Below are 115,343 nucleotides of genomic sequence, written 5' to 3' on the forward strand. Positions count from 1 at the left end.
CGCCGCGCGGAGCGCCGCCCTGCACGCGGCGCTCGACGAGGTGCGCGCGCGGTGCGCCGTCGAGGAGCGCCGCGCGCAGGACCCGGTCTCCTTCGTTCACCGCTACACGGATCCGGCCGATCAGGAGCTCGTGGCGCTCATCGCCGCGTCGCTCGCCTTCGGCAACGTGAAGGCCCTGCGCGCCAAGATCGGCGAGGCGCTCGAGCGGCTCGGGCCGCAGATCGCCCTCATCGCGGACGATGCCCGGGCCGTCTCGGCGCGCCTGCGCGGCTTCCGGCACCGCGTTTACCGCGACCGCGATCTCGCGGAGCTCCTCGTCGGCGCGCGGCGGGTGCAGCGCGCCTCGGGCTCGCTCGGCGCCGCCTTCGCGGCCGAGCTCTCGCGCAGCCGCGACCTGCGCCAGGCCCTCGGCGCGTGGGTGCGCGCGATCCGGCGCGCGGGCGGCCTCGACCGGCGCCCCGACGACCGCGGAGCGGCGCACATCCTCCCCGACCCCGAGAAGGGCAGCGCCACAAAGCGGCTCATGCTCCTGCTGCGGTGGATGATCCGCCCCGCCGACGGCGTGGACCTCGGTCTGTGGCCGGTGCCCCCGTCCGCCCTCCTGATCCCCGTCGACACCCACATCCAGAAGCTCGGCTACAACATCGGCCTCACCGACCGCAGGGGAGCCACCTGGAGAACGGCCGAGGAGATCACCGCCTCCCTACGCGCCTTCGATCCGGCCGACCCGGTCAAGTACGATTTCGCCCTCTGCCATCTCGGCATGCTCCAGCAGTGCCCGTCGCGGCGCGATCCGGTCCGATGTCAGGGGTGCGGCGTGAAGCCCGTCTGCCGCCACTGGGACGGGTGAGCACGCCGTGCACAGTCGTTTCGTCCGGGACAGCCGTCGACGTTGCGAGATAACGTCGCGGAATCCTTCGGAATTGCACACGATTTCAGTTTTGATTTGCAAGGGTGCAATGGCGGCGAGATCCTTGCGCGACAACTATCTGAAATCTGGCGTCCGACAGGTCGGCACGGAGTCTGCACTACGGGTGGACGAGCGCCGTCGCGGAGACCTTCCCCCCCCAGGTCCGCGAGGCGCTTTTTTCATTTTGTTTCCAGCGGGCGCCAGAGCGCTTCCGCTCGTCGTGGCGACCGGCGCGGCAAGCAGAGCGCCGCAGCGGAGCCCCCCCGAGCTCCGCTGCGGCGCTCTGCTTGCCCCCCTTGCACCGGGGCTCTTACGGGACCCTGTCCACTTCTCTCTTCTCCCTGGTCTTCTCCGTGCTCTTCTCCGTCCGATGCGACGCGCATGCCACGCCCCGGGCCGGCGGGGCTGGAACCTTTATGCACGCCTGGGCTGAAGGTTTCACGCGGCTCGCCGCTTGGTTCTGGACACACGGCCATGCCACCGCGCGATGCGATAGGGGGCAAAACAAGCCGTCGCCGACATGTGCTTCCGTCAACGGCGCTCGTCGAGGCCCGCTGCGCGATCGAAGCGACGGAGTCGAGTCGAGCGCCATGTGTGACTTTCTCGCGCGCTGAGAGCAATGATCGTGAAACAGGCTGTTCACATGGATTCATGATCATCCGGATCCGCGAGCGGTAAGCGGGCTCAGCCAGCGGATGGCCTGCGCTCCGTCCTTGCGCCAAACTTGTCGAGATTGCTCGCATGCGAGGACGGCGGCAGCGGCTAGATTGAGCGTATGGTCTGGACATTCGGGGCTTACCTCCTGGTCGCGCTGGCGCTCGTGCTGCTGGGGGCGATCGGGCTGTGGGCGCACCTCTTTTACTGGGTCAAGCGGCTGACCTTCCCGCTCGAGTACAGCGTGGAAGAGGTCCTGCGGACCGAGGACGGCGCGCCGATCGAGATCCGCCGCGTCCCGGTCCCGCCCGGTGCGGCGGTGCAGCCGGACCTGCCGCCGATCCTCCTGGTTCACGGGATCGCCGCGAACCATAGAAACCAGGACATCCACCCCGACTACTCGCTGGCCCGACACCTCGCCACGCTCGGACGCGATGTGTGGCTGCTGACCTTGCGGAGCGGTCGCCTCCTCACCCGCCTTGAGCGCCGCAGCGTCCGCTTCTCGGCCATGGTCCGGTACGATCTGCCCTGCGCCTTCGACGCCATCCTGAAGCGCACCGGCGCCCGTTCGCTCGACTATGTCGGCTTCTCGATGGGCGGCATGCTCCTCTATGCCGCGCTGGGCCGGAGCGTGCCGGAGGGTCGGGTGCGCCGCGTCGTCGTCGTCGGATCTCCGGGCCGCTTCACCATGCCGACGCGCCTCATGCGCTTTCTGCCGGGCCGGCTGCTCCCGGGCGTGCCGCTCCGCTTCATGGCACGCAGCGTCGCGTTCGCCTCGGAGTGGCTGCCGACGCCGATTCACCACGCCGTGGCCAATCCGCGCAACGTGCCCCCCGGCGTCACGCGGATCGCGCTCGTCAACTGCATCGAGGACATCCCCGCTGCCCTGAACGCCGACTTCGCCGCCTGGCTGGCGAGCGACGGAGAGATCCGCGTGGACGGAGAGAGGGTGCTCGACGGCCTCGCGTCCGTCGCGGCGCCGGCCCTGTTCATCGCGGGCAGCGCCGACAGGATAGCCCCCGTCTCGTCGGTGCGCGCCGCGTTCGACGCGTGGGGGCGCGATCACCCGGAGACGCCGAAGCGGTTTCTCGTGCTCGGGCGCGATTTCGGGGCACGGGAAGATTACGGACACGGCGACCTGGCTGTGGGCGCCTATACCGGCGTCGAGCTCTTCGAGCCGATCGCCCGCTTCCTCGGCCCGGAGCGGCAGCCCGAAGACGCCCCGGGGCCCGAGACGGGCGCTCCGGCGCTGGAGGCCATCCAGGCGCGTCAACCGACCTCCGACGAGGCCGATCCGCTGCCGGATGTCCCGGCCGCGTGACGCCTGTGTCCCGCGCGGTCGCCTCACGGATTCCGCCGGACCGCTCCTCGTGCGCGGCCCGAGCGCTCCATCCCACCGAGTCCGGTCCGAGGGCGTGGAGGTCGAACGAGCGCGCGCCCATGCGCGGTGATCCCTGATTGCAGAGCGAAAGCGAAGAGGCGTACCCTCGGAATGTCTCAAAGCCACAAGGCGGCCCGCGTATCCGCCAAAGGAAGTTCATGAGTCAACCCGGATCGCGCTCCAGGTTCGAGCTGTCGTCCACAGCGCTCTGGCTGACGGCAGCTGTCCTCCTCGCCTGCTCTGTGTCCTGCGCGCACCAAGACAGCTCGATCGTGTCCTGCGATGACGGCCTCGCGCTGTGCGGCGGCGCGTGCATCGACACGCAGGCCGATCCCGGCAACTGCGGCGACTGCGACAGCGTCTGCGCGAGCGAGCAGCGGTGCGAGGCGGGCGAGTGCGTCGGTGAGGACAAGGGCGCCGGCGGGAGCGGCGATGACCTCGGCTCGAGCGGGACCGGCGGGGCGCTGTGCGCACCCGGCCTCGCGCTGTGCAGCGGGGACTGCGTCGACCTCGACATCCACCCGCATCATTGCGGGGGCTGCGGCCAGGCGTGCCCGATCGGGCAGCCGTGCGAGGACGGCGCCTGCCGCTGCGACGTCGGCCTCGCGGCGTGCGACGGCGGCTGCGCGGACCTGTCGAATGATCGGCTGCATTGCGGGAGCTGCGAGGTCCGGTGCGCCTTCAACCAGACGTGCATGGACGGGGCGTGCCTCTGCAACGAGGGCCTCACGGACTGCGACGGCAGGTGCGTCGCTCTGGCGAGCGACCCGGCGCACTGCGGCGCGTGCGGCGCGGCGTGCGACGCGGGGCTGGTCTGCCAGGCGGGCACGTGCACCTGCATCGTCGGCGAGCACGAGGACATCGGCGCGACGGTCCCGCAGGTCGTGAGGGGCACGACGCTCGACGCAGACACCTATTTCGGGCTCGCCTGCGTGGCCGCCGGCTCGACCGAGGTCGTCTACAGGTTCACGGCGGAGGAGCTCGGTACGTACAGGTTCGATACCGCCGGGTCGAGCTACGACACCGCCATCGCCGTCCTCGGCTTCGCCGTCTGCGACGAGCTCGCGTGCAACGACGATCGCGGGGGGGCCGAGGCGGGCGCCTCGGTGATCCTCGATGAAGGGGAGGGGGTCCTCGTCGTCGTGTCGGGCTACAACGGCGCGCAAGGCGACTTCGTTTTGAGCATCGACCGGGCGGCGCCGCCGGTCTGCCCGGTGGGCAACATCGATCCGACTCTCCCGCGGGCGGTCAGCGGCGACACCTGGGCGCTCGGCGACGCCCTCGTGCCGAGCTGCGGCTCGGTCGACACCCCCGACGCGAGCTACACGTTCACCGCGCCGCACGCCGGCAGGTACATCTTCGACACGGCCGGCTCCTCGTACGATACCGTCCTCGAGCTGCGCAACGGGAGCTGCACCGGCTCGGTGATCTCCTGCAACAACAACATCTCGGCGGGCACGACGTCGCGCATCGTCGCGAACCTCACCGCGGGCCAGACGGTGGTCGCGATCGTCGATGGCTTCGCCGGCGAGTCGGGGCCCTTCACGCTCAACGTCACCGAGTACGTGCCGCCGCCGTGCCCGGAGCTCGTCCTCGGCACCACGTTCCCGCAACAGGTGACGGGCACCACCGCGATCCTGGATCGCGAGAGCGCCCTCCCGGCGCCCTGCGCCAGCGGCGGTGGCCCCGAGGTCGCCTATGCGTTCACCGCGCCGGCGGACGCGCTCTACACCTTCGACACCGTCGGCTCCGCCTTCGACACGGTCCTCCACCTCCACGACGGCACGTGCAGCGGGCCGAGCCTCGGGTGCAACGACGACTCGTCCGACCTGCAATCGCAGGTGAAGGCGCTGCTCAAGGAGGGGCAGACGATCGTCGTTGTCGTGGACGGTTACAGCGGCGCGGCCTCCGGCGCCTTCACGCTCAACGTGAGCCAGACCCTGGTCCCTCCGTGCCCGCAGATCGATCTCGGGTCGACGGCGCCTCAGACCGTGACCGGGACGACCGCGGAGGCGGTGGACATCCTGCGCCCGACCTGCGGCAACGCCGGCGGCCGCGAGGCGACCTACAGCTTCACCGCGCCAGTGACCGGCACGTACATCTTCGACACGTTCGGATCGAGCTTCAACACGACCCTCGCCGCGCTCGAGGGCACCTGCTCCGGGGCCACGATCAAATGCAACGCCGACGCGGCGGGAGGCCAGCAGTCGCGGCTGACGCTGAATCTCGAGGAGGAGCAGACGATCCTCCTCCTCGTGGACGGCGATTCGGCGAGCGCGTCGGGCGATTTCACGCTCAACGTCGATCGGTTCGCCGGCGGCGGGACGTGCTCGGCGCCCATCGATCTCGGCTCCGGCTACCCGCAGGTCGTCACGGGGAGCACCGTGGAGCAGCCCGAGTCGGTCACCCCGACCTGCGGCTCCTCGAGCGCTCCAGAGATGATTTACAGCTTCACCGCGCCGGACAGCGGGACGTACGTCTTCAATACGTTCGGCTCGAGCTTCGACACGATCCTCCAGATCTTGAATGGGAGCTGCAGGGGGACGTCGCTCGGGTGCAACGACGACTCGGGCGGCCCGCAGTCGCGTGTCTTCGCCGATCTGACCGCCGGTCAGACCGTCTTCATCGCCGTCGACGGCCGCGGCACCAGCGCCGGCGATTACGTGCTCCAGGTGGACCGGTTCCGCGGCCCGGGGACCTGCTCGACGGCGATCGCCCTCGGATCGGAGCTGCCGCTCACCAGGACCGGCACGACGTCGAGCCATCCCAACGCGGTGTCGCCGAGCTGCGTGACCGGATCGAACGCTCCGGAGATGGTGTTCACCTACACCGCCCCGGTCAGCGGCAGGTACGTCATCGACACGATCGGCTCGTCGTTCAATACCGTGCTTCACGTGCACACGAGCGGCTGCAGAGGCCTCGAGCTCGGCTGCGACGACAGTTCGGGCGGCTCCGGAGCGTCGCGGCTCATTCGAAGGTTCAACGCCGGTCAGGTCATCACCGTGGTCGTCGACGGATACGGCGCGGCGTCGGGCAACTTCACGCTGCACATCTCCCCCGCCGATCCGTGAGAATGCGCCGCGCGTGTCCTGAAGCCGGTCTGGCGGTGCTGCCATCCACCGTGCTGTGTTCGCCGCGGCGCCTGCGCGAGGCGCGGCGAGCGCCGTCCAGGCCGCGGCTCGATCCGCGTTGTGTCAGGCGAACCTCGCAGACGTCCAGCGCCCCCGCCCGTTGCGGATACCTCGGCCGTGGGCGTATTCTGGCATGCGACTCGTTATCCGCTCCGCCTCGAACGGCGAGGTACCCCCAAGGATGGATATGAACAGATCCGGATTGCGCCCCAGGCCCGCCCTATCGTCCGCTGCGTTGCTCCTGGTCGCAGGGGTTGTCCTCGCGGCGTCCTGCGCCGAGAGCTCCAACGCGGCGAACCCGTGCACGGACGGGCAGTCGCAGTGCGACGGCGTGTGCGTCGATATCCAGGCGAGCGATGAGCATTGCGGCGCGTGCGGCGACGCCTGCGAGGCGGAGCATCGCTGCGCGGAGGGCCGCTGCGTCGAGGAAGGCGGCCTCGGAGAGGGCGGGGGCGGCGGGGACGTCAGCAGCGGTACGGGCGTGGGGACCGACGCGTGCAGCGAAGGCTGGGCCGAATGCGGCGGCCGCTGCGTGAACATCGAGGCCGACCCGCGGAACTGCGGCGATTGCGAGGTCCGGTGCGCGGCGGGGCAGGTCTGCGAAGACGGCGCCTGCGCCTGCGCCGACGGCCTCACGGAGTGCGACGGCGCCTGCGTGGACGTGCTGATCGACAGGGCCCACTGCGGTACCTGCGCGTCCAGCTGCGCACCCACCCTGCTGTGCGTCGAGGGCGCCTGCTCCTGCTCCGAAGGTCTCACGGACTGCGGCGGCTCGTGCGCCAACCTGCAGACGAGCGAGCAGCACTGCGGCACCTGCGGGGTCGCGTGCGAGCGAGGGGCGTTCTGTCAGGAAGGCGCCTGCTCCTGCGTCATCGGCGCGCACGACGTGATCGAAGACACGTTCCCGCAGACGGTGACGGGGACCACCGTCGCGGGAGAGGCGAACTACGGGCTTGCGTGCGTGGCAGCCGGCTCATCGGAGCGGGTCTACCTCTTCACGCCCGCCGAGGCGGGGACATACACGCTCGACACCTTCGGATCCGGCTTCGACACGGCCCTTGGCGTGGTGGGGGCGACCACCTGCGCTCAGCTCGCCTGCAACGATGACAGCGATGACAGCGGGGGCCCCCAATCCAAGCAGTCCAAGCTCCGCGCGGTCATCGAGGCGGGTGAGCCGGTCTTGATCGTCGTGACCGGCTTCGGCGGACTGGAGGGCGACTTCACGCTCCACCTGTCGAAGGCCGGGCCGCCGCTCTGCCCTTCGGGGGACGTCGGCGACGAGCTCCCGAAGAGCTTCTCCGGCGACACCGAGCTGCTCGGCGACGCCATCACGCCGAGCTGCGGCCACGCCGGCGGCCCCGACGTGAGCTATACCTTCACGGCGCCGGCAGCCGGAAAATATGTATTCGATACCTTCGGCTCCGAGTTCAACACCATCCTGGAGCTGCAAGACGGCGCGTGCAACGGTGAGGTGATCGCCTGCAATGACGACTCGCGAGAAGGGTCGCAGTCGCGCGCCGCGGTGGAGCTCCGCGCCGGTCAGACGATCGTGGCCGTCGTCGATGGATTCGAGACCGCGGGGGGGCTCTATACGCTGAACATCTCCGAGTGGGAGCCGCCCCCGTGCCCCATGGTGAACCTCGGCTCGACCTACCCGCAGTCGGTGACAGGCAACACATCGGGCCTCGATAACCACCTCGTGTCGCCCTGCTCCACGAGCGACAGCCCCGAGGTTAGCTACAGCTTCACGGCGCCCGTCGACGGCCGGTATACATTCGACACGGTCGGGTCGAGCTTCGACACGGTGCTCCACGTTCACGACGGCAGCTGCACGGGCCCCTCCCTGGGCTGCAACGACAACGGGATGCCCTCGTCCCAGGCGGTGGTGTCCACGCCGCTCTCGGCGGGACAGACAGCGTATGTGGTCGTGGACGGCGCGTTCGAGAACTCCGGCGCCTACAAGCTCAACGTGAGCGGCCTCCCGGCGCCCCCGTGCCCGGCGAACGTGCTCGAGTCGGCCGTCTCGCTGGTCGTGACGGGGACGACCGACGGCCTCGGCGACTTCGTGATCGCGCCCTGCGGCGTGCCCGGCGGCGCCGAGGCGACCTACAAGTTCGTCGCCCCGGTCGATGGAGTCTATCTCTTCGATACGTTCGGCTCGAGCTTCGACACGGTCGTTCACGTGCACGACGGCACGTGCGGTGGCCCGTCGCTCGGTTGCAACGACAACACCACGGGCCACCAGTCGCGGGTGGCGGTGCCGCTCGTCGCGGGGCAGGAGACCGTCGTCGTGGTCGATGGCTCCGGGCCGGCCGCCTCGGGCACGTTCACGCTCAACATCAACCTGTTCGACGCCGAGGCCACCTGCGCGAAGCCCATCGACCTCGGCTCGACGGTCCCGCAGACCGTGTCGGGCTTGACGTTGCTCCAGCCGAACTCGGCCGCGCCGCGCTGCACGACGTCGAGCGGCAACGACCGGGTCTACCGCTTCACCGCGCCGGCGGACGGGACCTACATCATCGACACGGTGTCCTCGACCTTCGACACCGTCCTCCACGTGCATGACGGCGACGGATGCACCGGCGCCGAGCTCGCATGCAACGACAACGCGAGCGGGGTCGCCTCGCGGGTGAGCGTGACCCTCACCGCGGGCCAGGTGATCACGATCATCGGCGACAGCCGGTCGTCCTCCTCCGGCAACCTCGTGCTGCACATCAACGCCGAGCCCTAGACCAGGCCTGGCCGGTCGTGCATCGACCCGGAAGAGGAGGCGCCAAGAACGCCAAGGGACAAGAGGGTCAAAAAAATCTCTTCTTGGCGTCCTTGGCGTCCTGGTGGTTGAGGCCGCCCGCTGCGCCTCCTCGGCCGAGGGGCGAGCGGAGGAGGGCGACGCTCGAGGCGCGGTGGGGGCAGGTGGACCGGCGTGGCGCGATGGATGGCGGGTGGCGGCGGTGCGCGCGCGCGCGCGCTCGATGCCCGATGCCCGATGCCCGATGCCCGATGCCCGATGCCCGATGCCCGATGCGCGACGCGCGACGGGCGTTCCCTAGGAGTTTTCTTGAGAGCAGCGCGCGCCCGTGCGAGTCTCGCCCCCTGGGACACGCGTCCGTCATCCGGGACGCGCCCCCTGTGATCCGGGTCGAATCATGCCAAAGGAACGCGTGTTCTCCCTCGATGCCGTCCGGACCGACGGCTGGTTCGAGCGCATAGGCGACGGCATCGGCAGCTTCCAGGCGCTCTGTGAGATCGTGGGCGAGGCGTTCTTTGCCTTCTCGATGATTACCGGCGCCCGCATCACGGCGCTCACCGTCGACCGCCGCAACCCGGACAACACGCTCGTCGACTTCGTTATCGCGCCGCCGGGCGAGGAGGAGATCGACGGCGACGTCCAGCGGCTCACGCTCGCCGACTTCCGCCACCGCCTCGTCGGCGCCCTCCTCACGGAGGACACGACGCCGCAGGCCCCCGAGCGCGACACCGACCTCGAGGGCATCCAGCTCCACATCGGCGTCCGCTACCTGCTGCTCGCCCCGCTCTACGGCTACAGCCTCCGCAAGCTCTCCGTCGAGGGGAAGACCTCGCGCCTCCTCCTCTTGCGCGACGGCATCGAGGAGACGCACGAGCTCAACGAGTTCCGCGCCCGCATCCGCTCGCACGTGCGCGACGAGCTCGAGCGCGCCTCGGCCGGCGCGCGCTCCGCCATCGACCTCACCAAGGTCGCGGAGGCCGAGGTCGCCTCGCAGCGCGGCGACTTCCCGAAGGTGATCCAGCTGCTCGGCACCTGGCCGGCGCCGCTCGCGATCTTCCTGCGCACCCCCGAGGGGCAGATGCTCACCCCGGACGCCCGCAGCCTCATCGCCAAGGGGCTCGGCCTGCTCGGCACCGCGTGCGTCAAGCTCGGCGAGGAGCACCAGGGCGAGGAGGTCATGCGCCTCGCGGTCCAGTACGCGCACGACGGGGCCGCGGCCGGCGACATCTTCCGCCGGCTGGGCGAGGCCATGCTCGAAGACGGCCGGGCGGGCGAGGCCATCGGCCCCCTCCGGCGCGCCGCGAACCTCGGCGCCCCGCCGAAGCACATCTGGCCGCTCCTCGCGCGGGCGTTCGTGCACCGCAAGAAGTACGTGGCCGCGCTCGCCTGCGTCCGCGAGGCGCGGAGCGTCGGCGTGCCGGACGCCGAGATGGTCGAGGAGATCCGGGAAATCGAGGACAGCCTGGGTACGGCGCTCACCGCGTGGAGAGGGCTGGTCCTCGTGGCGAACCGCTCCTAGGATTGCGACCCCGCCGGTTGCCCGCCGGTTGACTGACCGCCTCCATTGACACCCCCGCGGCGGCCGACTAGATCCGGCGCGGATTAAGCCGGGATCGCTCGGAATTTTGCTGTTTCAGGCAGCAATCGCCGCGTCGCTCTCACCTTGTTGGACTGCATGGTTCGGGGCCGCGGGCCCTGAGGTCTCGCCCGAGACGCCGCGCGCCGCGGCGAGGCGGTCGACCCTCCCCGGGGCCGACCCGTAGGAGTGCTCTCTCGATGGCCACCTACATCCCCTTGTTCCTGCTGTTTCTCGTCGCCGCGGTCATCGCGCTCGCGATGTTCACGCTGACGTCGCTCCTCGGTCCGAGGAACCCGACGCCCGAGAAGATGATGCCGTACGAGTGCGGCAGCGACTCGACGGGCGGGCGATTCGTCAAGCCGAGCGTGAAGTTCTACCTGACGGCGATCCTCTTCGTCGTGTTCGACATCGAGGCGGTGCTCATCTACCCGTGGACGGTCCAGTTCCGCTCCCTGGGGTGGACGGGCCTCGCGACGATGAGCTCGTTCGTCGCGATGCTCGCCGTCGTGCTCGTGTACGTGTGGAAGAAGGGAGCTCTGGAATGGGAGAAGTGAAGGGCGGAGGCCCCTCGACGCGGGTGATGGAGGGCTCCGAGCACGGGTTCGCGACCACGCGCCTGGACGCTTTGCTCAACTGGGCGAAGAAGTACTCCCTGTTCCAGTACCCGTTCGTGACGGCCTGCTGCGGCATGGAATACATGGCCATGGCGAGCCCGCGCTACGACATGGCGCGGTTCGGCGCCGAGGTGCCGCGCTTCTCGCCGCGCCAGGCCGACCTGCTCTGGGTGGTGGGGACCATCAGCCAGCGCCAGGCGCCCGCGCTCCGGCGCATCTACGAGCAGATGGCGGACCCGAAGTGGGTGCTCGCCTTCGGCACGTGCGCCTCGTGCGGCGGCTTCTACGACAACTACACGACCGTCGCCGGCATCGACAAGATCATCCCCTGCGACGTCTACGTGCCGGGGTGCCCGCCGCGCCCCGAGGCGGTGCTCGACGGCCTCTTGCTGCTCCAGGACAAGATCGCGCGCGGCGACCGCGCGCCGGCGATCGTCAAGCCGCGCGAGGACCCGGCGCAGACCTCGGAGCGCCTCGTCACCCTCCAGCGCAAGGAGCGGAGCCAGCCATGAGCAAGAAGGTCCTCGAGATCCTCACGGCGCAGTTCCCCGGCGCCGTCCTGGAGACGCACTCGCAGTTCGGCGACGACACGGCCGTGCTCGATCCGGCGGTGTGGCGCGACGCCGCGCTCTTCCTCCGCAACGACCCGCGGACCCGGATGAACATGTTCGTCGACCTCACGGCGGTCGACTACCTCTGGCGCGGCGACGTGCCCCGCTTCGAGGTGGTCTGCCACCTGCGCTCGCTCGAGAAGAACCACCGCGTCCGGATCAAGGCGCGCGTGGGCGACGAGGAGGGCAACGGCGCCGAGATCGACTCCGTCGTGTCGGTGTGGAAGGGCGCGGACTGGTTCGAGCGCGAGTGTTACGACCTGCTCGGCATCGTCTTCCGGGGGCACCCGGACCTCCGGCGCATCCTGATGTACCCGGAGTTCGTGGGGCACCCGCTGCGCAAGGATTACCCCGCCGACCGCATCCAGCCGCTCATCCCGTTCCGGGAGGTGCCGAACATCGGCAAGCTGCCGCCGTTCGGCCCGGACGAGGGCATGGCCTTCGGCCGCCAGACGCACGACTTCGCGCGGCTCGACCCCGGGACGGGGCCGTCGCTCGAGTCGACCGGCGGGGATGAGGCCGCGAACAACGGCAAACCGCAGGGCATCGGCGTGGGTGCGCTGCAGGAGCGAAGCTGACCGATGGAACCCCTGGATCGCGATCTGGACGAGGCCTCGCTCGATCTGCCGAGCGAGCCGATGCTCCTCAACATGGGGCCGTCCCACCCGGCGATGCACGGCACGGTGCGGATCGTGCTCGAGCTGTCCGGCGAGACGATCAACAAGGCCGACGTGCAGATCGGCTACCTGCACCGCGGCTTCGAGAAGATGTGCGAGCGCGGCACGTGGACGCAGGTCTTCCCGTACGTCGACCGGCTCAACTACGTCTCGCCGATGCTCAACAACGTCGGCTTCGCGCTGGCGGTCGAGAAGATGCTCGGCGTCACGGTCCCCGAGCGCTGTCAGTACTACCGCGTGATCCTCGGCGAGCTGGCGCGCATCTGCGATCACATGATCTGCAGCGGCGCCATGGCCATGGAGCTCGGCGCCTTCACGCCGTTCCTCTACCTGTGCCGCGCGCGCGAGATCTTCTGGGAGATCTTCGAGGAGGAGACGGGGGCGCGCCTGACGCACAGCTTCGGCCGCGTCGGCGGCATGGCGCGGCCGCCCACGCCTGACTTCAAGGCGATGGTGCGGGTGGGCCTCGCGCGCGTGCTCACGCTCATCAGCGACTCCGAGAAGCTCATCCTGAAGAACCGCATCTTCCTCGATCGCCTCGACGGCATCGGGCGGATCTCGCAGGAGGACGCCCTCGCGCTCGGCTGGACCGGCATCGTGCTCCGGGCGACCGGCGTGCCGTACGACGTGCGCCGCGCGAACCCGTACATGGTCTACGACCGCTTCGAGTTCGACGTGCCGGTCGGCACGCGGGGCGACAACTACGATCGGTTCATGTGCCGCCAGGAGGAGATCCGCCAGGCGGCGAGGATCATCGAGCAGGCGCTCGATCAGATGCCCGACGAGGGCCCGATCAACATCGACGATCCGCGCATCGTGCTGCCGCCGAAGGAGGAGGTCTACACGACCATCGAGGCGACCATCCAGCACTTCAAGATCGTGATGGAGGGCATCAAGGTGCCCGCCGGCGAGTGCTACTCGTACACCGAGGCCGGCAACGGCGAGCTCGGCTTCTACCTGGTGTCCGACGGCAGCGGCACGCCCTACCGCGTCCGCATCCGCCCGCCGTGCTTCGCCACGACGCAGGGGCTCTCCCAGCTCATCACCGGGCTGATGATCCCCGACGTCGTGCCGACCTTCGGCTCCCTCAACATGATCGGCGGGGAGTGCGACCACTAGCGACGGCGCTCCCGTCATCGACCTAAGGAAGCTGGGGCGCCCGCGGCCCCGCCGGGAATCGAGAGCACGATGCCTACGATCAAGATCGACGGAAGGGAGATCCCCTTCGAGAGCGGTGACACGATCATCCGGGCGGCGCACCGCGCCGGGATCGACATCCCCCATTACTGCTGGCACCCGGGCCTCAGCGTCGCCGCCAACTGCCGGATGTGCCTGGTCGAGGTGCTGCCGCCGCCCGGGAGGCCAGCGATGAGCCTCGACATCCTCCGGTGGGACGCGGCGAAGCAGGACTACGTGCCGGCGGCCAAGCCGAAGCTCCAGCCGGCCTGCCAGATGGCGTGCGCGAACGGCATGGAGGTGCTGTCCGACGGCAGCGATCACGTGTCCGAGGCGCGCTCGGCGGTGCAGGAGCTCCTGCTCCTGAACCACCCGGTCGACTGCCCGATCTGCGACCAGGCCGGCGAGTGCCGCCTCCAGGACTACTGGCTCGAGCACCAGCGCAAGGGCAAGCGGATGCACCAGGAGCCGGTCCACAAGCCGAAGGCGGTCACCTTCGGCCCGACCATCGTCTACGACGCCGAGCGCTGCATCGTCTGCACGCGGTGCATCCGCGTCTGCAACGAGCTCGCGCAGGATCCGGTGCTCTCGGTCCGCGAGCGCGGCAACCTCGGGGAGATCACGGTCTCGCCGGGGCGCGAGCTCGACCACAACTACACGCTGATGACCGAGCACGTCTGCCCGGTCGGCGCGCTCACGTCGCGCGACTTCCGGTTCAAGGCGCGGGTCTGGTTCCTCCGCAGCGCCCGGACCGTCTGCCAGGGCTGCGCGACGGGCTGCAACGCCTACCTCGACTACGATCCGCGCAACAACACGCCGTACCGGCACCGCCCGCGCGAGAACATGGCGGTCAACACGTACTGGATGTGCGACGACGGCATGCTGTCGTACCGGCACGCGGTCGACGGGCGGCTGCTCACGGCGCTCGTCGGCAACGACGACGCGAGCATCGAGGACGCCCTCGCCGCGGCCAAGGAGCAGCTCGGCGGCCACGCCGACGACCCGTCGCGGGTCGCGATCGTCCTGTCGGCCCAGCACTCGAACGAGGACAACTTCGCGCTCTACCACCTCGCCACGACGTACCTCGGCGCGACCGACTTCTTCGTGTCGGGCAGGCCGCTCGGCCAGGGCGACGACATCCTGATCAGCGAGGACAAGAACCCGAACACCCGCGGCGCCGTGCAGATCGCGGCGGTGACCCCGCCGCGCCCGGTCGCGGAGCTGCTCCAGGGGATCGCGTCGGGGCAGTACGCGTACGTCGTCGCCCTCGGGTCGGACCTCGAGGTCGACGCGGGCGAGGCGCAGCGGGCGCTCTCGCGGCTCAAGGGGGTGGTGACGATCGCCGCCCACGAGGGGCCGCTGGCGAAGGCGGCGCGCGTCGCGCTGCCGGCGTGCTCCTGGGCCGAGGCCGAGGGGACGTACGTGAACAGGAAGGGCCTGGCGCAGCGGAGCGAGCGGGCGTTGCTCCCGCACGGCGACGCGCGGCCGGCCTGGGAGCTCATCGGCCGGCTCGGGCGCACGCTCGGGTACGAGACCGGGTGGAAGACCCTCGCCGAGCTGCGCCGCGCGATGCCGCCCGGCGCGGTCGCGGGGGCGGGCGCGCCGGCCGCGGTGCTCGGCGCCGCGCCCCCCGCGCACACCGCGGCGGCGACCGCTGTCGCCGACGGGTCGCGCGTCGAGCCGAAGAAGACGGAGGCCACGGCATGACTGTCGTCGAGCTCGTTCTCGCGATCGTGAAGATTCTCATCGTCGTCATGTTCCTGCTGAACATGGCGGCGATCGCCACCTGGGCCGACCGGCGCCAGGGCGCGATGGTGCAGGACCGCGTCGGTCCGAACCGGGCGGTCGTCTACCTGCCGTCCATGATCGTGCGCGGCGTCGTGTTCTTCCCGCCGGCGCTGCTCGGGGCGCTCGCCGTGTTCACGGCGACGCGCGCGATGCCCGCGCCGGCCGCCGTCGAGGCGCTGGTGATCGGCGCGCAGTTCGCGGTCTTCGTGACCTGGCTCGGCCTGCTCGTGTTCTGCGCGGCGGCCCGCCGGGGCGGCCCGATCAACGCGGCCGAGGAGGCGCTCGCCCGCTTCGACCCCCGCAGCATCTTCTACGCGGGCGTCATGGCCCACGTGCTGGCCTTCTTCGTCACGCAGGCGGTCCCGCTCTCGGCGGCGCCCACCGCCGCGCGGGTCGTGTGCGTGCTGCTCGGCGCGCTGCTCGTCGTGACGGGCGCGTACACCGCGCTGCGCGTGCCCGAGGGCAAGGTGCCGCTGCGCCTGCTCGGCACGCTCCACGCCGCGGCCGACGCGATCAAGATGATCTGGAAGGAGGACTTCATCCCGCCGAAGGGCGATCGGCTCCTCCACTCGCTCGCGCCGCTGCTCGCGATGTTCCCGGCGCTCGTGACGTTCGCGGTCATCCCCTTCGGCGACAAGCTCTGCTTCGAGGACAACGGCGACGGGGTCTTCGGCTTCGGCGACCTGCCGCTCCTCAAGCGGACGGTCGACCAGGCGTTCACGTGCGGCGGCCACGTCGCGAGCCTCCAGGTCGCCGACCTCAACGTCGGCATCCTCTACCTCTTCGCGATGGCGGGCACCGGCATCATCGGCGCCGCGCTCGCCGGCTGGGCGAGCGACAACAAGTTCTCGCTGCTCGGCGGCCTGCGCGCCGCGAGCCAGATGGTCAGCTACGAGGTCGCGATGGGCCTCAGCGTCGTCGGGCTCTTCATGATCTACAGCAGCGTCCGGCTCGGTGACATGGTGCAGTGGCAGGCCGAGCACGCGTGGGGGATCTTCGTCCAGCCGTTCGCGTTCTTCCTGTTCCTCGCCGCCCTCGCGGCCGAGACGAAGCGCATCCCGTTCGACCAGCCCGAGGGCGAGAGCGAGATCGTCGCCGGCTACTTCGTCGAGTACTCCGGGATGAAATTCGGCATGTTCATGACGGGCGAGTACGTGGAGCTCATCACGTCGAGCGCGCTCCTCGTGACGCTCTTCTTCGGCGGCTACCACCTGCCGTTCCTGGACCGCGACGGCATCAACGTCGTCTTCGGCGAGACGGTGCTGTTCCAGTACAAGATGACCCACCTCGCCGTGAGCCTGACGTACGCCCTCGCGTTCTTCGGCAAGACGATCCTCATGACGTGGGTGCAGGTCTTCTTCCGCTGGACGCTGCCGCGCTTCCGTTACGACCAGGTGATGCGGCTCGGGTGGACGAAGCTCCTGCCGCTCACGCTCGTCAACATGATGGTGACGGGCATCGTGGTGCTGGCCGTCGACTCGGCGCCCGAGGGGCTCCGCAGCGGCCTCCAGGTCGCCGCGGACGTCTCCCACGCGCTCGTCGCCGTCGGCGGGTTCGCGGCGGTCGTGGCGCTCATCGCCGGTCTCCTCGAGCCGGTCGATCGCCAGCGCACCCTCGCTTCAACCTCTGCCCGGTTCGCCGCCGCGGCGGGGGGCACCAAGGCGTCGCCGCAGCAGGCGTAGAGGAGGATCCCATGGCGAAAGCTACCCCGAGCAACCCCTGGACGAAGCCGGCCGGCCGGCCCGTCGTCGGCAAGCCGGTGCCGCGTCCTGTCCGGAGCGCCGACGTGCAGGCCTACATCCCCGAGATGGTCAAGGGGCTGGGGATCACGATGAGGCACTTCTTCAAGAACACGAAGGAGATGGTGCTCGGCCAGAAGCCCGACCCGGTGCTCCACTCGCTCGAGCCGGGGGTGACGACGATCAGCTACCCCGAGGAGAAGCGCCCCTACCCGGAGCGCTTCCGGGGCATCCACCGGCTCACGCTGCGCGACGACGACTCGCCCCGCTGCGTCGCGTGCCTCTGCTGCTCGACCGCGTGTCCGGCGCAGTGCATCGCGATCGAGCCGGCCGAGTACCCCGCGGGCGATCGGCGGCAAGGCTACGAGCGGTACCCGAGCAGCTTCGTCATCGACGAGCTCCGCTGCATCTTCTGCGGCTACTGCGTCGAGGCGTGCCCCGTCGACGCCATCCGCATGGACACGGGCCTCCACGCGGTGCCCTACGACTCGCGCGAGCAGTTCATCTACCGGCGCGATCTCCTCATGAGCCTGTCCGATCGCACGGGCTCGCGCCTGACGGCGAACAGGCGCCACGAGCCGGGCGACCCGACGCACCCCGGCCTGTCGCGCGAAGCCGCGGATCACTGAGCCAGCCTCGCCCGGCGGAGCCGGGGGGCCTCTCGCCGGCGCGTGGTTCTGCTAGAAGAGCGGGCCATGGCGACGACGTACGGCTCCTTCGAGGCGGTCATCGGGCTCGAGGTCCACGCGCAGCTCCTCACCCGCACCAAGGCGTTCTGCGGCTGCGCGACAAGCTTCGGCGACCCGCCGAACACGCACACCTGCCCTGTCTGCCTCGGCCTGCCGGGCGCGCTCCCGGTGCTGAACCGCGAGGCGGTCCGGATGGCGGTGAGCGCCGCGCTCGCGCTCGGCTGCGCCGTCCAGGAGAGCAGCATCTTCGCGAGGAAGAACTACTTCTACCCGGACCTCCCCAAGGGCTTTCAGCTCAGCCAGTACGACCGGCCGCTCGCGCTGCGCGGCGTGCTCGAGATCGAGACCGAGGCGGGGAAGCGGCGGGCGGGGATCACGCGCGTCCACATGGAGGAGGACGCCGGCAAGAACCTCCACGGCATCGGGGGCCTGTCGGTCGTCGATCTCAACCGCGCCGGCACGCCGCTCATCGAGATCGTCGGCGAGCCCGACCTCCGCTCGGGCGTCGAGGCGGCCGAGTACCTGAAGCGGCTGCGCGAGATCCTGATGTTCATCGGCGTGAACGACGGCAACCTCGAGCAGGGCAGCTTCCGCTGCGACGCCAACGTCTCGGTCCGCAGGGTCGGGGAGACGAAGCTCGGCACGCGGACCGAGCTCAAGAACATCAACTCGTTCCGCTTCGTCGCCGAGGCGATCGACCTCGAGATCCGCCGGCAGATCGGGCTCATCGAGCAGGGCGGCCGGGTGCGGCAGCAGACCCGCGGGTACAACGCGGAGAAGAAGGAGACGTACCTCCTCCGCGACAAGGAGAACGAGTCCGGCTACCGCTACTTCCCCGAGCCGGACCTGCCGCCGCTCGTCGTGGACGAGGCGTTCCTCGCCGAGGTGCGCGCCGCGCTCCCGGAGCCGCCGGCCGACAAGCGCCGCCGCTTCGCCGAGGCGCTCGGGCTCACCCCGTACGCGGCGTCGGTCCTGAGCGGCCACCCGCAGATCGCGGCGTTCTTCGAGGAGGCGGCGCGCCTCCACGGCGACGCGGTGAAGGTCGCGAACTTCGTCCAGGGCGAGGTGCTGCGCGACACCCGCACCACGGGCCTGTCCGCCGCGTTCCCGGTCTCCCCGGCGCAGGTGGCCGCGCTGCTCCGCCTCGTCGACGAGGGGGCGATCAGCGGCAAGCAGGCCAAGGAGGTGTACACGGAGATGACCGGCACCGACAGGGCGCCCGGCGACATCGTCCGCGACAAGGGGATGGCCGTGATGAGCGACGCCGGCGCGATCGAGGCGATCGCCGCGTCGATCATCGCCGCGAACGAGAAGCAGGCGGCGGCGTACCGCGCCGGCAAGACCGCGCTGCTCGGCTTCTTCGTCGGGCAGATCATGAAGAAGACGGGGGGCAGCGCGAACCCGGCCGTCGTGAACGATGTTCTCAAGCGTCTGCTCGAGGGCGATCCCGTCGCCGGCGCGTGACGCATCCAAGGATCGCCTCGCGCTCGAGCCGCCCGGCGACCAAGACACCCGAAGCATGGTCAGCGCTCTTCCCATCGACGCCCTCCGCTTCCCCCTCCGGGCCGCCGGCTTCGTCGGCCTCACCTTCGGCATGTACGGCCTGCTCGAGATCGACACCGCGCTCTCCAGCGCGCCCGATCGCGAGGTGGTCCTCCATACATGGATGCGCCGCTACGGGCGCGCGCTCCTGAAGCTGTACGGCCTCGACGTGCGCGCCGGCGGCCTCGTCCAGGCGGAGCCGGTGCAAGGTCCCACCGGAGGCGCGGTCGACCCTGCCATGGCGAGCGGGGCGTACTACCCCGGCCGCGATCCAGCGGGCCTCGGGCGGCTGTTCGTGATGAATCACCGCTCCGCGCTCGACATCATGGTCACGCTCGCCTTCTTCGAGGCGACCGTCGTGAGCCGCGCCGACCTCGCCGCCTGGCCGGTCATCGGCATGGCGGCGCGCCGCGTCGGAACGCTCTTCGTCGACCGATCGAGCAAGCGGAGCGGCTCCGCGGTCGTGCAGGCGATGTCCACGGCGCTCAGGCGCGGCCGTGGTGTGATGGTCTACCCCGAGGGGACCACCTTCTCCGGAGATGAGGTGCGGCCGTTCCGCGCGGGCGGCTTCACCGCGGCGTGCCGCGTCGGGGCGGAGATCGTCCCTGTCGGGCTCGCGTACGGCGGCGACGGTTCCTCCTACGCGGACGAGTCGCTCGCGGCGCACATGGCCCGGGTGAGCCGTGCGCGACGTATCCCCGCGGCGATCGAGGTCGGCGCGCCCATCGCCACGACAGGCCAGGACGTCGGCGCGGTCCGTGACGAGTCGCATCGGGCCGTCCAGACGCTGGTCCACCGCGCCCGCGCGCGGCTCAGCGCCGACGGTTAGGCGTCGCTCTCTGTTCCTACGCCGCTGGCTTCTGCGATCGGCCCTCGCTACGATGCGGCCGCCGGCGACCATCATGGAGCGTGAAGGCCATCCCAGCGAGACCGCCATGGCATGGCAGGTCGTGAATCATCCCCGCGGTGGGGCGATCCATAATGAGCTGATGTTCCTGGCGGACGCGAGCGAGCAGCTCACCGGATCGCTTGATCCGCACACGATCCTCGAGCGGCTCGCGCGCCTGTCGGTGCCCTACCTCGCGGACTGGTGCACGGTCGACCTGATCGAGCGCGGCACCGCCGACGCCATGGGCCTCATCGGCTCCGTGCCGCCGCCGCCGCCGTCCGAGGCTGGCGGGCCGCCGTTCGCGCCCGGAGTGAGCGCGCTCGACGTCACGCCTGCGCCGGGGATCCACGCGCAGCGGCGCCAGCGCGCCGTGGCCGAGGCGGCGGGCTCCGATCGCGCGGGGCATGCGGGCGCGCCGCAGCAGCGGTTCTGCCGGGTCGCGGCGAAGCACGTGAACCCCGAGCGCGAGGGGCTCCTGCGCGCGATCTCGCCCGACGCCGAGGAGCGCCTCGGCATCGCCAAGGTGCTGCACAGCGGCGAGTCCGAGCTCCTGCACGAGCTCGACGGCGATCAGGGCGAGGAGGCCGTCGAGCGCGCCGCCGCGCTGGAGCAGCTCGGCACGCGCTCGGCCATGGCGGTGCCGCTCATCGCGCGCGGCCGCAAGCTCGGCGTGCTCTCGTTCGGCGTCTCCGAGTCGAACCGCATCTACTCCGCGGACGACCTCGTGCTCGCGGCCGAGCTCGCGCACCGCGTCGCGCTGGCGCTCGACAACGCGTATCTCTACCGGAAGGCGGAGGAGGCGCGCCAGTCGGCGGAGCGGAGCGCGGATCGTGCCGCCTGGCTCTTCGCGGTCACGGCCGCGCTGTCCGACGCGATCACGCCGCCCGCGGTGCTCCGCGTGCTCGCGAGCGACGTCGTCGCGGCCGCCGGCGCGATGACGGGCATGGTGGCGCTGCGCGCCGGGCTCGGCGGCGAGCTCGAGACGGTGCGCTCGACGGGGTACCTCGAGGCGCAGATCGCGCGCTTCAAGACGTTCGATCTCAGCGCGGAGCTGCCGCTCGCGCGCGCGGTCCGCGAGCGGCAGCCGATCTTCCTCGAGTCGGACGAGCGCTTCCGCGAGTTCGAGCCGGGCTTCGCGTCCTGCTGCGAGGCGACGGGCGAGCGCGCGTACGCCGCGATCCCGCTCTTCCTCGAGGGGCGCGTGCTCGGGGCCGTGGGCTTCGGCTTCTCGGCGCCGCAGTCGTTCTCCGAGGACGACCGGGCGTTCATGCTCGCGCTGGTCCAGCAGAGCGCGCAGGCGCTCGAGCGGGCGCGCCTCTCCGCGTTGCAGACGGAGGAGGCGATGCACCTCTCGCACGAGGTGCTCAAGCAGATGCCCGAGGCGATCCTCGTCACGGACGTCGAGGGCAACATCCGGTACTGGATGGGCGAGGCCGAGTCGATCTTCGGCTATCTCTCCGAGGAGATCGTCGGCAAGAGCATGGCGCTCCTGCACCGCGACGACGTCCGCGAGGAGACCACGCGCCGGATCCTCCAGCAGATCGAGGACGCGCGCACCTTCGTCGGCGATGTCCCGTGCGTGCGGCGCGACGGCTCCGAGGTGCCGATCGAGGTGACGGCGTACGCGGTGCACGACCAGGAGGGTCGCCCGCTGTTCCTCGTCGGCATCCACCGCGACATCACGGATCGCAAGCGGGCCGAGGAGGAGCGCGCGCGCCTGATCCGGGTGCAGGCGGCGCGCGCCGAGGCCGAGGAGGCGGCGCGGCGCTTCGCCTTCCTGGCCGAGCTCAGCACGGCGCTCGCCGCGTCGCTCGACTTCACGGCCACGCTCCAGTCGCTCGCGCGGCTCGCCCTCCCGGTGCTCGCCGATTTCTGCCTGGTGGACATCGACGACGGCCTCGGCCTGCGCCACGTCGCGGTCGCGCACGTGAGCCCGCTGAAGGAGCCGCTCCTCCGGTACTTCCACCCGAGCCGCGTCGACGGCGAGCCGGGCCCGGTGGCGCGCGTGCTGCGCACGGGCCGGTCGGAGCTCTACGCCGACGTTCGCGGGGACGTGCTCCTGCACGAGGCGATGACGAGCGAGGAGGCGGCGGCCAACCGGGCGCTCGCGCCGCTCTCCTACCTCGTCGTGGCGCTCCGCGCGCGCGGGCGGATCCTCGGCGCGATCTCGCTCGTCTCGTCGGAGTCCGGCCGGTTCTTCGAGCGGCCCGACGTCGCCTTCGCCGAGGAGGTCGCGCATCGCGCCGCGCTCGCGCTCGACAACGCGCGTCTTTACCGCGAGGTGCAGGACGCCAACCGGCTGAAGGACGAGTTCCTCGGGACGGTGTCGCACGAGCTGCGCACGCCGCTCAACGCGATCCTCGGCTGGGCGCGGATGATGCAGGCGGGCTCGCTCGATCGGGTCGCGGAGACGCGCGCGCTGTCGGCGATCGAGCGCAACGCCGAGCACCAGGTGACGCTCATCGACGAGCTGCTCGACGCGTCGCAGGTCGTGACGGGCACGCTCAAGATCGAGCGGCTCGCGGTCGAGCTGACGTTGCCGGTGCAGACGGCGGTCGAGTCGATCCTCCCCTCTGCCGCCGGCAAGGGCGTGGCGATCGAGACGAAGCTCGACCCGGAGGGCGTGTTCGTGGAGGGCGATCCGGCGCGGCTCCAGCAGGTGGTGTGGCACCTGCTGTCGAACGCGGTGAAGTTCGCGCGCCCCGGGGGTCTGGTGCAGGTGCAGCTCTCGCAGGACGAGCGCTTCGCCGAGATCCGGGTGACCGACGACGGGGAGGGGATCTCGGCGGACGTGCTCCCGCACGTCTTCGAGCGTTTCCGGCACGAGGACGGCGGCATCGGGCGCCGCCACGGCGGCCTTGGCCTCGGGCTGTCGATCGTGCGGCACCTCGTGGGGCTGCACGGCGGCATGGTGCGCATGACGAGCCCCGGCCCTGGCCGCGGGACGACGTGCGCGATGCAGCTGCCGCTGTCGACGGGCGCCACGGCGACGGCGCTGACGAGCGCGGGCATCGCGCCCGATCCGCGCAACCCGTTCCCGCGGTTGACCGGCGTGCGCGTGCTCATCGCGGACGACGATCCCGACACGCTCGCGATGCTCTCGGCGGTGCTCCGGCGCTGCGGGGCCGAGGTCAGCACGGCGACATCGAGCGCCGAGGCGCTCAGGCTGCTGGAGACGTCGGAGCCGGCGCTGCTCGTCGTCGACATCGGGATGCCTGGCGAGGACGGGTACTCGTTGATCCGGAAGGTGCGGGACCTGCTGCCGCGCAAGGTGGGTCGGACGCCGGCGCTGGCGCTGACGGCGTACGCGCGGACCGAGGACCGGGTGCGGGCGCTCGTGGCCGGCTACCAGATGCACGTGCCCAAGCCGATCGAGCCGATCGAGCTGGCGGCGGCGGTGAAGAGCCTGGCGACGGGGCTCTTGCCCTGGTCGCGGGACGAGTGACGGGCGCTCCAGGAGGCACGCGCCGGGGTGGGGGTGTGCGCGGCAGCGCGCGGGGGGGCGCTCGGCCATCCGCCAAGACGGGGGCGGGGGAGCTTACGCTGAGAGCACCGCCCGGCACGTCTCACTTCGGGACATGCCCACTGAGACGTCTCGTTGCGCGCCACATGAGACACGCCTGAGACGTGGAGCCCGCTCGGCGCCGCCGCGGGCGCTGGTCATGCGACGGAGCATGGACGCCTTGAACCTCCACGGAGGTGCGATGACGCTGCACGCCTGCCCGTGGCACGTGTCGTGTTTGCTCCAGGCGAGCGTGTGACCGGACCGCGATCGATCCCAGGGCGCCTGGAAGGGGCGCAACGCCGCCGAGAATCGACCTGCGTTCAGCGCGGCTGACGCGGTGCGGTCCGTTCCTGGCGCACTGGTTCCGGTGCGAAAGGGCGCGAGAGAGGCTTATGTCAAAGCTGAAGGCGCACACACCCGCCGGCGCTGGTGTGGCGATCAATGGCAAGTACAAGCTCGTCGAAAAGATCGGCGAGGGCGCCATGGGCTCCGTCTGGTCGGCGATCAACCTCGCCACAGGGCGCGAGGTGGCGCTCAAGCGGATGATCCGCGCGGAGCCGGAGCTCCGGGTCCGGCTCGAGCGGGAGGCGCGAAGCTGCGGAGCGCTCCAGCACCGGAACATCGTGGATGTCTATGACATGGCCGAGACGGACGCCGGCGATCCGTTCCTGGTGATGCAGCTGCTCTCGGGCGAGACGCTGGCCGAGCTGCTGCTGCGCAGGCGTCGTGTCGAGCCGGAGATCGGCGCGGGCATCGGCAGAGACGTCGCGAGGGGCCTCGCGGCGGCGCACGAGCTCCACATCGTCCATCGGGATCTGAAGCCTTCGAACATCTTCTTGCACCGGGAGACCGGTGTGGAGGGGTGGGTCGTCAAGGTGCTGGACTTCGGTGTCGCCAAGAACCTGTCGATCAACGACGGACTCCACACCATGCCAGGCGGGGTGGTCGGATCTCCGCTGTACATGAGCCCGGAGCAGGTCAAGGCGGACAGGACCATCGATCATCGCACCGACATCTGGACGCTCGGCGTCGTGCTGTTCGAGATGCTCACCGGGGAGCGGCCGTTCCGGGGGGACGCGACGGAGGTCTTCGCGGGGATCCTGAGCGGTGAGATCCCCACCCTGGCGCGGACCCTGTGGCGCGTGGACCGGCGGCTCGTCGACATCGTCGCCCGCTGCATGCGGCGAAACCGCGAGGAGCGGTTCGGGACCGCGGCGGAAGTGGCAGAGCTGCTCGACCAGATCGCGACGGCACGAGGAGCGCTCCCCTCCGCGCCAGGGAGGACGCGCGAGGCGCCAGAGGCGGCGCCGCCGCAGAGCATCGCGCGAAGTCCGCTCTCGACGCCGCCCTCCTCGCGGACCTCGGGCGCCGACGGTACCGCGAACGCCACGGACACCGACAAGGCCACTCCGAGCCACCGGCGGGACCCTGAGAGCTCGACAACGCCGCTGGTCACGAGCTCGTCCCAGGTGAACCTCGCCGTCAGGGCCATCCCGCCCGGAGCGCTTGAGCCGCCGCGACAGGACGCGAGCCCGAGGTGGAATACCAGGGTTGCGGCCGCAGCCGCGGCGGTTGCGTTGTCCGGGCTCGTCGCGGTGGTGCTGGTCTTGCCGGGGAGACGTGCGCTTCTCGCCGAGGCGCCGGCGGCGCCGGCGCACGAGAGCGCCGGCTCGCCGGCGCTGCCGTCGCAGCGCCCTCCCGAGCCTCGCGCGATGGCGTCCGAGCCTGGCGTCACGGCATCGAGCCCACCGGCGCTGGCCCCGCCGGGCCCGGCGCGGGCCGACGGAAGCACAAGGCGGATGTCGGCGGATGGAGCGAGTCTGGAGCCTGAACCGCCTGCGCCAGTCCTGACATCCAAGCAGCGTGTGGACGCACCGTCTGCTGGCACGAGCACCCAGAAGCCGCTTTCGCCCCGCCAGCCTTCAAATAGACAGTCGAAGGCCGATCCTTGCCCGGGGAAAAAGGGATTTCTACGGGTCCTCTGTCTGGACAGAGAAGAGCGAGGGCGCAGACCCTAGGATCCGCAGTGATGGGAAGCGGTGAGTTCCAGGCGGAAGCGCTCTGGCGGGCATCCTGGGCCTGTCGCACTGCAGGGGTCGGCGCCGCGGCGCGATGGCCGAGACGGCGGTGCTCCTGCGCCTCTCGAGCCCCCTCATGAACCCATGTCATCGACGCGCAGGAGGTACACCATGGCGGGTGTCTTGACGACTTCTGGCCGGCGTGCGGCCGGAGTGATGCTGGGCGCGTTCCTCTGCGCGGTGACCGTGGAGGCGGTCGCTCTGGCGCAGACCCGTGATGCGCCAGGGGCGCCACGCGACGACAGCGCGCGCGCAGCACGCATCTACCGCGCGGGGATCTCGGCGGCCAGGGAAGGCCGCTGGCAGGAGGCCTACGCGGCCTACCTGGAGGCATGGAAGCTCAAGCAGCATTTCCAGATCGCGGCGAACCTCGCGCGGGCGGAGCTCAAGCTCGGAGAGCACCGCGACGCCGCGGAGCACATCTCGTTCTTTCTGCGCGAGGCAGAGGGCGCGAGCGAGCTCGATCGGGCGCGGGCTCGGCAGATGCTCGACGAGGCGAAGGCGAGCATCGGAACGCTCACGCTGATCGTGAGCCGAGCGCAGGCCACGGTGCTCATCGATGGCGTCTCCGTGGGGACATCCCCGCTCGGGCGAGAAGTGTACGTTGAGCCGGGGGAGAGGAGGATCGAGGCGCGGCTCCAGGGCGAGACCCCGGCGATGACCTCGGTGGCGCTGGCGCCGGGAGCGTCGCAGGAGATAGAGCTCCGGTTCGTGGGGCGCGCCGCTGCGGCGGCGGCGATTCAGCCCCGGACGCCGCAGCATCGCCCGCCCACGGCTCCGGATCGCGGCGCCGCCGGGCCGAGCATGGCGCTCGTCGCAGCCGGTGGCGCGGCCACGGGGCTCGCGGCGGGAACGGCGGTCGTCCTGAGGCTCCTCGCGGATCGGAGCGCGCGAGCCGGCGGCAACGCCGCGGTGCCCGGCGCGGACTCCTGCTATGCGAGCGGACCTGCGACGCGCGAGACGCCCGACGACGCGAGGTGCCTCGAGGTGCACCAGCGCCGGACCGAGGCCGCGCGCCTGTACAATGTCTCCACCGGGGTCTTCGCCGCAGCGGGCGTGCTCGGCGCGGCGACCGTGGGCTATGCGCTGTACGGATCGTTGCGGGCCGATGGAGGACCCGCGGTGACGGCCGTTCCCGTGGCGCTGGCGCCCGGGGCAGGAGTTTCGCTGAGCGCACGATGGTGACATCGAGGATGTGACATTGGGGAGTGACACCATGCGAGTTCGTCTGTTGGAGGAGCTTCGTCGATTCCGGTGTGCCGCCGTGCTCGCCGCGGCGTTGCACGCGACCGCGTGTCAGCAGGTACCGGATTGCCGGCACTGTCACGATGGGGAGGGGGATTCACGTCCGGTTCCAGTGGACGGGTGCGGCGTGTTTGCGAGAGCGGGCGAGGACGCTGGAGGCTCCGGGAGGAGCGACGACCCTTACACGCGCCTGCAAGACGCGATCGACCACGCGGAGGGAAGGAAGGTGTGCGCGTGCGCCGACAAGGCGTTCGCCGAGGCGGTGACGCTGCGCGCAGGGATCGAGGTGCACGGGGGTTACACGTGCAACGGGGAGTGGGAGAAGAGCGCGGACAAGAAGAGCGCGATCGTGGGGCCAGCGGGGCAGGTCGCGCTGACGCTGACGGGCGAGGCGGGCGGGGCGAAGGTGCAGGGATTCGAGATCCGGGCGGCGGACGCGACGGAGCCTGGCGCGTCGTCCATCGCTGTTGCCGTGGCGGACATCGCGGCGGAGCTGACGCAGATCGACGTGCTGGCCGGCAACGGGAGGGTCGGCGAGGACGGCGTGGCGGAAACGGGCACGGCGGCGGCTGGGGCTGGCGCGCCGGCGGGGAACGCGGAGGGCGCGCCGACGGCTGCCTGGATCACGACTGCCCCGATGGGGGGCAAGCCCGGACGGACTACGTGCGATGGCGTGGACACCGACGGTGGCGCGGGCGGGCATGGGGGGCTGCCGCCCGCGCTCGGTACGGACAGCCGCGGGAGGCCAGGGGAGGCTGGCAAGCCGGATCCGGAGGCGATGGTGAACGGCAATGGGGGCACGATCGACATTGCCGGATATGGCCAAGATGGTTCCAATGGTGCTCGCCGAGGCAACGGAGGCGCCGGCGATGGCGGCCATGGCGGGAGGCTAACCCTCGCCGGGATAACGGACGGCGACGGCGCTCGCGGCAAGCCCGGGAATGCGGGCCAAGGAGGAGGAGGGGGAGCAGGTTCAAATATGCTCTCAATTACGCGTCATGGAAACGGCGCTGGCGCGAGCGGTGGCGGTGGAGGCGCGGGCGGATGCGGCGGCAGAGGCGGCGCCGGCGGGAAAGCCGGCGGGTCCAGCATCGGAATCATCAGCCTCGGGACGCGGCTGGTCCTGTCAGAGGTAAGCGTCACCCTTGGAGAAGGCGGCAAAGGGGGAGACGGAGCGGCTGGGCAAGAGGGCGGACCGGGGGGCCTCGGTGCACCAGGTGGTGTCAACGCGAGCGATCCGGACCATCGTTATGCAGGCACTGGCGGGAATGGCAGCGATGGCGGCAGAGGCGGGCCAGGAGGCGGCGGGCGCGGCGGACATGCGATCGGCATCGCCTACGACGCTGACCGCGTTGCCATGCCGTCGTTGACGCCGTTCTCCCCCGGAGCTCCGGGAGCCGGCGGTCTGAGTGGACCGAGCGTTTCGTCCCGAGCGGGCGACCACGGTGAGGGCGCCGCGTGCTGGAACTTCAAGACGGGGACGAGCTGCACGCCGTGAGCGGCGGCCTGCCACCACGCCTCGAGCATCATCGCGAGAGATGCTCATGTCGAAGTTGACGACCCGCACACCGATCCCAGATCGGGCGGTCAGGCCTCCGCTGTACATGAGCCCGGAGCATGTCTTTCGCTGAGCACACGTCGGTGACAATGAGGAGTCCTATCATGCGACAGGGTCTGTTCGAGGAGGCTCCTAGATTTCGGTACGCCGCCGTGCTCGCCGCGGCGTTGCACGCGACCTCGTGCCAGCCGGTACGAAGGTGCTGGCATTGTGCAGATCTGGAGCCGGTTCGGAATACGGACGGGTGCGGCGTGTTTGCGAGAGCGGGCGAGGATGCTGGAGGCTCCGGGAAGAGCGACGATCCTTACATGCGCCTGCAAGACGCGATCGACCACGCGGAGGGAAGGAAGGTGTGTGCGTGCGCCGACAAGGCGTTCGCCGAGGCGGTGACGCTGCGCGCAGGGATCGAGGTGCACGGGGGTTACACGTGCAACGGGGAGTGGGAGAAGAGCGCGGACAAGAAGAGCACGATCGTGGGGCCAGCGGGGCAGGTCGCGCTGACGCTGACGGGCGAGGCGGGCGGGGCGAAGGTGCAGGGATTCGAGATCCGGGCGGCGGACGCGACGGAGCCTGGCGCGTCGTCCATCGCTGTTGCCGTGGCGGACATCGCGGCGGAGCTGACGCAGATCGACGTGCTGGCCGGCAACGGGAGGGCCGGCGAGGACGGCGTGGCGGAAACGGGCACGGCGGCGGCTGGGGCTGACGCGCCGGCGGGGGACGCGGAGGGCGCGCCGACGGATGCCTGGATCGCGACTGCCCCTATGGGGGGCAAGCCCGGACGGACTACGTGCGATGGCGTGGACACCGACGGTGGCGCGGGCGGGGATGGGGGGCTGCCGCTCGCGCTCGGTACGGACAGCCGCGGGAGGCCAGGGGAGGCTGGCAAGCCGGATCCGGAGGCGATGGTGAACGGCAATGGGGGCACGGTCGACGATGCCGGATATGGCCAGAATGGTTTCAATGGTGCTCGCCGAGGCAACGGAGGCGCCGGCCATGGCGGCCATGGCGGCAGGCTAACCCTCGCCGGGGTGACGCACGGCGACGGCGCTCGCGGCAAGCCCGGGAATCCGGGCCAAGGAGGAGGAGGGGGAGCAGGTTCAAACATGTTTTCAACTAGGCGTCAGGCAAACGGCGCTGGCGCGAGCGGCGGTGGTGGAGGCGCGGGCGGATGCGGCGGCAGAGGCGGCGCTGGCGGGAAAGCCGGCGGGTCCAGCATCGGAATCATTGGCATCGGGACGCGGCTGGTCCTGTCAGAGGTAAGCGTCACCCTTGGAGAAGGAGGCAAAGGGGGAGACGGAGCGGCCGGGCAAGAGGGCGGACCAGGGGGGCACGGTGCACCAGGTGGTGTCAACGCGAGCCATCCGAACCGTCGTTATGCAGGCACTGGAGGGGATGGCAGCGATGGCGGCAGCGGCGGGCCAGGAGGCGGCGGGCGCGGCGGACATGCGATCGGCATCGCCTACGACGCTGACCGCGTTGCCATGCCGTCGTTGACGCCGTTCTCCCCCGGATCGCCGGGAGCCGGCGGGCTGGGTGGACTGGACGTTTCGTCCGAAGCGGGCGACAGCGGTGAGGGCGCCGCGTGCTGGAACTTCAAGACGGGGACGAGCTGCACGCCGTGAGCGGCGGCCTGCCCCACGCCGAGCTCCTATTCGAACACGGGTGGGCTGTCGAACACCGTCGGACCTGCGGTCTCTGAGGTCTCTGCGGCCGGAGGCGGTGTCCTGCGTTGAGTCCACCTCGCCGGACCTCGCTGCGTCCCCCGGCGCTGCGCCCGGGCACCTCCCGTGGCCGCCGGCGGCGCCTCCGGTGAGCGCGTGTCCACCCGCGCCGGCGGAGGCGCCGTCGGCTCGATGTCCGGCTCGTCTTCCATCACCGCTGCCGGCGGCGCCGCGACATCCCCTCTCCTCTCCTCGCGCGCGGGATCCGACAGGACGCCGAGCACCGATGCCGCGGCCACCGCCGCGCTCGCGCCGACGACCGCCCTCCGGATCCAGCGTCGCGCGAGCGGCCTCTCCACGACGGGCGGCCTCTCCACGACGGGCGGCCTCTCCTCCTGCTCGCCCTCCGCCGCCGCGGCGCGCGCGCCGGCGGGCGTCGCAGCGGCCGCGGCCTCCTCGCGCCGCACCGCCTGGGCCTCGGGTCCCGTGCGCGCGGCGTCCTGGGGCGCGCCGGCAGCCAGCGCGCCCTGCGCCGCGTAGCGCTCCCGCCAGCCCACGGGCTTCGACCTCTCCGACTCCGCACCATACGGCCTCGCGCTGAACACCGTCCGGGCGATCTCCGCCTCGTCCCCGGGCACCTCCTCGAGGCGCAGGAGCCGGCCCTGGCGCTCCTCCGTCGCGACATCGCGCTCGGCCACGAGCCTCACCGACAGCCCGCCCGGGATACCGGCCTCTCGACCGGTGGTGATCGCCGTCCACTTGATGTTCGAGCGGAACAGCACCGTCGCGAGCCTCGAAGCGACGCTCGCGACCGCCTCGAACGGCTCGTCGTCGCCGTGCACGATGACCACCCGCCTCGGCTGCGCGGCCGCATCGGCGACCCACGCCCAGGACAGGTCGCTCCGCGGCAACCGTGGGAGATCGTCGAACGCCTCCACATAGCGCGCCAGCACGCGGGACACGCCGTCCGGACGCTCCAGGACCGCGCGCACGTACGCGCGGTAGAAGGCGCTCGCGGGAGAGCCGGACTGTCCTGCGTTCATCGTGTGGCGGTGGAACGCGATCGCCGCTTCGAGCAGCGACGCAGGGCGCACCTCGCGATCGACCGCCGCGATCCCGTGCGCGAACGGCGGGTGCCCCCTGCCCGCGTGATCCGTCGCGCCGCCGATCCGGAACGCGAAGATCAGGGAGATCGCGCCGTGCCCTGCCTCGTGCTGGGTGTCGTCGCGCGAGAGATTGCCGATGGCGAACGCGTGCGTGCCGTTCGTCTGTGGCTCGATGTACTTCATCAGGCGCGCGAGGTGGCTCAGATGCGTCGGCGTGAGCGGTCCGTGGGGGACCTCCGGGCCATACATGAAATCGATCTGGTGCTCCGGGACGTTCCCGTGGAGCACGTGGTACCACGGCGCGTCGTCCGCGGCGCGGTAGCGCGGAGGCTCGTACCCCGCGGCGCTGGCTTCATTTCTGCGCATGGGGCCCGACCTGCTGAGCCGAGAGTCGCGCTGTCTGGGAGATGGCCGTCGGCGCGAGGACATCCTGCTTGATGCGCTGGAGGAGCTGACCGTCGTAGGCGTGCTTCGGCAGGATGCGCTCGACGAAGTGCGAGAACAGGTGGTGCGTGCTGTGGCCGTAGCTCGCCGAGCCCACGAGCACCCGCGTGCTGACGTGGTTCTTGAGCCGCTCGATCCCGTCGATCAGCGGCCGGTAATGCCGGTGCGCCTCCAGCTCGATCTCGGCCGGCGTCCCGGAGAGGACGTCCGACTTGTTGATGAACAGGACGACCGCCTTGCAGGCGGTCAGCGTCTTCGAGCCGAAGAAGTAGCGCAGCGACTGCGGCTGAAATTCCCGGATCTGCTCCTCTACCCGGGCCGGATCCACCTGCCGTCCGTCCTTGGACGCGAGATCGACCACGAGGAGCAGACCGTGGACCTCTTCCACGACGAGCTCGTGCTGGGCCTCGACGAGATGCTCTCCGCCCCAGTCGCCGATCTCGAAGATGTGCTCGGTCAGCTCTTCCTTGGTGGACACGTTGCTCACGGTTCGCTCGTAGCGCTCGATCTTCGTCCCTTGCAGCTTGCCGAGATCAACGAGGGGATTGGCCCACTTCAACGTGAGCGAGGTCTTCCCGGTCCCTTTGATGCCGAGCGTCAGGATCTTGTACCGTTTCTGCGTGATCTTGGGCCGAGCGTCCAGCTCCCTCCGTAACCACTCGATCTCTCGCTGCTGCGCGTCGAGCCATTCGACCTTTTGTCGCTCCTCGCTCCGGGCGCGCTCGAGCGTCTCTCGGTCCTGGGCGTGCTCCGAGCGCAGCTGTTCGAGCTGCACCTTGGATTGACGGAAGGCCTCCGCGTTCCGTGCGGCCTCGCGCAGCTGTCCCTTCAACGAGGCCGTCCGAGCCGCGAGCCAGGTCATGCCCGCACCGCAGCCGAGCGCGCCGAGCCCGAAGAGGACCGAAAAATCTACTGTCATATCCACGCACCTCACCCCCGCCGACCGGGTGGCCTGCGTCGCGCCGTTCCCGGCGGACGGTCCGCGGGCCGCGGCGGCGCCCATGGGCTCAAGTGCTATCACAGCGCGCCTCGACGACCAGCCGAGTCCCGGCGTCGCCGCCAGTCCGAGCCGCCGTGTCCGGGGCGTCGCGCGCCGCTCCGCGCACGGCCATGTCGCCTTGTCCTCGTCGGCGTCCGGCGAAGGGCGAGCGCGGCGGGCCGTCACGGCGGCGCCTGCGGAGCGCGGGGTTCAGGAGGATCGCGGCGAAGCGTACGTCATGTGGACGGCAGCACGGCGAGATCGACAAGGATCCGTCGAAGCTCCTCGACCCGTTCCTTCTCGAGGGGCTGCAGCGGGGCCCGAAGCGGCCCGACCCGATGGCCCATCAGCTCCAGGGCCGCCGAGATGGCTCGCGGCAGGCCATGCGCGACGATGAACTGAAGGAAAGGCAGCTGGCGGTAGAAGGAGCGCCGAGCGGCGTCGAGGTCGCCGCGAGTCACCGCGTCGTAGAGCTCGATGGTGAGGCGGGGGATGACGTGCGGGGCCGCCGTGCACCAGCCGCGGGCCCCGGCGACGAATGCGGCGAGCGCGAGCGGATTGCTCCCGTTGTAGAAGGCAACCTGGTCGCCACAGAGCTGCACGAGCCGGTGCATCCGGTTCACGTCCCCGGTGCTCTCCTTCACCATCGTGACATTCGGGATGCGCAGCAGCCGCGCGATCGTGTCGGGACTCAGATCGAGGCCGCCCGTCGCCGGGTTGTTGTACACGGCGATGGGGATGGAGAGGGCCTTCGCGACCGTCTCGAAGTGCGTCACGATCTCCTTGTCCGAGAGCTTCCAGTAGCTCATCGGGAGGATCATCACCGCGGTGGCGCCAGCCCTCTCCGCGTACTTCGCGTGGTGCACGGTCCGCTCCGTGGTGAGGCTCGACACGCCGACCAGGGTCGGAGCCCGGCCCGCGACGCGCTTGACGACGAGGTCGGTGACGGCCTCGCGCTCCTCGTCCGAGAGGTACGGCAGCACCCCGGTGCTGCCCAGCGGCGCGATCGCATGGACGCCCGCGGCGAGCATGTCGTCGACGATGCGCCCGAGGAGTCGTTCATCGACGCGTCCGCCTTCCGTGAACGGCGTGATGGGGTAAGCGACGATTCCACGGAGAGAGGAGGTCATCGCGCGCCTCCTTCCGACTCGTGGTTCTTGTCGAAGAGCTGGTCACCCCGATCGGGCACCTCCTCGCGCAGCGCGACCCCTCCCATGTTCTGCAGCACCGGCGCGTTCTCGCAGGCGAGGTAGCGTGCCCGCCCCTCTCCTGTGTTGACGTGGTTGTGCCAGGCCCACACAGGGACGTAGATCGCGTCCCCCTGCTTCCAGTCGACGCGCTTCCCGCCCACGTACGAGTAGCCCTCTCCTTCCAGGACGTAGAGGAGGGTCTCGTACGTGTGCCGATGCCGATTCGAGGATTGCCCCGGCTCGAGCCAGCCGATGGTCATGCTGATCGCGTGGGACGGGAGGTCCACGAAGAAGACCGGGTGTTTCCTTGCTTTCGAGTAGTCGCCGTGACGCCCGGCGGACTCGACCGCCGGGTGCGCGAGCTTCTCTGGCATCACCACGCGAGGCCGCGGCGGCGTCTTGTCGAAGTCTGCTGAATGGAACCGTTCGCTCATTTTTGCTCCTTGTCCGCGCGAAGAGCGTCTTGCGCAGGACCAGGAGTAGCGCGAAGCTGGACCCATGACAGGCTCCAGAACGAACATCTCGACGGGTCCAGCTGGTCGGCCCTGGCGCTTCGACCTGGTGCTCGACGGCGGTGCGTCCGTGCCGCGGCAAACCCAGCTGAGCCGCGCGATCGTCCAGGAGATCCAGCGCGGACGACTCCTGCCGGGCTCGACGCTTCCGGGCAGCCGGACGCTCGCAGCCCAGCTCAAGGTCAACAGGAAGGTCGTCGTTGCCGCCGTGGACGAGCTGGTGGCCCAGGGGTGGCTCGAGGCGCTACCCGCCCGCGGCACCCGGGTTGCGCTCAACCTTCCGACGCTCGCTGTCGCCGACGCCGAGGGCCGCCGCTCCGTCGAGACGGCGCTCGACCGGCGACGCGCCGCCGTGATCGTGGTGAACGACGGGGTTCCAGACGCCCGGATCGCGCCCCTGGACGAGCTCGCTCGCGCCCAGCGGCGCGCCCTCCGAGCGCTGGCTCGGACGGGCCTCGGCTACGGAGATGCTGCGGGCGATCCCGTGCTCAGGGAGGTTCTCGCGGGCTTCGTCAACCACGCTCGCGGGCTTTCGTGCTCCTCGGAGGAGGTCGTCTTGACGCGTGGCAGCCAGGGCGCGCTGAGCCTGTTCGCGCTGGCGATGCTGGAGCCTGGGGATGTCGTCGCCGTCGAGCACCCCGGCTATGCGCCGGCATGGCGCGCCTTCCAGCTCGCTCGGGCCGACGTCGTCCATGTGCCCGTCGACGCGGATGGCCTTCGAACGGATGAGCTGGAGGTGCACGCGAAGAGGCTCAAGGGGCGCCTCAAGGCCGTGTACGTGACGCCGCACCATCAGTACCCCACGACCGTCGCGATGTCCGCTGAGCGTCGAATGCACCTGCGACGAATCTGTGAGTCTTTCCGGCTCTACATCGTGGAGGACGACTACGACTACGAGTACCACTTCGAGGGCGCGCCGCTCTTGCCCCTCTCTGCGACCAAGGACCTCTCGTCGCGTTGCATCTACATCGCATCGCTCTCGAAGCTCATCGCCCCCGCCCTACGGCTCGGATACATCATCGCGGACAGGTCCGTTGTCGCGCGCTTGAAGGCGGTCCGCGAGCTGCTCGATCGTCAGGGAGACATCGTCCTCGAGCGCGCCGTGGCCGAGCTCATCGAGGACGGCGAGGTTCAGCGTCACGCGCGGCGCGCCCGGCAGCTCTACCGGCAGCGCCGTGACCACCTGCTGCAACAGATCGAGTCGAGGCCGCCCTTGCGCTCCGCGATCGCGTGCGATCCGCCTGGCGGGGGACTGGCGCTCTGGATGCGCTTGCGCAGCTTCACTTCGGAAGAGCTCGTCAGACGCGCGCACGCGCGCGGCCTGGCCCTCACGCCGGGGTCTGCTCACGTCGCGGCTGGGTCCGTACCCGCATTTCGCTTCGGCTTCGCGGCTCACACGAGCGAGGAGCTGTCGAGCATCTGCGACGTGTTGAACGAAGCCGCGCAAGCGCGGTAGCTCCAGACTGCGGCAGACGCCGATAGGCGCGTTGGTCGCTGCGCGCGCTCACCATATCTCTCCTGGGATGGCTTGCCTGTCGCCAGCCCATATCGGTACCTGGTACTCTTGTCCTCGCACGGTGACGCAGTGTCGCCGCGCGTTCGACGGAGACGACCATGGTGACGCTTACGACCTGGCGGGAGTGGATGAGTGAGGACATGCGGCTGCGCGACTTTCGACCGCGGACGCAGGAGGGATTCCTGCTCGCGGTGCGGCAGTTCATCGATCGGGTAGCGCGGGAGCCGGAGGCGCTCACGGACGAGGACGTACGCGCGTACTTCCTCTACCTCCGAGAGGAGAGGAAACTCGCGCTATCGAGCATCAACATCGCCGTGCACGCGCTCCGCTTTTTTTTATCCACACCATGCAGCGCGACTGGAAGGTGTTCGACTTGCTTCGGGTCAACAAGCCGCGCATGTTGCCGGTCGTCCTGAGCCAGGGCGAGGTGCGCGCGGTGCTCCGCGCCGTGCGGCATCCCGTGCGGCGCATGGCCCTGACGACGATCTACGCCCTCGGCGTGCGGCTCGGAAAGGGCCTTTCGATCGAGACCGGACACATCGACGGCCAAAGGCTCGTCGTCTGGGTGCGCGACGGCAAGGGCGCCAAGGATCGCGGCGTGCCGCTGCCACGCCCGCTGCTCGCGCGTCTGCGCCAGTACTGGAAAACCGAGCGGCCCGATCCTCGGCACCCTACCTGTTCGTCCCGCAGGACGGGGTCGCTCCCATGCACGAGACAACGCTGCAGAAGACGTTCACGGCGGCACGCGCGGACGCCCGCATCGAGGGCGGCACGCGCGGACGCCCGCATCGAGAAGGACGCGACGATCCACACGCTGCGCCACAGCTACGCGACGCATCTGCTCGAGGCCGGCGTCTCGCTGCGCACCATCCAACAAGTGCTCGGTCACAAGTCGCTCCGCACGACAGAGCTCTACATGCATGTCACCCAGCCCGGCGCCGAGCGCTTGCAAGAGACGCTCGACCGGCTGATGGTCGATGTGTAGCGCGGGCCTCGAGCTATGCTCCGGCTCGCCGACGTGGTGCGGCGGCACGGTCCAGCGTACATGGAGCGCCATGGCGCCGCCATGATGCCGAGTCATGTGCCGTGCGAGAGATGCGGCGGCAAGAGGCAGCGCGTCGAGTGCCATTGCGAGGGCGACCTTCTCACAAGAACGACCTCCCTTGAAGCCCCATGTAAAGCGCCAAAGACCCAGTCACGATAGGAATCACCGTATAGGCAATGAAGTGGACTACGTACCCGGCGGTCTCACCAAACTGCCGCTTCATGTGCGCAAGCTTGCTTACCAAGTGCGGAGCGCAATGGCGAGCGTATGCCGTGAAAAGCCCAAAGACGATTGCTGCGACTCCAATGCCGATAGATGCCCAATTCATCTGTTTGTCCTCCGAGTGGTTTAAGAACGAGGATTGAAGAAGCCGCTTCGATCTGCCCAACGTCAGGTTCACCGGCGCCGCGCGATCAACGTTGATGGAACGGACATGTCCGCTGCGTGGCGTCCGGTGCAGCCGCTAGTTGGGCACCCTGGTGCAATGAACGATCGCTTCTTCGTGCTAACAAGCCCGCAATGCTGGATCCAACCATATCTTCATTCCGGCACCAATGAACCCAGCGCCAAAGGCCAGGCCAGCGATAGTCAACAGTGCCGGTGGCCCGCTGAGAGCAAACCCGCTGACGCCGACGACCGTCGAGATGACCCACAGCACAGGCACGTATCGTGGGAGCCTCGCGGCGTGCCACGAACCGATAGCCAGGAAAACGATGCCAGCCGATATGAGCAGGGCACCGACGACATACTCTTGCACGCCACCGAGCGTGCCGTCGGGCCCGGTAATCATGGCAGTGCCGATCACCGCGAGGACGAAGCCGAATAAGCCTGATCGCCCAGCATCTGTACTCTGATACCCGTACACCCCTAGAAGCCCAAACAGAATCGATATATCGATGACGAGGTAAAGTAACTCTTGGACAACAGTGGGTTGTCCGTAAGGAAGAAACGACGATCCTGACCGCAGGATACCTGCGATGATTGCAGCCAAACCGCCAAGACGTAGAAGGTATGAGGTCGACATTTTACCACGCTTCTCTCGAAGGAGCCTCGGGCCGTCCAACTATCAGTCGATTGGTCAACCGAAGCCGCCGGACCAGGTCTGTCTAGCTCGTCGCCTTTTGTGACCTCCCCCACGGAGAGTCTCACGGATCGGCTCTGCGCCGCAAGGCCCCAATGCTGTCCAGCGCCGTAGGGTAGATCCGTCTAACTCCGGCGGCAGTCGCCGCCTTTCCGGGGGTCGGGGGCGCGGCGGACGCGTCGCGCCTGGGTGACACGGCGCGGCCGCCTCATCGGGACGTTGCCGGACACAACCCGGTCCGCTCACAACCTCGGACCGAAGGGGCCGTCGAGGGGGCTGCGGACGGCCAGGCCGCCGCGGTTCAGCACGTGGATGTAGATCATCGTCGTGCTCACGTCGCGGTGGCCGAGGAGCTCCTGGATGGTGCGGATGTCGTAGCCGGCTTCCAGCAGGTGCGTGGCGAAGGAGTGACGCAGGGTGTGGCAGCTCGCGCGCCTCGATAGACCGGCGGCGAGGGAGGCCTCTCGCACCGCGCGCTGGAGCACCGTCTCGTGCAGATGATGCCGCCGGAGCTGACCTGTCTCCCTGTCGCGATGGGGCCGCGTCGCGGGGAAGACCCATTGCCAGGGCCATGCCCGGCCAGCGTTCGGATAATTGCGGTCCAGGGCGTCGGGGAGGGTCACCCAGCCGGTGCCGGCCGCGACATCGGCGGCGTGCTGAGCGCACACCGCGGTGAGGTGATCGCGGAGCGGGGGGACCAGGCGGAGCGGCAGCATCGTGATTCGATCCTTCCTGCCCTTGCCGTCGCGAACGAGGATCTCGCGGCGCTCGAGGTCGAGGTCCTTCACGCGGAGCTCGGCGCATTCAAGCAGACGGAGGCCGGCGCCGTACAGGAGGGAGGCCATGAGTCGCGGGACGCCGGTCATGCGATCCAGGAGAGCGCTCACCTCGGCCTGCGTGAGCACCGCGGGGAGGAGGCGCGGGGGGTGCGGCGTAGGCGCTTCAGGGGTCCGGGGCATGGCGGCGCTCTCGGCAGGCGCAGTGCCAGGCGCGAAGGCCCAGTTTGTCGGGGATCGGCGGCGGCCTCCAGTTTGTTGGGCGCCAATTCCGCCATGGCGGCCGTCAGGGGTTCGGTCGAACCCACCCCGCCCAGGCCGCGTGAGCGCGAACTCATGCAAGCCAACAAACATGTTCCGTTGTAATGCTTTGGATCAGCAGTCCAACCGGTGACTGCTTATCGGCATGCAGCCACTGCGCGCGGGCGATCTCAGCAGAGCCCGCGGGCGCTGGCGAGCGGCAAGGCTCCGGCAGCGGAGTCCACGCGAGCGGCGGGCTCGATGTTCGGCCCAGGCCTGCTCACCCCTCCGGTGCCACCTGCAGCCCGAGCAGCCGACCGATCGCCTCGTGAACGACCCGCGCCGCCACCTCGTCCCCGAGGGCGACGGCGCGGCTCAGGGTGCTGGCGAGCGAGGCGACCACGGCCGCCCGAGGCGACGGATCGGTCAGGGCAAGCTCCCCAGGCCCGGCGCTTGACAGTTGAACGAAGCCGCCGCCGGGACCTCGCCGCCGCTGCTGCTCAGGCGCAGTCCCGCAAACGCCTATTCGTTGGAGGCGTGTCTCTAGCCCGACTCCGAAAAGGGCGCCGGACCCGGGGGCCACCGGGGGTCCGAGGCGAAAAGGGCGCCAGACCGGGGGGCCACCGGGGGTCCGAGGCGAAAAGGGCGCCAGACCGGGGGGCCACCGGGGGTCCGAGGCGAAAAGGGCGCCAGACCCGGGGGCCACCGGGGGTCCGAGGCGAAAAAGGCAACCGTGAAGCGGTTCGGGGCAACCGTGAAGCGGTTCGGGGCAGCCGTGAAGCGGTTCGGGGCAGCCGTGAAGCGGTTCGGGGCAGCCGTGAAGCGGTTCGGGGCAGCCGTGAAGCGGTTCGGGGCAGCGGTGAGGCGGTTCGGGGCACGGCGGCCGACTGACCCTCAGCGCCGCTTCGCGCACGCCGGGCACGCGATCCTGCCCTGCGCGTTCGGCGCGCACGCCTCGCAGAGCAGGTGCATCCGATCGTCACAGGCCGCCGGCCTCGCCGTCGCCGCGCCGCACGCCTCGCACGTGAGCCTGTCCAGGCTCGACGCGCCCGCCGGGAGCCGCGCGACGAGCTCCCGCGACTCCTTGCGACGCCGGAGACGCAGGCTCACGAGCGCCGCCGGGACCTCGGCGATCACCAGCGCCGCGACCGAGCACGTCACCCTCGCCGCGAACCGCGCGGGCAGGGCCTCCAGCTTTGCGTTCCGCTCCGCCACGAGGTGCGCGACCTTGGCCTCGACCGCCTTCGGATCCGCGCGCCGCCGCGGCGCCCGCGCCTCCGCGATCAGGTCCGCGAAATACGACACGATGCGATCGTGATCCCGCGCGTGCCTGCGCTCGACCTCGCCGAGCAGCGGCTGCACCGCCGCCCGCACCGCCCGCTCCGCGCGGAGCGCGATCCAGTCCGCCGCACGGACGTCCGCCGCGAGCGGCGCGGCGCTCGGCTGCACGAGCGCGCTCGGCCAGGCGAGGTCCAGGTGCGCGCCCACCGCGGCGTCCGGCTCGCCGCCGTCGTGCGCGCTCACCACCACCCGGACGAGCCCCTCGCGCCGGTCGTCGGCCTCGACGACATGAGCGACGCTGGCCGCGACGTACACCGCCGTGCCCATGGAGATCTGCCCGGGCTCGCAGAGCCCGTTGCGCAGCGCGAAGCGGTCCGCGGCGGCCCTCACATGAGCAGGCCGCGGCGGATCCGCGGCGAGGCGCACCGACGTGGACACCGGCCGCCCGCGCGCCCTCGCGATCAGCCGCTCGAGCAGCGTCGAGCCGAGGCCGCACGCGACGTCCCCGTCCCGATCGGGGTAAAGCGCGAGGGCGCACTCCTCCGGGCTCTCGATCTCGGCCGCGAGCCGCGGCGGCAACAGCGCCACCGCCCGCGCACCCTCCCGCTCGGTGAGCGCTCCGGCCTCCGCGAGCGCCTCGACAACGAAATCGAGCGGAGCGGGCAGCGCGCCCCCCGCAGGCGAGGCCGTCCCCGGCGACGCGGTCATGCCACGTAGTCCTTCCCGAAGAGCCTGGCGTCGAGGCGCTTCACCTGCTCGTAACGCCCGCGCGCCGCGGCGAGCTCCTCGGCGATGGCGTCGAAGCCGCTCGCGAGCTCCTCCTCCGAGCGCGACGTCGCGTAGAGCGCGACGATCCGCTCCTCCAGGTCGCGCTCGTCGGCCAGGTTGCCGAGGACCATGTCCATCTCCCCCACGACCAGCTCGAACAGGTGCAGGCGGCGATCCAGCAGATCGAGGACGCGCTCCTCGGCGGTGCCGCGCGCGCAGAGGTTGTAGACGCGCACCTCCTCCCGCTGGCCCATCCGGTGCAGCCGCCCGATCCGCTGCTCGATGAGCATGGGATTGTAGGGGAGATCGAAGTTCACGAGGACATGGCAGTGATGGAGGTTGTGCCCCTCGCCGCCGGCGTCGGTCGAGACGAGCACGCGCGCGCGGCCCTCGCGAAACGCCGAGAGGGCCGCGCGCTTGTCCGCCGCGGAGAGGCCGCCGTGGAACGCCGCGGGCTCGACGCCCGCGTCGCGGAGCACGGCCTCGATGTACGACAGCGTGTCGCGGAACCGGGTGAAGACGAGGATCGGCTCATCGTGCGCGCGCGCGAGATCGACGAGCGCGCCGCCCTTCCGGGACGCGCGGACCGAGGCCGCCTGCTTCGCGAGGGCGGCCAGCGCGGCGCGCAGCGCGGGCGCGCGCCTGTCGCTCGCGCTCATGCGATCGAGGCTCCCGCGCACGGCGGCCGGGCTCGATCCGGCGCCGAGCAGGAGCGTCGACGTGACAAGCCGGGTGCCGGCGTCGGCCCCGTGCGCGCGCACGAGCGCGAGGACGCGCTCGTAGAGCCCGCGCTCCTCCGGCAGCGGGTCGACAAGCGTTGTGCTCACGTAACGGGGCGGCAGCGCGAGGCCGCTGTCGGCGCGGGTGTTGCGGACCATCACCTCGGCGAGCAGGGCGCGCAGCCGCTCCCGGTTCTTCGGCGACAGCGGGTCCTTCGGGTCGACGAACTGGGCGCGGAAGGCGGCCGGGGTCGCGAACTGGCCGGGCTTGAGCAGCGTCACGAGGTTGTAGAGCTCCTCGAGGTCGGTCTCGATCGGCGTCGCCGTGAGCATCAGGAGGAAGCGGCTGTGCAGGCCGTCGACCAGCCTGAAGCCGGCGGTCGTGCGGCTCTTGACGTGGTGGGCCTCGTCGACGATCACGAGGTCCCACGAGGCGGCCTGGACGAGCGGCGCGTGCTTCGCGCTCCTCGCGAGGGCGAGCGACGCGACGACCACGCCCTCGTCGCGCCAGAAGGCCTCGGGGTCGGCCGTGCGCGCGGCGTCGTCGGTGGTGCGCGCCGCGATCCCGGCCTTCTCCGCGAGCTCGCCCGTCCACTGGCCGACGAGCGCCGGGGGGACGAGGATGAGCGCCCGCCGGACCATCCCGCGGAGCTGGTACTCGCGCAGGATCATGAGCGCCTCGACGGTCTTGCCGAGCCCGACCTCGTCGGCGAGCAGCGCGCGCCCGCGGAACCCGCGGAGCACGCGGCGGGCGGTCTCGATCTGGTAGCGGTGCGGCTCGACGCCGGTGAGGGCGGCGAGCGCGAGCAGCTCCTCGAACTGCTCGGCCGAGGCGAGCAGATGGGCGCGCAGCGCGTGGCTCACCGCCGCGAGCGAGGCCGGCGGGCCCTGGAGCCGCTGGAGCAGCTCGGACCGGTCGAGGCCGGCCATCAGGAGCGGCGCCGGCTTCCTGGGCGGCGGGGCCGGCAGAGGCGGAGCGGGCTCGGGCGGGGGCGCCGGGGGCGGTGCGGTGGGCACGGCGGGCGGGCGGGAGGCGGCGGACGTGGCGGGCGGGCGGGAGGCGGCGGACGTGGCGGACGGGCGGGAGGCGCGGGCGCGCGGCGGGTGCTCCTGGGGCGGGGCGGTGGGGGGTCGTCGAGGCGGCGCAGCGGGCGCTTCGGTCCTCCGAGCCGGCGTGGCAGGCCGGGCCCGAAGGGGGGCGGCAGGGCGTGCGGGGGGCGGCTGCCGCTCGGCGCGAGACGCGTGGATGAGCTGCTGGACGTCGTGCCGATCAACGAGCTGGACGAGCCGGCGCGATAGACCGACGTTGCGGTCGAGGCAGAACGTGCTCGCGTTGTAGGCCAGGAACGCCGGATCCGCGCTCGTCGATTCGCGCATTCGCTCGATGAGCCCGCCCCCCGCGAGCGCCAGCGGAAGGCCGTTTGCCAACAGCAGGTCATGCGCCTCATCGAGCGTCATCGGCAGCTGGCGCGACCGGCCCGAGAGCGCGAATGCCAAGGTGAAGAGATCCGCGCCGGAGAGCAGCCCGCCGCCGGCGCCCGCGGCGAGCAGCCCTCTCACGTCGCTCGCGGTGATGGACGTGATGGGCGTCGTGGAGACCTGCATACCTTCGCCGCCTGTATCCCGCCGTCACCGGGCTGTCGAGGTGCCATGAGCAGGCGGGCGGCGAGGAATGAGACGATTTGTTTTGGAAAATTGACGCTCCTGATCGGAATGCATTGTTCTCCGCGTCGCACTCCACGGAGGCTGACCTTGATGGGAGTTGTGAGCTCGCGGCCGAGGGGTCTCATCGATTGCGCGCCGCGGGCGTCGAGGCAGCGAGGGGCACATTGCGATCCGGCCGTGGCGTGATGCTGGAGAGGTCGAGTCGGGGACGCTCCAGCAGCGCGCGCGCCAGCACGTCGTCCCCGATGGCGCGCGCCGCGGCGGCCATCCTCAGGATCTCCTGCCGATCGCCCTGCGCGCCGGTCCAGCGCGGCTGCGGCCGCGACACGTCCCGAGGACGAGCAGACACGATGTCTTTATCGTTCAACGCCAGGGCCACCTGCGCCCCAGCCGAGGGCGGCCTGTCGTTCGCGGGGGAGCCGTCGTTCGCGGGGAAGACCGAGGGCTCGCCGGCCTGTGCCACCTTCGCCGCCTCCGACGACACGTAAGCACGCGCGGCCAGGAGAGCGCCCGGCGGCGCCGCGCTTCCGGGGTGAAAGCCGCCATGCCCGGCCAGCAGGAGCCCCGCTGTCAAGGCGACGCTCCAGACGCTCGCCGCGAACGAACCGCAGGCCTGGGCGGCCGCGCCTGCCCGCGGTGCCCTTGCGCCGGACACCGCCTCACGGAGCGCGCGCCGCACGCGGTGAGCCAGGCGCTCCCGCCATGCGGCGCGCCGGGGACGCTCCCCCGCGCCGCCGGCCGCGCGCATCGGGAGCAGCGCGGCGAGGCGGCGGCGATGGCGCGCCTGCCAGCGGCGCGCCGCTGCCTTGAGCTCCTCGCGCCCGTGGCGGACTCGGCTCTTCGCGGTGGTGGCGGGGATCGAGAGCAGCTCCGCGACACGCGGGATACCCGCCTCGCCGAGCTCGTGGGCAATCAGCGCCTCGCGCCGCTCCGGCGGCAGCTCGAGCAGCAGCGTCGACAGGAGCTGCCGCCGCTCGTGCTCCATCTGGCGCTCCTCGGAGCTCGGCGCCTCGTCGGCGACCTCCAGCGGCTCGTCCGGCCACGGCGCCTCGCGCCGCCGGTAGACGCGGCGCCGGTAGTTGGATGCATGGTTGTGGACGACGGCCTTCAGCCAGGCGCGCAGCTCGCCCCGGGCCGGATCGAAGGTGGCCAGGGCCCGCGAGATGCTGTGCAGCACCTCCTGAAGCACATCCTCCCTGTCGGCCTCCGGGATCCTCTCCGATGCCACGCAGCCGCGCAGGAAACCGAGGTGCTCGCGCAGGAGGGTCTCCCAGGTGGGCGGTGGCGCTCCGGCGGACGCGCCGCGCGGATCCTTTGCATCCATGCCCGATCCATTATCCGCCGGTTACCCGATGGGGCTCGAAATCGTTCCCGGTCCCCCTCCCGGGCTGCCGGTATTGCGCTCTTGGCGGAGTCCGGATCCCCGGCAAGCGCTGATCCGCCGTGGCGAGGGGTGAGCGCGCGCCGGGGCCGCGATGCGTTTGCATTACGTGGACGTCTTCTGATTCGTCATCCTATCTCTCGCTCGTTCCGCACCTGGGATTCGTGCTTGCGGGCGATCGGCGGGCTGAATAGGGTCGGCGGCCATGCGCTTGACGAGGTGCCTGGGGCTCGCGCTGCTGTCGTGCGCTTCAGGCTGGAGCCGCGGTGCGCTGGCCGAGGCGCCGCCATCGCCCGGCACGGGGGCGGGGGGCTCGCTCTCGGCGGTCTCGCCGTCAGGAGGCTCGCGCGCGACCGTCGCGCCGCCGGTCGTCTCGCCCGCGGCCACGGCGGCGACGCTCCGCCGCGCGGAGCAGGAGCGGCGCGCCGGGCGGTGGGAAGAGGCCGCGGCGGCGTATCGGACGGCGTGGGAGTCGACGGGCGACCCTCGCTGGGCCGGGGAGCTCGGGCTGGCGGAGCTCTCGCTGCGCCGCTTCCGGGACGCCGCGGAGCACCTGCGCCGGGCGCTCGAGGCGGGGGATGCGCTCGCGCCGGGCGTCAGGGCAAAGCTCCAGCGAGGGCTCCAGCGGGCCGCGCAGGAGGTCGCCGCGGTCGCGATCGTGGTGGGCGAGCCCGAGGCGGAGGTGTTCATGGACGGCCGGCGCGTCGGCCAGGGGCTCGCCACGTACGTGGTCTATGTCGAGCCCGGCAGCCACGAGGCGCGGGCGACGCTCGGAGGCCACGAGGACGGCGTGGGGCGCTTCGAGGCCCAGCGCGGGGACACGCCGGCGATCGGCCTGGCCCTCAAGGAGAAGCCGCCGGGGCCGCGGCCATCGGCGGCGGCCTCGCGCGTCGCGGCGGTCGCGCCGGGGCCGGCGGCGTTGCGGCCCGCGGCCGCGGAGGTGGCGATCGGCCCGGCGATCCGGGTCGGGGGGCTCGCGCTCGCGTCGGCGGGCATCGTGGTCGGCGCGGGGTTCGCGCTCGCGTCGGCGATCAAGGACACCGAGGCCGAGGCGCTGCGCGAGCAGGTGCTCAGCGGGCACACGGACACCACGGACCATACGTGCCACGAAAAGATCGCGAGCAAGGAGCCGAAGTGCGCCCAGCTCCTGGACGCGTTCCATGCCCGCGATGCCCTGGGCCTCGTCGCGGTCGCGAGCTTCGTGGCGAGCGGCGTGGTGGGAGCGGCGGCGCTCTCGTCGTTCTGGTGGGCGCCCTCGCCGGAGAACGGCGGCGGCGTCCGCGTGGTCCCGCAGGCGACGGCGCGCGGCGCCGGCGTCCGGATCGAGGGGGTGTGGTGATGGCTGAGCGTCGAGGAGGAGCAGCGAGGATGCGGTGCGAGGCAGGGAGGATCCTGGCGGCGCTGGCCGGCATGAGCAGTGCGGCGGTCGCGGTGGCGAGCGGCTGCGGGGTCACCGACGGCTATGGCTGCCACGAACTCCTGGCGTGCGACATCATCACCGAAAACGGCACCAACAACGAGGCCTGCATGGGCACGTGCGTCGACGCCGACGTCCCTGATTTCGAAGAGCGTCCGCGCATCGTCTGGATCGGGCCTGCTTCGGAGCAGCCCTCGTGCAAGGACGCCGTGGTGGCCGAGGAGGGCCAAGGCGCGGTGTTCGCGGAGCACGAGCTCTTCGTCGCCGAGCCGGAGCGCCCTTTCCGCTGCGATCCGTGTGCGTGCACCGATCCCGCGTGCGTGTTGCCGGCGGGGCTCACCGTGACCTCTGGCTGGATGTGCGACGACGGCCCCGGCGAGACCGTGACCCCGTTCCGAGCGCCGCCCGGCTGGGATGGGGCGTGCGTCGCGCCCCGCGCGGTGGCGCCCGATGCGTTCGGCTCGTTCGAAATCGCCCCTGTCACCGAGCGCCCCTGCGAGGTCGCGCCGGTATCGGTGCCGCGCGACGGTGATCTGCCGGACGAACGGCAGATCGCCGTCGTGTGCAAGGGGGGCAGTGAGCCGGGGGTGTGCCCGGACGCAAATGACTGGTGCATGATCGGCGCGTCGCTTCTCAAGCCGGGCTTCCGCCGCTGCATCGTCTCGGAGATGGAGGGGGACTACGCGAAGTGCCCCTCCGGCGAGGGCGCCGCAGGCCGCACTTTCTCGGAGAGGTTCTCCTTCTGGAAGGTGCTCGACGACAGCCGCGACTGCACGCCGTGCGCGTGCACCGAGACCGCGCCGAGCACGTGCGAGGCGCTCGTGTCCACGTTCGAGGACGACGCGTGCGGCGATCTCGTCGCCGCCGCCGTCGTCGCCGAGAACGGCGTCTGTCACGACGCCGAGCCGGGCTCGACGCTCGGGAGCCTGCGCGCGGAATGGCGGGTCAACGCGCCCGGGAGCTGCGCGTCGAGCGGCGGGGAGCTCGTGGGGGATGTGGTCCTGGCAAGAAGGACGCTTTGCTGCATGCCGGAGGGAACATGAAGGGCGCGACAGGGCGAACGGGGATGCGGACGATCTCGATGGCGGTGGCGCTCCTGGCGCTCGGCGCCGGCGCGGCGCTGATCGGGGCGTCGTGCACCGGCTTGCCGTGCGGCGACGGGGACTGCACGGATCCCCTGAGCCACACCTGTCCTTGGCGCTGCTCGGCTCCTCTGTCGCCCCAGTACGACTACTTCACCGAGCATTTCCGTCCCCGTGAAGCGTTCATGATCTGGGTCGGGGACCCGCGCGACGCGCCGGATTGCACGTCGGCCAACGCCTATCCCGTCTGGGACTACTACCAGGATCCAAAATCCATCGACCGCTGTCCCCGCTGCGTCGCCGAGCCGCTGCGAGAGAGGACCTACGTTCGGATCACGACGGCGAAAGAAGGTGACGGCACCGACGGGACATCCGGTGACATCTCGAACGTCGGCGGGTTCGTCCTGCCGGTCGCGTGGGATGGCAGCTGCGTATCCCAGAGGGTGATCCTGAATCCCCTCGAGGAGGACGCGGACCTCGTCTGGGGCGGCTTCACGTACTCCGACCCAGAGCCGAACTGCGAGGTGTCGCTCTCTCCGGAGGACGTTGCGGCCTCCTGGGGAACCCTCGTCCGGGTATGTGAGCGTTTCTGGGAGCTGAGCAAAATCTGCGGAGCGCTGGGCACGCGGTGTATGCCGGAGCTGGCGCCGGGCTTCCGTGACTGCCTGGTCTATTACGGTGATGAGGCGGTTCCGGAGTGTCCCGACTCACATTCCCAGCTCGTGCAGGCCCATCCCGGCGTCAAGGGTTGTACGTGGTGCGAGGTCGAGGAGACGGGCTCGCGGGAGACGACGGATCTGCTCACGTTCTACGCAGACGAGCGGTGTACGCAGCCCATTCCCGCCACCAGCCTGGAAGAAGACGATGTCCGCTACGCTCTGCCGCCCGGCTCTGTCCCGCGAAGCGTCAGCGCGACGTCGACGGTCGAGCGTACCGCCATGTGCAAGGCCGTCGGCGGCGAGCAGGAGGGCGAGCTCGTGCCGGAAGAGGTGGTGAGCTTCTGCTGCGAGCCGAGAGGGTGAGCCGAGTCCCGGGCGCATTGCGGCGGTTCGTCCTCGCGGGGGCGGCCGCGATGCGGGCATCCGCAGGGACAGAGCTCATCGGCTCGCGCTCAGCAATGCCTGGATCCCGTCCGCGAGGCTGTCCTGCCGCTGCCTGCGGAGGACGGAGACGAGCGCGGCCGCGAGCGGTCCTGGGGCCACGATTGGCCCGGCGAGCTCGTCGAGCCAGGCCGCCAGGATCTCGCCCGCATCGCGGCCGATGGCGGCGTCGCGGAGCAGCGACGCGAGGGTGTCCGCGAGCTCCCCGCGTCCCTCGGCGCGGAGCTGTGCGCAGAGGTCGGCCGCGAGGCGTGCGGGGTCCACGATCGGCCCGGCGACGTCGCGCGCCCAGAACATCATGATCGAGCCCGCGAGCGTGTCGCGTCCCTCGGCGCGGAGCCTGGTGACGAGCGCACAGGCCAGGACGTCCGCGGGGTAGCTGCCCCCCAGCGTGTCGGCCAGGGCCCGGAGCGCGGCGCCATCGGGCGGGGGCTCGTGCTTTCTGGCGGCCGCTGGCGGCTGGGCCGGCGACGGCGTCTCTGCCTCGCGGCGCTCCCGTTCTTCGTGGGCGCGGATTGCCCTCGCGATGGCATCCGCGAGCTCGTGGTGACCGTCGGCGCAGAGCCGCTCTCGCAACGCCACCCGGAGGTCGAGCGAGAGGGTGTTCTCGACCAGGCTCGCGAGCTCGTGACGCCCGTGGGCGCGAAGCGTCGCGGCTTCGTGGCGCCTCGTGGCGATCTTCCCCTGGACCTCGTCGAGCCAGAGCATCGGGTCGGCGTCGACAGGGCCGCCGCCCAGCAACGACACGATCGCGTCCGCGAGCTCTGCTTGTCCGTCGACGCGCAGCTTCCCGACCAGCGCCGTGGCGAAGCGTCCGGCGTCGCAGATCGGCCCGCTGGCCTCGTGGCGCTCGCTCTGCCGGACGAGCCCGGGCAACGCTTCGCGCCTGTCGAGGGAGAGCCTCCCCTGCAGCGCATCGCTCAGGACGTGCGCTGCGTGACTGCGGGCGAGCTCGTCTCCGAGCGCGACGAGCGCCGCGCGTTCGCTGGGTTCAGCGGGCCTTGCCATGAGCTCCTACTTCCAGGCCGCGCCGAGCGCAGGCGCTGCTGTCAAGTGCATCCAGATGATGGGAAGATCAAATCTCGGTTTTTTATTTAAAAAATGCAATGAAATGAGTGAGAGGCCCGAGCGTCCGGGGTGGGCGTCGACGCGATGCTTACGGCGCACCTCGACGAATCATTTCGCGTCTTGCGTGGCGAGCTTTCCGAGTCGCTGGAAGCGCTGCCCCGCGGGGCCATCCTCCACGACCCAGGGGGCCGCAGGGTCGTACGCTGTCACACCCCACACCGGCAGCGGCGCTCCTTGAGCGATACCGGTCAGTCCATGCCGCATGATTTTACGGCCTGTACCAGACAGCTTGTAGCGTGCAGCCATCATTTCGTTGCCTGCCCGGTACGGCTCACTCAGCAGCGCGGGGTCGCCCCCGTTGTGCTTTGCCCATTGCGCGAGGCGAATGGACAGAAAGATATCCCCGGTGAGGCTCACCCACTTGTTGCGCAGCTCCTCGCCGGCCGCTCCGCGGCTCACAAACACATCCACAGCCGTCGACCCTTGCTTTGCGAGGCACGAAAACAGGAGCTCATCGAACCGAGAGAGGGTGATGGCATGCCCGTCGAACCGGGGAAAGAAGCTCGCCTGGTAGCCGCCGAGCTCGAATAGCTGTCTGCGCGCGCGTGCGGCGCCGTCGCCTCCCTTGCCGGACAGGATCGGGGAGCGACCGGACAACTTTCGCCAGAAGCGGGCCATCTCCCGGACCCGCGTCAGGGAGAGAGAGCGCACGTGGTCCAGGCTGCGACGGACGTCAGCGGGAGTCACACGGATGAAACCGCCGCCGACCCCGGACGCGTCGTCCGCCTCTGCTGGGCCGCCCAGCACGGCGAGATCGAGGCTCGGTCGGTCGGACCATCGCAGCAGTCTCCAAGCGCAGAGCGCCCAGAGCGCTACCGTGTCGCTCCCGAGCCGCGACGCCCAGAGGACGATGCGCTGGCGCGAGTCGATCGCTTTCATGACCTCGCGAAACGAGCCGGTAAATCGTGTTCGTTCCCGTCCCGTGAGCGCCCAGAAGTCACACCGCGCTCGACCGTGCGCCTCGAGATCCGAGGAGCAGGGGCCAACGAGCCAGTTGTCGGAGATGAAGCACACAGGATCGCGGAGCCCGCGGCGAACCACCGTTCCAAGGTCCGCGGATGTGGCGATATGAATGGTCATCACGCCCTCAAAACCTGCACGTGCGGCACTGCGACGACGGAGAATCACCGGCCTTGCATCGCTCCCAGCAGCGCTGGCAGAGCGACTTTCCGCCGACTTTCTTCAGACAGGACGTCGGGCCACTGTTCTGGCAATCCTGATATTTTCTGTCGCAATCGTCGTCGCCTCTTTGCTGGCAGTTATCCCGGCAGCTCTGGTAGGCCGCGTGCGCGCTGTCCTGACATGCACTTCGTTGCGCTTCATTCTCGATCTTCCCACACTGAATCGCAGCGGTCTCGTAGTCCGAATCGCACTTCTCGCCACATGGACTCTGGCTCGCGATGTTGCAGACGGGAGGAGGAGGAGGATCCATGCCTTGCGGCTCAAGCGGAACTGGCCCGAAGCCTCCGACCCCTGTCGGACGGACCCCGAAGCCTCCGACCCCTGTCGCGGTGAGGACGATCCCCCCGGCGCCGCCATCCCCCTCGCTCCGGAGATAGCAGTCACCAGAGTCGAAGTTGCACCCGGCGAGGCCGAGACATAGAACAACAAGGATCTTGTTCATTTCGACTCTCCGCCGAATCTCCATACAGGCCCAGCGGTAACCATGACAACCAGGCTGTCATGAAGAAAATGGCTGCTTCCGCCGGCCCAGTCCACGTTGGCGCTCACGGACGCGCCCAGGCGTCCGGCGAAGTACCAGTCGGACTGGGCGCGGCCGCCTGGAGCAACTCCCGTCACGCGGTCGCAATACACGGCGCCGCACACCGCCATCGAGTAGATCGACAGGGAGGGGCCAAGGCTGATGTTGCCTGTCTTCCTGGTGTGCCCGAGAGTGACTGCCGTCCGGTCGTAGATCCCTATACGTGATCCTGGAACGATGCTGAGCATGTTGTGGACCTCGATCCGGAAGTCCCCCTCTTTGCGCCAGAGCACTCCGGCGAACGGGCTCACCGCGAGCTTGGGCTCGGTCCCGACCTGGATCCCGCCCACGCTCACGCCAACGCTGAACTCGCGTGCGTGTACCGCCGTCGGCGCAACGACGAGCGCACAGGCACAGAGATAACGGCGGAGCCGCAAGGGCCGGAACACGTAGAGCGCTCCTTCCTTCCACGTTCGTCTTTCCCCGAAGGCCGATACGATGTGAGGTGCGAGCCATTGTTCCGGGGGGTGATTCGGGCGTCAAGCCGAAATTCGTCGAGGCGATCGCAACGGATGCGGCTCGAACCGTCCAAGGCGTGCGCGATTGCGCGCGCTTGCGCGGCGCGCGTGTACGGAGCAGCGGCCGGCCATCCCAACGCGACGCTGCCCCGAGGGCGAGCCACGCGCCGATGCCGAGGCGGTCAGGGAACGGGCGTGACGCTGAGCGCGCCCTTGGCGTCGAGGGAAGCCTTGTAGCTCCCGGCCGCAGGATAGGTGATGCGGAACGAGGCGAGATTGGGCGAGAGGGTCTTCGTCTCGCCCGACGCCAGGGTGCCGCCGGCCGGCACCCAGTACTGCGCGCACGGATCCCACTGCCCGGCGGTGTGCGTCTGGATGAGCAAGCAGATGTCTCCACCCGTCTGGGTCGCGATCAACTGGTTGACCTGGTACGTGAGCTCGAGGGCATCGTCGCCGACCGCCGCGAGCTGGGTCGCTGCATTCATCGAGGTCGAGTCGGTCGCGCCGCACCTCAAGTACCAGTGACTGGGCGCGTCGGCGCAGGCGGGGATCGGCTCGGCCACCGTGCCGCGGGTCACCTTGACCGTCGCCTCGGACGGCGAGACCCCGAGCAGCGAGATGGCCAGGTTCGCGTCGCGATCCACGAACGTATGACTCCAGGGGAGCGCCTCGCGCGAGACGTGCGGCTCATAATGAGCTGCGTCGATCGGCACGGAGGGCGTCATGTTGAGGATGTGCGTCGGGGTCCCCACCAGCGTGCCTCGGTGCACGAGGATTCCGCGAGCGACCGGCGAGTCCGCCGTGAACCCCTGGGCGTTGAACGGCCTGGCGTCGAAGCCGAGCGGCTGACGATACTCAACCTGGTACGTCTCCTGCCCGCCGGGGATGGGGACGACGAGCCTCTGCACGCCCGTCGAAGCGACCTCGATCGGCTTGACGCTGACGGTGGAGGTCCCGCTCGCGCTCACGGTCGCCGTGTTGGCCGGATCGAACCAGCCGAGGAGCGCCTTCTCCGGAGCATTGTAGTGCTGGAACCGCGCCCCCATCGTGCTGAACGAGTCGCCGTGTCCCTGCAAACAACTCGTGTTCCCCGGGTTGAGCTGGCCGCTGTTTTCGCATGCAGGCAGACCGGGTTGCGCGCAGCTCGGGCTCATCGACACCCAGTTCCCAGCAGCGTCGGCGCAATTCAGCAGCTCGGCGTGGTCCAGGCCCAGGTTGTGTCCCAGCTCGTGCGCATAGGTGCCCGAGTCGGTGAGACCGATATAAGACGTATTGGAACCCGGAAAGTCACCTACACCTCCGAAATTACAGTCGTCCGGCCCCCCGGAGAAAAAGTGCATCGTGTGCTGGTAGTTGGCCTCCACGTAGCCCCCCTGGAGCGTGGCCATCGTCCTGCCCCACGCCGCGTAGTTGGATAGCTGAGCGCAGCTTGGGGGCCCCACGTTGATCTCGTACCAGCCGAAATAGTCCCCGTCGGTGTTGTTGTGACCGGTCAGGTTCATCTTCCCGTAGGAGGCTTCAAGGAAGAAGTTGTTGGTCGAATTCGCGTTGTGAAAGAGGGTGTTCCGCACCTGATCGATGGTGAAAGTCGGGCTCGGTGTGTTCGCGAATTTGATGAAGATCGCCGCGACCTTGCGGCCGCCGATGACAGAGGGCTGTTGGACGGCGGAGATCGACTCGACGTCCTCCGCCTCCGCCTCCTCCATCGCAGTGCCGCAGGCGGAGAGCGCGAGGCAGAGAACAAGAAACCCGCTGCTATGGGTGAACGAAGCGTTGCGCATTGTACCTCCATCGTCTCGAAAAAAAGCGCGTGGCAGTAGCGGACGCGAGCGTGGTTGGAGTCACGGACCCCAGACCTCGAACCCACGCGCAGGCTCGGAGCTCACGACGTGACGATCGGCCGAGCCGTCTTCGAAGGAGTCCTCGAACCGGGTGGGCCAGGTTCGTTGAATCGCCTCCTGCCTCCCTGGATGCCGCTGGGCCCGTGCGTCCTTCACGAAATCGTCATCGCTCGGGATCCGTAGCGAGCGCCTGCGCCGGCGTATCCGCTGGGAGCGGAACGCCCCTGAGCTGGGGTGTTCGTCCACCAGACGGCCGACGAACGGCCACATGGGCAAGAGCGCCGCGCCGGAGCTCCCTCCGGGGGAAGAGGGGCCGGGTGTGTCAGCGCGTCAGGCGGCTCGACAAGTACGGTGAGGGGATTGGCCCCCGATCGCCTAGCCGCCCGGCGCCCCGACCCACCGGCTCGGCGTCCCCGCGTACGTCACCACCAGCCGCTCCCGCGCCCGCGTGCACGCCACGTAGAGCAAGTGCCTCTCTTGCTCCAGAAACGCCTCGCGGTCCGCCTCGTCGACGAGCTCCTTCTGCAGGTACGTGGCCGGCACCACGTCGGCGTCGCACCCGACGACGACAACCACCTTGAACTCGAGCCCCTTGGCCCGGTGAATCGTGCCCACCGACACGTCCGCCGCCGACGGGGGCTGGTCGTCGCTCAGCGGATGACCCGTGAGCCCGGCCCTCGCCAGCGCAGGCTCGACGCGATCCCGGAGCACGCGCTCGCTCCGGCCGAAGATCGCGACGTCTCGCGGCTTGTAACCCGACGCCAGCAGGTTCTTCAACAGACCCGCCACGCCCTCGGCCTCCTTCGCGACGGTCGCGAACCCCTGGACATCGGGGTGCGGACCATTCAGCACGGACACCGTGCTCCGCTTCTCCTTCTCGCCGTCTCCCTCGTCCATCGCCTCCGGCAGGATCCGATCCGAGAATCGGCGGATCTGGTCGGTCGTACGGTAGTTGTTCGACAGCCGCGTGGAGCGACCTCGCACGTCGATTCCCGCGGACGACCAGGCCACCGCCGCCCTGTAGATCCGCTGGCCCGCGTCGCTGCAGAGGAACAGATCGTCCGGCCCAGGGTCCGCGAGCGCGCGGAGCAGCGTCAGCTCGGCGGGCCCGAAGTCCTGGCACTCGTCGGCGATCACGTGATCGTAGGGCCGCGCGTCGTACAGGCGCTCCGCCGCCACGTAGCAGAGCCCGGGCCAGGTCGTGAGCCGCCGCTCGGCGAGCAGGCGCTGGAGCTCCTCGAAGATCTTCCAGATCACAAGCCGCTGCTTCGCTCCCAGCGGAGTCGCTCGCCCGGCGCGAGACACCCCCTTGTAGGCCGGCCACGACCGGAGCCCCCACGGGTCCACGACGGCGTTCCACTCCGACCTGAGGAAGGCGACCGAGAGGTCCACGCTCGGGGCAACTCGGCCCTTCGCGGTCTCGATCAGCCCGCCGAGCTGCTTCTCCGGATCGAGGACCGACAGCGGCTTTCCGGTGGATTGCGCCGAGATGTCCCTCGCGATCTTGTGCAGGTGATCGACCGCCAGGCGCCTGCGTTCCTTCGTGTCGCTCCCGAGCAGGAGATCGGCGCTGTGGCCGAGCCGGACGGCGAGCGTGCGCGAATACGTGGTGAGCAGGACGCGCGCGCCCGGGTCCGCCTTCAGGAGGTGCGCGGCGCGATGGATCGCGACGACCGACTTGCCCGTCCCCGCGCCGCCCGTCACGCGGGCCGGCCCCTTGAACTTCCTCTCCACGACCGCGCGCTGCGTCGGGTGGAGGAACACGAGCCACTGCTCCCAGGGCGCGTCCAGCGCGCGGCGGAGCTCGTCCTGGCTATCGAGCACTCGGAAGCGCCGCCTGGCGTCGGGATGCTCGAACGGGTCCTGCGTCGTCACGGGAACCGGCCTCGGCACGGGCTCGCCGCACGCGAGCTGGAGCAGCCGCTCCGCGGCCTCGGCGGGCAGATGGCTGAAGAGCTTCTCGATCCCCGTCTCTCCGACCGCCCGCACGGCGTCGAGCCACTCGGGGGGCACCCCCAGCGCGAGGAGGTAGTCGGTCTCGTGCTTCGCGAAGAGCGCCGGCTCGCCCTCGGCCGCCCGCACGACCTGCCGCACCACCTCCTCGATCCGCTCCTTGACCTCCACGAACTGCGCGGCGCCCGTCTGGGGGTGCACCTCGAGCCTGCGCGCCTCGGCCCACGCGTACGCGGCGTCGTGGTGATCCGCATAGCAGAGCGCGAACGACGACTCGCTCTTGTGCACGATGATGCGGAGGTCCTTGTTCACGCGGAAGGACCAGAAGTCCTTGTCCTTGGCGCGATCGAGCCTGTGGAGCTTGAAGCCGGGGCTCGCGGGGTTGACCTGGAAGTCGAACGCCGCCTGCTTGATGGCGCCCTGAGACTGCGCATCCAGCCTGGCCAGGCTCTTCGTGAACGTGTCGGCGATGAGGAACTTCACAGCTTCCCTCCGAGTCGTTCGAGCAGCGCGGCGGCCAGCACCGCCGGGTCGCTCTCCGGCTGGGCTCTCATGAGACGGCCCTGTTTCTCGTCGATCGCGACGTCCGTGTCCACGAGCGCGACAAGGGGCGTCGCCTGGGCCCACAGCAGCACCGCCTTGTAGGTCGCGACCCGCCCATCGACGAGGAGGTCCGCGTCTGAGTCATCCGGGGCCGGGACGCCGGCGTCGCGGAGCCCGGCGGCCAGCGCTTGCCAGGGCTCGTCGAGCAACGCGATGGCCTCGTCCCAACCGCTGCCGAGCGAGGGAGGCGGGTGGTCCGACGCGTGGGCGGCGCGCGCCTCCTCGAACCAGGAAGCGTCGTCCCGGATCTGGGCGGCGCGCTCCTTCCCCAGCAGGATGCGGGCGAGACGCGCGAACTTGTCGCGCATCGCGCCCTGATCCGAGAGCTGACCGTACGTGATCTCGAGGACCTCGTAGAACCGGTTGCGCAGCTCCTCGCGAATGGCCCGATCTCTGGCCTGCGTCGCGGGGTTTCCATGGAGCGCCTGGCTCATCCCGTCGAGGTAGACGCAGACGCCGTCGGTCCGCTCCGTCGGGTCCTCGAAGAAGAAGTCCGGGACGGTGATCCCGAGCGGCTTGCCGAGGTCGATCTCGCGCTGCGCCCGTGCGTTGGGGAACCCGGCGCGCTCGAGCATGTAACGGAGCGACGTCTCGGCCTGGTTCACCGGCTGCCCCGTGCCGAGATGGGCGGGCAGCAGCGGCGGGATCTCGTGCGTGATCGCCAGGGCGCCGCCCCGCTGCCGCAGCAGCTCGGCCGCCACGTGGCGGTCGAGGTGGGCGTGATAGAAAGAGTTCCGGTAGTTGAGCAGGCAGTCGACGCACGCGCTCGCGCACCCCGCGGGGCAGCCTTCCACGAGCTCCCGCGCGGCGCTCACCACCTCGGGCCAGCGCGACACGAGCTGATCGAGCAACCCGGAGCCGCCGGGCATCGGATCGTAGACGAGCACCTTGCGCTGCTCCTCGCCGGCGCGGCCCACGACGAGGAGCTGCAGATCGCCGAGCTCCATCTCCAGCACCTCGGCCGCGCCCTTCCGGAGCGCCTCGGCCACGCTGTAGGCCTCCTGGAGATCGGCGCAGCCGTCGACGGCGACGGCATTCGCCACGACGTCGGCATAGAAGCCCACCGGCGTCACCGGCCGGCCGCAGCGCTGCTGATGATCGGCCGAGAAGGCGTCTCGATCCTTCTTCGAGGCGAGCGGAGAGCGGCTCTGCCCGCACACGAGGCACAGCGGGTATCCGAACCTGCTCTCGCGGACGCCCGACGTCGGCCCGACGTTGACGAGCCGCAGGTGGACCGAGGCGCGGGTGGTCACGACGCGGTCGCCCCACGTGAACGCCTTGCCCCCGCCGTGCCGCGGCTGCTCGTAGCCGTACACGGTCACCGGGAGCTGGAACCGGAACTCCTCATCGTCGGTGATGTGGGACTGGTGCGGCAGATCGACGTCGCAGATCGGCACCGCGGCCAGCGCCGCCGCGCCGAGCCCGAGCGCGGCGCCGTCGCGCCCGAGCCCCGCCTCGCTCACGGCGCCGTTCGTGACGTCGACCTGGAAGAGCGTCGGCTCCTCGAGCGCGAGGAGGTGGAAGAAGCGCGGGAGGAACCGGTGCCCGTTCGCATAGATCAGGTTGCCGGGCACGTACTCGCGCAGGGCCAGCGGGAGCGCGCGCCGGAGCTCCCAGTCGCGCATGCCGGTCCCGTACCGCGCCGCCTGGTGGAAGCCGACCACCGCGCCGACGTCGAGCCCGTAGCCGGGCAGGAACCCCTCGGCCGCGAGCACCGCGTAGGTGTACGTGTCGTCGAAGCCCTCGGCGTCGCGGCGGGCGCGCGCTTGCTTGCCCTTAAGCCGCTTGATCAGCCGGTCGCACCGGGCGAGCAGCGCGTCCTCGTCCGGATCGAGCGTCCCCTTCTGGGCGCGCACCGCCTCCAGCCGTCGCATCTGATCCAGCGCCCAGCGCAGGCGCCGCTCGAGCCGGGCGATGACCTCGACAAGCGACCCGGCCATGCCGGCGATGACGGCGCGCAGGGCCGCGGGCTCCACGACCGCGCTGTCCTGCGCCGGCCACCCCTGGGTGAACGCCTTCCTCACCTCGCCGAGGATCAGCTCCTCGTGGCGCGACACGACCCGCGCGAGCGGACCCACGTCGAACGGCACCGCGCGCACGTTGTCCGCCGCGTCGAAGAGGTAGGTCTTGATCTGCGTCGGGATGCTGTGCTCGAGCGCCTGCGCGATCTCGTCGCGCGCGCCCTTGTCGAGCGGCGCCTCGCCGGCGCCGTCCGGCGCGCCGCCCGGGGCGCCGGCCCCGCCGGTCGCGAGCTGCCCGAGCACGGTCAGCACCGTGGCGTGCACGTGCTTGCGCACCATCGGCTCGTTCTTGAGGTTGAAGCGCGGAGGCTGGATGAGCCCGTCGAGCAGCTTGAGCGGGTTCGTGAAATAGGCCCGATCGTGGCTCGCTCCCCGCGCGTAGGTGAGGTTCACGGCCATCCGGTGGCGGCGCCCGGCCCGGCCGGCGCGCTGCCAGTAGTTGGCCGGGAGCGGCGGCACGTTGCGCATCAGCACCGAGTCGAGCCCGCCGATGTCGACGCCGAGCTCCAGCGTCGGCGTGCACACGAGCGTGTTGAGGAGCTGGCTGTCGCCCTTGAACGACCGCTCGAGCATCTCGCGCTCGTCGGCGGGGATCTGCGCCGAGTGCTCGCGCGGCCGGATCATCGCGAAGCGCTGGTCGAGCACCATCAGATCGTAGTTGTCGCTGCTCTCCGGGGCGTGCACGAGCGTCCCGGAGCACGTCCGCGCGGTGCACGTCCTCCGCGGCGTCGCCCGCAGGCTCGCCCGGCGGCACACGGTGCACCGGAAGAACCCCTTGTGGGCCGTGAGCAGCAAGCGGTCGGCGTCGATCTGCATGGCCCCCGAGCAGCCCGGGAGCGCGTTGTCGCGATAGCCCGTCAAGGTCACAGGGACCAGCAGCCCGAGCTCCTCGGTGAGCAGCTTCCACAACCCCTCGAAGAAGGGCTCGAGCTGCTCGTCCGGGAGCCCCCAGCGGAGCGCGAGCAGGCGCGCCGTCGTCGCCCCGCGGGCGCTCAGGATCTGCTTGATCCGGGCGTCGTCATCGTTCGCTCCGCGCCTCAGCTTCAACCCCTTGGGGCCACCGGGCATCTGCGGGAAATACCCGTTCTGGATCTCGCGCTCGCCGTCGCCCCAGAAGCGCGAGTAGATCCTCACCTCCCTGTCGAAGACGATCGCCGCGCGCCGGTTCATGTCGAGCAGCGCGGCCACCCCCTCCAGGAGATCGACAGGCGAGCCGTCGAAGCGAGGCGCCCACGCCTGGAAGAACGGGTGCTCCTGGGTGAGCCCGGCGTAGTTCACCACCATCCGTCCCCAGGGCTCCAGCCCGAGCCGCTGCCGCGCGCCGGTGGCGATCTCGCGCAGCACCTGGATCCGCAGGAAGCGCTTCCGCTCGAACGCGTGCCGCGTCCCGGCGGTCTCCTTGCGTTCGACGCGCCATACCTCGGGGATCAGGGCGCGCGAGAGCTCGTCGTCACCGTGGAGCAGGTCGTCGATCGCCCCGGTGAGGTCGCCGACCGAGATGGGCCGGCGCTCGATCTGCTCGTAGAGCAGCGATCGCAGGCGGAAGCGCCGCGCGTGGTCCTGCATCCAGCCGGCCTGAAACGCGGCATCCTGGCGGTTGTCGGTGAAGATGAGGAGCCGGGGCCGTTCTGCGTGGTGGAGCATGCTCTGCGCGAGCACGTGCACGTCCGACACGTTCTGCGCGCGCACCGGCCGGGCCGGTTCACGGTAGTCGCCCGGCCTCCAGCGGCCCGGGGCGCGGCACGCGACACAGGCGCTGAGTTTGCCCCGGAGGCCCTCTTTCTTCTGGGCTGTCTCCGTCTGCTCGGCGGCCTCCTTCTGCTGGACCGCGAACAGCCCCACCAGCGGCGCGGCCTCGCCGCAGCCGTCGCAGCGCTCGCGGGGCTTCGGGTGGAGCGCCCCGCAGCGCCGGCACAGGAACACGGTCGCTGTGTTCCTCGGCTCGTCGTCGTCCTCGCCGTCGCCGTCCGAGACCAGCCGATCGAGCAGCACCACGCGCTGACCGCCCGACTTCTCCTCCAGCGGCCGCCACACCACCCGGTCCTCGATCGCCTCGCCGCCCCCGGGCGCGCGGCCCGTGAAGCTGAAGTCGGCGACGAAGTGCACGAAGTAGTGCTGTCCGCAGGTCGTGCACGTGGTGACGTCGAGGCGCGCCGAGCGGCTCCCCTCCGGCTCGGCGGCCGCGGCGTCCTCGCGCGACAGCCACAGCCTCGGCATCTCCTGACCCGGCGGGAACGTCACCACGGCGCCCGCGAGCCCGCGGACGAAGGCGTGCACCACGGGGCGGAGCAGCGGCCGGCCATCCCGGCGCGAGGCGGCCCCGAGGGCGAGCCACGCCACGATCTCCTCCTCGGGCACCGGCCGGCCGACGCGCGCCTCGAGCTCCCGCACGAGCTGCGTGAGCGGCTTGACCGCCCGGAGCGCCTCGGCGATCTGGTAGACGACCTCGTTCGCGGCGAGCCGATCGTAGAGGCTCTCCTGCCAGCGCGACAGGTCGAGCGACGAGCCGGTCATCGCCTGGAAGGCGCTCTTCAGCACCCGCAGGTCCTGCTTCGAGGGCTGCTCTTTCTCCACCGCGGCGACGGCCTCGAGCACCGTCTGGAGCTGCACCGCCGGGTCGCCCGGCAGCGGCTTCGACGCCACGCGTTGCGGCGCCCAGACGTCGTCCTCGTGCTCCTCGCCCACGAGCGCCACGTTTTCCGGCGAGACGCCGAAGAACCGGCTGGCGAACTCGCGCCCGGCCTCCGGCCCGCGCGCGGGATCGGCGATGGTGGCCGAGGTCGCGATGCACACCGTCTCGTCGGGTCGCTTGCCGCAGAAGCTGCGGAGCCGCCGGATGAGGCACGCCGTCTCGGCGCCCGCGGCGCCGCTGAAGGTGTGCGCCTCGTCGAACACGAGGAAGTCGAGCGTCGCCCCCGCGAAGAGCTCGATGTCGCGCTGCCGCGTCAGGAGCAGCTCGAGCTGTTTCACGTTGGTGAGCAGGATGCGCGGCCGCTTGCCCGGGGCGCGCATCTCGTCGCGCGAGGGGCGCTCCTCGGGCGGAATGGCCGCGACGGGCCGCTTCTCGGCGCGCAGCCGCCGCACCGCGGCCTCGTAGTCGCCGCGCGAGGCCCCGGCCCCGAGCCGCTCGCCCACCACGTCGGCGGCCTTCTCCGGCGTCTTGCCGACGTACATCCCGAAGGGAATCCCGGTGCCTGTGAGGAGCGAGCGGAGCCGGCCGAGCTGGTCCTCGGCCAGCGCGTTCATCGGGTACACGAGCACGGCGGCGATCCCGTCGGGCGCGTGCTCGTCGCGGAGCCGCAGGCAGTGGCTGATGATCGGATAGAGGAAGCTCTCCGTCTTGCCCGAGCCGGTGCCGGTGGCGACGAGCGTGGTCTTTCGCTGCGCGATGGCCTCGAAGGCGGACTGCTGGTGGCCGTAGACGTGGGGATAGGGCGCGAGGCTCGTGAGGGCCGGGTGGAGCAGGCCGTCTGCGACGAGGGACGCGACCGCGGCGCCGGTGCGGAACGACCGGCTCAGGCCGACGTAGGGGCCGCGCAGGAGCGGCGTCTGGCGGGTCTGCTCCAGGCTCAGGAGGCCGCGGAGCTGCTCGTACAGGCGCTGGTCGGCGAAGGGATAGGTGGTGAGCTGGTAGCGGAGGAAGTCGCCGACGACCTTCTCGCTGTACGTGATCGGGTTCAGCATCGTCGGTGGTCGGCCCGCCTTGGCCCTCGCGTCGCCTCGGGCCGCGCCGAGCTCCGCGCGATGCCAGTGAACCCGAGCCGGCGAGGCATGGCAAGGCGGCTCTCGCCCGGGCACATCCCCGCACACCGACGCGGCCGCGCTGCCAGCTCCGGCGCCGCCGTCGCCGTCGGCGGAGCTGTGCTTCATTTCGTTGCTTTACCCGGTTGTTCCTCGATCAGGATCCGCGGGAACCAATGTCCCGCCGCGCCTTCCCGCGTATGAAATTCTTTATCTTCCGCGAGGCTGTCCAGGAGGATCGGGATGAGATAGAGCAGGTGCGTCAGCGCTTGGATCGGGTCTTCTCCCGAGCCAGAGCGACGCTGTATCGCGTCTCCTGGACCGATGATCTCGCACGGCGCGCGCCAATGGCCACTGGACCTATATGGATGTCCGAGGCGTACGATCACTTTCTCCTCGTTGCCATCCTTCCCCTTCAGCGTCAGCTCTCGCTCGCCGAGAACGTCCACTCTTGCGAGCATCGGCTCGTTGCCGATGCTGGAGTCGTATTCTGACGCGATTCGCGGCACGAAGCGCCAAGCTTCCGGCTTCTCTGTGGGCTCTTGCTCCACGGGTTCGCTGCTTTCGGATAGCTCGATGGATCCACGCGCTGCCATGTCCTCGAGCTGAGCATCGAGGAGCAGGAATGCGTGCAAGATAGCCTGAGCCTGGTCCATGCCGTGGGCCCGGTCTGTCGTGCCGGATTTCCCTGTTTTCTCCACCTGGACGTCCACGCACCAAATGCCGTCGCTTCCTGGTTCTGGATGACCGAATCGGGCGACTACCGTCTGAGGCGGTGAGCCGTCGGAAGGCTTGAACACAAGCTTCCGCTCTCCGAGGATCTTGTTCATGCGTTGTCCGATACACGCTCTCGGCGCCCGGTCAAGCGGGAGGTGCGTCCGCTCGGGCTCAGGCGAGGTTCTCTACCTCAGCAGATCGTGACCGAACCCACACGCCGTGCTCGGCCGCACGCGCGACGAAACGCTATGCGTCCCAGCCTATTGCGCAAGTTGCATTCGCCTTTGTAGTGCCACGGGCAACGCTCGTCGCAGTACAGCTCCCACCTGTCGTACAGAGCCGAGCCGGCAGCTTCGCACCCGTTGCGACAATTTTTCTGACAGAGGCCGTATCCTTCCATAGACTCGGCGTGGCACTGTCGTCTGACGCTTGCTGGGACACGGCTGCAGAGCTGGCTCCAGTGCCGATGGTACAGCTCGCACGCGTCTTCGCAGGTGCCTCGCGAAGAGATCTCGTCAATCGCATCGATAGCTATCTCTATCGGCGCGATGGTGGGCGTCGGAGCGGGAGGCGAACCGGTATCGTTCGTCTCCTGAATTTCCTCTTGTGACGATTCATGCGAAGTATGCTCGGCTGGGCTCACCATGCAACCGACGCACAACGCGATGAATGTGGTCGTGATGGAATGGGCAATGTTCATGTGTCCTCCCGCGACGAACGGCCGATCGTCAGCGTGGTCTATGGTGCGCTATCGATGCTTTGTAAGCAGCGTCGTGTCACGCTCAGAGCTGCGCATCGATGCGTCCACGTGGAACACATGAGAGGGTGTCGTTCAGGTCCTTGCGCCGCGTCCGCTGGCAGCGGAACGCGCACCCATCGATCCTCCGGAGGAACCGGATGATTCTCTCAGCAGCGCCGAGACGATTCGCCGATCGGGGAACGCCTTAGCGAAGCGGAGCATGGGGCGCGACGGGGCCGCCGGCGCGGACCAGCGGATCGCCGACGTCGAAGTACCCCTCCATCCAGAGGTGACCGAGCTTGCCGCCGGCCTCGTACATCGCGAGGGCTCGGTCCATGTCGGCCACGCGGCGCGCCTGCGTGTAGCCGTGCTCGTCGCGGTAGAGCACGCGGAGCTCCTCGGGTTTGAGGTCGGACACGAAGAACGGCGAGTGCGAGGTCACGAGGAGCTGGGTCCTCTCCGAGGCGTTGCGACACTCCTCCGCGAGCTCGGGGAGGAGGCGCGGGTGGAGGTAATTCTCGGGCTCCTCGATCCCGATGAGCTGGGGAGGGGAAGGATCGTAGAGGACCGTGAGGTAGGCCAGGAGCTTGAGCGTGCCGTCGGAGGCGTACTTCGCAAGGACGGGTTTCTTGAACGGCGCGTCCTTGATCTGAAGGAGCAGCCGTCCATCCTCCATCGGCTCTGCCGTGACCTTTTCGAGCTTGGGGACGCGGCGCGCGAGCACGCCCAGGATCGTATCGAGGCGCTCCGGGTGCTGCTCCTTGAGGTACTGGATGACGTTGGGCAGGTTGTCGCCCGTCTGCGAGAGCCGCTCCTGGGCGCCGGCCTCCGGCGTACTGCGGGCGCTGTCCGCGGACAGGTAGGTCAGGTACCAGCTCGTGATGAACCGGCGGAGCGCGCCCACCCGCGGGTGCTTGGCGAGCTGACCGAGGGTGTTCACGGCGAGCAGCTCGGGGGAGTCGAGGCGCTCCTCGATGCGCTCGGCCGTCTCGTCGGGATCCTCTCCAGAGGCGACCACGCCCTCACCCCGTTTGAAATCCAGGAATCGCCACGGTCGGTCGTGTTCCCCGCGCTGCCAGCGCAGCCACTCGCTCGAGACCACGGGGCCCCTGGGCTCCTCGTCGATCTCGAGGTGGTAGGTGATGAGCGGGGCCTTGGGCTTCTCGCGGTACTGGAGCTCGAAGACGATCGGCCCCTCGGCGCCCCTCGTGCGGAGCTCCTTGAAGCGGCCGCGCCGGTCCCAGGCCTTGTGGAGGCCCAGCGAGAAGGATTCGGAGAGAAAGGCGAAGACGTCGAAGAGCGTCGACTTGCCGCTGCCGTTCGGCCCGAGGAACACGGTGAGCGGGGTGATCGCCTCGAGGTCGAGCTGTTTCAGCGCGCGGTAGTTCTCGACGTGGAGCGACTCGATCCGCGGGACGGGCGCTTGTTGGCCCTTGGTCATCGCTTCTTTTTCCCTCTCCGCGCCGCCGGCTCCACGACATTGCCGAACAGATCCTTCTGCACCGGCTCGGCGGCGAACAGCACGGCTTGCCCTTGGGTGTTGACCTCGTAGGGTTTGTCCACCGGCGGCGTCTGGCCGGCGGTTGCCGCCGGAGCGGGCTCCTTCACTGTCACTGTCGGCCCCAGGATCTTCTCGATGAGCTCGGCGTGGCGCCGGCACTCTTCCCAGGACTCCTCGACGCCCTGCTCGAGCTGCCAGGGCAGGAAGCGGTCACCGAGCCGCGCGGCCACGGGCTGGGGCTCCTTCGCCCGCGCGTCGTGCCCGAGGCCGTAGTCCGCGAGCCGGAGGGTCTCGGGGAGCATCCAGCCGTCGCCGTCGTTGAGGGCGAGGAAGGCGTCGAGGCCCATGCGCTTCAGCTCGTGGAAGGCGACGAGGGAGAGCACGGGGTGGCGCAGCTCGGGGTCCTGCTCCTTGTCGACGCGCCAGAAACCCTTGGGGTCAAGGGTGCGGGAGAACGGCTTGTTGCAGACATTGGCGACGGGGTGGTCGCAGTCGCGGAGGATCCAGGCGAAGTCGTCGTGATCGAGGCCGTAGAGCTCGGCGACGGCGGCGTCTAGGATGGCGCGGAGGCGGAGGCGCTCGTGGGGGGTGACGGCCCAGAGGCGGCGCCAGGGACGTGTCGTGGTGGCAAGGTTGTTCATCCAAAGCGGGGCCATGGCCACCGAACATCCGGAAAGCCTGATCGCAAAGACACCCGCTTCGCCAAGCCGAGGGGAACGTGGCGGAACGATGACCGTGTCTTCAAGCACGAACCAGCTGATATTGGTGCCACCGAGCCGATTCCTCAGCATCCAGTCATACACAAACGAATTCAATACCGCCGTAAGCGCGGCGACTCGAAGTGCCGATTGGTCCCCAGGCCAGAGCACGTACATGCTGTCGCCCGTAGGCGCGCCATAAAGCGGGCAGCTGATCCATGTTCGCGTATCGGTGCTTCTTGCGATTCTGCGATACGCTACCTTCCAGCCGACGGTGCCTCGCTCAGTTGAAAGATAAGATTGTTTGTTCATGAGATACTGAGGCAAGACCCTTCCGGGAGAATCCTCCCAGACAGCGCTCAGTCCTGTGCCCGAAATCCAGGCTTTTGCCCCAGGCTCAAACGCCCGAACCATGATCCCCTGATACAGCGGAAGTGCGATATTTTCGATGTTATCAAGGTGAACTAGTGCGGTTTGATCTGGCGACAAAATGGATTTGTCGTTCTTTGTGCTATGGGATTTTGTATTGATGTGAGGCTGCCAATGTCCCTTTAGCCAGTGAGAGTGCTCGCTCGCCTTATAGCCGTCGGATTCGAGTTGATGTCGTCCCACGAACATCGGAGAGTCGTGGGTCATATGGAACTCTTGTCGGTGCGCAATTTGCCATGAATCCGCCGACGAGTCGCTAAGTCGAACTGAACTCCGGTAGATCTTGTCCATTGCTGAAAGATCGCGATTTGTGCGGAGTTCAAGAATGGCTCCACTCGCTGGGCTAAATCTGTCGATCTGGTCAGTGCTGAGCGGGAGGTACCCGACGTTCGTATCGAGATCTGTCTCGATTTCGTGCGCTTCCGGCGAATCCCCTGGTCCCACTCGGAAACGGGCTCGCAACGCGGAGGCTGGTTCGCACTTTCGGACATGTACCGCAGCAATCTTGAAGCTGTGGTGGATTCCATCAAACACGAACCGCTCGTTCTGAAAGACGTACAGGTGCGTCCAGTTGGAGCGGCGCAAAAATAGCTCTCGGAGGGGAGCGCTTGCGTTGTCGGAATACGTACCGCTGGGCACAAGGAACCCGAGGCAGCCACCCTCAGCGAGCAGTGCGTGCGCCATCTCGAGGAACATTTTGTAGGTGTTTGCGTCGACACCTGAGCCTTGGAAGCGAAATGGGTGCCGTGGATCGCAATAAGTGATAGATCTCCCACGGGGCGAGTGCCAGCGCACAGCAAGCATATGGCTGTCAGTGTGCGTGCCGCGAACAGCTAAACCGACGGCCGTGGATTGGCTGTCAAATGGTTCTGCGACTCGCTTTGTCCAATTCGAGAACGCTTTGATATGAGCGCTGTACGTGAGCCAGCTTTCTTCGTTCTCGATCGCCCGTTCGAACATCTCTACTTGGCGCCGCAGTGCATCCTGTTTCTTGTAGGTGCGGTAGAGAGGGTCGCGGTTCGAGAAAAACTCCATCGAATTCGGCTTCTGGGTCTCCCACGGTGGATTGCCAACCACTGTGTGGAACCCAGTCGTTGGCCCCATAAAGACGTCGGGGAATTCCAATTCCCAGTGAAAGAACCTGTGCTGCTCGATGAGACGCATGACGACGGCCCGTGCCCGCTCGCTCGGATCGAGCAAGTCCTTCGGTCCCGGCGCGGCTTCGAGCTCATCCCCCGGCCAGAACCATAACGCGCACCACGTGTCGAACGCCGCCTTGAGTTCCTGAATCGATCCATTTTCCGCGAACTTTGCCTTGTAAATAGCTTCCCGCCCCTCGGCATCGTGCACCGGCAGCGCGTGCAGCCGCTCGAAGACTACGAGCGCCTCGGCATGGAGCGCGTCGGCGTCCTTCCCCTCCGCCCTCCACATCGCGACCTGCTTCGGGTCCCGCTGCATCAGCCACGACGCGAGCTCCGGCTTGATCACCTCATCCCGCCGCTCCTTGATGGCCGCCGTCCACTTGTCCCCGAGCCGCTGCGTCTTCCCCTTGTCCTTCCCCTTCGTGACCACGACCTCGCGGTAGTGGTGCACGAACTGGACGTGCCCCTTGTCCCCGCCCTCCCGTTCCCAGGCCATGATGGGATAGTCCTGGAACTGGTCGAACCAGCACCCGACCAGGGAGTTGCCGCACTTCAGCTTGTGGTCGAGGAACCCGAACGGCAGTTGCCAGTCCATCGTCTCGACCCACAGCGCCGTGCGCGCGAGCTCCACCGCCAGCGGGTCGAGGTCCACGCCGTAGAGACAGCGCTCCACAACGTACCGCTTGAGCCGGGCGCGGAGCTTGTCATCGAAGTCCGGGTGGTCCTTCGGGACGGGGAGGGTCTCGTGCGACGGGTGGTCGGCCGGCAGCCCGTCGGCGAGCCGGCAGATCGTCTGCTCGGGCCGCTCCTCGAGGCGCCCGTGGTGATGGAGGCTCTCGACGAGCGCCTCGGTGAGGTACCGCAGCGCCGAGATCAGGAACGATCCAGACCCCATCGCCGGATCGCACACCTTGAGCGCGAGGATCTCCTCCGGCTTCCTCGGCGCCCATTCGGTCACAGTGACGAGCCCGGTGGCCTCGTCCTTCTCCTCGCGCACGGGCGCATACGCCAGCGGCTGGAGCGCCCGGCGCACGATCGGGCCCGCGAGCTGGGGCCGGGTGTAGAAGGTCCCCGAGCCCTTGCGCGTGCCGCCCCAGCGCACGAGAAACCACCCGCCGGGGAGGATCAGCCGCTGCACAAGGGCCCGCGCCGTCGCCTCCACGTCGCGGTTCCACTGCTCGCGGACCCGGGGATCTGTGTCCTTCTTCGGGTACTTCACGAGCTTCGCGGCCTTCACCGCCCGCTCGGCCCAGGTCTGCGCCATCTCGCGGACCACGCGCGCCCGGTCGTCGCCGCCGAGGTCCTCGAGCGCATCGGCCGCAGGGGCCTCCGCGCCCTCCTCCGCCTCGCCCCCGGCATCGCCCTCCGGCTCGGCGTCCTCTGCCCCCGCGTCCTCGCCCTCGTCCTCGCCGTCGGCCTCGACCTTCTCGCCCGACTTCTTCAGCTTGTCGAGCAGCTGCCCGAGCTCCTCGTTCTTCATCCGATCGAGGCGCTGGAGCGGCAGCGCCGGCTGGGCGCCGAGGTTCAGGAACACCATCGCATCCTCGGCGGGCGCGCGGCGAAGCTCGAAGTCGAGCAGACCTTCGTAGAGGATGCCGAGGTACTCGGACGAGAGGTCCGAGAAGTCGACGGGCGCCTCCACCCACTTGCTCGCGCGGCCCTGGCGCACGCGGACGCGGCTCTTGCAGAGCAGCTCGAGCACCCCGTGCACCGCGTGGTCGGTGGGCTCGTTCTTCGCGCTCTCGAAGGCCGCGAGCGCGCGCAGCACCGGATCGGGGGAGCCGGCGTCGCCGGGCGTGAACAGGCCGCCCCCGTAGCGCGGCACGGGGAGCGCCTCGTGCCCGGAGCCTTGGTAGACGAGCCGGAAGAGCGACACGAGCCGGGGCCAGGCGCCGTGGCTGTGGCGGAGGCGCTCCGCCGCGCGCCCGCCGGCCATGCGATCGAGCTGCGCGCGGAGGCCCTCCAGGCCGTACGAGCCCTCGTACACCGCGTTGCTGCGCGGCAGCAGCTCGCGCGCCTCGGCGAAGAGGATCACCACGCACCGCATGACAAGGCGCGTCGCGGCGACGTAGATGGAGCGCCGGGCGACGCGACCCGGCTCGGCGGGATCGGCGTGCTCCCCGGCGTCGATGGGCTCGAGCACCGGCGCCGACTCGCGGATGAGCAGCTCGACGGCCTGACGGACGCGCTCGCCCAGCGCGGACGAGAGCTCGGCCTGGCCCTGGCGCGACGCCTGGATCGCCTCGACGAGCTTCGACAGCTTCCCTTCGGCCGGCGGCGTCAGGGCCTCGGCCGAGAGCAGGGCACGGAGCGCCTGGACCTGCGGGCCCGGCGCGCCGCCCGAGAACCAGAGCGCCGTGTCCCACTCGCAGAACGCGTCGTAGTCGGTGCCCGCGTGGACGAGCCGGAGCTGGCGCGCGTTGGCGAGGAGCGCGACCCGCGGCGGGGCGAGCCCGGCGGTCTTGATCGCGGGATCTTGCCCGATCCGGCGGAGCCACTCGACGACGCGCGACACGGGCCGCTTGCCACGGCCGATGCCGAGACGGCCGACCGTCGTGTCGACGAACACAGGCAGCACGGCGCCGTTCGGACCGAGCCAGACGCGGCGAGGCCGGAGGATCTCGCCCGTGACCGCGGGCTGGGACCACGTCTTGTCGACCTCGCTCCCCTTCTTGAAGCGCGCCTTGTGGAGGCCGAGGAGGTCTTCGAGCACGGTGTCGAGGAGCACGGCGAGCCGCTCGTCCCCGCCCTGGTGAAGGCGGGTGAGATCCCGGCGAAGGCGCTCGCCCATCGCCGCGGGGAGCGGCTCGAGCCGGGGTGGGAAATGCTCCGCCAGCTTCGACGGCGCGACGAGCAGGCCGCCGTGGTTGAGCGAGGCCCACCAGGCATACGGCTCCTCCGCGGGCGCGTCCGAGGCGCGTCGCGGCGTGGGATCGGCGAACAGGGCGTCGGTCATCGCGCGTCTCCGGAGTGAGCGGCGGGCAGCCGGATCTCGATGGCCACGGGGAAGACCTGGGCCGCGCCGTGGAGCGCATGGCGGCGCGGGAGCATGCGCGTGAGCACCCGCTCCTGGTCGGCCTCCAGGACCCGGAGGAGATCCTGGTAATGCGTCCTCCGCCGGTGGAGCTCGTCATTGAGGTCGACGAGCCGGGCCTCCGTCTCGCGGGCGATGTCGGGGAACAGGCTCCCCTGTTTCAGGCGATCGATCAGCTTGTCGCGCTCCTTCTCGAGCTTCGCGAGCGTGGTCTCGCGCATCGCGGCCTCGACCTCCTTGAGGCGGTGCTGGTAACGCTTCCTCTCCTCGGTCAGGGCCCGCTTCCCGGCGGCCGCGAGGTGCTCGCCGAGCCGCGCGCCGAGATCGGCGGCGAGCTTCTTGAGGGCGGGGCCCACGTCGAGCGAGACCTCGTCCCAGCAGGCCAGGGCGGCGCGGCGCGTGTCGTCGTCGAGCGGGCCGGGCGCGACCTGCTCGTCGGCCGGCGCCACGTACGCCACGGGCGCGCCGAGCTCGCCGTCCTTCACCGGGATCCGGATCGTCCGCACCCAGTGGTGGAACGGCTCGCGCAGCTCGTTCACGCCGAGCTCCTCGACGGTCACGAGGAGCAGCGCGTCCGCGCCGGCCGGGACGGCGCCGCGGCGGGCCGTCCACCGGCTCACGATGACCTCCTTCTCGCCGGGGAAGCGGAGGCGCGCGAAGGTGGTGAGCGCCTCGCGGAACATGGGGTGTCCGAGGTGGAGGAGCACCGTGTCCTTCGTGGGCCGGAAGACCGGGCGGCCGCCGTGCACGGTGACGAACTGCCTGGCGTCGAAGATGAGCCCGGGCAACCCGCCGCGACCGCGCCCGCCTTCGCCCGTCGGGAGCCGGAGGCTGTCGTCGACAAGCGCCTCCCAGCGCGGCGGGATCGGCTGCTTCAGCTGCATGCGGCCGCGCCCATCGGGGCCGAGGAGGCGAGGCCGGCCCACCCCGAGGCCGAGCGCGATCTCGAGCGTGCGCCGGAGCGTGTCGGGCGCGAGATCGATGTGCCGGCAGAGGCGCTGGAGCCGCTCCGCCTCCTGCGCGGTGGCCGCGTCGACGGCCTGCCTCGGGAGGGCCGCGCGGTCCTTCTGCCGCGCCACATCGGCGTCGAGGCCCGAGGCGACGCGCTCGGCGTCCTCCAGGTCCGCGAACCGGCGCTGGAAGGCTGCGTCGAAGACCTCGCCCATCGAGCCGAGGTCCTCGCGGATGGCGTGGACCTTGGTCACGACCTTGCCGAGGAACTGGAGGTCGGCGTCGTTCTCGCTGGTGAAGTGGTAGACGCTGACGTCGCGCGCCTGGCCGTGCCGATCGAGGCGCCCGTTGCGCTGCTCGAGCCGCGCCGGGTTCCACGGGATGTCGTAGTGGAGCAGCAGGCGCGCCGTCTCCTGGAGGTTGAGGCCCTCGGCGGCGGCGTCGGTGGCGAGGAGGACGCGTACGGGATCGTCGGGATCGTTGAACGCCCGCTTGATGGCGTCCCGCTCCCCGAAGTCCAGGCCGCCGTAGAGCACCCGCAGGGCGTCCGTGCGGGGGGCCGCGGCGCCCGCGCTCTTCTTCGACCCCGCCTCGCGCCGCGCCTCCCCGAACGCCTTCTGGAGCCGCCGGACGAGGTAGTCGAGAGTGGTCTTGTACTCGGTGAAGACGATCAGCCGCTCCTCGTCCCCCCACGCCTTGCCCTTGCGGAGCTTCTGTTCGATCAGCGCCAGCAAGCGATCGAAGCGGGCGTCTTCGGAGGGCTCGCCGAGGACGAGAGCGCCTGTGTCCTTGGCGTCCTCGATCGGCTGGAGGCCGAGCCGCGCGAGCGCCTGATCGATGGCGGCAATCTCGGCGTCGAGCCGTCCTGCGAGCGGCTTGAGCCAGGCCCCGACGACCCTGGCGGCGTGCGCGGCGCGCCCTTCGCGCTCGCGATCGTCGTCGAGCTCCTCGTCGGCTGCGCGCTTGGCGGCCGAGACCTCGGCGGCCTCGGCGGCCTCGGCCTCGGCGAGGCCCAGGCGGAATCGAACCCAGGAGTCGGCGAAGGTGGCCGGGCACGAGAGGAGGCGCTTGTTAAGCACCTCGACCGCGAACATCCCGGCGGTGCGGTCGGCCTTGCTCGCCTTCGCCGTGGCGGTCTTGATCCGCTCGCGGAACGCCGCGAACGCGGTCGCGAGCGCCTGCTCGCGAGGACTGAAGAAGAGGGGCAGGGGCTCGGGGTAGCGCTCGGCGAAGCGGCGCGGCCGGTCGAGGCTGTCGTCGAGCGCGTTGATGTCGCGCTTGAGCCGCCGCACGAGCACGTCCTCGATCCGCTTCTTCTCCTCGTCGGAGAGGTCGCTCTTCTGGGTGAAGCGAACCGGGTCGAGCTGCTCCAAGAGCCCGGAGAAGCACCGGGTGTGTCCGTTGTGCGGCGTCGCGGTGAGGAAGAGCTTGTGCTCGAAGTACGGGCTGATGAGCCGGAGCATCTGCGACAGCTCGCTGTCGTCGCCGAAGTTCGAGGGCATCAGGTTGTGCGCCTCGTCGACGACGAGGAGGTCCCACGGGAGCTGGTAGGCGCCCGGCGCCTGGGCGCGGCACACGGCGAGGAACTGCTCGAGTACGTCCGGCTGGCGCAAGTAGTAGTACGACGCGATGATCCGCGGAAAGGTGCGCCACGGGTTGGCGTCGAGCCCGAGGCGGGCCTGGAGCGCGTGGGTCTCGGCGCGGTCGATGAGATCGAACCCGAGCGAGAACTTGTCCCGCATCTCCTGCTGCCACTGTTTGCGGAGCGAGGCCGGCGTGAGGACGAGCACGCGCCGGATGCGGCGGCGAAGGAGCAGCTCGGTGAGCACGAGCCCGGCTTCCACGGTCTTTCCGAGGCCGACATCGTCGGCGAGGAGCAGGGAGACCCGGGGCATCTGGAGGGCCTTGAGGAGCGGGACGAGCTGGAAATCGTCGACCTGGACCGCGCCGAAGAAGGGCGAGGCGATGGGCAGGTCCGACGGCTGATCGGCTGCCTCCGGGCTGAGAAATGGCGTGAGGGCGCTCCATCGGGTCGCGCGGACGAGGGCGTCGAAGTCGTCGCCGGGCATGGGCGGCTGGTCGGCGATCCGGGGCAGGGCGGTCGGCTCGAGGAGCGCCCGGTTGTGCTCGCGCTCCCAGAGGAGGGTGTCGTCCGGGGCGCCGTCGGGATCGGTGTACTCGACCCGGACGAGGTGGAGGCGTCCCTCGGGGGCCGCATCGAACGGGTCGACCGACACGACGAGCCCGCGGCGGTTGCGCACGGTTGCCATCATGCCAACGCGGGGGTTGCCAGCCGGTTCACTCATGGTCGGGCATCCTATCCTGGGGGTCGCTCGTCGCCGCTGGCTGCGGGATCGGAGGACGCATCAACGGCCAGCTGTAACAACCCGGCCCGGTATCCGGTGAAAAAAGCTACCCGGCCATCGCACGGGCGCGCGGGCGCGGCAGCGGTGGTGCCCGGAGCGGTGCGGCGCATCGTGAGCGTGGCGGCAGGCGTGCGGGCCGGCCCCCCCGGTCGAGCTGCGCTGGGGGCTCCCACCCGGGGGGCCCCCGGGGTGAGGTGGGGGCCCCCCGGGGTGGGAGGCGAAAAGGGCAGCGGCGAGGCGGTTCAGGGCAGCGGCGAGGCGGTTCAGGGCAGCGGCGAGGCGGTTCAGGGCAGCGGCGAGGCGGTTCAGGGCAGCGGCGAGGCGGTTCAGGGCAGCGGCGAGGCGGTTCAGGGCGACCGAGGGGCGGTCAGCATGCTCGTCTTGGAGTGCTCAACCTCCGTCCGTGCGCTCTCGGTGCGCTCCGTCCGTGCGCTCTCGGTGCGTGGGCGAGCGCGGAGAGACACTGCGACACCCGGTGCGCCTCCGGAGGCCGAGCGTACCGTCGAAGTTGAAGAGATGCAGTAGCTCTGCTCCCTCTGCGGTCGAGCTACGGCGGTGGTCACGGCTGCCGTCAACAGAGGCCGCCTCCGCGTTCCTCCTAGCGTGGAGTTCGTGCTCTGGCAGCCAGGCATGCTTGCGAGACCGGACACGCCATCTTACGGTACCCGCTCGCAACTGAAGCACGGGAGGAGAAACCAATGGCTTCGAAGAAGAAGGATTCGAATTGGACCACGTGGGAAGACATGCCGATCGACGAGTTCCGGGCGCGCGCCGAGAAGGCCAAGGCGCTGGCCGCCGAGCTCGGGGAGAAGCTCGACAGCCTGTTCCCGGGGCTCGTGACGCTGACGAAGGAGCAGCGGCAGACCGCGCCGCGGCTTCGTGACGGCGAGCATGTGATGCTGAACAAGGTGCTCGACGTGGTGGACATGAAGCCCGCCCTGTTCGAGTCGCTGGCGGATCAGGACGAAGGGATGGACCCGAACCGCTTCGAGAGCGCGCTGCTCCGGGACCGCATCGAGAAGCACCAGCTCTTCAGCGAGGTCGCGGAGAGCCTCTCGCCGATCGGGGGAGAGATCGGCGACTCGACGCTCTACGCGGCCATCAAGTTCCGCGAGACGCTCTATGCAGCCTACCGGATCGCCAAGACGCACGCGCAGACCGATCGCAAGGTGATGGACGTCCTGGCGCCGGTCATCGACTTCATGCGGAGGAACGTCGCCGCCGGGCCCGCGGCGAAGAAGAGCCGCAAGCCGGCGCCGGCCACGAGCCCGCTGCCCGTCGCAGACGAGGCGTAAGCCTCGGAGAGGTTCACGCCCCGCGTGCGCAGGGACGACCCCCCGCGTGCGCGGGGACGACGGTGACGCCCTGTCCCGCGCATGCGGGGGTGACCCCCTGCCGCCGCTCGTACAGGCCGCCCACCGTCACCGTCGTCCCCGCGGGGCCCACCTTGCGTACCCGCGCGCCCGCCGCGTCGTAGTCGAAGCGCGTCACGCCCGCCGCCGTGGTGATCTCCCGGGGCAGGTCGAAGCTCGTGTAGCGGATCTCCCGCTCCGGATCCTGCACCAGCCGCCCGCGCGCGTCGTAATAGAAGCTGCCATCGAGGTTCGACGACACCGCGTGCGGGCGCGCATCCAGATACTCGTTCCTCTCTCGCTCCTCGCCATCGACCAGCACCCGCGTCAGGTTTCCCAGCCGATCAAGCTCGTACCCCGTCTTCTGCTCCACGCCGCCGGACTTCAAGCTCCACACGCGCAGCCGGTGCAGCGTATCGTAAACGTAGCTCTCGCTCCGATCGCCCTCCGGCTCGAACCGCTCCTTCACCCGGCCGTCGGAGTAGTACTCATACCGGAGCGATGACAGCACGTCCCCGTTGATCCGCTGCTCCACCGTATCCAGCCGGCCCGTGACCGGGTCGTGCGACCGCGTCAGCACCACGCCGCTCCCGTACGTGGCCTCCGACAGCGCCCCGTCCTCGTTGCGCGCATTCACCGTCCACAGCGGCGCTCCCGCCGACGTCGGATCCGCCGTCACGTCCGCGATGTGATCGAGATAGCCCCGGCTGTCGTACGCGTGCTTCACCGTGAACCGTGGCGCCCCGGGCACCTCGGGGTATGCGACCGTCTCCACCCGGCCCTGCGGGTCATAGGTCGTGCGCACCTTGAACGGCTCGCCATCGACCCTCCACGTCAAGGATTCCAGGCGCCCGTGCTTATCATACTCGAGGCCCGTCGTGGTCCCATCCGGGCTCGTCATGGCCGCGAGACGCCCCACCCCGTGCGCCGCCGTATCCCACGTGTACTCCGTCACTCCATCGACGTCCGTCACCCGATCAACGCGGCCGATGACGTCGTGCTCGTAGCTCGTCTCCTCACCGCCCTCCACCTTCCAGTAGAGGTCGCCGACGCCGTTGTGATAGAACCGCGTCGTGCCGCTGTCCGGGTCCACGAGCCGCGTGCGCCGCCCCCGCACGTCATAGGCAATCGAGGTCACGTTGCCGTCCGGATCGATGATGCGCTCGATCTGATCGAACGGACCGTACTCGTAGCGTGTCGCCAGCGCCACCGGCGGGTAACGGTCGAATCGGTCGGGCTCCGTCGAAAGCGTTTGCCTCAGGTACGAGATGCTCTGCACGACGCGGCCGTCGAGATCCCGCACGAGCTTCGTCCGGCTGCCCCGCGGGTCCGACGCTGTCGTCTCGAAGAACGAATGCGTGTAGCGCGCCGTCGCGCCGTCGGGGCCTGTCACCCTCAGCAGCCGACCGAGGCTGTCGTAGACCTGCTTGGTCCGCGGCGCCTCGTCGAGCCGGCGCGCCGGCCGGCTCTGCGCGATCACGCGGCCGAAGGCGTCGTACCTGGTCTCGCTCGTCAGCGTGGCGCCGTCGTGGCCGACATGGCCGACGTGCCGCGGCCTGCCGGACGCGTCGAGCTCGACGAACCCGCTCGCCCCGCCCCCGTCCGACGTGCGCACCGTCACCCCATCCCACCGCTGCTCGTAGCTCAGCGTCTGCTCGCCGGCGCCGGCCGACCGCCGGCTCACCAGCCGGCCGAGATCGTCGTGGACACGGCTCGTCTGCAGCCCGTTCGCGTCCATCTCCGCCATCACCACACCATACCCGGCGTGCACCGCGAACCACTGCGCGTGCCCGAGGTCGTTCCAGATCACGCTCGGCGCCGTGTGCCCCGGCGTCCCGTCGTACCCGATGTAGACACGCCGCGCCGGCACCCCCAGCGCCGTCTGGGTCACGCACCGCAACAGCCCGTCGACGTCGTACTCGTAGTGCACCGTTGCCGTCATGGCGAGCTGGGGACGCGGCATGTCCAACGGCTCGACCACGACGCGCTCGATCCTCCCCGCGTCGGTGAACTCGAAGCTGGCGCGCCGCTCCGTCGAGGCCGTCCCCCCGGCCGCCGTCGACGTCACCTTCTCCCACGCCGGCAGCGACAACAGCCACGGCTCCAGCCGGTGCTCATAACCCCTCTCCACCACCGTCCGCGTCCCGCCCACCGTCTCGGTCGTCTCGCGCTCCAGGCTACCCCAGTCGTCGAAACGGGTCGAGCCGAACCGCGTCCGCAGCGCCGCCTGCACCGGGCCATCGATCTGCGTGGTGTGGACGCGCCCCTCCAGCCCCCAGTCGATCGCCACCTCCTCTTCCCATTCCTGGCTCATCCAGTCCTGTGGAAACACCGCGTGCGTCACGCCGCCGTTCAGCTCGCGCGCCTTGTAGTGCATCGTCCTGCGCTCGATCCGCGCCAGCGCCCGGCTCGGCTCGTCCGTCGTTCCATCGGAGTCGTTCTCGAGCACCGGCGTCGCCACGGTCACGGTCGCCGGACGGCCGGCGAACGGATACCGCGTGCCGATGCGCCTCCCGTGATCGAACGTCGTCACCGTCTCGCGCGGCACCTTCGGCTCCCACACGCGGACCTTCCCGAAGCCGAGGAAGCCCCGCCCCAAAAGGTCCGAGCGCGGATCCTCGTACGAGAAATAACGCCGCCTCGGCGCGCCCATCCCCTCGTGCACGAGATGCTCCCTTACCACCGGAATACCGCGACGGTGGCACACCTGGGGATACGCGCACGTCGCCGGCTCCGGCGTGTCCGTCCACTGCCGCGCGTACTCGATCTCCTCCCGACGCGTTCCGCCCTCGTCCAGGACCTCGTCCACCACGTCGATGACCGTGCTCTGCTGCACGAGCACACGCAGGCTCCCCACCTTCGTGCCCGAGGTGCACGACGACGTCGGCCCCTCGGTGGTGCTCCAGCAGCGCTCGGTGAGATACATCAGGTCGAGCAGCCCGTCGCCGTTGAAGTCGCCGTGCCGCACGGCGGTGATCCGCGCCGACGGGGACGCGACCGTCCTGCTCCGCCACACGCGGTTCCCGCGTGGCTTAGGGATCGCGAGCAGCCGGGTGATCTCGATGGTCTGTGAGTCGTCGCCGGTGACGATAAAATCGTCACGCCCATCGCCGTCGACATCGGCCAACTGGAGCGTGCCTGGATGCTTGGCCACGTCGTACGCGAAGTACCACCATTGACGGACGAATTCTTTCCCCGTGTTCCAGGCCAGAACGAGAACGGGAATGTTCTGCGGGAGAAGCATGACCGCGACAAGGTCCCGAAGACCATCTCCGTTCAGGTCCGCCATGTGCGAGTCGACGACCGGGTAGCCCTCGGGCATGGGGATCTCCGCGGCGCCGACCCCGCCGGCGTCATCCCGATAATGCGCCTCGGAAGCGCCCTTCAGCCACAGGCCTGCGCGACCGTCGCCGTGCACGTCGAGCGCGACCGACGCGAACTCGAGCGCGTCGGTGGTGACAGGGATCCCCGTCTCATCCGCGTGGCCGAAGTCGCCGCTCGGCAGGTTGCGCCGCACCAGGAACTCCGGGTCGTAGATCCCGTCCACCACGTTATCGAGCAGCTTCACCAGGTCGGCGAGCCCGTCGCCGTCCACATCGGCGAAGTGGAAGGGCTCCACGCCGGTAGCCGTCGAGCCGAGATCGGGCGACATCGGCACCGCGGTTCCGGTCGGCGCGAACCCGCTGCCGGTCCAGGCGTACATCTCGAACTGCTCCGCGCGGCGGTTCCAGGTGAAGAGCTCGCTCCGGCCGTCCCCTCCGGCATCCACCGCCTTCGCATGCTTCAACATCGCGCCTTCGAGGGCCGGCGAGCTCCCGGTCTTCTCTCCGGCGAGCGCCACCTTCGCGCCCAGCGGCTGGCTCGCGGGCGGGCTGCGCAAGAGGAGGTACGGCGCCGCGGGATCGGTGGTCTCGAGGAGCACCTCGTCCTTGCCGTCGCCGTCCACGTCCAGCACGAGCGGGTGCTCTGCGCCGGTGAACCACGGGTGCTCGTCGAGCGGGACCTCCTTGAACCAGTCGCCGTAGCGGGACGACCACCTGAACTGCCGCGCGAGGAAGCAGCCGCCGAGCCCACCGCAGCGCTTCACCTCCACGAGCCGCGCGCGTGCCGTGTCCGCGCTGTCCACGGGGCCCTGCTCGTAGTCGAGATCGTAACGCCACAGCAGCCCCTGGTCGCTCGGGTTCGGCCCGTGGACGGCGATCGATTGCAGGAGCCGGCTCCGCCTTCGACCCTCGCCGGCCGTGTAGAGCGTCGCCCGGCCGTACCGGTCCGAGCCGTAGCCGAACTCGATCCGGTGGTTCAGGTACTCGATCCTGTGGATCAGGTGCTCGGTCTCGCCCTCCTTCGCGTCGTCTCCCGCGAAGTCCATATAGATATAGGAGACCGTGTTGCCGGATCGGTCCTGCTCCTTCGTCATGCGGAAATCGAGCGGCCCGACCCGCTCGTAATCGCGGATGCGCCCGTCCTTCAGCCACGCCCGGAAGCGCTCCGGCTGCGGGCTGCCATAGGAGATCACCCGGGTGAAGCTCTCTTCCTCGGTCCGGTATTCGGTGCCGTCCGCCCCGTAGGCGCCGAGCACGCTCACGAGCCGCTGGCCGTCCAGGCAGAAGACGTCGGTCCCGTCGTTGTCGATCCCGTCGACCACCCCGTCGACGGCCCTCGTCTTGTGACAGCGCAGGATCGACGAGAGGCCGCTCAGCGAGAACCCGACCCCCAGCAAGCCGTCGCCGGCGCGGCTCGAGTACGTGACGGCGAGGCGCGGTTCGATGCCCCGCCCTGGCGGTACGTCGATCGGCAGCCGGTAAGTATACGCTCCGTCCGGCGTCACCTGCCCCGACCCTGGCAGGTAGCCGGCGTCCGCGCCGGCGACGATCGGGGTCTCGGGCAGCTTGAGCTCCGCCGGCTGATCGGGAGGAACCCCCTGGTTGAAGGCCTGCCGGACCGCGCCGAGCTGGAGCTGGGGCGCGCCGTCGCCGGCGCACGACAGCATCACCAGCAGTGAGAGCAGGGCGAGCTGCGCCCGCGCACAGAAGAGCTTCATCAGGATCTCCGTGACCTCTGTCGTGGGCTGGCGACCTCATATCGAGTCGCGCGGCCGCCGTGAGCACGCGCCGTGCCGGGGCGGTCGAGAGGGAGCGCTCGGGCCGGGGAAGGGGAGCTTCTCATCGCTCATCGCGGCGAGCGAGGCGATGGTGGTCCCGGGCCAGGCGGGTCCTCGCTGGATCCTGGCCGCAATCCGTTGTGGTAGGACGCAAGTGGTTGCGCGGGGCGTCGCAACCCGGCGGGTATGGATGCACCACCTCTCTCGTGAAGCTCCAGCGGCTCCGAGGTGGGGGGCCCCCCGGGGTGCGAGGCGAAAAGGGCAGCGGCGAGGCGGTTCAGGGCAGCGGCGAGGCGGTTCAGGGCAGCGGCGAGGCGGTTCGGGGCAGCGGCGAGGCGGTTCGGGGCAGCGGCGAGGCGGTTCAGGGCAGCGGCGAGGCGGTTCAGGGCAGCGGCGAGGCGGTTCAGGGCGACCGAGGGGCGGTCAGCATGCAAGTTCCGCGAGACGCTCTATGGGGATCCCGCCGCGCGTTCCTCGCCTCCTCCGCGGTTGGGGAGCATGGACCGAGCGGCGCTCCGCACGAAGCAGGAGATGCGGGACATCGCCCCCGCGCCCCGCGCCCCGCGCCCCGCGCCCCGCGCCCCGCGCCCCGCGCCCGGACGAGCGGCGCGAGCCGCTTCCCGACGGCCGTGCGCGCATTAAGCTTCCTTCATGAAGCTCGGGGCACGGCTCACCACGCACGTATTCTCGGCTGGCGCCGCGGGCATCAGCTTCATTGTCCAGCCGATCCCGGGTTCGGACCAGCTGTTCGTCATTCCGATCCAGTACCTGCTCACGGCGTCGCTCGCGAAGGAGCGAGGCGCGCACCTCTCGAAGGCGGCGTGGTCCCAGATCCACCAGATCATCTGGGGCGGCGGCGCCATTCGGCTCATGCTCAACCTGACCCTGGGGCTGATCCCGCTGGCCGGCGCGGTCACGAACGCGATCACGGCGTTCGTCACGACCGAGTATATCGGGCGCTACGTGGATAGAGCCCTCGACAATCCGGACAAGGCACCTCCTGATCTGTCGATCCAGGACATCCTGGACACCATCAGCTCCCTGTTCACCACGCGAGCGCGGTAGGCAAGCCGTCCCTCGGCTCGAGCTCACCCTGCGGCTGCTGGGGCCGGAAGGACGAGCTTCTCGGGAGCGACGCGGCGTCACCACCCGATCAGGCTTCGCGGGCTCGACCCTCCGGTCCGAGCCCGCGCGGCGAGGCCTGGCCGGCGGAGCGTCGAGCGGGTACACAGGCTCTTCATGAGCTCGACCCTCCTTGCCTTCTGCGGCGCCGCGCTGGTGCTGGCCATGATCCCGGGGCCGAGCACCGCCGTCATCGTGCGGCAGGCCCTGCGCGGCGGGCGCCGCGCCGCGCTCGCGACCATCGCCGCGAACGAGGTGGGCCTCCTCTTCTGGGCCCTCGTCGCGGCGCTCGGGGCCACGGCGCTCGTCGAGGCCTCCGAGGTCGCCTACGATGCGCTCCGCATCGCCGGCGCGGTCGTCCTCGTCGTGCTCGGCGTCCAGTCCCTGCTGGGGCGGCGTCGGGCCGGCACCGGCGACGTGGGGTCGGGAGCCCGGGAACCCGCTGCCAGCGGGTGGAGCGCCTTCCGTATCGGCCTCCTCACCATCCTGGCGAACCCCAAGGCGGCCGTGTTCGCCGCGTCCTTCCTGCCGCAGTTCGTGCCGACCGGTGCGCCGGCGCTGCCGGCGCTGCTCCTCCTCTCGCTGGTGTGGGTCGCCGTGGACACCGCCTGGTACCTGGCGCTCGTCCTGCTCCTCGGCCGGCTCCAGGCGGCCATGGCCGGCGGTCGCGTGCGCCGGACGCTCGAGGCGGTCTCCGGCGTGATCCTCGTGGCGCTCGGCGTGCGGATGGTCCTGGAGCGTCCCTGAGGAGCGCGGCCGCTGCACCTGCCGACCTGACGGACACGTCACGCCGAACGGGCAGCCGACGGCGCCGAGCACCCGTGAAGCACACCGGGCGTTGCGCGTGAGGCCGTGACTTCGGCATGCGGCTTGCTCGATCTACGACGGTGCGGCCGGGCGGCTGGGGCACCGGCCAGCCCGGGTCGATCCCGAGATGGGCAGTGGGTCCGTCGTGAAATCAGAAAGGCGATCGAGGTGGCGAGATGAAACACGGTGATACGAGACGATGGGCGGGCCGCCGGACAGGGCTCGCGCTCGGCTTTCTCGCGAGCATGGCGCTCGCCGGCTGTGGCGGTCCGAGCGAGCGAACCGTTCAGGGCACTCAGCTCGCGCCCGGCACCGATGCGCACATCACGGCCGACATCGACTCCGACGCCGCGACCACACGACTGACGATGCACGTCGTTCACCTCGCGCCGCCCGAGCGGATCGCGGCCGGCAGCAAGCAGTTCGTCGTCTGGCAGCGTCCGAGCGCCGAGACCCCGTGGCAGCGGGTCGGAGTGCTCGACTACAATCGCAACAGCCGAAATGGCAAGCTGGCCGAGACGACGGTGCCGCACGCGAGCTTCGAGCTTCTCATCACCGTCGAGCAGCAGAGCAGCCCTCTGTCCCCCTCGTCTGCCGCCGTCATCGGGCCGACGTCTGTCGCGTAGCGTCGCGTCATTGCGCGTTCGGGCGGGCGCTGCGCGTTCGGGCGCTCCTCACGTGGCCCGCCGCCGCCGCCCCCCCGGCTCAGGCCAGGAGGCCCGGCAGCGGCCCGGTGCACACCCCGGGGATGCCGAAGGTGGTCACGTCGTCGAGGCCCATGGCGTTGCACACCGACACGAGCAGGTTGTTGTGCGGCAGGTCGGCGTAGTTCATGGCGCGGCCCATCTTGAAGTACCCGCCCGCGCCGCCCGCGAGCACCCAGGGGATGTCCCTGTACGAGTGCGTGTTGCCGGCGCCGAGCTCGTTCCCCCAGAGCAGCAGGGTGCTGTCGAGCATCGAGCTGCCGTCCACTTCCCTGGCGAGCGCCAGCTGATCCAGCACGTACTGCACCTGCTCGCTGTGCCAGCGGTTGATCTTCACGAGCTTCTCGCTGGCGACCGCGTCGTCATCGCCGGCGTGGGAGAGCTCGTGGTGCTCCTCGTTCACGCCGATCCAGGGGTAGTATTGCCAGCTATCGGCGTTGGCCCACATGAACGTGGAGACGCGGGTCATGCCGCAGATGTGCGCGAGCAGCATCAGATCGGTCTGCAGCCGGCCGACCTTCGGATAGTTCTCCATCGCGCGCGTGTCGAACTTCTCCGGCATCGCGAGCGGCGTGCACGAGACCGCCGAGCTCTGCAGCCGCTGCTCGATGTTGCGGATGCCGCCGAGGTGAGCCTCGAGCCGATTCCTGTCCTCGGAGCCGACGCGCGCCTGCAGCCGGCCGATATCGTCCTTGAGGAAGTCCAGCACGCTCCGGCGCTCGGCGATCAGGCGCTGCAGCTCCGTGTCGGAGAGATCCGCGTTGGCGAAGATGCGCGCGTACATCTGGAACGGGTCGTCGACAGCAATGTTCGGCTGGTTCGGGCCGCGGTACGAGATGACGCGCAGCGGCTCCTGCCCCTCGATGCGCACGCCGAACTCGAGCGACGGGAACGGGCTGTCGCCGCCGATGCGATGGGCGATGGCCTGATCGACCGAGATGCGATCCGCCCAGCCGGCAGGGCCGCCCGCGCCGGTGAAGCTGCCGGCGAGCAGCGACCCGCCCGTCAGCATCGCGCCGGGGCCCTTCATGTGCGGGCCGCCTGGCTTGTTCGCGCTCGGGACGCCGAGCTCGTCCTCTATCGTCGAGTTCATGTGCACGCCCTTGAGCACAAGCATCCTCTGCTTGTGCTCCTCGAGCGGCGCCAGGATCGGGCCGAGCGAGAGCGGCGCTTCGTGCGCGTCCCCCGGCTGGAAGAACGACGACGGCACCGTGCCGTTCGCCGAGAAGATGCCGATGAAGCGCCTGGCGCCCGGCTGCTTGGCGTCCTGTCCGAACACCGTGGCGCTCCGCCAGATGGGGCTCGTGAGCGCCACGGTCAGGGCGCCGAGCCCGCCGAGCAGCTTGCGGCGGCTGATCTGGGTCCGGAGATCGATCGGGCCTCTTCGCTTCATGGCATCTCCTGCGTGTGCGTGTCGATGACGCGACGGTAGAGGAAGGCGTCCGTCGCCACGACGGCGCGGGGCAGCGCGTTCAGATCCTGACCGGCGGCCCTGAACGTCTCGAGCAAGCTCTTCATCGAGCAACCATCCATGTCCTGTTCGAAGCGGGCGATCGCGAAGCGGAACCACTGGCGCGCCACGCACTCTTCCACCTCGGCGCTGCCCGAGAGCATGGCCCCGAGCTCCGCCACGCCCACGAACTCACCGTTCATGTCGCGGGTGGCGATCACCCTGCCGCTCGCGTCGACCGGCCTGCCGCCGTCGAGCTCGCGGTAGCGGCCGAGCGCGTCGTAGCTCTCGAAGCCGAAGCCGATCGGGTCCATCAGCTGGTGACAGGCGACGCAGCCCGGGTCCACCTCGTGCTGCGAGAGCCGCTCGCGGGTCGAGCTGCTCGGGTCGACCTCGGGCGGCTTGGGGATATTCGCCGGCGGGGCCGGCAGCTGCTGGCAGAGCAGGGCCTCGCGCACGAACTTCCCCCGGTAGATCGGCGAGCTCTCGGCGGGCTTCGCCTGCACGGCGAGCAGCGCCGGGAGCGTCAGGAGGCCCGACGCGGTGCCGTCCGTGCGCTCGAGCGCCTGGAAGGAGTCGTCGCCGGTGACGCCGTAGTACCCGCCCAGGTCCTTGTTGTAGAAGACCGTCGTGGAGGTGAAGAGCGCGCTCAGCTTGCCGCCCTCGTTCCGGAGCACGTGCTCGAAGAAGGCGTCGGCCTGCCCGCGCAGCGACTCGCGGAACGACCGCGATTGCCACTCAGGGAAGGCGTTCTCGTCCTTCACCACGCCGGTCACGGCGTTCAGGTGGGTCCAGCTGCCGAGGAAGCGATTGACAAGCTTCTTGCCGCGCTCATCCTCGAGCATCCAGCCGAGCTGCGCCGCGACGCCCTCCTTGCTGGTCAGGCTGCCGTCCGCGATCGCCTCGTTCAGCCGGGCGTCCGGCAGGGTGCCCCACAGCGTGTAGGAGAGGCGAGCGGCCACCTCGTACGGAGAGAGCTTCACGGCCCGATCGCCCACCTTCTCCGAGGTGCCGATCTCGACGCGGTACAGGAAGCGCGGCGATTGCAGCATGCCGCGGAGCAGGAGCTCGATCCCGTGCTCGTAGCTCGTCTCGGCGCCGGCGCTGAAGAGCTGCAGGTGTCGCTCGATGTCCGCAGCGTCCGTGATCGGCGCGCGGTAGGCGCGGGCGCCGAAGGTCACGACAAGCTGGCGCGCGCACTCGCGCGGCTCGGCGCCGCCCTCGCAGGGCGCCACCTCGCCGAGCGCCGTCGGATCGCCGACGATCGCCGCGGCGATGGCGTCCGCCGCAGCCTGGAAATGCTCGAGCTCGACCTGCGTCACGTCCGGCTGCAAGAGACCGAACGCCGACGCCTCGTTCGCGGAACCGAGCGCCGCCTCCAGGCCGGGCACGTCCCCGGCGAGGTCGCGCACGGTGTTCAGGTACTGCTCCCGCGAGAGCAGGCGCATCGGCGAGGGCCCCGGATCGACGACGTTCGCGTCGCACGCCAGCGCCTCGCCGGGGCCCATCGACCCCGTGCCACCGCTGCTCGAGCTGCCGCCCGTGTCGTCCCCGGGCGACGAGCCGTCGCCGCCGCCGCCGCCCAGGTTGCCGATACACGCCGACAGCGTGAACGCCAGGGCGAGCAGACCCGCGCTTCCGTGAGCGGTGGATTGTTCAATCAAGGATGGTTTCATTCATGGCTCCGCTCGGGGCTACCGGCATCTCCGGGTAGGTGGCGGGCGAGCACTGGCGCGATCACATTTTATCGCCGACGAACCGCGGAGAAGCTTTGATTGGGTACGAAAGGGTGTGTCTCCGGGCGACGAGCTCCGACTCGGTAGCGGGAGCGGCTCGGCTCATGGGCCTTCGATGTGACAGCACACCGAGCAATCGTAGGCATCGAGCGCTTCGCGCCCGGCGCACGCGACGGGGCCGCATTCGGTTCCCTTCAAGGCGCCGCAGCTCGGGAGGCATTCACCGCCGATCTCGATCGAGTGCGGCGGATCGCAGGGCGTGTCGTTGCCCGGAGGCTCGTCGCCATCCGGCGTGAAATACAGCCGATCGAGCCCCACGCCGTCGACGGCATTCGCGATGACGAGCTCGTGAGCTCCCGCCGCGAGGGAGAAGCGGAGCGGCTCGCCGTAGCGCGTGTCGTCGTGGAGATCGTCCCAGAACCAGATCTCGCCGGCGCTGATGCGCCAGAGGGTCCAGGGGCCGCCGTCCACCTGGAACCAGAGGCGGTTGTTGATGGCGTTCGGAGCGTGAATCCGCCCCCAGATCACGTACTCTGCGCCGCTCGGCGCCTCGAAGCGGTAGCGAGCGCGCGCGAGCCCCGGCGCCTCGCCCGAGCTCATCCCGCCGGGGGGTACGATGAAGCGGCTTCCGGAAGCGCGGCTGTCCTCGCCCACGGTGAAGCCTTCGGTCAGCTCTCCGAGCTCCGCCTCGACGTACGACGCGCCGGACACGACCGGCGTGAAGGCGCCGACCGAGGTGATCTCCGCATCACAACCGGAGGCCGCGAGGCCGCCGAGCGCCGCGATGCACGCGGCCGGCCAGCGCTTCACGGCGGATCCAGGAACCGCTTCAGCTTCGCGCTGTGGGGGCTCCCGGGATACTGCTTGATGAAGGCCTGAGCGCGCCGCTTCGCCTCCTGCGCGTTGCCGCGCGCGGCCAGCACGTCGATGGCCAGCACCTCGCGCTCCTGCCGGAGCACGCCCTTCGGGAACTGCGCGCGCAGGCGCTCGAGGGTCGCCGCAGCCGCCGCCGCATCTCCGGAGCGCAGCTCGGCGCGCGCCTCCATGAGCAACGCGCTCTCGGCGCGCAGCAGGTCGGTCGGCTTCGGCCCGCTGTCGGCCGGCTTCGGCCCGCTGTCGGCCGGCTTCGGTCCGCTCGGCCGCCGGCCCGGCTCCCCCGCGGTCGGACCCTCCACCGACGGCTCGGGAAGCGCCCTGGGCTCCGGCGCCGACATCACCGGGGCCTGCGGCACCACCGCCGGCGCCGGCTCCTCGCCCGCCGCGCGGTGCGACGCGGGCGCCTCGGCCGGAGAGGAGAGCGCCCAGTAGGCGCCGCCGAGCACCAGGCCGCCGCTCACGAGCACCGCCGCTGCCTTGGCCGCGAGCGCCGGCGACCCCAGCGAACCGACTCCCGCTCTCGTGGCGGCGGCCGCGCCGGAGCCGGCCGTGACGCCGACGGCCGCCCCCGCCGCCAGCTGGCTTGCGATACCGCGCCACGCGCGCTCCTTGGCGCCCTCGGGCGGACCCACGTGGCGCACGCTCCCCAGGAGCTCGCGCTCGAGCGGGTCCGCTCCGCTCCTTGCGCTCAGCAGTCGTTCCGGATCCCCCGTCACACGGCCTCCTTTCGGTCCGTGCCTTGCGCCAGGGCGAGACGCTTGACCTCGCGCGAGAAGGTCTCGCGCGCCAGGCGAAGGCGTGAGCGCACGGTACCCACGGAAATGCCCAGCAGGTCCGCGATGTCCTGACCGGACATCTCCTCGAGCTCGAACAGGACGAACACGAGGCGCTGCGGCTCCGGCAGCTTGTTCAAGAGGACTTCCGCCGCCTGCGCGCGCTGTCGCGACTCCGCGCTCAGCGCAAGATCCTCGGGCGCGGCGCCATAAAGGTCCATCTCCGCGGCGTCGGTCGTGACCTCGCGCCGGAACCGCGCGGAGCGCCGGTAGTCGCTCGCCACCCGATGGCAGATGCCGAAGAGCCAGGTCGTGATGAGCGACCGACCTTCGAACTCGGCGAGCTTCAAGTGCGCGGTCAAGAACACCTTCTGCGCCAGGTCGAGCACGTCCGCCTCGCGCACGCCAAGACGCCTGAGCGAGCACCAGACGAAGTTGAAATGCGCGTCATAGAGGGCTCGAAACTTCGGGTCCGGTGTGCTCATGCCCGTGCGTCCGGGGGACCTGCTAGCGAGCGAGATGAACGAAAGCCGCAAGCGCGGGCGCGGAATTGTGCAGAAACGATACCACTCGGCCCCCTAGTGGGGACGCCGGCCCGGAGCGATCACAAAAAAATGCGCGTGCACCGGGCTGCGGCTACGCTCGCGCCGTCCCCATGCGGAGCAGTCGCGCTCTTCTCGCCGGTTGCTGCGCGGTTCTGGCCACCTCGGGGGCTGCCAGCGCGCAAAGCGAGCCGTATCTGAGCGTGACGCGCGGCGACGGCGCCGAGAGCTGTCCGGACGCGGCGCGCCTCATCGAGCGCGTCGAGCAGCTGCGCGGTCGACCCGAAACGGGTGCGAGCGGCGCCTACCACGTCGACTTCACCCGCGGCGCCGACGGCTTCGGTGCGGCCATCCGCAGCGGAGGCGGCGCGCGTGTGCTGGGCGATCGCGGTCCCAGCTGCGCCGCGCTCGAGCAGGCGACGGCGGTGACGCTCGCCCTGCTGCTCGACTCCGACGCGCGGGCATCGTCCCCGCCGGAGCCCGACGCCGGCGCGCGCGACGAGACTTCGCCTGCCCCCGCAGCGCCGGCGCCTTCGCCCGGAGCTCCGGCCAGGGCGCCGCTCGCGCCGCCCGGGCCCGCGGGAGGCGACGGCGGCGCGCAGGAGGGCGAGGCGCCGAGCTCGGAGCGCGGCGTCACGCGGCTCACGCTGGCCGCCGGCGCCGCCGGCCTGTTCGGCGTGGTGCGCCCCGTGGCGCCCGCGCTCTCCGCGGAGCTCGGCATCGGCGGCGCGCGATTCCGAACGACGCTTGGCGCGCTATGGCTCGTGCCTCAGACGCTGAAGCACGGACCGGGCGAGCTCCGCGAAACGCTGCTCGGCGGCGCCGTGCGCGCCTGCTTCGCCGCTGCCGGCACGGAGGTGCTGCGCTTCGAGGTGTGCTCCGGCCTTCATGCCGGCCGGCTGAAGGTGGTGGCGAGCGGCTACACGCGGAACGACGTCGCGGAGACGGCGTGGCTGGCGGTGCCGCTCGAGCTGTCGCTGGCGAGCCTGGCAGGTCCGCTCGGATTCGACATCGGCGCCGCCGCGCTGGTGCCGCTCCGGCGCAACGATTTCTCGGTGGATGGCGTGGGCGTCGCGTACCGCTCGCTGCCGGTCGGCGCGCTCGTGTCGCTCCGCGCCGTCGGGGTCTGGATGCTCTAGAGCGGCGGTCACCCGCTTCGGATACGGGCCCACCTCGACGTTTTCGGTGCTCAGCGCACTGGAGTGCGCTTCCGCGCCGAAAACGCCGATCTGGGCCCGTCTCCTGTGCGGGTGACCGCCGCTCTGCGCGGCATGTACCCGATGCGGCCTGAAGCAGCGGGCGCGCTTGTGGCAACGCTCGTTCCAGCGGTGGATTCCCGTCTGCTCCTGACGACGGAGTGCGGTTGGTATTGTCCAGGCCGCACTTGACAAAGTGTACCACAATCGTAAAGCTCGTCGGGCGAACGAGCCAGGCCACGTGGTGCTCTGGCTCATGTAGCGCCGCTCCAGGCAGGAGGTCGTCTTGTCATGAATGATTCCCGGCGTCGCAAGGGGCTCCGGCTTGAAAGGGCGCGCGCTTCAGCCCAGTTCAGGGACGGCAAGTTCCAGAACCCGTCGGGCGCCGGCCCCGGCATGAACGGCTCGACGTTGCCCGTGCTCGGCGAGTTCTTCTTTCGTCGCGGCCGGCGGGAGCCGCCCGGGCCGCTGCCGCTCGCGCGGCCCCACGAGACCTGGGCTCGGCGGAGCGCCACCGGCCTGCGGGTCACGTGGCTCGGCCACAGCACCGTGCTCCTCGAGCTCGACGGCCGGCGAGTCCTCACCGATCCGGTGTTCGGCGACCGCGCCTCGCCCGTCTCTTTTTTGGGGCCGATGCGCTTCCACCCCGTTCCGGCCGCGCTCGACGAGCTGCCGCCGCTCGACGCGGTCCTGCTCTCGCACGACCACTTCGATCACCTCTGTGCTCCCACCATCGAGGCGCTGGCCCGCACGCGCGTCCCCATCGTCGCGGCCCTCGGCGTGGGGGCGCACCTCGAGGCGCTCGGCGTGGACCCCGCACGGATCACCGAGCTCGACTGGCATGAGGGCGCGGAGGTCGGCGGCGTTCGCTTCACCGCGACGCCCTCCCAGCACTTCTCGGGTCGCGGTCCGACCAGCGGCAACACGACGCTGTGGGCTTCATGGGTCATCGAGGCAGAGCGGCGCAAGGTCTTCTTCTCCGGCGACACCGGGCTTACCCCCGAGTTCACGGACATCGGCCGGAGCCACGGCCCCTTCGACCTGGTGATGCTCGAGGTCGGCGCGTATCACCCCGCGTGGGGGACGATCCACCTCGGCCCCGAGAACGCGCTGACCGCGTTCGAGATGCTCGGCGGCGGCACGCTCCTGCCTGTTCACTGGGGCACCTTCAACCTCGCCCTCCACGACTGGGACGAGCCGGCCGAGACGCTGCTCTCCCTGGCGACCGAGCGCCGCGCGCGCATCGTGACCCCGCGGATCGGCGCCGCCTTCGAGCCCGAGCACATCGACGCTCCGGCCCCGTGGTGGCGAGCCGTCGCCGGCCCTCGGTGACGGTGGAGGGGATCGTCGACGGACCTCGATTGGCTCCTCGAGGGGAGCCCCGTCACATCGATTCGACCGACTTGAGCATCTCCGGGATGAAGTGGAGTCTCGGCCGGAGCAGCCTGTCGCGGCGCCCGAGCTGCCGGACCTGGAGCACGGCGCCGGACGCGGCGCCGTTCGAGGCATCGAGGAGGTCGTCCGTGAACGTGTAGCTGTAGTTCTCTTGCCTGGTCGGGGTCCTGTCCTGTGCGGCGGCCTCGGGGATCGAGACGCAGAGAACCAGCAGCGCGGCTTTGACCGAAAAGAGCGATCGTGACTTCATCATGCCTCCTCGCCTTCATCGGACACGAGCGAGGACCGCGCATTGGGACCCTTTTTGCCGGGCTCGATGTCGCGCCGAGGAGCACGCCCGCGCGGCCGCGGCGCGCGGAGCTCCCCGCGCCGGGGCATGCTCCGGTGCCGCGCTCCAGGTGGGGGATGCGCCGCTGTGTTCTGCGCCGACAGGCGCGCTCGATGTCGTCGCGGAGGGCTTCCTGGACGGAGCGTCGGATCCGGCGACATCGCAGGTGACATCGCCCACCTTCCGCGTAGAATCAGCGCGATGCTCATCCGCAGTCGAAGGAGCACGGCTGGCAGCCTCATCGTCGCGGTCGTCGCGGCGCTCGCCGTGGTCGTCCCCGGCGGAGCGGCGGGCGCGGCCGAGGAGGCGCCGGCGAAGGGGGCGAGCGGCATCGCCGTCGGCGTCCAGCTGGAGGCCCTCGCGGACGTCAAGGTCGCCCGGGCCGAGGTCGCCCGGGGCTCCAGGGTGAGCGTGGCCCGGCTGATCGAGCGTCAGGGCCGGCTCACCGCCCTCGACGTGGAGCTCGCGGACGGCCACATCGCGCGCGTGGCGATGGCGACGGTCCGCGCGTCGTTCCGCGTCCTCTCCGAGTAGCGCGCCCTCTCCCCGCCGCGCCTGCCCGGCCGCGCCTTCTTCGCCCCTACGCGCGATCGCGGCTAGGGTGCCGCCATGCGGAACCCCGCCAAGGTGCGCGTCGCCGTCCTGTTCGGCGGTCGATCGGCCGAGCACGAGATCTCCCTCCTGTCTGCCCGCTTCGTCGTCGAGGCGCTCGACCGCGATCGCTTCGAGCCGGTGCTCATCGGCATCGACAAATCCGGCCGGTGGCTGCTCCAGGACGAGGCGCTGCTCCTCAGCGGCGCGCGCGACCCCCGCCTCGCCCGGCTGAACGACGCGATGCCCGAGATCGCGCTCGACGCCTACCCGGGCCCTGCCGGCGAGGCCACGCTGACCGTGCCGGGCGGCGCGCGCTCCCCGATCGACGTGGTCTTCCCCGTCCTGCACGGGCCGACAGGCGAGGACGGGTGTGTCCAGGGCCTGCTCGAGCTGGCCGGCGTCCCGTACGTCGGCTCCGGTGTCCTCGGCTCCGCCGTGGGCATGGACAAGGACGTGATGAAGCGCCTGCTCCGCGAAGCGGAGCTCCCGATCGTCCCTCACGTCACGCTCCGCCGCGCCGCGTGGGAGCGCGATCGCGGCGCGTGTCTCGAGCAGATCGCCGGCCTGTCCGCCGCCGGGAGCGGCCGCTTCGGGCCGATCTTCGTCAAGCCCGCGAACCTCGGATCGTCCGTCGGGGTCCGGCGCGTGACGGCGCGCGCCGAGATCGAGGCGGCGGTCGAGCACGCCTTCGAGTTCGACCTGAAGATCGTCTGCGAGCAGGGCATCGAGGGCGTGCGCGAGATCGAGTGCTCCGTGCTCGGCGACGACGATCCCATCGCCTCGGTGCCCGGCGAGATCGTGGTCGGGCACGCCGATGGATTCTACTCCTACGCCGCGAAGTACATCGACGCGGAGGGCGCCACGATCAGGATCCCGGCCGACCTTTCCCCGGCCGAGGCGAACGCCGTGCAGCTGCTCGCGCTCCGCGCGTTCCGCGCGCTGGAGGCGTCGGGGATGGCGCGCGTCGACCTGTTCCTCTCGCCCGATCGCGAGCTGTACGTGAACGAGATCAACACGATCCCCGGCTTCACGGCGATCTCCATGTACCCGAAGCTCTGGGAGGCGAGCGGCATCCCGCCGCGCGAGCTGGTCGGACGGCTCATCGCGCTCGCGCTCGAGCGCGGCGCGCGCAAGGCCCGCCTCCGCACGAGCGCCTAGCGCCGCGCCCCCGCTCCGCTCCCTCTCACGCCGGATCGAGCCGCACGCCGGCCGCCCCGATCGCAGGCCGCCGCACGAGGCACGGCCCGAGCGCGTCCAGGAGGCGCGCGTGGCGCTCGGGCGGCGCCCACACGAGGATGTGCCCTCCGCCGCCGGCCCCGCACATCCGCAGCACCTCGACCCCGAGCCCGTCGAGCCGCCGCTGCAGGGAGAGCGCGATCGCGCTCGCCGCCTCCGACAGCCGCGCCTTCGCCGCGGCGCCGCGGCGCATCCCCGAGAGCACCAGCGCGAGCGACCCGAGCTCGAAGCCGCGAGCGACCTCGCCGGCCGCGGCGACGAGCTCGCCCTTCGCCTCGCTCGCCGCGCCGGCGTCCATCCGAGCCAGCACGTCGCCGGACACGCGGCGCACCGCCGTGTCGACGAGCAGCAGCCCGGCCGAGAGCGCGGGCACGAGCTCCGGGCAGCCGATCGCGAGCGGGCGCACCCCGGAGCAGCCGCGCGGGTCGAAGGCGAGATCGAGCAGCCCGCCGAACGCCGCGAACACCTGATCCTGCGCGCCGCACGCGTTGCCCAGGCGCTCGCGCTCGATCGCGACCGCCTCGCGCGCCAGCTCCTCCGCCGCGGCGGCCTCCCCGACCGAGGCGCGCAGCGCGAACAGCGCCGCCACCGCCACCGACGCGCTGCCGCCCAGGCCAGCGCCGGGCGACATCTCGCTCTCGACCCGGAGGGCGACCCCGTCGCCCACGCCCGTCGCGGAGAGCGTCGCCTCGATCAAACGGAACGCGAGGTCGCCGCGCGGAGGATCCCCGCGGCGCCGCGTGAGGACGAGCGCCGCGCCGGCCCCCGCGCCCTCCGTGCCGGCGCCCTCCGCCGGCCGCTGCCCCTGGCCGCGCGCGGCGAGCTCGATCCGCACCCAGCCCCGATCGAACGGCTCCACGGCCACGCGCACGCGCAGATCGATCGCCGCGCCCACGACGCGCCCGCCGTCCTGCCGGGCGACGTCCGGCAGGTCGCTGCCTCCTCCGGCGAAGGAGACGCGCATCGGCGCGCTCGCGGCCGCGCGCCATAGCGGGCTTCGCAGCGTTCGCGGCGCGGAGAGGGAGCCGGCGCAAGGGGTGCTCATGCTGTCCTTCTCAGTGCAGGCGCGATCCACCTCGAGGCGAGAGGGCCCCAGGGGACCGAGGCGGGGCGCCCCGCGGCGGCACCCTGTGCAGGGAGCGAGCCAGCGATGGAGCGCCCGGCGTGCACGCACGCCCGCGCCCGCGGAGGGCTCGAGCCGCGGCTTCCAGCGCCGTCCTCCGGTGATGCATGCGCGCCGCGCCGTCTTCGTTGTGGTTGGGTCGTGGACGGAGATCACGGGAGCGGCCCGGCGTGCGGTGCGCCGCGTCGCCCGCCGGCGGCGCTCAGTTCAGGTCCTTGCTCGCCGGCTCGTCCCGGGGCGCGGGCTGCGCGCGCGCCGCGTCGAGGATCCGGTCGATGACCCTGAGCCCGGCCGCAAACATGTCCCGCTCAGCGCGCTCGCCCCCGGCGTGCACCTCGGCCGCCTTCTCGCGCAGGGTGAGCGCGTCGCGGCGGACGACCGGGAGGCGGGCCGCGGCGGCCGCCTCGGCGATGCACCCGGCGAGATCGTAGACGAGGAACGCGTCCTCCTCGCTGATCCGCGGCTCGGCGCGGCGCACGCCGGCGCGCGCGCGCGCCGGGGCTCCGCCTGCGCGACCCCTGTGGACGTACGGCGCGACCTCGCGAGCGTCGTCGTCCCCGAGCGAGCCGGCGGAGACGCGGTCGAGCAGGCACGTCAGCTCGGCCCGGTAGGCGGCGAGCACGAGCGCGCAGAGCGCCCCGCGATCGCGCAGCGAGTAGAGGATCAGCTCGAGGAGCCGGTCGGACCGGGTCGCGCAGTTTTGCATCGCTGCCTTGTACGGTGTTCGCCCCTGCGACCTCAATCCCGAACGCCACCGCCCGCGGCGGATCCACCGGCGGACGCAGGGCGCGTTACGGCGCGATGGCGCTGGGACGGCGCGCGCCGGCTCGCGCCGACGTGCCGCCAGCGCGCGGTCGAGGTGGGGGGCCCCACGCGGCAGTTGCGGAGCTGAGCCGGATCGGTCAATAGGTCCGACCCTCCTGCGCCAACGGGCAGCAACAGATGTCCGGCGTACTGACGCTGCTGCTCAGCCTGTCACCTGATCCTCATCGCATCGGCATTCCCGTGACCGCGAATCGTTCTACGAGCCCCACGCACACCGAAGAGCAGTCCACCGAGCCGACCTCGGACACCGTCATGACCTCGCCCACCCAGCCCGCCGACGGCGCGCCCGGCGCCGGGCTGAGCGCGCAGGGCGAGGCGATCGTGAGCGAGGAAGAGGCCCTGCTCGCCCGCGTGACCACGCACCTCGCCTCGGTCGCGACCAAGCCGTCGCGGCCGCCGCCCATCGAGAACCACGAGGAGCAGCTCCTCTCGCTCCGCGATCAGATCGCGGCGGCGCGGCTGGAGGACATCCCGGCGCTTGTGCAGCAGATGGAGCGCCTGCAAGGGATCGCCGCGCGGCGGAGCGAGAACGTGGTCGAGCCCGTCGATCCGAAGGCGCCGTACTTCGGCCACCTGCGCCTGCGGGAGAAGGGCCGTCCCGAGCGCGACGTGCTCATCGGGCGCACGACGCTCGTCGACGCGAGCGCGGGCGTGCGGATCGTCGACTGGCGCCACGCCCCGGTCAGCCAGATCTACTACCGTTACGAGGAGGGCGCGGACTACGAGGAGACCTTCGGCGAGCGCGAGGTCGAGGGCACTGTGCTCGTGCGGCGCACGGTGACCATCGACGGCGGCGAGCTCTGCCGCATCTCGGCGCCGCAGGGGACGTTCGTGCGAGCGCCCTCGGGCTTCCGCGAGATCGCGACGCGGGCGGCCGAGCTCGCCGGCGGCCAGGGCAGCGCGGTGCGCCCGGAGGACATGCGCGACATCGCGCGCGCGGCGACGGGCGGCGCGCGCGGCGGGCTCGGGACCGGGGCGACGTTCCACGCGCGCGAGGACCGGCACCTGCCGGAGATCGCCGCGCTCCTCGACCCGCGGCAGTTCGAGCTCATCTCGAAGCCGGACGCCGGCATCGTGGTCATCCAGGGCGGCGCCGGTAGCGGCAAGACGACGATCGGCGTCCACCGGCTCGCCTTCCTCGCCTACAACGGCGGCCGCCGCTTCACCGCCGACAAGATGCTCGTCATCGTCGGCAGCCCCGCGCTCCGCGCGTACATCGGCGAGGCGCTCCCCGCGCTCGGCCTGGGCGGCATCGCGGTGGAGACCTTCGCCGAGTGGGCGCGCGCGGCCAGGAAGCGCGCGTTCCCGTGGCTCGAGGCGCCGGTCGAGGAGAACACGCCCTCGGTGGTGACCCGCTACAAGACCCACCCGGCGATGCTCCACCTCCTCGAGCAGCGCGCTTCGGAGCTCAAGGACGACGCGCGGGCGCGGCGCGACTCGCGCGGGACCCTCGCGTTCTGGGCCGACGTGCTCACCGATCTCGACCGGGTGACGGCCGCGTTCGCGGCGGCGAACGACCCCGAGTTCGGCCCCGAGCAGGTGAAGCGCGCGTGGCGCTGGTGCGCGGACCGCTGCCCTGCGGTGCTCGACCTCGACCCCGGCGATCGCGCCGAGCGCAAGGCGGCGATGGCCGACGAGCCCGCGGACGACGACGACGACGATCGCGGCGCGGACAGGGCCGAGGTCTCGAGCGACGACCGCGCGGTGCTCGATCCGGAGGACGACGCGCTCCTCCTGCGGGCGTACCAGCTCCTCCGGGGCGAGCTCCGCAAGGGGAAGAACGTGCTCGTCTACGAGCACCTCTTCGTGGACGAGGCGCAGGATCTGGCGCCGATCGACCTCGCGGTGCTGCTCGGCGTGGTGGCCGAGCCGCGCAGCGTGACCCTGGCGGGCGACACGGCGCAGCGGCTCTTCATGGACTCCGGCTTCCGCGACTGGCGCGCGACGCTCGACGACCTGGGCCTGTCGCGGGTCGACGTCGAGCCGCTGCGCATCGCGTACCGCTCGACGCGCGAGGTGCTCGCGTTCGCCCGCGCGGTGCTCGGCCCGCTGGCGGATCCGACGCCGCCCCTCGCGCCGCGCAGCGGCGCGCCGGTCGAGCACCACCATTTCCCGAGCGCCGGCGCCGCCGTCGCGTTCCTGGCGGACGCGATCCGCCCGCTGTTCGCCCGCGAGCCCCGCGCCACGCTGGCGATCCTGGCGCGCCACCCCGAGCAGGCGGACGTCTACTACGACGCCCTCAAGATGGCGGAGGTCCCGAACCTCCGGCGCGTGCGCGCCTACGAGTTCGCGTTCCGCCCCGGCGTCGAGGTGACGGAGATCCGGCAGGTGAAGGGCCTGGAGTACGACTACGTGGTGCTGGTCGACGTGAACGCGTCGACCTACTCGGCGGACGCCGAGTCGCGGCACCTGCTCCATATCGGGGCGACGCGCGCGGCGCACCAGCTCTGGGTGATCTCGACGGCGGCGCCGTCGCCGCTCGTGCCGGACTGGCTGGGCTGAGGGACGGGTAGGGGACCACCGCCACGGGGGCTGCGGCGCGGTGGTGGCCGGATTTGGACATGAAGGCGGGGAGGCGGGAAGACAGGATCAATGATCTTCCTGCCTTCCCGCCTTCATGTGAATCACTCCGGGGCAAATTAGGCCACCACCTGCGGCGCTGCGGCGCTGCGGCGGCTCCGGGCGGCGGCGGCTCCGGAGCGAGTGCCGCGCGCGGGAGCGGTGCGGTCGGCGCAGCGCGGCCGCTGCCTCTCGCACAGGCCCGCGCTCGCCCTCCGCAGGCGCGTTCGCGCGCGCGAACGCTGGCGTGGACCGTATGGGAGGGCGCCGGCGGTCGGCGGCGCGGAACCCATGCCGCCTCGGCTCGCTCGTCTGATCGGATGGGCTCAGCCGCGGTTGCCTCGCTCGGTACGCGTGGTGGACACAATCGACATGGTGCCGAGAGAGAATCCTTGACCAGGGCGGGTCTGTGAGTAGATTCCACCTCGCGCGGTGGAGCAGCCTGGTAGCTCGTCGGGCTCATAACCCGAAGGTCGTGGGTTCAAATCCCGCCCGCGCAACCACGACCCAAGAAGCATCAAAGTAGCAAAGCATCAAAGCAGCAAGAGGACGCGAGGATTGGCCATAACAGGCCACCTCGCGTTTTTCGTTTTCTGGGTCGACATCGCAGCACAAGGAACGCCGGCGGAGCGGTGATCTGAGGGACCCCGACGAGCCGCCTTTCCGGTGAGCCCTCTCGTCCTGCGCGTCGCCTGCTCGTCCGGTGTGACCCTCGTGCAAGGCGTCCCGGGTTACCCGGCCGCAACTCGCGCCCTGGCTCCCCGCCGCTCCACCAGCCAGCACCGGGGCGCGTCCGACACGGCGCGGCCATGGACGGTGACAGGTCGCTTCTCCCACGGAGCGCCGAGCGTCCGTGGCGCGAACTCCCTCGCTTCTGCCGTTGTCCTCGCGCAATGCCGCGCCGAAGGCGGCCTCGCGGCCTGCTGCGAGCCCCGGCAGAGCGGCGCGAAGCGCACGAGAGCCCGGAGAGGTGGCCTGCCCGCTTCATCGGACGTGGCTCGCGAGCGCCGGGCCCGCTCTCCACAGCGCCGCGCCCCCGGCCTGCTCTCCACAGCGCCGCGCCCCCGGCCTGCTCTCCACAGCGCCGCGCCCCCGGCCTGCTCTCCACAGCGCCGCGCCCCCGGCCTGCTCCCCGCGGTGAGCGCCCTCCCGCGGGGCGCCCGTGCCGGCGGCGCAGCCGTCTCGCCGTGCCTGGGCGGGCCCTCTTGCCGCGCCGTAGGCAGGCGCCGGCTCCGTGATGTAGGATGGCGGTTGCGGCGGCTCTGTACTCTGAACGCGCGCGCCGCGGCGCGCAACTCACCGATGCAATCCCGGTAACCTCCAGCGGACAACCCACGATGGCCAAACCGAACGATCCCTTCGCACCCCCGACCAACACGCGCGGCTCGGCGACGCCGGGGGATGCCGCCAAGCCGCAACGCAGCATCAGCGTGCCTGCTCCCGCGGCGCGCGCGCTGCCCGCCGCGGCATCGGCCGGACCCGCCACCCAGCGCGGGCCGGGAGCCTACGGCGCGCCCGATTTCCTGAGCAAGGCCGCGCGCACAGCGCCTCCGGCCGAGCTCCTGAGCCAGCGCACCATCGAGCTCGTGCAGTGGTCCTGGGCGAAGGTGATGCCCATCTCGGACGCCGCGGCGGCGCTGTTCTATGAGCGGCTGTTCACGCTGGATCCGTCGGTGCGGCCGCTCTTCAAGAACGATATGGCCGAGCAGAAGAAGAAGCTCATGCAGACGCTCGCGGTGGCCGTCGATGGGCTGAACAACCTGCCGAAGCTCGTGCCCGTGCTCCAGGGGCTCGGCGTCCGGCACCAGGGCTATATGGTGGCCGAGCGCCATTACGACCTGGTGGGCGAGGCGCTGCTCTGGACGCTGCGCGAGGGGCTCGGCGACGCCTTCTCGAGCGACGTCGAGTCGGCGTGGAAAGAGGTCTACGGCGTCGTCTCGGACGTGATGAAGAAGGCCGCCGCCACGCACGTGGCGGTGGGCACCACGCAGGTGCTCCCGCCGACGCCGGCGCCGGGCGCGAGGGATGGCTCCCGGCTGAACGCCCCGCCGCCGGCGCCGGGCCCCGCCGGGCGCCCGGGGGCCGCGGACCCGGCGCAGCGGCCGAACTCGGTGCCGCCGCCCTCGTCGGCCAAGATGGCCGCGCGGACCCTCGTCGGGGTCGTCCCCCCCTGGCAGCAGGGCGAGCCGCCGGCCGCCGGGACCGCGGCGGTGGGCGCGAGCGCTGTCGCGTCGATCAGCCCGCGCACCATCGAGCTCGTGCAGCGCTCGTGGGCGAAGGTGATGCCCATCTCGGACGCCGCGGCGGCGCTCTTCTACGACCGTCTCTTCGAGCTCGATCCGTCGGTGCGGCCGTTCTTCAAGAACGACATCACCGAGCAGAAGAAGAAGCTCATGCAGACGCTCGCGGTGGCCGTCGATGGGCTGAACAACCTGCCCAAGCTCGTGCCCGTGCTCAAATCGCTCGGCGCCCGGCACCACGGCTACATGGTCGTCGATCGCCACTACGACCTGGTGGGCGAGGCGCTGCTCTGGACGCTGCGCGAGGGGCTGGGCGACGGCTTGACGAGCGATGCCGAGGCGGCGTGGAAAGAGGTCTATGGCCTCATCGCCGACGTGATGAAGAAGGCGGCCGCCGAGCACGCCGGCGGCGGGGTCCCGGGCAAGGCCGACGCGGCGCCGGCGCCGGCGCCGCGCGAGCGCCCGCAGCGACCGCCCCTGTCGGAGCCGCGGGAGCCGGCCGCGCAGAGCGTCACGGAGGTGATGCCGCGGAAGAGGCGCCCGGGCCCCCTCGACGAGGACGCCGACACGCTGCACTACCAGACGAACCCGGCCCACGAGGCTCTGGCGGCCAGCGGCCTCGACCGCGAGGAGCGGCGGGCCCCGACGCCCGCCGCCGGCGCGAAGGCGAGCCCGGCGAGCCCGGCGAGCCCGGCGAGCCCGCAAGGGCTCGTCCTCCCGTGGTCGGGGCAGGACATGGTCCTCAACGTCCAAGTCAAGCTGGACGGCCCGCTCGTGACGGTCCCCGCCGCGGCGCAGGTGGCCCCCGCGGCGCCGGTCGTGCTGGAGCCGACCGGGCCGAGCGGCCTCGTCGCCGGGCTCGCGATCGCCCTGCTCTCGATCTCCGCCTCGATGGCCACGGCCATCCTGCTCACGGTGGGCGGGCCCGACAAGGCTGCGGCGGCGGCGGGCGCCGCGGCGGACAGGGCGTCGCCCAACATCGCGTCCCTCGCGACCTACGCCGTGCCGATCATCGTCACGGTCCTCGTCCTCTCGGCGTTCACCATGGGCCACCTCCTGGGCCGGGGCCGGGTGCGGAGCGACGCGGGGCGGCTGTGAGCGGCGCGCGCGGGTTGTGACCTCGGGCCGACGCATGCGCTGGGCGAGCGCAGGGGTTTGATGTCAATATGGGAATACGCTTCCAATGATCGCGGATCCTGCGATGACGCTGACCCACCTGGTAGGACAATGGCTGGGACCCTTCCAGTTGATCCAGCTGCTCGGCATCGGCGCGATGGGCGCCGTGTACCTGGCCAGGGACAGCGTCCTCCAGCGCGACGTGGCGGTGAAGCTCATCGCGAAGGGGAGCGCGGACACGGACCCCGACCGGCGCGACCGCTTCCTGCGCGAGGCGCGCGCGGCGGCGCGCCTCCTCCACCCGAACGTGGTGCAGATCTTCCAGGTCGGCGAGGACGAGGACGTCCGCTACATCGCCATGGAGTACGTCCACGGCCTGACCATGGCGCAGGCGGCGAAGCAGCACGGCGGCCGCCTGCCGGAGCAGTTCGGGATCGAGAAGATGCGCGAGGCCGCGGCGGCGCTCGAGCTCGCGGCGTCGTACGGCATCTCCCACCGCGACATCAAGCCCGCGAACCTCCTGCTCACCGCGTCGGGGACGCTCAAGATCGCCGACTTCGGCCTGGCGTCCCACCCGGAGAGCGGCCCGCTCGGCACCACCGGCACCTCCCGCACGCTGGAGGGCACGCCGTTCTACATGAGCCCGGAGCAGTGGACCGGGCAGGAGATCGCGCCCCCGTCCGACATCTACAGCCTCGGCTGCACCTTCTACCACCTGCTCGTCGGCCGGACGCCGTACTCGGCGCGGGACCTCGCCGGCTGCTTCCAGGCGCACTGCCACGCGCCCGTCCCGGATCCGAAGCTGTCGATGCCCGACATCGATCCGCTCCTCGCGGAGCTCCTGCGCCGCTGCATGTCGAAGCGGGCCCAGGAGCGGCCGTCCGCCGGGCACATCGTGGCGTTCCTCGAGGACATGCTGATGCTCCGGCGCAGCAGCGTGCGGCCGCGGGAGCTGCCGGAGCCGAAGGGCGCCGCGCTGGGCTCGGGGGTGGAGCTCGCCGATACGCGGATAAGCCAGCTCCCGCTGCCGACGAGGGGCACGCTCGCGACGCCGGCGGGCACGATCCTGGTGAACAGCTCGAGCACGAGCGGGCATTTCACCGGCCAGTACAGCTACCGTGACCATTTCGGGCTGACCGGGTACCCGTTCAGCGACATCCGGCAGCCGAGCTTCTTCTGGGATGCGGGCCCGTATGCCTGGATCTTGAGGACCCTGGCGTCGCAGATCGTCGCCGGGCAGCGCCCGGCGATCCTCGTGGGCGAGCCGGGGAGCGGCCGGACGTTCGTGTGCGAGATGATCAAGAACAAGGTCCCTCGCATCCAGGTCTTCTCGATCGAGCCGCAGCTGCTCTTCGGGACGCGGCCTCTCGTATCGCTGTGCAGGCAGGTGGGGGCGTCGTCCGTCTCACCCACCCTGAGCCAGCAGCTCCTCGTCGACGCGTTCCTCGGGCAGGCGCTCCTCCGCACCGGGTCGGACGCGATCGCGGTCCTGGTCGTCGACGGCGTCGATCCGGAGGATCACGACCTCCTGATGGAGCTCCACGACATCCTCCGCTGCGCCCCCCCGGGCAGGCTGTCGATGATCCTGGTGGGCGCCCCCGATCTGCCCCCGACCCTCGCGTCGAACGGCGTGCCGCGCGAGCTCTACTCCGGCGCGCAATCGCTCCTGCTCCCTGGCATGACGCAGCAGGAGATGATCGAGTACATCGATTTCAGGATGCGGTCGGTCGGAGGGAGCGGGCGGGGGCTCAACCTGAACCTCGCGTCACAGCAGCTGCTGCACGCGAGGAGCGGCGGCAGCCCGAAGCTCATCAACATCTACTGCCATAACGCGCTGACGCTCGCGGCGATCCAGGGCGAGCTCGAGGTGAGCCTGTCGTCCATCCGCCTCGGCATGAAGAGCAAGAGCTACCTCACCGCCGAGGCGGCCATGGCCCTGCTCCGCGGCTGAGCCGCGGGCCCCGCTGCCATCGCCTCTGCCGGTGGTCTGGCCGCGGGCTCATTCTCGTCCTCCGAGGGGCGCGGAGGACTCTACAGCAACCCGGCTTCCCGAGCCAAAGGGCGTTGAGCCCGGGGTTGAGCCCGACCCTGCTCTAGCTATCGTTTCCGACCGCTGGCGGCGCCGCCTGTGGCGGTGGTTTGGCCTTGCCCCCCGGCATGGAGGCGAGCACCGCCTCGTCCGTCATCGGAGCGCGCGGCACGTTCTGCGCGCGTCCCATACGTGCTCTCGAGTGCTTGTCGTTGACGATGCACCTGCCGCGCGTGTAGGCGCTGAGCCGGTCGCGCGCGTCCTGTTTGCGGCACGCGCCGAAGGATCTCCTGATCAGCGCGAACCCCGCGCGAAAGCACTTCTCGCGGTCCGCGACGAGGTCGTCATGCGACCACCCCTCCCGGGTCTTGCCGGCGCCGACGCGGATCTGGAGCAGACAGGAATCGACCCCAGAGCCGCGCGCGAGCTTCCCGAGGCCGAGGTCCACGTCGCGACGGTAGCCGCTCTCGAAATAGGCGATCGACAGGAGCAGCGCCATCGTCTCGGCCCGCGCGCGGGGGCCGCCGAAGACCGGCTTCAACTCGGGATCATACGCCACCTTCGCCGCCGCGCGCGCGATCTCGTGGTAGCGCGCGCGGCCGTCCTCGGGCGTCTCGATCGCGTCCTTGATGTGACTCGTCCCGGGCGGAGCCCATGTGATCATGATGCTGACCGCCCACGCGATGATCGACTCCATGACATATGTAAGGTCGTGGTCTCTCTCTGCGTCAAGCATTTAGAACAGCCTGACTGGGATTATCGTCGTGCATTGTATGATCGCGTGCCGCTCAGCGCGCATTATAACGCCCTCGTCGAATTGCCAATCGTGCGGACGGAGGTACGCGGTGCGCAATTGGTTTCGCACCCGCTTCGCGCCCGCGTGATTTCGCGACGTTTGCCGCGGGCATGAAGCGTGGATTGGCTGCCTCCGATCGCCGGGAGAACGACTCGCCCTCATCGAGGCCGCGCGAGGATCGGAGCGAGGACGGGAGCGACGGTGCCGCGCTCTCCGGGGCGGGCGAACCACCCCGGCGCGGCGCGCATCACGCCTTCTCGGCGGCGTCTTCTTCGGAGGTCGCGCGCGTGTCCTCGAGCCGGTCCACCGCGCGCAGCTCGGGGAACAGCCATCCCCAGAGCGCCACGACGGCGATCGTCCCGAGGCCGCCGACTATCACGGTCGGGACGGTGCCGATGAGCCGCGCGAGGGTGCCCGACTCGAGCTCTCCGAGCTCGTTCGAGGCGCCGACGAACACCATGTTGACCGCGCTCACGCGGCCGCGCATCTCGGGCGGCGTGGCGAGCTGCTCCAGGGTCATCCGCACGACGACGCTCACCATGTCGGCGGCGCCGATCACGGTGAGCGCGACGAGCGAGAGGAGGAAGCTGTGCGACAGGCCGAACACGACCGTCGCCAGGCCGAACAGCCCCACGCAGAGGAGCATCTTCGTCCCGGCGTGGCGCCCGATGGGCCGGAACGCGAGGAGCACCGCCATCAGCCCGGCCCCCACCGCGGGCGCGGCGCGCAGCAAGCCGAACCCCTGCGGGCCGACGTGGAGCACGTCGGTCGCGAAGATCGGCAGCAGCGCGACCGCGCCGCCGAGGAAGACGGCCGCGAAGTCGAGCGAGATGGACGCGAGGAGGACCCGCTTCTTGAAGACGTAGCGCAGCCCGGCGAGCGCCGTGGCGAGCGACGGCGGCTTCCTTTCCAGGCGGCCGGTGCGCGCCCGCACGGCCAGGAGGCCGGCGCACGCCGCGGCGAGCGCGAGGCTCGCGCTCAGGTAAACAGGCGCCGGCGCCTTCCAGAGGGCGTAGATCACCCCGCCCAGGCTCGGTCCGCCGATGGCCCCGACCTGCCAGAGCGTCGACTGCCACGTCGCCGCGTTCTGGAAGTGCGCCGCGGGCACGAGGGAGGGCAGGAGCGACGCGCCCGCCGGCCCCTGGAACGCGCGCACCGTGCCGAGCAGCACGAGGACGGCATAGATGGCCGGCACGTTCGGGCTCGGCGAGCGCGCGAGGAAGAAGAGCGCGAGCGCCGCGAGGGACGACGTGAGGTAGCAAAGGACGAGGATCCCCCGCCGATCGAAGCGATCCGCCGCGTGCCCGGAGGCGAGCGACAGCCCCGCGATGGGGAGGAACTGAGCGAGCCCCACATAGCCGAGCGCGAGAGGATCGCGCGTGAGGTCGTAAATTTGAAACCCCACGGCGACCGACTGCATCTGGTACGCCAGGGTGGCGAGCAGACGCGCCGCCGCGTATACGCGAAAATCGCGTGACTCGAAGGCGGCGAACGGCGACGCGGGCTTCAGGGCGGTGAGGTCGACGGCCATGAACGGGTCCGGGGGACGTTCATGGCGCATTCCTGCGAGCGCTGCCAGACGGCGGTTCCGTCCGGCGGGCTCGAGATTCACCCTCGCTGTTCCGCGCGCGCGACGAGCGCTTCGCCTCGCGATCGGTGCCATCGAGGCAGCGAGCGTCGCGCGGGTCGCGCTGCGCCGGCGCAGAATGCTGGCGCGCCGACCCGGAGCCATGGTATGCGGCGGCCCGACATGACACCCCTAGGAAACGACGCCTCACCAAGACGAACGCGCGACCTCGCCGAGCAGGCGCGGCGCGCCTGGACGCTGCTCGGAGGTCACTCCCGCCGCGAGCGTGACGACGATCGCCGCGACGACGACGACGACGACGATCTGCCGCGCCCGAACGCGATCGCCACGCTGCTTCCGTGGCTGAGCCTCGCCGGCTCGTCGCCGCGGACCGCCTGAGCGGCGCGCCCCTCAGGGGCCCGGCGTCGTCACCTGGAGCACCCCGTCGCAGGCGCTCACGACGCGGTCCTCGGTCGCGACGCGCGACCAGCTGAACTCCCGGAGCAGCTCCGCCGGCGTGCACGGCTCGGGGCGATCCCGCAGGCCGACGCAGCAGGCGAGCGCGCCGCAGAGCGCGGGCGCGCTCCGTGCGAGCGCCGCGCCGCGCGCCGCGCCGTGCGTCTTGGCCAGCTTGCCGCCGCGCTCCTCCAGGAGAAGCAGGTGGTGGCGGTAGACAGGCGCCGGCAGCCCGAGCAGCGCCTGGAGCGCCGCCTGCGTCGCGGTGCTCGGCGCGATGTCGCGCCCCCGGACGACGCGCGTGACGCCCGCCGCGCCGTCGTCGACCACCACCGCGAGCTGGTACGAGAACGCGCCGTCGCGCCGGCGCACCACCGGGTCGCCCATCGCCAGCGCGGGCTCCTGCGACAGGTCGAGCCCGCCCTCGTCGACGGGCCGGAACACCCCGTCCGGCAGCCGCGCCCGGATCGGCTCGACGCTCGCGCGCCACCCGCCGGGCGGCAGCGCGCGGCCCCGCGCGCGGTTGTCGTACGCCCAGCCGCCGTCGGGCGCGCGCCGGCCGATCGCGCGCACCTCCTCGCGGGTCGCGGAGCAGGGATACAGCGCGCCGAGCGCCTCCAGCCGGTCCATCGCCGCCTCGTGGTGCGCCCGCCGGGTGTGCTGCTCGAGGCGCTCGTCGAAATCGAGCCCCAGCCACGCGAAATCCGCTTCCAGGGCGCGCGCGAGCTCGGGCCGGCAGCGGTCGGGATCGAGGTCCTCCAGCCGGAGGAGCAGCCGCGCGCCCCGCGACCGCGCGTCCAGCCAGCAGAGCAGCGCCGCGGCGAGCGTGCCGAGGTGGGCGGGCCCGGTGGTCGACGGGGCGAACCGGCACACCTCGCTCATCGTTCCTCCTGCCGGCGCGGGCCGCGGCGCTCGGGCCGCCCGTGCTCCGGGCGCGCGGCCCGTGTCACGCCGCGCCTCAGAGGAAGCGAGCGATGCGCGCCCGCACGCGCGGCTCGCCCAGCACCGCCATCACCTCGGTGAGATCGGGGCTGTTGCGCGTCCCGCAGACAGCGACCCGGAGCAGCATCGAGACGTCGCCGACATGGCCCTTCCACGACTCGGGAGAGGCCTTGTACTGCTTCACCTCGCCGGCGTAGCTCGAGGCCACCGCGATCTGCCGGATCTTCTCGAACCACGCCTCCTTCGAGTCGGCCGGATCGAAGACCTCGAGCATCTGCCGGAGCAGCGGCCTGCGATCCCCCTCCGGGACGTTCTCGGGGAAATCGAACGTCTCGACGCGGCTGTAGAGCTCGTCGTAGAAGAAGAAGAGCTGGGAGCGCAGGTCGGGCCAGGTGACGATGCGCTTGTTCGACTTCTTGCCGCCGCGCTCGATGCCGAGCGCGCGCTTCGTGTACTCCGGATCTCGCTCCATCAGCGCGGCGAGCTCCGTGTCGTACGTCCTCGCCCAGTCGAGGCCCTGGGTGTAGACGTCGTCGGCGCTCATCCGGCTCACGACCGCCTGGCTGACGCTCTTCAGCTTCACCAGGTCGCTCAGGGCGCCGCCGGGAGCGAGCTTGTTGAGCTTGAGGGGGAAGGCGGAATAGGGCTTGTCGGGGTTCGCCTTGCGCCAGTCCTCGAACGCGGAGTTGGCGATGTTGAGCAGGTACTCGATCGTGGCCGTCTCCGGGACGCCGATCTCCCGGTAATACTCGATGTTCGCCTCGGGGTCCTTGCGCTTGCTCAGCTTGCGCCGCGCGTCCGAGACCTTGAGCTCGCCCGTCTCCGGGTCCGTCTCCTCCACGCGGTCGAGCTTCTGGATCGGCGGGACGTGGGCGTACTCGACCGGCCTGAACCCGAGCACGCGGAAGAGCTGCAGGTGGAGCGGCATCGACGAGATCCACTCGTCACCGCGGATCACGTGCGTCGTCCGCATCAGGTGATCGTCGACGGCGTGGGCGAAGTGGTAGGTGGGGATGCCGTCCGACTTGAGGAGGATGGTGTCGAGATCGTTGACGGGCATCGAGATGACGCCCTTCACGCCGTCCTTCCACTCGACCCGGCCGGAGACGTCGTCCGGGGCGCGCAGCCGGAGCACGAACGGGGTGCCGCTCGCGAGCGCCTCCTTCACCCGGGCGAGCGGCGCGTCGCGCCACTTCGCCCACCGGCCGTGATAACCGGTCTTGATCGCGACGGGCTTCTGGTCCTGGACCCCCTTCTCCTGGAGCGCCTTCTGCTCCTGGACCGCCTTCTTCTGGAGCGTCTCCTGCTCCTGCCGGATGGCGTCGAGCTCCTCGACCGTGCAGAAGCAGGGGTAGGCGAAGCCGCGGCGGAGGAGGTCGATCGCGTAATCCCGGTAGATCTCGGCCCGCTCTGTCTGGATATAAGGGCCGTAGTCGCCCTGCTGAACGAGCTCGCCGCGCGACGCTCCTCCCTCCTTGGCCGGCGCGCGGAGCACGCCTTCGTGAGGGGAGAGATCGAAGCGTGCCAGCGAGTCGACGATGGTGTCGATCGCGCCGGGGATGGCGCGCTTCACGTCGGTGTCCTCGAGGCGGAGGAAGAAGACGCCCTCGCTCTGGAGGGAGAGCCGCTTGTTGATGAGCGACACGAAGACGCCGCCGATGTGCATGAACCCGGTGGGGCTCGGCGCGAAGCGGGTGACCATCGCGCCTTTGGGCAGCGCGCGCCGGGGATAGCGCGCCTCGTACTCCTCGGGCCGCCTGGCCGACGCCGCGGCCTCGCCGAACAGGAGGCGCACGAGCTCGTCGCGGTCCTCCCCGGGGCCCGGTTCGCGGACGGTGACGGGAAGCGTCGTCTCGTTCGAGGCCTGCTTGTCCATGAGGGCGCGTCGCTCCTGGTCTGACATCGGGCGGGAAGGGGAGGGAGGCAGCCTTTGCACGCCCGCCTGGCCTTGTCAATCCGTGGCCTTGGCGGGCCGCGTGGGCGCCGCGTGGGCGCCATGTGACCCGCCCCCGTCGCGCGGCGCTACTGCGGTGTCGTCTCGCCGACGAGCCAATACGTCTTCATCGCGCCCTTGCCCTTGATCGTCACGAGGCCCCGCTCCTCGAGGAGGAAGTCCCCCACGAGCCGGGCATAGCTCGCCTCGCTCACCTGGATTCTCCCGGGCTCTCCGCTCGACTCCATGCGGCTCGCCACGTTCACCGCGTCGCCCCAGAGGTCGTAGCTGAACTTCTTCTTGCCGATCACCCCGGCGATGACAGGCCCGGTGTTGATGCCGATCCTCAGCCGGAACGGCTCGCCGTCGTCGGCCAGGAACTGGCCCATGACGTGGGTCATCGCGAGGGCCATCCGCGCTATCGCCATCGCGTGATCGGGGCGCTGCGCCGGCAGCCCGCCGACGACCATGTAGGCGTCTCCTATGGTCTTGATCTTCTCCAGGCCGTGCTGCTCGGCGAGCTGATCGAACGACGAGAACATGCGGTTGAGCAGGCCGACGAGCTCCGCCGGGGTCTGCCGTGTGGCGAGGGAGGTGAAGCCGGCGATGTCCGCGAAGAGGATGGTCACCTCCTCGAAGTGCTCGGCGATGAGCTGCTCGTGCTCCTTCAGCTGCTCGGCGATGGAGCTCGGCAGGATGTTGAGGAGGAGCCGGTCCGAGCGCTCGTGGGCCCGCTCCGCCGCCGCCTTCGCCTGCTCGAGCGCGGCCTTCTGCTGGCTCTGCCGCCGGGCGTTCGTCTCGAGGGCCGAGAGCATGCCGTTGATCGAGCCGGTGAGGCGCGACAGCTCGTCGGTGCCCGGCATCGCGATCCGCGCCGAGAGGTCGCCGACGCCGCCGATCTCGGTGACCTCCCTGCTGAGCCGGGCGAGCCGGTAGAGGACGAGCTTCTCCAGGAGCAGCAGGGTGACGCCCCCGAAGACCAGCCCGACGAGCACCGTCACAAGCACGAGGTAGCGCAGCGTGTCGTGGCCCATCCTGAGGATCGCCCGGTCGTTGTCGACGCGCAGGAGCAGCGCCGGCCGGCCGTCGAGGTCGTCGAGGACGGTGTACCCGGCGATCCGGTCCTCGCCGAACGGGTGGACGAGGATCGCCTCGCGGCCTGTCATGGCGGCGCGCGCCTCGAGGAAGTCGGCGGGCAGGTCTGGGTCGTCGAGGCGGCGCACGGCGAGCGAGAGGCCGGCGGGCTCGGTGAGGCGCTTGATCTCGGCGTCCGTCAAGAAGCGCCCGAACGTGACGGAGCCGGCGACCGGGCCGCGGCCCGAGCTGCCGACGCTCGGCTGGGAGCAGACGAGCATCGGCCCGTCCGGCAGGAGGACGATGCCGCCCCGGACCGCGCTGGCCGGCGCGTCCTGCCCGAACAGGAGATCGCCGACGCGGAGCCGCTCGGCGACGCCCCGCGGGAGCGGGGCCCAGCGCTTCGTGGTGTGATCGTAGCCGGTGCTGTACACGGGAATTCCGTCCGCGTCGGCGAAGACGGCGAGATCGATCCGGGTGATGTCGAAGAGCTCGGCGACGAGGTTCGAGCGGACGAACTCTTGATTACCGTCCTGCACGAACGCGTATGCGTCGTCCCACTGGCTCCAGTCGGTCCAGCGCGCGTTGAAGTCGCGGATGGCCTGGTTGAACAGGTTGAGGGCCACCTGGGCGGTGCGGCGCGTGTCCTGCGCCTCGGCGGCCCTGGAGTTGGCGAGGAGCGCCCTCGACGAGACGCCGTACAGGGCAAAGCTGAGCCCGAGCAGCGTGGCGGCGATCGCCAGCAGCGTCTTTGCGCGCAGCGAGAGCAAGGCGTCGAGGGTGGGCTTCAGCGTCAGCGGCGGCGAGAGTATCGAAATGCGCGCCGGCGTGGAAGTGCGCCGGCGCGAGGTGCGGCCGGAGCGGAAGCGCGCCGGTGGGGCGGGGACGGTGCGCGGCGGGAGAGGGGGGCCGGCGGAGTCCGGCGGTCGTCTGGATGGGTCTGCTGGATGGGAGTGGGAGGCGCGACGTCCTCATCCGTCCACGCAGCCCGCAAGGCACCGAGTTCCAGACGTGGTTCGAGGACGTTTCCGACGGCCGCCCGTGCTGCGCTGCGCCTTCGTGTCCTCCTCGGAAATACAGGTTTATAGTAATGAAAACAACTCGGCAGGTCGTCGGTGTTACGGGGCCATGGTGCGCATCGTCACGGTATCTCAATTCCCCCCGGTGCTTCCTTGGACCGCTCTCGCGAGAGCAGATAGAATGCTCTCGATGCTCACGCCCTGCCGGCTGCTCGTCGCTCCTGCGCTCCTCCTCACCCTCGCTGCGTGCGCCAACGGCACCGACGAGTTAATGCCCGGGTACTACGAGGAGCAGGCCGGTGGCGGCGGAAGCGGCGGAGGAGACGAAGGGGGCGCCGGAGGGGCGGATGCGTCTTCGAGCTCGAGGGCGAGCTCGAGTTCGAGTTCGAGCTCGAGCTCCGCCGGGGTCGGCGGCGCCGGGGGCGAGGGCGGCGGGGGCGGGAGCGGTGATGGCGGCGGGGGCGAGGGCGGCGACGGAGGACCGGAGGGCGACTGCGACTATGGGGCGCCGAACACCTGCACTGGCGCAGAGGATCTCGGTGAGATCTCGGGCGACTTCGAAGCCGATTCGTTCAAGGTGACAGGCACCACATCGAAGTGGTTCAAGATCAAGGTCGTCGACCTAGACGACGAGGCTAGCTCCGAGCATTTTCGCGCCACGCTCACCTTCCCGCCGGGCATGAACTTCGATTTGATCGTGTATGAGGGGGATATTGACGCGCCGGATTGCTTCGTGTCCGGCGTAAGGGGTCAGGGTACACCCGAGTCGTTCTACGCGACTTGGGACGACCTCCCTATCTTTGACGACCACCGCTGGTTCAGCCTCGAGGTGCGGCACGTGGAGGGGACCGCCTGCGGCGAGGACGCACGATGGACGTTGACGCTTGAAGGCAACAATGCGGCGTTGCCCTGAGTCTGCACGCGCAGCAATGCAGGAGTAGACGCCGTACCTATCTACAGGTGGGCCCGTGCAGAAGACACAGAGTCTGAGACTGAGCGCGCCATACATCAGCGCCCTCTCGCCTCGGTCTTGCTTCGTGCGGAACAGCGCTCCTCGTCTGGCGCTGCATTCACGGTGACATCCGCGCCATCACTACGGTGAAATTGTCCATCATCAGCGGCAGGTCAACCAGATCGATCGCGCCGTCGCTCATGCCCGCCACGACGATCTCGCGGGTCTTCGAATGGATCGCTGCCGAGGTTGCTCCCTGGAACGCCGCGCCGCTGCCGTAGCGGTGACTCCACCGGTGAGTTCCCGAAGCGTCGAACTTGGCGACGAACCAGTCGCCATCGATGGCGGCCAGCTCCCCGCCGCCGAAATCAACTTTTCCACGGAAGCCGCCAGCGAAGACGAGTTCGCCCTCGCTGTCGAGCGCGACGCCGTGGAATGATACGCCCCAGCTCTGATCGGTCGTGTCTCCGAGCTGTTTCGACCATGTGTGAGTGCCCGTCGCTGAAAAGCGGACGACGAAGAGGTCAACGTCGTCCGCGCTGGCCGTCTCGCGCGTGACAGCCACCGAATCGTTCGTTCCCCGGAATGCTACCTTGCCGGAGAAGACCCCGACAATGCCGGAATTGCCTGCCGGGTCAACGTCGACGCCGCCGATCTCGACCGTGCTGCCGTCGCCGTGGGTAAAGGCCGTATTCCAGATGAGTGCTCCCTCTGCGTCGTACTGGGCCACCCACCCGGATGGTCCGATGCTGGAAGACCGACGGGTATTGCCAGCGCCGAAGTCGACCGAGTTCACGAACGTGCCGGCGACCACCACACGGTCCATCGCATCGACCCCGATGCCTCTGCCATATTGGGCACCCGGGGTATCGTCCATGTGGTCCCCGATCCGGACGCTGTAGACATGGCCGCCGTCCACACCGCTCAGTCGCACCAGAAAGCCGTCCGTGTCCGGCACACCCGCGGTCTCGAGCGTCGGGCCGCCGAAGGTCACGGCCCTGCTGAAGGCCCCGGTGATCACGGCGTCGCCGTTTGGCGCTACGGCGAGGTCCCACGGTGTGACCTCGCCTTCCAGGTCGCCGAACCGCTTGCTCCACACGTGGCCGCCCTCCGCGTCGAGCTTGGTGACCAGCATGTCGCTGCGACCGCTGGCTGTGAGCTCGTCGCCGCCGAGGTTCACGGTCCCTTTGTACTTGGTCGCGAACAGGACGTTGCTCTCCGCATCTACCGCTACCGCGGCCCAGCTCTCCGGGCTCGGCATTCCGACGCTGTACACATGGTTGCCGGCGCCGTCGAACACGGCGAGGAAGATGCCCATGTCCGGCTGCTCCGGCAGGGCTGTCGTGGCATCCAGGCCAAAGTTGAGTTCGCCTACATAGAGTCCCGCCAGCGCGATGCGATCGCCCCTCGGGCTGATCGCCACCGACGTTGCCGTCCGGTCGAATCCCGCGCTGGACATCCTGGCCCACAGGACGTCGCTGCAGCCCACGCCGTCGCAGTCCTCGTCGCCCCGCTGGTTGCAGTCCTCCTCGCTCGGGAGCACCTGCTCCTCGCACGCGCCCCACGTCCTGTCCCCGCCGCAGGTCTGCGTGCCGGGTGCGCAGAGGCCGACCCCTTCGGTCTCGCTCGCGCCCTCGTAACACGGCCGCGTGTCGCCCCGCTCGCAAGGCGCCGCGTCGCCGCCCCCGGCCCCGCTGGAGCCGGGGGCCGCGGCGTCGGTGAACTCGTCGAGGCCGAGCAGCGTGCCGCAGCCGGAGACGAGCAGCGCCGTCATGGCGATGGATGGGATGGAGGGGAGAGGACGACGCAGGAGAGGCACGCGGGAACCGTAGCCGATGCCGCCCCCTCCAGCCCAGAGGGCTCGTCGATCATCGCTCGTCAGGCACCGCGCGCTGCACCGGGCCCTTCCGGAGGGCCGCCGGTCGCCGGCAACGCGGTGCCTCATCCGTTCACACGCCACATCAGCCCGCGCTGATCGGGATGTGACGGGGCTTGAGCGACGCGCTCTTCGGCAGGTGAATCCGCAGGACGCCCGCCTGGAGCTCCGCGGCGATCTTGTCCGAATCGATGCCCTGCGGGACCACGAAGCTGCGACGGAAGTCCGGCAGGTCGCCCGCGCTCTGCTCGCGCTCGGCCGCCTCGGTGCGCCGGCCCTCGAACGTCAGCTCCCCCTTCTCCAGACGAATGGCCAGCTTGTCCTGCGTCACACCCGGGAGATCCGCCACGACCAGGAGCTCGTCGGCGTTCTCGTAGATGTCCACCGCCGGGGGCACCGCAGGGCGCTGCTGGATCTTCTCAGGGTTACTCTCAGCACGGTGGGTCAAGTTGCGATCGGTGCTCATCTTCATCACTCCTTCCTCGGTACATTCCAGATCCGCTGCTCGCCGGATCGTCTCTCTCCTCTCGGTCTGCTCCCGTCTGCCCCTCAGCGCGCCGTCACCGTGATCTGCCGCGGCTGCGCCTCGGCGGCCTTGTTCAGCGTCAGCGTCAGCACGCCGTTCCTGAGGACCGCAGAGGTCTTCTCGGGGTCGACCTTGCTCGGCAGCGTGAAGCTCCGGCTGAAACGCACCCCGCCCCGCTCCTTGCGGTGGACGAGATAGCCCTCCGGCGCGTCCGACTTGCGCTCTCCGCTCACGGTCAGGACGTCCTGGTTGAGCGAGATCTGGACGTCCTTCTCCGTCAGACCCGGAAGATCGGCCTTCACGACAAGCGCGCTGCCCGTGTCGAACAGGTGAATGCGCGGGCCGGGCGTGTACCGCGACGACGGGTCGAACTCGCCGCGGAGCGACGATCGCGGCGCGTCGTACTCCTCGAACGCCCGATCCATCCGCCGGCGAAGCTCATCCATCATGGCAAACGTGCGATCGAAATCCGTGGTTCGGTTCAGCATGACGACTCCTCCATGACCCCCGCGCGCGGCGCGCGCCGGGGCCTCGCCCGCGGCGCCGTCACCCCTGCTCGCGACGGCCCATTTATTGTAGTGTTACGGGACCTTGGCTCCGAGAGCCGGTCTCCTCGCACCGCCCAATCTTTGCACGGCGCCGGGGGTGTCAAGAGCCGCGCCAGCCCTCCCGCTCACCGCGCCGGACCGGGAGGAGGGCGAGCTCGACGGGCATCGCCACCCTCCCCAGAAGAACCTCCAGGACACCCAAGGACGCCTCCAGCTGCGACAGCCCGGTAGATCGACCAGCGTTGAACAACCCTGGAGTCAGGTTCGAGGTAGTGGTACAAACCATGGACATGCTGATCCGCCCGCCCGCTCCCCGCCGCCCGCGGCCCGCCCGCCTCCTCTCGGCCGCCTCCGCCGCGACGCTGGCCGTCGCGCTGGTCTCGGGCGCCGCGCTGGCGCTGCCGCCTGTGGGCGATCGGGCGCCGAACGCCCGCGTCGAGGACGCCGACGGCCGCGAGCTCCAGCTCAAGGCGCTGCGGGGCAAGCCGATCCTCATCGTCTACGAGGACAAGGACTCGACGACGCAGAACCAGGCGCTCAAGGACGCGCTGGCGAAGCTCGCGAAGGGCGACCGCTACAAGCGATCCATCGCCGTCACGGCCATCGCCGACGTGAGCTCCTACGACTTCTGGCCGGCGAAAGGGTTCGTGAAGGACGCCATCCGCGACGAGTCGCGGAAGGTCGGCGCGACCATCTACTGCGACTGGGACGGCACCTTCCGCGAGGCCTACCGGCTCCGCCGCGGCATCAGCAACGTCATCCTCGTCGGCAAGAACGGCCAGGTGCTCTTCGCGGCCGAGGGCAAGCTCAAGCCCGAGGCGCAGACAAGGGTCCTCGACCTGCTCCGCAAAGAGGTCGACGGCTGACCGCGGCGCGCGCGCAAGCCGGCGCGGCGCGCGCTCAGTTCGCGTCCTTGCGGCGCCGGCGCGAGAGCAGCGCGGACTCGACCTGCGTGCGGATCTCCGCCATCTCCGGGGCCGCCACGAGG

The 115,343-nt window shown here is 70.4% G+C and carries 77 protein-coding genes and 1 tRNA gene (2 of these 78 only partly in view); 40 read left to right on the plus strand and 38 right to left on the minus strand.

Going from position 1 to position 115,343, the window contains the following annotated elements; all coding sequences use genetic code 11:
• The 19 genes from WMF36_RS02920 to WMF36_RS03010 all read left to right on the plus strand — a co-directional run.
• A protein-coding gene (locus WMF36_RS02920; RefSeq protein WP_437578043.1) for a TIGR02757 family protein crosses the window boundary here: on the plus strand, positions 1 to 850 show its 3' portion. It extends 134 nt beyond the left edge of the window; the window shows 850 of its 984 coding nt (coding positions 135–984); its start codon lies off the left edge, out of view; it ends in the stop codon at positions 848 to 850.
• 835 nt (positions 851 to 1,685) lie between these two features.
• Positions 1,686 to 2,885, plus strand: coding sequence for an alpha/beta fold hydrolase (locus WMF36_RS02925; protein WP_437578044.1), 1,200 nt, complete (start codon positions 1,686 to 1,688; stop codon positions 2,883 to 2,885).
• A gap of 218 nt (positions 2,886 to 3,103) precedes the next feature.
• Positions 3,104 to 6,016, plus strand: a complete 2,913-nt coding sequence (locus WMF36_RS02930) for an MXAN_6577-like cysteine-rich protein (protein ID WP_437578045.1) — start codon at positions 3,104 to 3,106, stop codon at positions 6,014 to 6,016.
• A 295-nt stretch (positions 6,017 to 6,311) separates the two neighbouring features.
• Positions 6,312 to 8,807 (plus strand): MXAN_6577-like cysteine-rich protein, encoded by a 2,496-nt coding sequence (locus WMF36_RS02935; protein WP_437578046.1) that lies wholly within the window; start codon positions 6,312 to 6,314, stop codon positions 8,805 to 8,807.
• Between the two features lie 415 nt (positions 8,808 to 9,222).
• On the plus strand, positions 9,223 to 10,344 hold the full coding sequence (locus WMF36_RS02940) for a hypothetical protein (protein WP_437486267.1): 1,122 nt from the start codon (positions 9,223 to 9,225) through the stop codon (positions 10,342 to 10,344).
• 257 nt (positions 10,345 to 10,601) lie between these two features.
• Entirely contained in the window at positions 10,602 to 10,958 is a 357-nt protein-coding gene (locus WMF36_RS02945) for an NADH-quinone oxidoreductase subunit A (protein WP_437486269.1), read from the plus strand.
• Positions 10,959 to 10,984: 26 nt separating this feature from the next.
• Positions 10,985 to 11,530, plus strand: a complete 546-nt coding sequence (locus tag WMF36_RS02950) for an NADH-quinone oxidoreductase subunit B (protein WP_437581845.1) — start codon at positions 10,985 to 10,987, stop codon at positions 11,528 to 11,530.
• Positions 11,527 to 12,207 (plus strand): NADH-quinone oxidoreductase subunit C, encoded by a 681-nt coding sequence (locus WMF36_RS02955; protein ID WP_437578047.1) that lies wholly within the window; start codon positions 11,527 to 11,529, stop codon positions 12,205 to 12,207. The genes WMF36_RS02950 and WMF36_RS02955 overlap by 4 nt, the downstream gene beginning before the upstream one ends.
• A 3-nt stretch (positions 12,208 to 12,210) precedes the next feature.
• Positions 12,211 to 13,425, plus strand: a complete 1,215-nt coding sequence (locus WMF36_RS02960; RefSeq protein WP_437578048.1) for an NADH-quinone oxidoreductase subunit D — start codon at positions 12,211 to 12,213, stop codon at positions 13,423 to 13,425.
• A gap of 69 nt (positions 13,426 to 13,494) precedes the next feature.
• On the plus strand, positions 13,495 to 15,189 hold the full coding sequence (locus tag WMF36_RS02965) for a 2Fe-2S iron-sulfur cluster-binding protein (protein WP_437578049.1): 1,695 nt from the start codon (positions 13,495 to 13,497) through the stop codon (positions 15,187 to 15,189).
• Entirely contained in the window at positions 15,186 to 16,952 is a 1,767-nt protein-coding gene (locus WMF36_RS02970; protein WP_437578051.1) for a complex I subunit 1/NuoH family protein, read from the plus strand. The genes WMF36_RS02965 and WMF36_RS02970 overlap by 4 nt, the downstream gene beginning before the upstream one ends.
• Before the next feature lie 11 nt (positions 16,953 to 16,963).
• Positions 16,964 to 17,638: a NuoI/complex I 23 kDa subunit family protein gene (locus tag WMF36_RS02975; protein WP_437578052.1), complete on the plus strand. Its 675-nt coding sequence runs from the start codon at positions 16,964 to 16,966 to the stop codon at positions 17,636 to 17,638.
• A 66-nt stretch (positions 17,639 to 17,704) separates the two neighbouring features.
• The gene (gene gatB, locus WMF36_RS02980) at positions 17,705 to 19,162 is read left to right on the plus strand and encodes an Asp-tRNA(Asn)/Glu-tRNA(Gln) amidotransferase subunit GatB (protein WP_437578053.1); all 1,458 of its coding nucleotides are present in this window, start codon (positions 17,705 to 17,707) and stop codon (positions 19,160 to 19,162) included.
• Positions 19,163 to 19,217: 55 nt separating this feature from the next.
• Complete coding sequence (locus WMF36_RS02985; RefSeq protein ID WP_437578054.1) at positions 19,218 to 20,069, plus strand: lysophospholipid acyltransferase family protein; 852 nt, start codon at positions 19,218 to 19,220, stop codon at positions 20,067 to 20,069.
• A 160-nt stretch (positions 20,070 to 20,229) separates the two neighbouring features.
• The gene (locus WMF36_RS02990; protein ID WP_437578056.1) at positions 20,230 to 23,574 is read left to right on the plus strand and encodes a GAF domain-containing protein; all 3,345 of its coding nucleotides are present in this window, start codon (positions 20,230 to 20,232) and stop codon (positions 23,572 to 23,574) included.
• Positions 23,575 to 24,026: 452 nt separating this feature from the next.
• Positions 24,027 to 25,652, plus strand: coding sequence for a serine/threonine protein kinase (locus tag WMF36_RS02995; protein ID WP_437578057.1), 1,626 nt, complete (start codon positions 24,027 to 24,029; stop codon positions 25,650 to 25,652).
• Positions 25,653 to 25,835: 183 nt separating this feature from the next.
• Positions 25,836 to 26,897, plus strand: coding sequence for a hypothetical protein (locus tag WMF36_RS03000; protein WP_437578058.1), 1,062 nt, complete (start codon positions 25,836 to 25,838; stop codon positions 26,895 to 26,897).
• A 187-nt stretch (positions 26,898 to 27,084) separates the two neighbouring features.
• Positions 27,085 to 28,455 carry a hypothetical protein gene (locus tag WMF36_RS03005; RefSeq protein WP_437578060.1) on the plus strand — a complete coding sequence of 457 codons (1,371 nt, stop codon included), beginning with the start codon at positions 27,085 to 27,087 and terminating at the stop codon, positions 28,453 to 28,455.
• Positions 28,456 to 28,823: 368 nt separating this feature from the next.
• The gene (locus WMF36_RS03010; RefSeq protein ID WP_437578061.1) at positions 28,824 to 30,137 is read left to right on the plus strand and encodes a hypothetical protein; all 1,314 of its coding nucleotides are present in this window, start codon (positions 28,824 to 28,826) and stop codon (positions 30,135 to 30,137) included.
• Between the two features lie 26 nt (positions 30,138 to 30,163).
• On the opposite strand, the gene WMF36_RS03015 is transcribed toward WMF36_RS03010, so the two are convergent.
• The 4 genes from WMF36_RS03015 to WMF36_RS03030 form a co-directional block, all read right to left on the minus strand.
• Positions 30,164 to 31,648, minus strand: a complete 1,485-nt coding sequence (locus WMF36_RS03015; RefSeq protein WP_437578062.1) for a hypothetical protein — start codon at positions 31,646 to 31,648, stop codon at positions 30,164 to 30,166.
• On the minus strand, positions 31,635 to 32,645 hold the full coding sequence (locus WMF36_RS03020; protein WP_437578064.1) for a hypothetical protein: 1,011 nt from the start codon (positions 32,643 to 32,645) through the stop codon (positions 31,635 to 31,637). Before WMF36_RS03020 ends, WMF36_RS03015 begins: the two co-directional genes overlap by 14 nt.
• A 296-nt stretch (positions 32,646 to 32,941) precedes the next feature.
• A complete protein-coding gene (locus WMF36_RS03025; RefSeq protein ID WP_437578065.1) occupies positions 32,942 to 33,835 on the minus strand; it encodes a dihydrodipicolinate synthase family protein in 894 nt (297 codons plus the stop codon).
• Positions 33,832 to 34,329 carry a cupin domain-containing protein gene (locus WMF36_RS03030; protein ID WP_437578066.1) on the minus strand — a complete coding sequence of 166 codons (498 nt, stop codon included), beginning with the start codon at positions 34,327 to 34,329 and terminating at the stop codon, positions 33,832 to 33,834. Before WMF36_RS03030 ends, WMF36_RS03025 begins: the two co-directional genes overlap by 4 nt.
• A gap of 64 nt (positions 34,330 to 34,393) precedes the next feature.
• Here WMF36_RS03030 and WMF36_RS03035 point away from each other — a divergent pair, with 64 nt between their 5' ends.
• From WMF36_RS03035 to WMF36_RS03045, 3 genes are all read left to right on the plus strand, one after another.
• Positions 34,394 to 35,863, plus strand: coding sequence for a PLP-dependent aminotransferase family protein (locus tag WMF36_RS03035; protein WP_437578067.1), 1,470 nt, complete (start codon positions 34,394 to 34,396; stop codon positions 35,861 to 35,863).
• A 188-nt stretch (positions 35,864 to 36,051) separates the two neighbouring features.
• The gene (locus WMF36_RS03040) at positions 36,052 to 36,339 is read left to right on the plus strand and encodes a site-specific integrase (protein WP_437581846.1); all 288 of its coding nucleotides are present in this window, start codon (positions 36,052 to 36,054) and stop codon (positions 36,337 to 36,339) included.
• The gene (locus WMF36_RS03045) at positions 36,270 to 36,908 is read left to right on the plus strand and encodes a tyrosine-type recombinase/integrase (RefSeq protein ID WP_437578068.1); all 639 of its coding nucleotides are present in this window, start codon (positions 36,270 to 36,272) and stop codon (positions 36,906 to 36,908) included. The genes WMF36_RS03040 and WMF36_RS03045 overlap by 70 nt, the downstream gene beginning before the upstream one ends.
• 565 nt (positions 36,909 to 37,473) lie before the next feature.
• Here the strand turns inward: WMF36_RS03045 and WMF36_RS03050 are convergent.
• The 6 genes from WMF36_RS03050 to WMF36_RS03075 form a co-directional block, all read right to left on the minus strand.
• Entirely contained in the window at positions 37,474 to 37,992 is a 519-nt protein-coding gene (locus WMF36_RS03050; RefSeq protein WP_437578069.1) for a hypothetical protein, read from the minus strand.
• Positions 37,993 to 38,291: 299 nt separating this feature from the next.
• On the minus strand, positions 38,292 to 39,008 hold the full coding sequence (locus WMF36_RS03055) for an integron integrase (protein WP_437578070.1): 717 nt from the start codon (positions 39,006 to 39,008) through the stop codon (positions 38,292 to 38,294).
• Positions 39,009 to 39,345: 337 nt separating this feature from the next.
• On the minus strand, positions 39,346 to 39,468 hold the full coding sequence (locus WMF36_RS03060; protein ID WP_437578071.1) for a hypothetical protein: 123 nt from the start codon (positions 39,466 to 39,468) through the stop codon (positions 39,346 to 39,348).
• 491 nt (positions 39,469 to 39,959) lie between these two features.
• Complete coding sequence (locus tag WMF36_RS03065; RefSeq protein WP_437578072.1) at positions 39,960 to 41,054, minus strand: hypothetical protein; 1,095 nt, start codon at positions 41,052 to 41,054, stop codon at positions 39,960 to 39,962.
• On the minus strand, positions 41,051 to 43,438 hold the full coding sequence (locus WMF36_RS03070; RefSeq protein ID WP_437578073.1) for a DEAD/DEAH box helicase: 2,388 nt from the start codon (positions 43,436 to 43,438) through the stop codon (positions 41,051 to 41,053). The genes WMF36_RS03065 and WMF36_RS03070 overlap by 4 nt, the downstream gene beginning before the upstream one ends.
• Before the next feature lie 181 nt (positions 43,439 to 43,619).
• Positions 43,620 to 44,822, minus strand: coding sequence for a sigma-70 family RNA polymerase sigma factor (locus WMF36_RS03075; RefSeq protein ID WP_437578074.1), 1,203 nt, complete (start codon positions 44,820 to 44,822; stop codon positions 43,620 to 43,622).
• A 262-nt stretch (positions 44,823 to 45,084) separates the two neighbouring features.
• On the opposite strand from WMF36_RS03075, the gene WMF36_RS03080 reads away from it, so the two are divergent.
• From WMF36_RS03080 to WMF36_RS03090, 3 genes are read left to right on the plus strand one after another with little or no spacing between them, the layout of a single operon-like run.
• Complete coding sequence (locus WMF36_RS03080) at positions 45,085 to 46,218, plus strand: hypothetical protein (protein WP_437578075.1); 1,134 nt, start codon at positions 45,085 to 45,087, stop codon at positions 46,216 to 46,218.
• 29 nt (positions 46,219 to 46,247) lie between these two features.
• Positions 46,248 to 47,339, plus strand: a complete 1,092-nt coding sequence (locus WMF36_RS03085) for a hypothetical protein (protein ID WP_437578076.1) — start codon at positions 46,248 to 46,250, stop codon at positions 47,337 to 47,339.
• Positions 47,336 to 48,400, plus strand: coding sequence for a hypothetical protein (locus WMF36_RS03090; protein WP_437578077.1), 1,065 nt, complete (start codon positions 47,336 to 47,338; stop codon positions 48,398 to 48,400). Before WMF36_RS03085 ends, WMF36_RS03090 begins: the two co-directional genes overlap by 4 nt.
• 75 nt (positions 48,401 to 48,475) lie before the next feature.
• Here the strand turns inward: WMF36_RS03090 and WMF36_RS03095 are convergent, their stop codons facing one another.
• The 10 genes from WMF36_RS03095 to drmD form a co-directional block, all read right to left on the minus strand.
• Entirely contained in the window at positions 48,476 to 49,486 is a 1,011-nt protein-coding gene (locus tag WMF36_RS03095) for a hypothetical protein (RefSeq protein WP_437578078.1), read from the minus strand.
• Positions 49,487 to 49,654: 168 nt separating this feature from the next.
• Positions 49,655 to 50,686 carry a hypothetical protein gene (locus tag WMF36_RS03100; RefSeq protein WP_437578079.1) on the minus strand — a complete coding sequence of 344 codons (1,032 nt, stop codon included), beginning with the start codon at positions 50,684 to 50,686 and terminating at the stop codon, positions 49,655 to 49,657.
• Between the two features lie 540 nt (positions 50,687 to 51,226).
• Positions 51,227 to 51,757: a hypothetical protein gene (locus WMF36_RS03105; RefSeq protein WP_437578080.1), complete on the minus strand. Its 531-nt coding sequence runs from the start codon at positions 51,755 to 51,757 to the stop codon at positions 51,227 to 51,229.
• Positions 51,758 to 52,008: 251 nt separating this feature from the next.
• The gene (locus WMF36_RS03110) at positions 52,009 to 53,607 is read right to left on the minus strand and encodes a hypothetical protein (RefSeq protein ID WP_437578082.1); all 1,599 of its coding nucleotides are present in this window, start codon (positions 53,605 to 53,607) and stop codon (positions 52,009 to 52,011) included.
• 435 nt (positions 53,608 to 54,042) lie between these two features.
• Positions 54,043 to 56,103: a 3'-5' exonuclease gene (locus WMF36_RS03115; protein ID WP_437578083.1), complete on the minus strand. Its 2,061-nt coding sequence runs from the start codon at positions 56,101 to 56,103 to the stop codon at positions 54,043 to 54,045.
• Positions 56,100 to 62,114 (minus strand): DEAD/DEAH box helicase, encoded by a 6,015-nt coding sequence (locus WMF36_RS03120; RefSeq protein WP_437578084.1) that lies wholly within the window; start codon positions 62,112 to 62,114, stop codon positions 56,100 to 56,102. Before WMF36_RS03120 ends, WMF36_RS03115 begins: the two co-directional genes overlap by 4 nt.
• Positions 62,111 to 62,815: a DUF6968 family protein gene (locus WMF36_RS03125; protein WP_437578085.1), complete on the minus strand. Its 705-nt coding sequence runs from the start codon at positions 62,813 to 62,815 to the stop codon at positions 62,111 to 62,113. The genes WMF36_RS03120 and WMF36_RS03125 overlap by 4 nt, the downstream gene beginning before the upstream one ends.
• 831 nt (positions 62,816 to 63,646) lie before the next feature.
• Positions 63,647 to 64,882 (minus strand): AAA family ATPase, encoded by a 1,236-nt coding sequence (locus WMF36_RS03130; protein ID WP_437578086.1) that lies wholly within the window; start codon positions 64,880 to 64,882, stop codon positions 63,647 to 63,649.
• On the minus strand, positions 64,879 to 70,167 hold the full coding sequence (locus WMF36_RS03135; protein ID WP_437578088.1) for a hypothetical protein: 5,289 nt from the start codon (positions 70,165 to 70,167) through the stop codon (positions 64,879 to 64,881). The genes WMF36_RS03130 and WMF36_RS03135 overlap by 4 nt, the downstream gene beginning before the upstream one ends.
• A complete protein-coding gene (drmD, locus tag WMF36_RS03140) occupies positions 70,164 to 73,502 on the minus strand; it encodes a DISARM system SNF2-like helicase DrmD (protein ID WP_437578089.1) in 3,339 nt (1,112 codons plus the stop codon). The genes WMF36_RS03135 and drmD overlap by 4 nt, the downstream gene beginning before the upstream one ends.
• 758 nt (positions 73,503 to 74,260) lie before the next feature.
• Here drmD and WMF36_RS03145 point away from each other — a divergent pair.
• Positions 74,261 to 74,857: a hypothetical protein gene (locus WMF36_RS03145; RefSeq protein ID WP_437578090.1), complete on the plus strand. Its 597-nt coding sequence runs from the start codon at positions 74,261 to 74,263 to the stop codon at positions 74,855 to 74,857.
• Positions 74,858 to 74,870: 13 nt separating this feature from the next.
• On the opposite strand, the gene WMF36_RS03150 is transcribed toward WMF36_RS03145, so the two are convergent.
• A complete protein-coding gene (locus WMF36_RS03150; RefSeq protein ID WP_437578092.1) occupies positions 74,871 to 79,955 on the minus strand; it encodes an FG-GAP-like repeat-containing protein in 5,085 nt (1,694 codons plus the stop codon).
• A 711-nt stretch (positions 79,956 to 80,666) separates the two neighbouring features.
• Here WMF36_RS03150 and WMF36_RS03155 point away from each other — a divergent pair.
• The 3 genes from WMF36_RS03155 to WMF36_RS03165 all read left to right on the plus strand — a co-directional run bounded on the left by WMF36_RS03155 (position 80,667) and on the right by WMF36_RS03165 (position 82,570).
• Positions 80,667 to 81,080, plus strand: coding sequence for a hypothetical protein (locus WMF36_RS03155; RefSeq protein WP_437578093.1), 414 nt, complete (start codon positions 80,667 to 80,669; stop codon positions 81,078 to 81,080).
• Between the two features lie 174 nt (positions 81,081 to 81,254).
• Positions 81,255 to 81,884, plus strand: a complete 630-nt coding sequence (locus WMF36_RS03160; protein WP_437578095.1) for a LysE family translocator — start codon at positions 81,255 to 81,257, stop codon at positions 81,882 to 81,884.
• Between the two features lie 305 nt (positions 81,885 to 82,189).
• Positions 82,190 to 82,570: a hypothetical protein gene (locus WMF36_RS03165; protein WP_437578096.1), complete on the plus strand. Its 381-nt coding sequence runs from the start codon at positions 82,190 to 82,192 to the stop codon at positions 82,568 to 82,570.
• Positions 82,571 to 82,649: 79 nt separating this feature from the next.
• Here WMF36_RS03165 and WMF36_RS03170 read toward each other — a convergent pair whose 3' ends face one another.
• From WMF36_RS03170 to WMF36_RS03190, 5 genes are all read right to left on the minus strand, one after another.
• Positions 82,650 to 84,041 carry a DUF1552 domain-containing protein gene (locus WMF36_RS03170; protein ID WP_437578098.1) on the minus strand — a complete coding sequence of 464 codons (1,392 nt, stop codon included), beginning with the start codon at positions 84,039 to 84,041 and terminating at the stop codon, positions 82,650 to 82,652.
• On the minus strand, positions 84,038 to 85,762 hold the full coding sequence (locus WMF36_RS03175) for a DUF1592 domain-containing protein (protein WP_437578099.1): 1,725 nt from the start codon (positions 85,760 to 85,762) through the stop codon (positions 84,038 to 84,040). Before WMF36_RS03175 ends, WMF36_RS03170 begins: the two co-directional genes overlap by 4 nt.
• A 174-nt stretch (positions 85,763 to 85,936) precedes the next feature.
• Complete coding sequence (locus WMF36_RS03180) at positions 85,937 to 86,644, minus strand: hypothetical protein (RefSeq protein WP_437578100.1); 708 nt, start codon at positions 86,642 to 86,644, stop codon at positions 85,937 to 85,939.
• Positions 86,641 to 87,426, minus strand: a complete 786-nt coding sequence (locus WMF36_RS03185) for a tetratricopeptide repeat protein (protein ID WP_437578101.1) — start codon at positions 87,424 to 87,426, stop codon at positions 86,641 to 86,643. Before WMF36_RS03185 ends, WMF36_RS03180 begins: the two co-directional genes overlap by 4 nt.
• On the minus strand, positions 87,423 to 87,968 hold the full coding sequence (locus tag WMF36_RS03190) for an RNA polymerase sigma factor (RefSeq protein WP_437578103.1): 546 nt from the start codon (positions 87,966 to 87,968) through the stop codon (positions 87,423 to 87,425). Before WMF36_RS03190 ends, WMF36_RS03185 begins: the two co-directional genes overlap by 4 nt.
• 260 nt (positions 87,969 to 88,228) lie before the next feature.
• Here WMF36_RS03190 and WMF36_RS03195 point away from each other — a divergent pair, with 260 nt between their 5' ends.
• Both WMF36_RS03195 and WMF36_RS03200 read left to right on the plus strand, forming a co-directional pair.
• Complete coding sequence (locus tag WMF36_RS03195) at positions 88,229 to 89,164, plus strand: hypothetical protein (protein ID WP_437578105.1); 936 nt, start codon at positions 88,229 to 88,231, stop codon at positions 89,162 to 89,164.
• A gap of 348 nt (positions 89,165 to 89,512) precedes the next feature.
• Positions 89,513 to 90,553, plus strand: a complete 1,041-nt coding sequence (locus WMF36_RS03200; RefSeq protein WP_437578106.1) for an MBL fold metallo-hydrolase — start codon at positions 89,513 to 89,515, stop codon at positions 90,551 to 90,553.
• Positions 90,554 to 90,605: 52 nt separating this feature from the next.
• Here WMF36_RS03200 and WMF36_RS03205 read toward each other — a convergent pair whose 3' ends face one another.
• The gene (locus tag WMF36_RS03205; RefSeq protein ID WP_437578107.1) at positions 90,606 to 90,869 is read right to left on the minus strand and encodes a hypothetical protein; all 264 of its coding nucleotides are present in this window, start codon (positions 90,867 to 90,869) and stop codon (positions 90,606 to 90,608) included.
• Between the two features lie 276 nt (positions 90,870 to 91,145).
• On the opposite strand from WMF36_RS03205, the gene WMF36_RS03210 reads away from it, so the two are divergent.
• Both WMF36_RS03210 and WMF36_RS03215 read left to right on the plus strand, forming a co-directional pair.
• Entirely contained in the window at positions 91,146 to 91,478 is a 333-nt protein-coding gene (locus WMF36_RS03210) for a hypothetical protein (protein ID WP_437578108.1), read from the plus strand.
• Positions 91,479 to 91,553: 75 nt separating this feature from the next.
• Positions 91,554 to 92,696 (plus strand): D-alanine--D-alanine ligase family protein, encoded by a 1,143-nt coding sequence (locus WMF36_RS03215; protein WP_437578109.1) that lies wholly within the window; start codon positions 91,554 to 91,556, stop codon positions 92,694 to 92,696.
• Between the two features lie 25 nt (positions 92,697 to 92,721).
• On the opposite strand, the gene WMF36_RS03220 is transcribed toward WMF36_RS03215, so the two are convergent.
• Together WMF36_RS03220 and WMF36_RS03225 are read right to left on the minus strand one after the other, a co-directional pair.
• A complete protein-coding gene (locus WMF36_RS03220; protein ID WP_437578110.1) occupies positions 92,722 to 93,819 on the minus strand; it encodes a GHMP family kinase ATP-binding protein in 1,098 nt (365 codons plus the stop codon).
• A gap of 280 nt (positions 93,820 to 94,099) precedes the next feature.
• On the minus strand, positions 94,100 to 94,603 hold the full coding sequence (locus WMF36_RS03225) for a hypothetical protein (RefSeq protein ID WP_437578111.1): 504 nt from the start codon (positions 94,601 to 94,603) through the stop codon (positions 94,100 to 94,102).
• A gap of 371 nt (positions 94,604 to 94,974) precedes the next feature.
• Here WMF36_RS03225 and WMF36_RS03230 point away from each other — a divergent pair, with 371 nt between their 5' ends.
• From WMF36_RS03230 to WMF36_RS03245, 4 genes are all read left to right on the plus strand, one after another.
• Positions 94,975 to 97,224 (plus strand): ATP-binding domain-containing protein, encoded by a 2,250-nt coding sequence (locus WMF36_RS03230; protein ID WP_437578112.1) that lies wholly within the window; start codon positions 94,975 to 94,977, stop codon positions 97,222 to 97,224.
• A gap of 483 nt (positions 97,225 to 97,707) precedes the next feature.
• Positions 97,708 to 97,784: transfer RNA gene (locus WMF36_RS03235), tRNA-Met, on the plus strand.
• Positions 97,785 to 98,618: 834 nt separating this feature from the next.
• Positions 98,619 to 100,619, plus strand: coding sequence for a globin family protein (locus tag WMF36_RS03240; protein WP_437578113.1), 2,001 nt, complete (start codon positions 98,619 to 98,621; stop codon positions 100,617 to 100,619).
• A gap of 85 nt (positions 100,620 to 100,704) precedes the next feature.
• Positions 100,705 to 102,588: a protein kinase domain-containing protein gene (locus WMF36_RS03245; RefSeq protein WP_437578115.1), complete on the plus strand. Its 1,884-nt coding sequence runs from the start codon at positions 100,705 to 100,707 to the stop codon at positions 102,586 to 102,588.
• Between the two features lie 142 nt (positions 102,589 to 102,730).
• Here WMF36_RS03245 and WMF36_RS03250 read toward each other — a convergent pair whose 3' ends face one another.
• Complete coding sequence (locus WMF36_RS03250) at positions 102,731 to 103,363, minus strand: hypothetical protein (RefSeq protein WP_437578117.1); 633 nt, start codon at positions 103,361 to 103,363, stop codon at positions 102,731 to 102,733.
• Between the two features lie 346 nt (positions 103,364 to 103,709).
• Positions 103,710 to 105,023, minus strand: coding sequence for an MFS transporter (locus tag WMF36_RS03255; RefSeq protein WP_437578118.1), 1,314 nt, complete (start codon positions 105,021 to 105,023; stop codon positions 103,710 to 103,712).
• Positions 105,024 to 105,212: 189 nt separating this feature from the next.
• Here WMF36_RS03255 and WMF36_RS03260 point away from each other — a divergent pair, with 189 nt between their 5' ends.
• A complete protein-coding gene (locus WMF36_RS03260; protein ID WP_437578119.1) occupies positions 105,213 to 105,428 on the plus strand; it encodes a hypothetical protein in 216 nt (71 codons plus the stop codon).
• Positions 105,429 to 105,440: 12 nt separating this feature from the next.
• Here the strand turns inward: WMF36_RS03260 and WMF36_RS03265 are convergent, their stop codons facing one another.
• The 3 genes from WMF36_RS03265 to WMF36_RS03275 all read right to left on the minus strand — a co-directional run bounded on the left by WMF36_RS03265 (position 105,441) and on the right by WMF36_RS03275 (position 110,204).
• Entirely contained in the window at positions 105,441 to 106,367 is a 927-nt protein-coding gene (locus WMF36_RS03265) for a glutamate--tRNA ligase family protein (protein WP_437578120.1), read from the minus strand.
• Positions 106,368 to 106,443: 76 nt separating this feature from the next.
• Positions 106,444 to 108,303 carry a glutamate--tRNA ligase gene (locus tag WMF36_RS03270; protein WP_437578121.1) on the minus strand — a complete coding sequence of 620 codons (1,860 nt, stop codon included), beginning with the start codon at positions 108,301 to 108,303 and terminating at the stop codon, positions 106,444 to 106,446.
• A 146-nt stretch (positions 108,304 to 108,449) separates the two neighbouring features.
• Positions 108,450 to 110,204: an adenylate/guanylate cyclase domain-containing protein gene (locus WMF36_RS03275; RefSeq protein WP_437578123.1), complete on the minus strand. Its 1,755-nt coding sequence runs from the start codon at positions 110,202 to 110,204 to the stop codon at positions 108,450 to 108,452.
• A 430-nt stretch (positions 110,205 to 110,634) separates the two neighbouring features.
• Between WMF36_RS03275 and WMF36_RS03280 the strand changes: the two genes are divergently transcribed.
• Positions 110,635 to 111,366 (plus strand): hypothetical protein, encoded by a 732-nt coding sequence (locus tag WMF36_RS03280; protein WP_437578124.1) that lies wholly within the window; start codon positions 110,635 to 110,637, stop codon positions 111,364 to 111,366.
• A gap of 157 nt (positions 111,367 to 111,523) precedes the next feature.
• Here WMF36_RS03280 and WMF36_RS03285 read toward each other — a convergent pair whose 3' ends face one another.
• The 3 genes from WMF36_RS03285 to WMF36_RS03295 all read right to left on the minus strand — a co-directional run bounded on the left by WMF36_RS03285 (position 111,524) and on the right by WMF36_RS03295 (position 114,295).
• Positions 111,524 to 113,179 (minus strand): hypothetical protein, encoded by a 1,656-nt coding sequence (locus WMF36_RS03285; protein WP_437578126.1) that lies wholly within the window; start codon positions 113,177 to 113,179, stop codon positions 111,524 to 111,526.
• 187 nt (positions 113,180 to 113,366) lie between these two features.
• Positions 113,367 to 113,747 (minus strand): Hsp20/alpha crystallin family protein, encoded by a 381-nt coding sequence (locus WMF36_RS03290; protein WP_437578128.1) that lies wholly within the window; start codon positions 113,745 to 113,747, stop codon positions 113,367 to 113,369.
• 83 nt (positions 113,748 to 113,830) lie between these two features.
• Positions 113,831 to 114,295 (minus strand): Hsp20/alpha crystallin family protein, encoded by a 465-nt coding sequence (locus WMF36_RS03295; RefSeq protein ID WP_437578129.1) that lies wholly within the window; start codon positions 114,293 to 114,295, stop codon positions 113,831 to 113,833.
• A 344-nt stretch (positions 114,296 to 114,639) separates the two neighbouring features.
• Here WMF36_RS03295 and WMF36_RS03300 point away from each other — a divergent pair, with 344 nt between their 5' ends.
• A complete protein-coding gene (locus WMF36_RS03300; protein WP_437578130.1) occupies positions 114,640 to 115,221 on the plus strand; it encodes a TlpA family protein disulfide reductase in 582 nt (193 codons plus the stop codon).
• Positions 115,222 to 115,255: 34 nt separating this feature from the next.
• Here WMF36_RS03300 and WMF36_RS03305 read toward each other — a convergent pair whose 3' ends face one another.
• Positions 115,256 to 115,343 carry the 3' end of a MerR family transcriptional regulator gene (locus WMF36_RS03305; RefSeq protein ID WP_437581847.1) on the minus strand. The gene runs 962 nt beyond the window's last position, so the window shows 88 of its 1,050 coding nt (coding positions 963–1,050); its start codon lies beyond the right edge, outside the window; it ends in the stop codon at positions 115,256 to 115,258.

The sequence above is a fragment of the Sorangium sp. So ce887 genome (assembly GCF_051521455.1).
Taxonomy (GTDB): domain Bacteria; phylum Myxococcota_A; class Polyangia; order Polyangiales; family Polyangiaceae; genus Sorangium.

Bases quoted from the DNA above. Each gene is read 5' to 3' on its own strand.
- WMF36_RS03215 (WP_437578109.1), top strand. From the start codon at position 91,554: ATGCGGAACCCCGCCAAGGTGCGCGTCGCCGTCCTGTTCGGCGGTCGA.
- WMF36_RS03015 (WP_437578062.1), bottom strand. From the start codon at position 31,648: ATGCGCAGAAATGAAGCCAGCGCCGCGGGGTACGAGCCTCCGCGCTAC.
- WMF36_RS03190 (WP_437578103.1), bottom strand. From the start codon at position 87,968: ATGAGCACACCGGACCCGAAGTTTCGAGCCCTCTATGACGCGCATTTC.
- WMF36_RS03055 (WP_437578070.1), bottom strand. From the start codon at position 39,008: ATGCCCCGGACCCCTGAAGCGCCTACGCCGCACCCCCCGCGCCTCCTC.
- WMF36_RS03020 (WP_437578064.1), bottom strand. From the start codon at position 32,645: ATGACAGTAGATTTTTCGGTCCTCTTCGGGCTCGGCGCGCTCGGCTGC.
- drmD (WP_437578089.1), bottom strand. From the start codon at position 73,502: ATGAGTGAACCGGCTGGCAACCCCCGCGTTGGCATGATGGCAACCGTG.
- WMF36_RS03170 (WP_437578098.1), bottom strand. From the start codon at position 84,041: ATGAAGCGAAGAGGCCCGATCGATCTCCGGACCCAGATCAGCCGCCGC.
- WMF36_RS03080 (WP_437578075.1), top strand. From the start codon at position 45,085: ATGCGCTTGACGAGGTGCCTGGGGCTCGCGCTGCTGTCGTGCGCTTCA.
- WMF36_RS02975 (WP_437578052.1), top strand. From the start codon at position 16,964: ATGGCGAAAGCTACCCCGAGCAACCCCTGGACGAAGCCGGCCGGCCGG.
- WMF36_RS03290 (WP_437578128.1), bottom strand. From the start codon at position 113,747: ATGAGCACCGATCGCAACTTGACCCACCGTGCTGAGAGTAACCCTGAG.
- WMF36_RS03125 (WP_437578085.1), bottom strand. From the start codon at position 62,815: ATGAACAAGATCCTCGGAGAGCGGAAGCTTGTGTTCAAGCCTTCCGAC.
- WMF36_RS03075 (WP_437578074.1), bottom strand. From the start codon at position 44,822: ATGGATGCAAAGGATCCGCGCGGCGCGTCCGCCGGAGCGCCACCGCCC.
- WMF36_RS03150 (WP_437578092.1), bottom strand. From the start codon at position 79,955: ATGAAGCTCTTCTGTGCGCGGGCGCAGCTCGCCCTGCTCTCACTGCTG.
- WMF36_RS03035 (WP_437578067.1), top strand. From the start codon at position 34,394: ATGACAGGCTCCAGAACGAACATCTCGACGGGTCCAGCTGGTCGGCCC.
- WMF36_RS03095 (WP_437578078.1), bottom strand. From the start codon at position 49,486: ATGGCAAGGCCCGCTGAACCCAGCGAACGCGCGGCGCTCGTCGCGCTC.
- WMF36_RS02950 (WP_437581845.1), top strand. From the start codon at position 10,985: ATGGAGGGCTCCGAGCACGGGTTCGCGACCACGCGCCTGGACGCTTTG.
- WMF36_RS02985 (WP_437578054.1), top strand. From the start codon at position 19,218: ATGGTCAGCGCTCTTCCCATCGACGCCCTCCGCTTCCCCCTCCGGGCC.
- WMF36_RS02925 (WP_437578044.1), top strand. From the start codon at position 1,686: ATGGTCTGGACATTCGGGGCTTACCTCCTGGTCGCGCTGGCGCTCGTG.
- WMF36_RS03225 (WP_437578111.1), bottom strand. From the start codon at position 94,603: ATGCAAAACTGCGCGACCCGGTCCGACCGGCTCCTCGAGCTGATCCTC.
- WMF36_RS03300 (WP_437578130.1), top strand. From the start codon at position 114,640: ATGGACATGCTGATCCGCCCGCCCGCTCCCCGCCGCCCGCGGCCCGCC.
- WMF36_RS03250 (WP_437578117.1), bottom strand. From the start codon at position 103,363: ATGGAGTCGATCATCGCGTGGGCGGTCAGCATCATGATCACATGGGCT.
- WMF36_RS03210 (WP_437578108.1), top strand. From the start codon at position 91,146: ATGCTCATCCGCAGTCGAAGGAGCACGGCTGGCAGCCTCATCGTCGCG.
- WMF36_RS03220 (WP_437578110.1), bottom strand. From the start codon at position 93,819: ATGAGCACCCCTTGCGCCGGCTCCCTCTCCGCGCCGCGAACGCTGCGA.
- WMF36_RS03295 (WP_437578129.1), bottom strand. From the start codon at position 114,295: ATGCTGAACCGAACCACGGATTTCGATCGCACGTTTGCCATGATGGAT.
- WMF36_RS03160 (WP_437578095.1), top strand. From the start codon at position 81,255: ATGAGCTCGACCCTCCTTGCCTTCTGCGGCGCCGCGCTGGTGCTGGCC.
- WMF36_RS03265 (WP_437578120.1), bottom strand. From the start codon at position 106,367: ATGAGCGAGGTGTGCCGGTTCGCCCCGTCGACCACCGGGCCCGCCCAC.
- WMF36_RS03120 (WP_437578084.1), bottom strand. From the start codon at position 62,114: ATGAAGCACAGCTCCGCCGACGGCGACGGCGGCGCCGGAGCTGGCAGC.
- WMF36_RS03200 (WP_437578106.1), top strand. From the start codon at position 89,513: ATGAATGATTCCCGGCGTCGCAAGGGGCTCCGGCTTGAAAGGGCGCGC.
- WMF36_RS03280 (WP_437578124.1), top strand. From the start codon at position 110,635: ATGCTCTCGATGCTCACGCCCTGCCGGCTGCTCGTCGCTCCTGCGCTC.
- gatB (WP_437578053.1), top strand. From the start codon at position 17,705: ATGGCGACGACGTACGGCTCCTTCGAGGCGGTCATCGGGCTCGAGGTC.
- WMF36_RS03110 (WP_437578082.1), bottom strand. From the start codon at position 53,607: ATGCGCAACGCTTCGTTCACCCATAGCAGCGGGTTTCTTGTTCTCTGC.
- WMF36_RS03245 (WP_437578115.1), top strand. From the start codon at position 100,705: ATGATCGCGGATCCTGCGATGACGCTGACCCACCTGGTAGGACAATGG.
- WMF36_RS03270 (WP_437578121.1), bottom strand. From the start codon at position 108,303: ATGGACAAGCAGGCCTCGAACGAGACGACGCTTCCCGTCACCGTCCGC.
- WMF36_RS02960 (WP_437578048.1), top strand. From the start codon at position 12,211: ATGGAACCCCTGGATCGCGATCTGGACGAGGCCTCGCTCGATCTGCCG.
- WMF36_RS03285 (WP_437578126.1), bottom strand. From the start codon at position 113,179: ATGACGGCGCTGCTCGTCTCCGGCTGCGGCACGCTGCTCGGCCTCGAC.
- WMF36_RS03145 (WP_437578090.1), top strand. From the start codon at position 74,261: ATGGCTTCGAAGAAGAAGGATTCGAATTGGACCACGTGGGAAGACATG.
- WMF36_RS03025 (WP_437578065.1), bottom strand. From the start codon at position 33,835: ATGACCTCCTCTCTCCGTGGAATCGTCGCTTACCCCATCACGCCGTTC.
- WMF36_RS03165 (WP_437578096.1), top strand. From the start codon at position 82,190: ATGGCGCTCGCCGGCTGTGGCGGTCCGAGCGAGCGAACCGTTCAGGGC.
- WMF36_RS02990 (WP_437578056.1), top strand. From the start codon at position 20,230: ATGTTCCTGGCGGACGCGAGCGAGCAGCTCACCGGATCGCTTGATCCG.
- WMF36_RS03045 (WP_437578068.1), top strand. From the start codon at position 36,270: ATGCAGCGCGACTGGAAGGTGTTCGACTTGCTTCGGGTCAACAAGCCG.
- WMF36_RS02940 (WP_437486267.1), top strand. From the start codon at position 9,223: ATGCCAAAGGAACGCGTGTTCTCCCTCGATGCCGTCCGGACCGACGGC.
- WMF36_RS03260 (WP_437578119.1), top strand. From the start codon at position 105,213: ATGACACCCCTAGGAAACGACGCCTCACCAAGACGAACGCGCGACCTC.
- WMF36_RS03205 (WP_437578107.1), bottom strand. From the start codon at position 90,869: ATGATGAAGTCACGATCGCTCTTTTCGGTCAAAGCCGCGCTGCTGGTT.
- WMF36_RS02955 (WP_437578047.1), top strand. From the start codon at position 11,527: ATGAGCAAGAAGGTCCTCGAGATCCTCACGGCGCAGTTCCCCGGCGCC.
- WMF36_RS02965 (WP_437578049.1), top strand. From the start codon at position 13,495: ATGCCTACGATCAAGATCGACGGAAGGGAGATCCCCTTCGAGAGCGGT.
- WMF36_RS03065 (WP_437578072.1), bottom strand. From the start codon at position 41,054: ATGACCGCGTCGCCGGGGACGGCCTCGCCTGCGGGGGGCGCGCTGCCC.
- WMF36_RS02945 (WP_437486269.1), top strand. From the start codon at position 10,602: ATGGCCACCTACATCCCCTTGTTCCTGCTGTTTCTCGTCGCCGCGGTC.
- WMF36_RS03050 (WP_437578069.1), bottom strand. From the start codon at position 37,992: ATGTCGACCTCATACCTTCTACGTCTTGGCGGTTTGGCTGCAATCATC.
- WMF36_RS03010 (WP_437578061.1), top strand. From the start codon at position 28,824: ATGCGCCTGCAAGACGCGATCGACCACGCGGAGGGAAGGAAGGTGTGT.
- WMF36_RS03255 (WP_437578118.1), bottom strand. From the start codon at position 105,023: ATGCGCCATGAACGTCCCCCGGACCCGTTCATGGCCGTCGACCTCACC.
- WMF36_RS03085 (WP_437578076.1), top strand. From the start codon at position 46,248: ATGCGGTGCGAGGCAGGGAGGATCCTGGCGGCGCTGGCCGGCATGAGC.
- WMF36_RS03240 (WP_437578113.1), top strand. From the start codon at position 98,619: ATGGCCAAACCGAACGATCCCTTCGCACCCCCGACCAACACGCGCGGC.
- WMF36_RS03100 (WP_437578079.1), bottom strand. From the start codon at position 50,686: ATGACCATTCATATCGCCACATCCGCGGACCTTGGAACGGTGGTTCGC.
- WMF36_RS02970 (WP_437578051.1), top strand. From the start codon at position 15,186: ATGACTGTCGTCGAGCTCGTTCTCGCGATCGTGAAGATTCTCATCGTC.
- WMF36_RS03030 (WP_437578066.1), bottom strand. From the start codon at position 34,329: ATGAGCGAACGGTTCCATTCAGCAGACTTCGACAAGACGCCGCCGCGG.
- WMF36_RS02930 (WP_437578045.1), top strand. From the start codon at position 3,104: ATGAGTCAACCCGGATCGCGCTCCAGGTTCGAGCTGTCGTCCACAGCG.
- WMF36_RS03135 (WP_437578088.1), bottom strand. From the start codon at position 70,167: ATGACCGACGCCCTGTTCGCCGATCCCACGCCGCGACGCGCCTCGGAC.
- WMF36_RS03130 (WP_437578086.1), bottom strand. From the start codon at position 64,882: ATGACCAAGGGCCAACAAGCGCCCGTCCCGCGGATCGAGTCGCTCCAC.
- WMF36_RS03230 (WP_437578112.1), top strand. From the start codon at position 94,975: ATGACCTCGCCCACCCAGCCCGCCGACGGCGCGCCCGGCGCCGGGCTG.
- WMF36_RS03090 (WP_437578077.1), top strand. From the start codon at position 47,336: ATGAAGGGCGCGACAGGGCGAACGGGGATGCGGACGATCTCGATGGCG.
- WMF36_RS02995 (WP_437578057.1), top strand. From the start codon at position 24,027: ATGTCAAAGCTGAAGGCGCACACACCCGCCGGCGCTGGTGTGGCGATC.
- WMF36_RS03040 (WP_437581846.1), top strand. From the start codon at position 36,052: ATGAGTGAGGACATGCGGCTGCGCGACTTTCGACCGCGGACGCAGGAG.
- WMF36_RS03155 (WP_437578093.1), top strand. From the start codon at position 80,667: ATGAAGCTCGGGGCACGGCTCACCACGCACGTATTCTCGGCTGGCGCC.
- WMF36_RS03070 (WP_437578073.1), bottom strand. From the start codon at position 43,438: ATGCAGGTCTCCACGACGCCCATCACGTCCATCACCGCGAGCGACGTG.